This is a genomic window from Diaphorobacter ruginosibacter (assembly GCF_014395975.1).
GTDB classification, from domain to species: Bacteria; Pseudomonadota; Gammaproteobacteria; order Burkholderiales; family Burkholderiaceae_C; genus Diaphorobacter_A; species Diaphorobacter_A ruginosibacter.
In genome coordinates this window covers 853,506-968,414 of record NZ_CP060714.1, presented here as the reverse complement: position 1 = coordinate 968,414, position 114,909 = coordinate 853,506, and the positions used below count along the sequence as shown (strand labels likewise).

General features: G+C 64.6%; 100 protein-coding genes, 2 tRNA genes and 1 riboswitch (2 of these 103 running past the window's edge). Of the genes, 41 read left to right on the top strand and 61 right to left on the bottom strand.

The features are described from left to right. Both rimM and rpsP read right to left on the bottom strand, forming a co-directional pair. Positions 1-101 carry the beginning of a ribosome maturation factor RimM gene (gene rimM / locus H9K76_RS04380; protein ID WP_187598353.1) on the bottom strand. 478 nt of this gene lie to the left of the window's left edge, so 101 of the gene's 579 nt are visible here — the first part of the coding sequence; its start codon is at positions 99-101; the stop codon falls past the left edge of the window. A 90-nt stretch (positions 102-191) separates the two neighbouring features. Next, positions 192-443: a 30S ribosomal protein S16 gene (gene rpsP / locus H9K76_RS04375; protein WP_187600452.1), complete on the bottom strand. Its 252-nt coding sequence runs from the start codon at positions 441-443 to the stop codon at positions 192-194. Positions 444-587: 144 nt separating this feature from the next. Here rpsP and H9K76_RS04370 point away from each other — a divergent pair, with 144 nt between their 5' ends. After that, the gene (locus H9K76_RS04370; protein WP_187598352.1) at positions 588-1,115 is read left to right on the top strand and encodes a GNAT family N-acetyltransferase; all 528 of its coding nucleotides are present in this window, start codon (positions 588-590) and stop codon (positions 1,113-1,115) included. A gap of 29 nt (positions 1,116-1,144) precedes the next feature. Further along, positions 1,145-1,591 carry a TM2 domain-containing protein gene (locus H9K76_RS04365; protein WP_187598351.1) on the top strand — a complete coding sequence of 149 codons (447 nt, stop codon included), beginning with the start codon at positions 1,145-1,147 and terminating at the stop codon, positions 1,589-1,591. 154 nt (positions 1,592-1,745) lie between these two features. On the opposite strand, the gene H9K76_RS04360 is transcribed toward H9K76_RS04365, so the two are convergent. Both H9K76_RS04360 and H9K76_RS04355 read right to left on the bottom strand, forming a co-directional pair. Further along, positions 1,746-2,756, bottom strand: a complete 1,011-nt coding sequence (locus tag H9K76_RS04360) for an inorganic phosphate transporter (protein ID WP_187598350.1) — start codon at positions 2,754-2,756, stop codon at positions 1,746-1,748. 49 nt (positions 2,757-2,805) lie between these two features. Next, positions 2,806-3,453, bottom strand: coding sequence for a DUF47 domain-containing protein (locus H9K76_RS04355; protein ID WP_187598349.1), 648 nt, complete (start codon positions 3,451-3,453; stop codon positions 2,806-2,808). Between the two features lie 370 nt (positions 3,454-3,823). Between H9K76_RS04355 and H9K76_RS04350 the strand changes: the two genes are divergently transcribed. Further along, positions 3,824-4,306, top strand: a complete 483-nt coding sequence (locus H9K76_RS04350; protein WP_187598348.1) for an AmiS/UreI family transporter — start codon at positions 3,824-3,826, stop codon at positions 4,304-4,306. Positions 4,307-4,342: 36 nt separating this feature from the next. Here the strand turns inward: H9K76_RS04350 and H9K76_RS04345 are convergent, their stop codons facing one another. The 7 genes from H9K76_RS04345 to H9K76_RS04315 all read right to left on the bottom strand — a co-directional run bounded on the left by H9K76_RS04345 (position 4,343) and on the right by H9K76_RS04315 (position 10,759). After that, positions 4,343-4,705 (bottom strand): DMT family protein, encoded by a 363-nt coding sequence (locus H9K76_RS04345; protein WP_187598347.1) that lies wholly within the window; start codon positions 4,703-4,705, stop codon positions 4,343-4,345. 92 nt (positions 4,706-4,797) lie between these two features. Further along, positions 4,798-5,520, bottom strand: a complete 723-nt coding sequence (locus H9K76_RS04340) for an ABC transporter ATP-binding protein (protein ID WP_187598346.1) — start codon at positions 5,518-5,520, stop codon at positions 4,798-4,800. A gap of 2 nt (positions 5,521-5,522) precedes the next feature. Further along, complete coding sequence (locus H9K76_RS04335) at positions 5,523-6,305, bottom strand: ABC transporter ATP-binding protein (RefSeq protein ID WP_187598345.1); 783 nt, start codon at positions 6,303-6,305, stop codon at positions 5,523-5,525. A 49-nt stretch (positions 6,306-6,354) separates the two neighbouring features. Next, a complete protein-coding gene (locus H9K76_RS04330) occupies positions 6,355-7,437 on the bottom strand; it encodes an ABC transporter permease subunit (protein WP_187598344.1) in 1,083 nt (360 codons plus the stop codon). Positions 7,438-7,450: 13 nt separating this feature from the next. Then, positions 7,451-8,380: a branched-chain amino acid ABC transporter permease gene (locus H9K76_RS04325; RefSeq protein ID WP_187598343.1), complete on the bottom strand. Its 930-nt coding sequence runs from the start codon at positions 8,378-8,380 to the stop codon at positions 7,451-7,453. A gap of 306 nt (positions 8,381-8,686) precedes the next feature. After that, the gene (locus H9K76_RS04320; protein WP_187598342.1) at positions 8,687-9,988 is read right to left on the bottom strand and encodes a replication-associated recombination protein A; all 1,302 of its coding nucleotides are present in this window, start codon (positions 9,986-9,988) and stop codon (positions 8,687-8,689) included. Positions 9,989-10,102: 114 nt separating this feature from the next. Then, positions 10,103-10,759 carry a helix-turn-helix transcriptional regulator gene (locus H9K76_RS04315; protein ID WP_187598341.1) on the bottom strand — a complete coding sequence of 219 codons (657 nt, stop codon included), beginning with the start codon at positions 10,757-10,759 and terminating at the stop codon, positions 10,103-10,105. 89 nt (positions 10,760-10,848) lie between these two features. Between H9K76_RS04315 and H9K76_RS04310 the strand changes: the two genes are divergently transcribed. Beyond that, positions 10,849-12,291, top strand: a complete 1,443-nt coding sequence (locus H9K76_RS04310; RefSeq protein WP_187598340.1) for an MFS transporter — start codon at positions 10,849-10,851, stop codon at positions 12,289-12,291. Between the two features lie 31 nt (positions 12,292-12,322). Here H9K76_RS04310 and lolA read toward each other — a convergent pair whose 3' ends face one another. Then, positions 12,323-12,955 carry an outer membrane lipoprotein periplasmic chaperone LolA gene (gene lolA / locus H9K76_RS04305; RefSeq protein ID WP_187600451.1) on the bottom strand — a complete coding sequence of 211 codons (633 nt, stop codon included), beginning with the start codon at positions 12,953-12,955 and terminating at the stop codon, positions 12,323-12,325. A gap of 113 nt (positions 12,956-13,068) precedes the next feature. Continuing rightward, positions 13,069-15,402 (bottom strand): DNA translocase FtsK, encoded by a 2,334-nt coding sequence (locus H9K76_RS04300; protein WP_187598339.1) that lies wholly within the window; start codon positions 15,400-15,402, stop codon positions 13,069-13,071. A 405-nt stretch (positions 15,403-15,807) separates the two neighbouring features. Here H9K76_RS04300 and trxB point away from each other — a divergent pair, with 405 nt between their 5' ends. The 4 genes from trxB (at position 15,808) to H9K76_RS04280 (ending at position 18,461) form a co-directional block, all read left to right on the top strand. Beyond that, positions 15,808-16,764, top strand: a complete 957-nt coding sequence (trxB, locus tag H9K76_RS04295; protein ID WP_187598338.1) for a thioredoxin-disulfide reductase — start codon at positions 15,808-15,810, stop codon at positions 16,762-16,764. Positions 16,765-17,036: 272 nt separating this feature from the next. After that, a complete protein-coding gene (gene rpmB, locus H9K76_RS04290; RefSeq protein ID WP_187598337.1) occupies positions 17,037-17,270 on the top strand; it encodes a 50S ribosomal protein L28 in 234 nt (77 codons plus the stop codon). 25 nt (positions 17,271-17,295) lie between these two features. Next, entirely contained in the window at positions 17,296-17,466 is a 171-nt protein-coding gene (gene rpmG, locus H9K76_RS04285) for a 50S ribosomal protein L33 (RefSeq protein WP_187598336.1), read from the top strand. Between the two features lie 185 nt (positions 17,467-17,651). Further along, positions 17,652-17,823, top strand: a riboswitch (FMN riboswitch). Positions 17,824-17,927: 104 nt separating this feature from the next. Next, positions 17,928-18,461: a 6,7-dimethyl-8-ribityllumazine synthase gene (locus H9K76_RS04280; protein ID WP_187598335.1), complete on the top strand. Its 534-nt coding sequence runs from the start codon at positions 17,928-17,930 to the stop codon at positions 18,459-18,461. A gap of 133 nt (positions 18,462-18,594) precedes the next feature. Here H9K76_RS04280 and H9K76_RS04275 read toward each other — a convergent pair whose 3' ends face one another. The 3 genes from H9K76_RS04275 to H9K76_RS04265 all read right to left on the bottom strand — a co-directional run bounded on the left by H9K76_RS04275 (position 18,595) and on the right by H9K76_RS04265 (position 23,188). Continuing rightward, positions 18,595-19,809: a DesA family fatty acid desaturase gene (locus H9K76_RS04275; RefSeq protein ID WP_187598334.1), complete on the bottom strand. Its 1,215-nt coding sequence runs from the start codon at positions 19,807-19,809 to the stop codon at positions 18,595-18,597. Positions 19,810-19,972: 163 nt separating this feature from the next. Next, positions 19,973-21,247 carry an RsmB/NOP family class I SAM-dependent RNA methyltransferase gene (locus H9K76_RS04270; protein ID WP_187598333.1) on the bottom strand — a complete coding sequence of 425 codons (1,275 nt, stop codon included), beginning with the start codon at positions 21,245-21,247 and terminating at the stop codon, positions 19,973-19,975. 66 nt (positions 21,248-21,313) lie between these two features. Further along, complete coding sequence (locus H9K76_RS04265) at positions 21,314-23,188, bottom strand: M48 family metallopeptidase (RefSeq protein WP_187598332.1); 1,875 nt, start codon at positions 23,186-23,188, stop codon at positions 21,314-21,316. 49 nt (positions 23,189-23,237) lie between these two features. Here H9K76_RS04265 and H9K76_RS04260 point away from each other — a divergent pair, with 49 nt between their 5' ends. Beyond that, positions 23,238-23,486, top strand: coding sequence for a DUF1653 domain-containing protein (locus H9K76_RS04260; RefSeq protein ID WP_187598331.1), 249 nt, complete (start codon positions 23,238-23,240; stop codon positions 23,484-23,486). A gap of 60 nt (positions 23,487-23,546) precedes the next feature. Here H9K76_RS04260 and purN read toward each other — a convergent pair whose 3' ends face one another. Continuing rightward, positions 23,547-24,125 carry a phosphoribosylglycinamide formyltransferase gene (gene purN, locus H9K76_RS04255; RefSeq protein ID WP_187598330.1) on the bottom strand — a complete coding sequence of 193 codons (579 nt, stop codon included), beginning with the start codon at positions 24,123-24,125 and terminating at the stop codon, positions 23,547-23,549. A 100-nt stretch (positions 24,126-24,225) separates the two neighbouring features. Between purN and H9K76_RS04250 the strand changes: the two genes are divergently transcribed. The 4 genes from H9K76_RS04250 (at position 24,226) to H9K76_RS04235 (ending at position 29,069) form a co-directional block, all read left to right on the top strand. After that, entirely contained in the window at positions 24,226-24,939 is a 714-nt protein-coding gene (locus H9K76_RS04250; protein WP_187598329.1) for a YceH family protein, read from the top strand. A gap of 115 nt (positions 24,940-25,054) precedes the next feature. Further along, a complete protein-coding gene (locus H9K76_RS04245) occupies positions 25,055-26,236 on the top strand; it encodes an acyl-CoA dehydrogenase family protein (RefSeq protein ID WP_187598328.1) in 1,182 nt (393 codons plus the stop codon). A gap of 130 nt (positions 26,237-26,366) precedes the next feature. Further along, positions 26,367-27,482, top strand: a complete 1,116-nt coding sequence (locus H9K76_RS04240; protein ID WP_187598327.1) for an acyl-CoA dehydrogenase family protein — start codon at positions 26,367-26,369, stop codon at positions 27,480-27,482. A 270-nt stretch (positions 27,483-27,752) separates the two neighbouring features. After that, positions 27,753-29,069 carry a tetratricopeptide repeat protein gene (locus H9K76_RS04235; RefSeq protein WP_187598326.1) on the top strand — a complete coding sequence of 439 codons (1,317 nt, stop codon included), beginning with the start codon at positions 27,753-27,755 and terminating at the stop codon, positions 29,067-29,069. 100 nt (positions 29,070-29,169) lie between these two features. Here the strand turns inward: H9K76_RS04235 and H9K76_RS04230 are convergent, their stop codons facing one another. The 6 genes from H9K76_RS04230 to H9K76_RS04205 form a co-directional block, all read right to left on the bottom strand. Further along, positions 29,170-29,823: a methionine ABC transporter permease gene (locus H9K76_RS04230; RefSeq protein ID WP_187598325.1), complete on the bottom strand. Its 654-nt coding sequence runs from the start codon at positions 29,821-29,823 to the stop codon at positions 29,170-29,172. Next, a complete protein-coding gene (locus H9K76_RS04225) occupies positions 29,807-30,874 on the bottom strand; it encodes a methionine ABC transporter ATP-binding protein (protein ID WP_187598324.1) in 1,068 nt (355 codons plus the stop codon). Before H9K76_RS04225 ends, H9K76_RS04230 begins: the two co-directional genes overlap by 17 nt. Before the next feature lie 9 nt (positions 30,875-30,883). Beyond that, on the bottom strand, positions 30,884-31,720 hold the full coding sequence (locus H9K76_RS04220; RefSeq protein ID WP_187598323.1) for a MetQ/NlpA family ABC transporter substrate-binding protein: 837 nt from the start codon (positions 31,718-31,720) through the stop codon (positions 30,884-30,886). Between the two features lie 412 nt (positions 31,721-32,132). After that, positions 32,133-32,942, bottom strand: coding sequence for an ABC transporter ATP-binding protein (locus H9K76_RS04215; RefSeq protein WP_187598322.1), 810 nt, complete (start codon positions 32,940-32,942; stop codon positions 32,133-32,135). Beyond that, complete coding sequence (locus H9K76_RS04210) at positions 32,936-34,006, bottom strand: ABC transporter permease (RefSeq protein ID WP_187598321.1); 1,071 nt, start codon at positions 34,004-34,006, stop codon at positions 32,936-32,938. Before H9K76_RS04210 ends, H9K76_RS04215 begins: the two co-directional genes overlap by 7 nt. After that, positions 34,003-35,028: an ABC transporter substrate-binding protein gene (locus tag H9K76_RS04205; protein ID WP_187598320.1), complete on the bottom strand. Its 1,026-nt coding sequence runs from the start codon at positions 35,026-35,028 to the stop codon at positions 34,003-34,005. The genes H9K76_RS04210 and H9K76_RS04205 overlap by 4 nt, the downstream gene beginning before the upstream one ends. Positions 35,029-35,243: 215 nt before the next feature. Here H9K76_RS04205 and H9K76_RS04200 point away from each other — a divergent pair, with 215 nt between their 5' ends. After that, positions 35,244-36,641 (top strand): O-acetylhomoserine aminocarboxypropyltransferase/cysteine synthase family protein, encoded by a 1,398-nt coding sequence (locus tag H9K76_RS04200; RefSeq protein ID WP_187598319.1) that lies wholly within the window; start codon positions 35,244-35,246, stop codon positions 36,639-36,641. Further along, a complete protein-coding gene (locus tag H9K76_RS04195; protein ID WP_187598318.1) occupies positions 36,638-37,750 on the top strand; it encodes an isopenicillin N synthase family dioxygenase in 1,113 nt (370 codons plus the stop codon). The genes H9K76_RS04200 and H9K76_RS04195 overlap by 4 nt, the downstream gene beginning before the upstream one ends. A gap of 44 nt (positions 37,751-37,794) precedes the next feature. Here H9K76_RS04195 and H9K76_RS04190 read toward each other — a convergent pair whose 3' ends face one another. The 8 genes from H9K76_RS04190 to H9K76_RS04155 all read right to left on the bottom strand — a co-directional run bounded on the left by H9K76_RS04190 (position 37,795) and on the right by H9K76_RS04155 (position 46,776). Continuing rightward, complete coding sequence (locus H9K76_RS04190) at positions 37,795-38,496, bottom strand: ABC transporter ATP-binding protein (protein WP_187600450.1); 702 nt, start codon at positions 38,494-38,496, stop codon at positions 37,795-37,797. 52 nt (positions 38,497-38,548) lie between these two features. After that, entirely contained in the window at positions 38,549-39,355 is an 807-nt protein-coding gene (locus H9K76_RS04185; RefSeq protein ID WP_187598317.1) for an ABC transporter ATP-binding protein, read from the bottom strand. After that, on the bottom strand, positions 39,348-40,427 hold the full coding sequence (locus H9K76_RS04180) for a branched-chain amino acid ABC transporter permease (RefSeq protein ID WP_187598316.1): 1,080 nt from the start codon (positions 40,425-40,427) through the stop codon (positions 39,348-39,350). Before H9K76_RS04180 ends, H9K76_RS04185 begins: the two co-directional genes overlap by 8 nt. Before the next feature lie 5 nt (positions 40,428-40,432). Further along, positions 40,433-41,305, bottom strand: coding sequence for a branched-chain amino acid ABC transporter permease (locus H9K76_RS04175; protein ID WP_187598315.1), 873 nt, complete (start codon positions 41,303-41,305; stop codon positions 40,433-40,435). A gap of 253 nt (positions 41,306-41,558) precedes the next feature. Then, positions 41,559-42,707: an ABC transporter substrate-binding protein gene (locus H9K76_RS04170; protein ID WP_425489718.1), complete on the bottom strand. Its 1,149-nt coding sequence runs from the start codon at positions 42,705-42,707 to the stop codon at positions 41,559-41,561. Between the two features lie 41 nt (positions 42,708-42,748). Further along, complete coding sequence (locus tag H9K76_RS04165; RefSeq protein WP_246475300.1) at positions 42,749-43,606, bottom strand: alpha/beta fold hydrolase; 858 nt, start codon at positions 43,604-43,606, stop codon at positions 42,749-42,751. Then, positions 43,603-45,153 carry a benzoate-CoA ligase family protein gene (locus H9K76_RS04160; protein WP_187600448.1) on the bottom strand — a complete coding sequence of 517 codons (1,551 nt, stop codon included), beginning with the start codon at positions 45,151-45,153 and terminating at the stop codon, positions 43,603-43,605. The genes H9K76_RS04165 and H9K76_RS04160 overlap by 4 nt, the downstream gene beginning before the upstream one ends. Positions 45,154-45,213: 60 nt before the next feature. Continuing rightward, positions 45,214-46,776: a 3,4-dehydroadipyl-CoA semialdehyde dehydrogenase gene (locus H9K76_RS04155; protein ID WP_187600447.1), complete on the bottom strand. Its 1,563-nt coding sequence runs from the start codon at positions 46,774-46,776 to the stop codon at positions 45,214-45,216. A 303-nt stretch (positions 46,777-47,079) separates the two neighbouring features. Here H9K76_RS04155 and H9K76_RS04150 point away from each other — a divergent pair, with 303 nt between their 5' ends. The 7 genes from H9K76_RS04150 (at position 47,080) to boxA (ending at position 57,867) form a co-directional block, all read left to right on the top strand. Beyond that, complete coding sequence (locus H9K76_RS04150; RefSeq protein WP_187600446.1) at positions 47,080-47,988, top strand: helix-turn-helix transcriptional regulator; 909 nt, start codon at positions 47,080-47,082, stop codon at positions 47,986-47,988. A 165-nt stretch (positions 47,989-48,153) separates the two neighbouring features. Then, the gene (locus H9K76_RS04145) at positions 48,154-51,132 is read left to right on the top strand and encodes a xanthine dehydrogenase family protein molybdopterin-binding subunit (protein ID WP_187598313.1); all 2,979 of its coding nucleotides are present in this window, start codon (positions 48,154-48,156) and stop codon (positions 51,130-51,132) included. After that, on the top strand, positions 51,129-51,710 hold the full coding sequence (locus H9K76_RS04140) for a (2Fe-2S)-binding protein (protein ID WP_187598312.1): 582 nt from the start codon (positions 51,129-51,131) through the stop codon (positions 51,708-51,710). Before H9K76_RS04145 ends, H9K76_RS04140 begins: the two co-directional genes overlap by 4 nt. Positions 51,711-51,715: 5 nt before the next feature. Continuing rightward, positions 51,716-53,089: a c-type cytochrome gene (locus tag H9K76_RS04135; RefSeq protein ID WP_246475298.1), complete on the top strand. Its 1,374-nt coding sequence runs from the start codon at positions 51,716-51,718 to the stop codon at positions 53,087-53,089. A gap of 196 nt (positions 53,090-53,285) precedes the next feature. Next, complete coding sequence (gene boxC, locus H9K76_RS04130) at positions 53,286-54,947, top strand: 2,3-epoxybenzoyl-CoA dihydrolase (protein ID WP_187598310.1); 1,662 nt, start codon at positions 53,286-53,288, stop codon at positions 54,945-54,947. Between the two features lie 35 nt (positions 54,948-54,982). Continuing rightward, the gene (gene boxB, locus H9K76_RS04125) at positions 54,983-56,410 is read left to right on the top strand and encodes a benzoyl-CoA 2,3-epoxidase subunit BoxB (RefSeq protein WP_187598309.1); all 1,428 of its coding nucleotides are present in this window, start codon (positions 54,983-54,985) and stop codon (positions 56,408-56,410) included. A gap of 110 nt (positions 56,411-56,520) precedes the next feature. Next, positions 56,521-57,867, top strand: coding sequence for a benzoyl-CoA 2,3-epoxidase subunit BoxA (gene boxA, locus H9K76_RS04120; RefSeq protein WP_187598308.1), 1,347 nt, complete (start codon positions 56,521-56,523; stop codon positions 57,865-57,867). Positions 57,868-57,898: 31 nt separating this feature from the next. Here the strand turns inward: boxA and H9K76_RS04115 are convergent, their stop codons facing one another. The 6 genes from H9K76_RS04115 to H9K76_RS04090 all read right to left on the bottom strand — a co-directional run bounded on the left by H9K76_RS04115 (position 57,899) and on the right by H9K76_RS04090 (position 63,450). Next, positions 57,899-59,701, bottom strand: a complete 1,803-nt coding sequence (locus tag H9K76_RS04115) for a family 2A encapsulin nanocompartment cargo protein cysteine desulfurase (protein WP_187598307.1) — start codon at positions 59,699-59,701, stop codon at positions 57,899-57,901. 21 nt (positions 59,702-59,722) lie between these two features. Next, positions 59,723-60,661 (bottom strand): family 2A encapsulin nanocompartment shell protein, encoded by a 939-nt coding sequence (locus H9K76_RS04110; RefSeq protein ID WP_187598306.1) that lies wholly within the window; start codon positions 60,659-60,661, stop codon positions 59,723-59,725. A gap of 169 nt (positions 60,662-60,830) precedes the next feature. After that, the gene (locus H9K76_RS04105) at positions 60,831-61,106 is read right to left on the bottom strand and encodes a helix-turn-helix domain-containing protein (RefSeq protein WP_187598305.1); all 276 of its coding nucleotides are present in this window, start codon (positions 61,104-61,106) and stop codon (positions 60,831-60,833) included. Between the two features lie 10 nt (positions 61,107-61,116). Next, positions 61,117-62,070 carry a serine O-acetyltransferase EpsC gene (epsC, locus tag H9K76_RS04100; protein ID WP_187598304.1) on the bottom strand — a complete coding sequence of 318 codons (954 nt, stop codon included), beginning with the start codon at positions 62,068-62,070 and terminating at the stop codon, positions 61,117-61,119. 4 nt (positions 62,071-62,074) lie between these two features. Continuing rightward, a complete protein-coding gene (locus tag H9K76_RS04095; RefSeq protein WP_187598303.1) occupies positions 62,075-62,569 on the bottom strand; it encodes a rhodanese-like domain-containing protein in 495 nt (164 codons plus the stop codon). Between the two features lie 320 nt (positions 62,570-62,889). Further along, entirely contained in the window at positions 62,890-63,450 is a 561-nt protein-coding gene (locus H9K76_RS04090; RefSeq protein ID WP_187598302.1) for an HNH endonuclease, read from the bottom strand. 173 nt (positions 63,451-63,623) lie between these two features. Between H9K76_RS04090 and H9K76_RS04085 the strand changes: the two genes are divergently transcribed. The 6 genes from H9K76_RS04085 (at position 63,624) to H9K76_RS04060 (ending at position 70,173) form a co-directional block, all read left to right on the top strand. Next, positions 63,624-64,670: a bifunctional riboflavin kinase/FAD synthetase gene (locus tag H9K76_RS04085; RefSeq protein ID WP_187598301.1), complete on the top strand. Its 1,047-nt coding sequence runs from the start codon at positions 63,624-63,626 to the stop codon at positions 64,668-64,670. Positions 64,671-64,760: 90 nt separating this feature from the next. Continuing rightward, positions 64,761-67,622 carry an isoleucine--tRNA ligase gene (gene ileS, locus H9K76_RS04080; RefSeq protein ID WP_187598300.1) on the top strand — a complete coding sequence of 954 codons (2,862 nt, stop codon included), beginning with the start codon at positions 64,761-64,763 and terminating at the stop codon, positions 67,620-67,622. 1 nt (position 67,623) lies between these two features. Beyond that, positions 67,624-68,124 (top strand): signal peptidase II, encoded by a 501-nt coding sequence (lspA, locus tag H9K76_RS04075; protein ID WP_187600445.1) that lies wholly within the window; start codon positions 67,624-67,626, stop codon positions 68,122-68,124. A 17-nt stretch (positions 68,125-68,141) separates the two neighbouring features. Then, entirely contained in the window at positions 68,142-68,465 is a 324-nt protein-coding gene (locus tag H9K76_RS04070; protein WP_187598299.1) for a hypothetical protein, read from the top strand. A 39-nt stretch (positions 68,466-68,504) separates the two neighbouring features. Continuing rightward, entirely contained in the window at positions 68,505-69,056 is a 552-nt protein-coding gene (locus H9K76_RS04065; RefSeq protein WP_187598298.1) for a GNAT family N-acetyltransferase, read from the top strand. A 76-nt stretch (positions 69,057-69,132) separates the two neighbouring features. Then, complete coding sequence (locus H9K76_RS04060; protein ID WP_187598297.1) at positions 69,133-70,173, top strand: Bug family tripartite tricarboxylate transporter substrate binding protein; 1,041 nt, start codon at positions 69,133-69,135, stop codon at positions 70,171-70,173. A 35-nt stretch (positions 70,174-70,208) separates the two neighbouring features. On the opposite strand, the gene H9K76_RS04055 is transcribed toward H9K76_RS04060, so the two are convergent. Further along, on the bottom strand, positions 70,209-70,688 hold the full coding sequence (locus H9K76_RS04055; RefSeq protein WP_187598296.1) for a VOC family protein: 480 nt from the start codon (positions 70,686-70,688) through the stop codon (positions 70,209-70,211). A gap of 199 nt (positions 70,689-70,887) precedes the next feature. Between H9K76_RS04055 and H9K76_RS04050 the strand changes: the two genes are divergently transcribed. Continuing rightward, complete coding sequence (locus H9K76_RS04050; protein ID WP_187598295.1) at positions 70,888-71,733, top strand: phosphodiesterase; 846 nt, start codon at positions 70,888-70,890, stop codon at positions 71,731-71,733. Positions 71,734-71,850: 117 nt separating this feature from the next. Here the strand turns inward: H9K76_RS04050 and H9K76_RS04045 are convergent, their stop codons facing one another. Then, positions 71,851-73,203 carry an amidohydrolase gene (locus H9K76_RS04045; protein WP_187600444.1) on the bottom strand — a complete coding sequence of 451 codons (1,353 nt, stop codon included), beginning with the start codon at positions 73,201-73,203 and terminating at the stop codon, positions 71,851-71,853. Between the two features lie 319 nt (positions 73,204-73,522). Here H9K76_RS04045 and H9K76_RS04040 point away from each other — a divergent pair, with 319 nt between their 5' ends. After that, positions 73,523-75,208: a Na/Pi cotransporter family protein gene (locus H9K76_RS04040; RefSeq protein ID WP_187598294.1), complete on the top strand. Its 1,686-nt coding sequence runs from the start codon at positions 73,523-73,525 to the stop codon at positions 75,206-75,208. 40 nt (positions 75,209-75,248) lie between these two features. On the opposite strand, the gene H9K76_RS04035 is transcribed toward H9K76_RS04040, so the two are convergent. After that, on the bottom strand, positions 75,249-76,265 hold the full coding sequence (locus tag H9K76_RS04035) for a bile acid:sodium symporter family protein (protein ID WP_187598293.1): 1,017 nt from the start codon (positions 76,263-76,265) through the stop codon (positions 75,249-75,251). 114 nt (positions 76,266-76,379) lie between these two features. On the opposite strand from H9K76_RS04035, the gene H9K76_RS04030 reads away from it, so the two are divergent. Further along, positions 76,380-77,345 carry a LysR family transcriptional regulator gene (locus tag H9K76_RS04030; RefSeq protein ID WP_187598292.1) on the top strand — a complete coding sequence of 322 codons (966 nt, stop codon included), beginning with the start codon at positions 76,380-76,382 and terminating at the stop codon, positions 77,343-77,345. On the opposite strand, the gene H9K76_RS04025 is transcribed toward H9K76_RS04030, so the two are convergent. Together H9K76_RS04025 and H9K76_RS04020 are read right to left on the bottom strand one after the other, a co-directional pair. Then, positions 77,330-78,169 (bottom strand): NUDIX hydrolase, encoded by an 840-nt coding sequence (locus H9K76_RS04025; RefSeq protein ID WP_187598291.1) that lies wholly within the window; start codon positions 78,167-78,169, stop codon positions 77,330-77,332. The two genes, H9K76_RS04030 and H9K76_RS04025, sit on opposite strands and share 16 nt — an antisense overlap. Before the next feature lie 16 nt (positions 78,170-78,185). Beyond that, positions 78,186-79,172: a quinone oxidoreductase family protein gene (locus H9K76_RS04020; RefSeq protein ID WP_187598290.1), complete on the bottom strand. Its 987-nt coding sequence runs from the start codon at positions 79,170-79,172 to the stop codon at positions 78,186-78,188. A gap of 177 nt (positions 79,173-79,349) precedes the next feature. Between H9K76_RS04020 and H9K76_RS04015 the strand changes: the two genes are divergently transcribed. Continuing rightward, the gene (locus tag H9K76_RS04015; protein WP_187598289.1) at positions 79,350-80,252 is read left to right on the top strand and encodes a DMT family transporter; all 903 of its coding nucleotides are present in this window, start codon (positions 79,350-79,352) and stop codon (positions 80,250-80,252) included. 185 nt (positions 80,253-80,437) lie between these two features. Continuing rightward, a complete protein-coding gene (locus H9K76_RS04010) occupies positions 80,438-82,390 on the top strand; it encodes a PhoX family protein (RefSeq protein ID WP_187598288.1) in 1,953 nt (650 codons plus the stop codon). Between the two features lie 679 nt (positions 82,391-83,069). On the opposite strand, the gene H9K76_RS04005 is transcribed toward H9K76_RS04010, so the two are convergent. From H9K76_RS04005 to H9K76_RS03965, 9 genes are all read right to left on the bottom strand, one after another. Next, positions 83,070-83,318 carry a zinc ribbon domain-containing protein gene (locus tag H9K76_RS04005; protein ID WP_187598287.1) on the bottom strand — a complete coding sequence of 83 codons (249 nt, stop codon included), beginning with the start codon at positions 83,316-83,318 and terminating at the stop codon, positions 83,070-83,072. 1 nt (position 83,319) lies between these two features. Further along, positions 83,320-84,039, bottom strand: a complete 720-nt coding sequence (locus H9K76_RS04000; RefSeq protein WP_246475294.1) for an OmpA family protein — start codon at positions 84,037-84,039, stop codon at positions 83,320-83,322. 14 nt (positions 84,040-84,053) lie between these two features. Further along, positions 84,054-84,710, bottom strand: a complete 657-nt coding sequence (locus tag H9K76_RS03995) for a DUF4352 domain-containing protein (RefSeq protein ID WP_246475293.1) — start codon at positions 84,708-84,710, stop codon at positions 84,054-84,056. Positions 84,711-84,781: 71 nt separating this feature from the next. Next, positions 84,782-85,186 (bottom strand): hypothetical protein, encoded by a 405-nt coding sequence (locus H9K76_RS03990; protein WP_187598285.1) that lies wholly within the window; start codon positions 85,184-85,186, stop codon positions 84,782-84,784. A gap of 52 nt (positions 85,187-85,238) precedes the next feature. Then, positions 85,239-86,093 carry a tetratricopeptide repeat protein gene (locus tag H9K76_RS03985; RefSeq protein ID WP_246475291.1) on the bottom strand — a complete coding sequence of 285 codons (855 nt, stop codon included), beginning with the start codon at positions 86,091-86,093 and terminating at the stop codon, positions 85,239-85,241. An 8-nt stretch (positions 86,094-86,101) separates the two neighbouring features. Next, positions 86,102-87,265, bottom strand: a complete 1,164-nt coding sequence (locus H9K76_RS03980; RefSeq protein ID WP_246475290.1) for a CsgG/HfaB family protein — start codon at positions 87,263-87,265, stop codon at positions 86,102-86,104. Between the two features lie 99 nt (positions 87,266-87,364). Further along, positions 87,365-87,814: a hypothetical protein gene (locus H9K76_RS03975; protein ID WP_187598284.1), complete on the bottom strand. Its 450-nt coding sequence runs from the start codon at positions 87,812-87,814 to the stop codon at positions 87,365-87,367. A 68-nt stretch (positions 87,815-87,882) separates the two neighbouring features. Beyond that, complete coding sequence (locus H9K76_RS03970; RefSeq protein WP_246475289.1) at positions 87,883-91,455, bottom strand: beta strand repeat-containing protein; 3,573 nt, start codon at positions 91,453-91,455, stop codon at positions 87,883-87,885. A gap of 120 nt (positions 91,456-91,575) precedes the next feature. Next, positions 91,576-91,935, bottom strand: coding sequence for a hypothetical protein (locus H9K76_RS03965; protein ID WP_187598283.1), 360 nt, complete (start codon positions 91,933-91,935; stop codon positions 91,576-91,578). Positions 91,936-92,328: 393 nt separating this feature from the next. Here H9K76_RS03965 and H9K76_RS03960 point away from each other — a divergent pair, with 393 nt between their 5' ends. Continuing rightward, complete coding sequence (locus H9K76_RS03960) at positions 92,329-93,000, top strand: hypothetical protein (RefSeq protein ID WP_246475288.1); 672 nt, start codon at positions 92,329-92,331, stop codon at positions 92,998-93,000. 36 nt (positions 93,001-93,036) lie between these two features. On the opposite strand, the gene H9K76_RS03955 is transcribed toward H9K76_RS03960, so the two are convergent. Further along, the gene (locus H9K76_RS03955; protein WP_187598282.1) at positions 93,037-95,538 is read right to left on the bottom strand and encodes a UvrD-helicase domain-containing protein; all 2,502 of its coding nucleotides are present in this window, start codon (positions 95,536-95,538) and stop codon (positions 93,037-93,039) included. A 249-nt stretch (positions 95,539-95,787) separates the two neighbouring features. On the opposite strand from H9K76_RS03955, the gene H9K76_RS03950 reads away from it, so the two are divergent. From H9K76_RS03950 to H9K76_RS03930, 5 genes are all read left to right on the top strand, one after another. Beyond that, positions 95,788-96,765: a GMP reductase gene (locus H9K76_RS03950; RefSeq protein WP_187598281.1), complete on the top strand. Its 978-nt coding sequence runs from the start codon at positions 95,788-95,790 to the stop codon at positions 96,763-96,765. Between the two features lie 101 nt (positions 96,766-96,866). Beyond that, positions 96,867-96,942, top strand: a tRNA-Lys gene (locus tag H9K76_RS03945). Between the two features lie 173 nt (positions 96,943-97,115). Next, positions 97,116-97,191: transfer RNA gene (locus H9K76_RS03940), tRNA-Lys, on the top strand. A 174-nt stretch (positions 97,192-97,365) separates the two neighbouring features. After that, positions 97,366-98,334 carry a tripartite tricarboxylate transporter substrate binding protein gene (locus H9K76_RS03935; protein ID WP_187598280.1) on the top strand — a complete coding sequence of 323 codons (969 nt, stop codon included), beginning with the start codon at positions 97,366-97,368 and terminating at the stop codon, positions 98,332-98,334. Between the two features lie 26 nt (positions 98,335-98,360). Further along, on the top strand, positions 98,361-99,236 hold the full coding sequence (locus tag H9K76_RS03930) for an isocitrate lyase/PEP mutase family protein (protein WP_187598279.1): 876 nt from the start codon (positions 98,361-98,363) through the stop codon (positions 99,234-99,236). Positions 99,237-99,456: 220 nt separating this feature from the next. Here the strand turns inward: H9K76_RS03930 and H9K76_RS03925 are convergent, their stop codons facing one another. The 4 genes from H9K76_RS03925 to H9K76_RS03910 all read right to left on the bottom strand — a co-directional run bounded on the left by H9K76_RS03925 (position 99,457) and on the right by H9K76_RS03910 (position 107,631). After that, positions 99,457-100,935, bottom strand: a complete 1,479-nt coding sequence (locus H9K76_RS03925; protein ID WP_187598278.1) for a glutamate synthase subunit beta — start codon at positions 100,933-100,935, stop codon at positions 99,457-99,459. 65 nt (positions 100,936-101,000) lie between these two features. Beyond that, the gene (locus H9K76_RS03920) at positions 101,001-105,737 is read right to left on the bottom strand and encodes a glutamate synthase-related protein (protein WP_187598277.1); all 4,737 of its coding nucleotides are present in this window, start codon (positions 105,735-105,737) and stop codon (positions 101,001-101,003) included. 181 nt (positions 105,738-105,918) lie between these two features. Continuing rightward, a complete protein-coding gene (locus H9K76_RS03915) occupies positions 105,919-106,617 on the bottom strand; it encodes a transposase (protein ID WP_187598276.1) in 699 nt (232 codons plus the stop codon). Positions 106,618-106,701: 84 nt separating this feature from the next. Continuing rightward, on the bottom strand, positions 106,702-107,631 hold the full coding sequence (locus H9K76_RS03910) for a LysR family transcriptional regulator (protein WP_246475286.1): 930 nt from the start codon (positions 107,629-107,631) through the stop codon (positions 106,702-106,704). A gap of 153 nt (positions 107,632-107,784) precedes the next feature. On the opposite strand from H9K76_RS03910, the gene H9K76_RS03905 reads away from it, so the two are divergent. Continuing rightward, positions 107,785-108,999, top strand: a complete 1,215-nt coding sequence (locus H9K76_RS03905) for an ABC transporter substrate-binding protein (protein WP_187598274.1) — start codon at positions 107,785-107,787, stop codon at positions 108,997-108,999. Positions 109,000-109,040: 41 nt separating this feature from the next. Then, complete coding sequence (locus tag H9K76_RS03900; protein WP_187598273.1) at positions 109,041-110,543, top strand: CoA-acylating methylmalonate-semialdehyde dehydrogenase; 1,503 nt, start codon at positions 109,041-109,043, stop codon at positions 110,541-110,543. 61 nt (positions 110,544-110,604) lie between these two features. On the opposite strand, the gene H9K76_RS03895 is transcribed toward H9K76_RS03900, so the two are convergent. From H9K76_RS03895 to H9K76_RS03875, 5 genes are all read right to left on the bottom strand, one after another. Then, positions 110,605-111,537: a class I SAM-dependent methyltransferase gene (locus tag H9K76_RS03895; protein ID WP_187598272.1), complete on the bottom strand. Its 933-nt coding sequence runs from the start codon at positions 111,535-111,537 to the stop codon at positions 110,605-110,607. Further along, on the bottom strand, positions 111,534-112,169 hold the full coding sequence (locus tag H9K76_RS03890) for a DUF1415 domain-containing protein (protein WP_187598271.1): 636 nt from the start codon (positions 112,167-112,169) through the stop codon (positions 111,534-111,536). The genes H9K76_RS03895 and H9K76_RS03890 overlap by 4 nt, the downstream gene beginning before the upstream one ends. A 71-nt stretch (positions 112,170-112,240) precedes the next feature. Then, entirely contained in the window at positions 112,241-113,425 is a 1,185-nt protein-coding gene (locus tag H9K76_RS03885; RefSeq protein ID WP_246475284.1) for a deoxyguanosinetriphosphate triphosphohydrolase, read from the bottom strand. Positions 113,426-113,471: 46 nt separating this feature from the next. Further along, positions 113,472-114,581 (bottom strand): 3-dehydroquinate synthase, encoded by a 1,110-nt coding sequence (gene aroB, locus H9K76_RS03880; protein ID WP_187598270.1) that lies wholly within the window; start codon positions 114,579-114,581, stop codon positions 113,472-113,474. A gap of 182 nt (positions 114,582-114,763) precedes the next feature. Next, positions 114,764-114,909 carry the end of an Ig-like domain-containing protein gene (locus H9K76_RS03875; RefSeq protein WP_187598269.1) on the bottom strand. Its footprint extends 1,441 nt past the window's final position, so the window shows 146 of its 1,587 coding nt (coding positions 1,442-1,587); its start codon lies off the right edge, out of view; it ends in the stop codon at positions 114,764-114,766.

Genomic DNA, 114,909 nt, shown 5'->3' with positions numbered 1-114,909 from the left:
TTGAACCATCCCTTGATCCCCCAGGCCTCACCGATGCGGCCTACTTCGACGGCATCGGACGGGAGGGTGGCGGACTGCAAGACAGGGAGTTCGGCGGGCATACGGGAAAAAATGTTGGAGAACAGGGCAAAAACAAAAAAGCGGACTTCGCCGGAAACCCAACGAAATCCGCTTTTCCGAGCTTTGGAAGCTTAGGCAGCAGCCTTGGCGCCTTGCTTGATCAGGCGATCCACGGTAGGCGAGGCTTGTGCGCCAACGCTCTTCCAGTAGGTCAGACGATCCTGGGCAATGCGCAGGCCTTCCTCGCCGTCCTTGGCGGACGGGTTGTAAAAGCCCAGACGCTCGATGAAGCGACCATCGCGACGAACGCGCTTGTCAGCCACAACGATGTTGAAGAAAGGACGGTGCTTGGAACCGCCGCGAGCAAGTCGAATAACGACCATAATGAATCCTTCGGGTGGAAAAGCAGGCACCTCAAAAAATGGTGACTGCCAAGGTTTTTCCTGCTGCGTTTGAGACACGCGACTTAGCCACCCGGCCAGCGACACGCAGCAAAGTCCGCAATTATAGCCAACAATCAGAAAAAGATGCTCAACATTCGTGCAAGCAGCGAAGATGACCTTGCTGCCATCACCGCCATCTACCGACACCATGTCCTCCACGGCACCGGCTCCTTCGAGGTCGATCCCCCCGACCAGGCCGAGATGACGCAGCGTCGCGCCGACGTTCTGGCCAAGGGACTGCCCTATCTGGTGGCCGAGCATCCACAGACCCGCGAGATCCTGGGCTACGCCTATTGCACCTGGTTCAAGCAGCGCCCGGCCTACCGCTTCTCCGCCGAAGACTCGATCTACGTGGCCGACTCGGCGCGTGGCCAGGGCGTGGGGAGGCAACTGCTTGACGCCCTGTGCGTGGCAGCACAGCAGGCCGGCATCCGCCGGATGCTGGCGGTGATCGGGGACTCGGGCAACACCGGCTCCATCGGCGTTCACCGCGCGGCGGGCTTTTCCGATGCGGGAGTTCTTCGTTCCGCAGGTTGGAAGTTCGGGAAATGGCTGGATATTGTCCTCATGGACAAGCCTCTAGGAGCTGGGGACAGCACCTCGCCCGAATGAAGTCCGCCCGCAATGAAGATCGATCAATCATGAAAAGCAAGACCGTCGCCGCCTGGCTGGCCTTTCTCGGCGGCCCGCTCGGGCTGCACCGCTTCTACCTGTATGGCCTGTTCGACACGCTGGGCTGGCTGCTGCCCATCCCCACCGCGCTCGGGGTGTACGGAATCCAGCGCGTGCTGGAGTTCGGACAGGACGACCACTACAGCTGGGTGCTGGTGCCGCTTCTCGGGTTCACCTTTGCGGCCTGCGCGCTGCGCGCCATCCTCTACGGCCTGACGACGCCCGAGAAATGGAATGCCCGCTTCAACCCGCAGGCAGCCAGCGACGCCCCTCCGGGACGCACGCACTGGGGCACGATCTTCGCCATCGGATTGGCACTGATGATTGGCACTGCGGTGCTGATGGCCAGTTTTGCCTTCAGCTTCCAGCGCTATTTCGAATACCAGATCGAGGAAGCTCGCAAGATTTCCCAGTAGCGCTCTTTGGGGACTTCCTGGTAGGCAAGGAGGTGCAACGAAGGATCAAGCCCTGTATCGGCGCCTCCGAACGAACAACCCAACCCAAGCCCCACAATACAAAAAGCGCCGGACTCATACGAGCCCCGGCGCTTTTCTCATGAACCAGCGGGAATTAGTACAGCTGCAGGCTGATCCAGTAGGCAATGGCGGCCACGAATGCGCTGGCGGGGATCGTGAGAATCCAGGCCCACACGATGTTGCCCGCCACGCCCCAGCGCACGGCGCTGGCGCGCTGCGTGGAGCCTACGCCGACGATCGCGCCGGTGATGGTGTGCGTGGTGGAAACCGGCACGCCCAGCCAGGTGGCCAGGAACAGTGTCAGCGCCCCGCCGCTTTCCGCACAAAAGCCGCCCACGGGCTTGAGCTTGGTGATCTTCTGGCCCATGGTCTTGACGATGCGCCATCCGCCAAACATCGTGCCCAGGCCGATCGCCGCATAGCAGCAGATGATGACCCAGGTCGGTGGCGCGGCATCGGTCGACGCCGAGTAGCCCGTGGCGATCAGCAGCAGCCAGATGATGCCGATGGTCTTCTGTGCATCGTTGCCGCCGTGGCCCAGGCTGTAGGCGCCCGCCGAGACGAGCTGGAGGCGCCGGAACCACTTGTCGATGCGGCTCGGGCGCATGCGGCGGAAGGTCCAGGCAACAATCACCATCATGATCGAGCCGAGCAGAAAGCCCAGCAGCGGCGAGATGAAGATGAACGCCACGGTCTTCAGGATGCCGCCCGCCACCAGCGCGCCCGCGCCGGACTTCGCCATCACCGAGCCGACGATGCCGCCGATCAGCGCATGCGAGGAGCTGCTGGGAATGCCGTAGTACCAGGTGATCACGTTCCAGGTGATCGCCCCCACCAGGGCTCCGAACACCACATGGGTGTCGACCACCCCGGGCTGGACGATGCCCTTGCCCACCGTGGCCGCCACGCTCAGGTGGAAGACGAAGACGGCAACGACGTTGAAGAATGCCGCGAAGACCACGGCCTGCGTCGGCTTGAGCACGCCCGTGGACACCACGGTGGCGATGGAGTTCGCCGCGTCATGAAAGCCGTTCATGAAGTCGAATATCAGGGCGAGGGCCACCAGGATAATCACGACCCACAGGGCTGTTTGTACTGTTTCCATGCTGATGAGCAGTTGATGCCGGAAGCCGGCTGTTGCGTGTGCGCCCGGATCAGGAGTTCTCGAGGATCACGCCCTCGATCAGGTTGGCCACGTCCTCGCACTTGTCGGTGATCGTCTCCAGCAACTCGTAGATGGCCTTGAGCTTGATGACTTCACGCACATCGGGCTCCTCGCGGAACAGCTTGCTCATGGCGCTGCGCATCACGCGGTCGGCATCGCCTTCCAGGCGGTCGATTTCCTCGCAGGTCTTGAGCGCGGCTTCCGCCACGGACGCGTCGGCGATGCGGGAAAGCAGCTTCACCGCATCCCGCACGCGCTCACAGCACTTGAGGCTCAGGTCGGTCAGGCGACTGATTTCCTCCGTCATGTGGCGGATGTCATACAGCGACATGGTTTCCGCGGAGTCCTGGATCAGGTCGGCCACGTCGTCCATGGTGTTGATCAGCGAATGGATCTGCTCGCGGTCGATCGGGGTGATGAAGGTCTTGTGCAGAGCGCGGTTGACCTCGTGCGTCACGCGGTCGGCCGCGCGCTCGGCGTTATCGACATCCTGGTTGTACTTTTCACGCAGATGGGGGTCGTTGTAGTTGGCCACCAATTGGGAGAACGCGTGGGCGGCTTCGACGATGCGCTCCGCATGCTGGTTGAACATCTCGAAAAAATTGCCCTCTTGGGGCAACAGCTTTCCAAACAACATGGGAACTCCTGGGAGGCAAACCGGGGACGGGACCGAGCCTCTATGACAACCCGGTGACATCTTTGTGAAAGCGCGAAGTTTAACCGCCACCATGAGGGCGCCGGTGGGAGGCGCTCCAAAATCCCTGCATACCAGTAGTTACATACTCATGCGAAACGGGCCCGAGGCCGCACGGGAAAACGATCCGAATCCGTACGGGAAAGTAATCAATGATGTGACCTTGCGTCGCAAATTCGTCACGAAGTCCTCACAGAGAATGGCTGCCGCTCGCACGCACATGGCATTCGGACATGGAAGACGGCGGGCTCGATTTTTTCTGCGGTTCTTCTTCCTTGACGGTCGGTTGTTTGTCCATTGCGGGGTCTTCAAGATGCTGGGCGTGTCGCTTTTCTTCATTGGTGCTGTGCTGATCGTGAATGGCATGGGCCTTGCCGGTCGCATCGAGCCCCGCGACGCAGCGCCCTTCAACCTGCTGGTGGGCGGCCTCGCGCTGTTCGTCAACCTGCTCGGGCTGTACCGCGCCGACGGTGGTTCCGGATATTTCACTGCGGCGGGCGGCCTGCTGTTCGCGTTCACCTACCTCTATGCCGCCGCCGTGCAGTGGTACGGGCTCAAGGGCGTCGCAATGGGCTGGTACTGCGGCTTCGTCGCGGTGTCGGCGCTGATGTTCGCCGCCATGGAGACCGACATGCGCATGATCGTGATGTGGCTGCTCTGGTCTTCGCTCTGGCTGTTCTTCTTCATCGTTCAGGGCCTGGGCAGGACACTGCGCTTCCTGCCCGTCTATACGGTGTTCACCGGCATTGCCAGTTGCTGGATTCCGGGCGCGCTGATGCTGCTGGGGCGGTGGTGAGGCACCACGCCCCGACGCTTTGTGCAGCCTCAGATATCAGGCGCTGCGGAAGATGAAGAAGACCGCCCCCACCATGCACAGCCCCGCCCAGAGATAGTCCCACTTGAGCGGCTGCCCCATGTAGAACACCGCAAACGGCACGAACACCGTGAGCGTGATGACCTCCTGCAGGATCTTGAGCTGGCCGAGCGACATCTGGGTCGCACCGATCCGGTTCGCAGGCACCTGCAGCAGGTACTCGAACAGCGCGATGCCCCAGCTCACCAGCGCGGCGATGTACCAGGGCGAGGTCGAGAGATTCTTCAGGTGCCCGTACCAGGCAAACGTCATGAACACGTTGCTGGCGAGCAGCAGCAGGATGGTCTGTAGCGAGATGGGAAGCGATTGCAGGAATTGCATGATGGGATGCTGAAACGGGCCAGAGGCCGGATGGGCTGGCAATGTAGCGCAACGCAGGCGCCCAGGTCCGTCAACTCCGTTTCATTTCCGGCTCATTCGCCCAGGTAGGCAGCGCGCACGCGCGGGTCGTTCAGCAGCGAGACGCCCTCTCCCGTCATCGTGATGATGCCGGACTCCATCACATAGCCCCGGTTGGCCATCTGCAATGCGCGGCTGGCGTTCTGCTCGACCAGCAGGATGGTCACGCCGAGCTTGTAGACGTCGCCCACCACCTCGAAGATCTTGTCCACCATGATCGGCGACAGGCCCATCGACGGCTCATCGAGCAGCAGCACCTTGGGCCGGCTCATGAGCGCGCGGCCCATCGCCAGCATCTGCTGCTCGCCGCCCGACATGGTTCCGGCCAGCTGGTCCTTGCGTTCGCGCAGCCGCGGGAAAACGTTGAACATGCGCTCGATGTCGTCCTTGATACCCGCCTGGTCGTTGCGAATGTAGGCGCCCATCTGCAGGTTTTCCGTGATGGTCATGCGCGCGAACACGCCACGCCCTTCGGGCACCATCACCAGGCCCTCGCGGACCAGGTCCCACGCGCCCTTGCCCTTGATGCTGCGGCCAAGGTACTCGATGTCGCCATCGTTCATCGACAGCAGCCCGGTGATGGCCTTCATCGTCGTGGTCTTGCCCGCGCCGTTGGAGCCGATCAGCGACACCAATTCGCCCTCACGCACTTCCATGTCCACGCCCTTCACGGCCTGGATGCCGCCATAGGCCACGCGCAGGCCGCTCACTTTCAACAACACTTGTGCTTCGGCCATGCTCAATGTCCTCCGGTGCCCAGATAGGCCTCGATCACTTTTTCGTTCTTCTGCACGTCGGCCGGCGTGCCTTCGGCAATCTGCTTGCCGTAGTCGAGCACCGTCACGCGGTCGCACAGGCCCATCACCAGCTTCACGTCATGCTCGATCAGCAGGATGGTGCGGTTGTCCTTGCGGATGCGGTCGATCAGTTCGCGCAACTGCACCTTCTCGGTGGCGTTCATGCCCGCCGCGGGTTCATCCAGGGCGATCAGTTGCGGGTCGGTGGCCAGCGCACGAGCGATCTCCAGGCGCCGCTGGTCCCCGTAGGACAACGTGCGCGCCTTGAAATCCGCGTACTTGCCGATGCCGACGTAATCGAGCAGCTGCCTTGCCCGCTCGCGGATCTCTGCCTCCTCGCGCTTGAAGCCCGGCGTGCGGAACACCGCGCCGAACAACCCCGAGTGCGTGCGCACATGGCGACCCACCATGACGTTCTCGAGCGCCGTCATTTCCGCAAACAGGCGGATGTTCTGGAAGGTTCGTGCAATGCCGGTCTTCGCGACCAAGTGCACCGCTGTCGGCCGGTAGGGCTGGCCCGCCAGCACGAAGCTGCCGGCATCCGGCGTGTAGAGGCCCGTGATGACGTTGAAGAAGGTTGTCTTGCCGGCGCCGTTGGGTCCGATCAGTCCGTAGATCTGACCGCGCCGAATGGTGATGCCGACGTCCGAAAGTGCCTGCAGGCCGCCGAATCGCTTGGAAACGCCCGCCACCTTCAGCACCACATCGTCTGATGTTTCTGCCATATCGTTGCTCTGTTGAATCTTGGATGTTGTCGTGTCTTGCACGGGCCGTTCAGACCTTCTGCGGGAAGTTCTTGCCATGCTCCGGCGAAGGCCACAGGCCGCGCGGGCGCAGCAGCATGATGACGATCATCGCCAGCGCGATCAGCAGCTGCCGCAGGATGGACGCGTCGAGCCGTCCTCCCGTCAGGTCCTGCAGCGGACCCGCCACGTAGCGCAGCACCTCGGGCAACGCCGACAGCAGCACCGCACCCAGGATCACCCCGGGGATATGGCCGATGCCGCCCAGCACCACCATCGCAACGATCATCACCGACTCCATCAGGCTGAAGGACTCGGGCGAGACAAAGCCCTGGAAGGCCGCGAACATGGCCCCCGACACACCGCCGAACGACGCGCCCATGCCGAACGCCAGCAGTTTCATGTTGCGGGTGTTGATGCCCATGGCCTTGGCGGCGATCTCGTCCTCGCGGATCGCCATCCAGCCGCGGCCGATACGCGAGTCCTGCAGGCGATAGCACACGAGGATGGTGATCAGCACCAGGGCGAGGAACAGGTAGTAGTACAGCGTGACCGAGCTGATGTCGTAGCCGAAGATCTCCTGGCGCTTGCCCAGGTTCAGCCCGAAGATCTTCACAGAATCGATCTCGCCGATGCCCTTGGGACCGTTGGTGACATTGACCGGGTGATCGAGGTTGTTCATGAAGATGCGGATGATCTCGCCGAAGCCCAGCGTCACGATCGCAAGGTAGTCGCCCCGCAGCTTGAGCACCGGTATCCCCAGAAGCACCCCGGTCCCCGCCGCAAGCACCAGGGCCAGCGGAATCACCATCCACAGCGACAGGTGCAGGCCATTCGGGAAATGCGCGCTGAACCAGGCAAAGTTCTCGCTCAGCTGCGGTGATGCCAGCAGGGCGAACATGTAGGCGCCCACGGCGTAGAAGGCCACATAGCCCAGGTCCAGCAGGCCCGCGTAGCCCACCACGATGTTGAGGCCCAGCGCCAGCATCACGTAGAGCAGCGCCAGATCCGCAATGCGCACCCATGCATTGCCGAAGTATTGAAGCACCAGCGGCAGCACGAGCAGGACGATGCCGCCGATCAGCCACGAGACTTTCTTGTTCCCTTGATTCATGTTCGTGCTCCCTTCAAGCCCGGTCCGCCACACGCTCGCCCAGCAGGCCCGATGGCCTGAGCGTCAGCACGATGATCAGCACGATGAATGCGAAGATATCCACATAGTTGCTGCCCAGCAGCCCGCCGGTCAGCGGGCCGATGTAGCCCGCGCCGATGGCCTCGATCAGCCCCAGGAGCACGCCGCCCACGACAGCCCCGGCCAGGTTGCCGATGCCGCCGAACACCGCTGCCGTGAAGGCCTTGAGCCCTGGCAGGAAGCCCATCGCATGCTGCGCCGTGCCGTAGTTGGAGGCATACATGATGCCGGCGATCGCCGCGAGGATGGCACCGATGATGAAGGTGGCCGAGATCACCATGTCCGGCTTCACTCCCATCAGCGCCGCCACCTTCGGGTTCTCCGCCGTGGCGCGCATGGCGCGTCCGAGCTTGGTGTAGTTCACCAGATAGACCATCGCGGCGAGGGCCACCACGGTCGTCACGAGGATCATGATCTGCGTGGGCGTGATCACCGCGTTGCCAAGGTGATAGGGATCGGACGACAGCAGCGTCGGATAGGGCTTGTAGTTGGGCTTCCAGATGATCATCGCCACCGTCTGGAGCAGGATGGACATGCCGATCGCGGTGATCAACGGAGCCAGACGCGGACTGTTGCGCAGCGGCCGGTAGGCGATCTTCTCGATCGTGAAATTCAGCGCTGCCGCCACGATGCAGGCGATGATCGTGGCGATCAGGAGCACCAGCCAACCTGGTGCGCCGGGCATGGCCTCCTGCATCATCCCGATGCAACTCCAACTGGTGATCGCCCCGATCATGAGCACCTCGCCGTGGGCGAAGTTGATGAGCTGAATGATGCCGTACACCATCGTATAGCCGAGCGCTATGAGGGCGTACATGCTGCCAAGTACCAGACCGTTGATGATCTGCTGCAGCAAAATGTCCATAACGAAAATCCTTCGCGATTGATGAGCGCTTGCCGCCTTCCCACCGATATCGGCCGCCGCGTGCATGCGCCGTAAGCGCTTAGCAAAAAACCCGCCAGTTCTGTTGTCTGTGCGGGTTCACGCGGTGGATCGATACCAGTGAAATGCAACGGGCCCGATCGTTTCCTCGGGGATCATGTCCCCGCGCCTGCGACCTGAGTTAGCCGATGGAATTCATTATTAGGACAAGCACATTCGGCTACACATAGGGAACACGCGAATTGCGCAAGTCAAGACTCAGAAATGGAATCCGGGCAAACGGCTGGTTCATTCCCGTTTTTGCGCCGCAGCATTGAGCTGCTGCAATTCATCGAGCTTCTGGCCGATCTTGATCTCCAGCCCCCGTGGAACCGGGCGGTAGAAACCGGGCGCCTCCATGCCCTCTGGCAGGTAGTTCTCGCCTGCAGCAAAGCCCCCCTCTTCGTCGTGCGCATAGCGATAACCCTTACCGTAATCGAGCTCCTTCATGAGCCGGGTGGGTGCATTGCGCAGGTGCATGGGCACAGGTCTGGTGCCGTCCTGCTTCACAAAGGCGCGCACCTGGTTGTAGGCCTTGTAGACCGCGTTCGATTTGGGTGCGACAGCCAAATAAACAACACATTGCGCCAGCGCCAGTTCGCCCTCGGGCGAGCCCAGGCGCTCGTAGACCTCGGAGGCATCGAGCGCAAGCCTCAGCGCGCGCGGGTCGGCCAGGCCAATGTCCTCGCTTGCCATGCGCACCAGCCGCCGCGCCATGTAGCGCGGATCCGCGCCGCCGTCGAGCATGCGCACCAGCCAGTACAGTGCCGCATCGGGGTCCGAACCGCGCACCGACTTGTGCAGGGCGCTGATGGTGTCGTAGAACTGTTCACCGCCCTTGTCGTAGCGGCGCATGCGTTCACCCAGCACCTTGAGCAGCCATTCGTCGGAGATCGCCTCCACACCCGCCTGCTTCGCCGTGACCGCCAGTGTCTCGAGCGTGTTCAGCAGGCGCCGGGCATCACCGTCCGCGTAGGCGATCAAACGGTCGAGCGCATCGGCCTCGATCTTCGGGACCGCGTCGAGCTCCCGTGCCTTGGCGACGATCTGCTTCAGGTCGTCCGCGGTCAGCGGCTGCAGCACGTAGACCGCCGCGCGCGAGAGCAGCGCGGAATTCACCTCGAACGACGGATTCTCCGTCGTCGCACCGACAAAGGTAAACAGGCCGCTTTCCACGTGCGGCAGGAACGCATCCTGCTGGCTCTTGTTGAACCGGTGCACCTCGTCGACAAACACGATCGTGCGCTGCTGCATGAGCCCGTCGCGGGCGGCCTCGGCGCGCTCGACCGCTTCGCGGATGTCCTTGACGCCGCCCAGCACGGCGCTGATCGAAATGAACTGCGCATCGAACGCCTCTGCCATGAGCCGTGCGATCGTCGTCTTTCCAACGCCCGGCGGGCCCCACAGGATGCAGCTGTGCGGCTGTCCCGACTCGAATGCCAGCCGCAGGGGCATGCCCGGTCCCAGCACATGCTGCTGCCCGATCACTTCACCCAGGTTGTGCGGGCGCAGGCGTTCGGCGAGGGGTTGGTGGGGGACTGGTGCGGGCATGACGGAAAACGAAGGCAGGACAAACAGCCTTGATCGTACCGCCGTTGGCACGCGCGAGGGGAAACCATGCCCGTGCGGCCCCGCCCGGCCTTCAAGTCCGGGCCGCCACCGCGATCAAAGCGCAGTGATCGGAATCACGCGATAGGCGCACCGGTTTCCGCCCTCGAGCAGGTATTCACCGCGCACCACACGGGCCTGGTCACCGGCGATTTCCTGGAGCAGCGCCTCCTCGGAGCGGCAGAAGCCGCGACAGGAGTCCGCGGCGGCGCAGATCGGACAGTGGTCCTCGAGAAAGATCAGCGCGCCGCCGTCCTTTTCCACGCGGGCCATGTAGCCCTCCTCGGAACGAACCCGGGCCAGCTGCTCGAAACGCGTCGACAGTTTCTTGCCCGTGCAGGCTGCCGCGTACCGGCTTCTCGACTCCGCCTCCCTGGCGGCAATGAGCCTTTCAAGGCCTTCCTCGCCAAACACAGCGCGCACCGCGTCGATGAGCTGTACCGTGAGCTGGGCATGGGCGTCGGGGAAATGGCGCTGCCCCGCCTCCGTCAGCCTCCAGGCCTGCCCGGGCCGCCCCGCCCCCTTGGCTGGTTGCATCTCGCCCGCGATCAAACCTTGCTCGAGCAGGCGGTTGACCTGCTGGCGCGCCGCTTCAACGGTCATCTGGAGATGCCGGGCGAGCGTGCTGGTACCCACGGGTGCAAGACGCTTGACGGCCTGCAGCATGCGGTCCGTGGCGTTCGGCTCGGTCGCCATGATCGTGTTCGATTGCATATTTTTATAAAAGCAATAGCTTGGTTAATATCGCTGGCTTTGATAAATTACAAGAAACTACTTGCATTATTCCATGCCATGAGGCTTCCATGAAAAGTACAACCCGGACAGACCCCGTACCACCGTCGCCCCACACCACCAAGCCCGCTGGATGGAGCGAGCTGCTCGGAGGCCGCAATGGACTCAAGGCGCTTGCGCTCACCGGTGCCGTGGCCATGCATGCGATCAACGTGCACATCGTGACCACGGTACTGCCGTCGGTGGTGCGCGAGATCGGCGGCCTCGAGTGGTATGCGTGGAACACGACGCTGTTCGTGGTGGCATCCATCGTCGGCGCCGCGCTTTCGGTGCGGGTCCTGGCGGCTTTCGGCGCGCGCACGGCCATGGCCTCGGCGCTGCTCCTTTTCGCGGTAGGCACGCTCCTGTGCGCCGGCGCCCTGAACATGCCCACGATGCTGCTCGGGCGAACGGTGCAGGGGCTGGGTGGCGGCACCCTGGCCGCGCTCAGCTACACGCTGATCCGCATGGTCTTCGTGCCGCGCCTGTGGCCGCGCGCGATCGCGCTGGTGTCAGGCATGTGGGGCATCGCGACCCTGAGCGGCCCCGCCGTGGGCGGGCTGTTCGCGCAGTCCGGACATTGGCGCTGGGCCTTCTGGTTCCTGCTGCCGCTGATCGCGCTGCAGATGGCCCTGGTCTGGGTACAGCTGCAGCCCGCCCGGATGCTGAACCAGCCCGATGCCGCTGTCGGCGGCATCCCGGGAAGGCAGATCGTGCTGCTGGCCCTGTCCGTGGTGCTCGTCGCGGCAGCCAGTGTGGTGCCCGCGGGTGCCTGGCAGGCGGCCTGCGTTCTTGCAGGCCTCGGCATCGGAGGGATTGCGATCATGGCCGAACGCGGGGCGGCGGCCCGGCTTCTGCCGCGGGGAGGCACGTCCCTCGGCAGCCCGCTGGGCAAGCTCTACGCGGTGATCACCCTGCTGCTCATGGGCACGATGGTGGAAATCTACGTGCCCTACTTCCTGCAGCACCTGCACGGCCTCAAGCCTTTGACGGCCGGGTACACGACGGCCCTCATGGCAGGAGGCTGGTCCCTCGCGTCCGTCAGCTTCTCGGGTGCCACGGGCAACCGCTCACGCACCCTGATGTGGCTCGGGCCCACGCTCTGCCTGGCAGGTCTCGCCCTGCTGGCCTTCGCAATGCCCATGGCCTTCGCGGGAGCCCTGCTGCTCAACGCGGTGGCCCTGGCCCTCATCGGCCTGGGCGTGGGATCGGCCTGGCCCCACCTGCTCAACGCCATCCTGCATTGCGCGCCGCCCGATGAGGCCAGCGCGGCCTCCGCAGCCATCAGCACGGTGCAGCTCTACGGCATGGCGGTCGGTGCGGCGTTGGCAGGGCTGTTCGCCAATGCGCTCGGCGTGTCGGCGAGTACCGATCCCCAGGTGCTCGGCCATGCGGCACTCTGGCTGTTCGCCACCTTTGCGATCTTCCCGTTGCTGGCACTGGTCGCGATTCGCAGGTTCCTGGCGAACCACTGAGCGCAGCGCAGCCGTCCTGCGGCCCGGGAGCTTACTGCTTCACCACATCGGCGCCCGCAGGCGGCTTGAACTGGAAGGTATCGGCCGGCAATTGCGGATTGACCTGCATGTTGCTGAACTTCAGCTGCGAGCGCTGGCCGAAGCTGTCCATGATGTCCAGCACCGCCAACCGGTCGCCCGCGAAGCCCACGCGCACGCTCTTGAGCTGTCCGTCCTTGGCCTTGGGGGCTGCCTCGACCCATTGCAGTCCGTCCTGGTCCGGCGCGGAGGCCAGGTTGAAGTCGGCCTTCAGCGCCGACAGGTCGGGCGCCGACGCCAGCAGCGCGGCGGGCGTGCTGCCCAGCGCCTGCGCCTGCGAACGCTGCGTGACCTGGTTCAGGTCGGCGTCGTAGAGCCAGAGGGTCTTCCCGTCGGCCACGATGGTCTGCTCGAACGGTTTTTGATAGACGAACTTGAAGAGACCGGGGCGCCGGAACTCGAAGCTTCCGCTCGAGGTCTTCACCCTTGGCTGCTGCCCCTCCTTGGGCGGCGAGGTCACGGTCTGCGTGAATTCCGAGCGGCCACTCGCCACGCCCTTCATGAAGCCTTCCAGGCTCTGCAGGCCATCGGCGCTGGCGACCTGTGCGCAGGCTGCCGTCAACACTGTGGCGATCAAACGTTTCATCATAGATTGGAACTCCTGTGTGCTCTGACCTGGAAACCGCGTCCGCGGTTCCCTTGGAAGGCCAGGGTCGATGGGCGAATGGATGCGGGCTCGGCGGGAGATCCCGCCGGCGCTCATTCGCCGCCGCGCGCGGGCACCAGCACTTCGCGCTGGCCGCTGGCCGTGAGCGCACTCACCAAGCCGGCCTTCTCCATGTCCTCGAGCAGGCGCGCGGAACGGTTGTAGCCGATGCGCAGCTTGCGCTGCACGTAGGAGATGCTGGCCTTGCGGTCCTTGAGCACGATCTCCACGGCCTGGTCGTACATCGGGTCCTTCTCCCCGTTGCCGCCCTCGCCGTCACCGCCGAAGCCGCTGTCCTCTCCATCGACCGTACCACCCTCGAGCACGCCTTCGATGTAGTCGGGCTCCCCTTGCTCCTTGAGGTAGCTGACTACACGGTGTACTTCCTCGTCCGACACGAATGCTCCGTGCACGCGGATCGGCAGGCCCGTGCCGCTGGCCATGTAGAGCATGTCGCCCATGCCGAGCAGTGCCTCTGCCCCCATCTGGTCGAGAATCGTGCGGCTGTCGATCTTGCTGCTCACCTGGAAGGCGATGCGGGTCGGGATGTTGGCCTTGATGAGGCCGGTGATCACGTCCACGCTCGGGCGCTGCGTCGCCAGGATCAGGTGGATGCCCGCTGCGCGCGCCTTTTGCGCCAGGCGCGCGATCAGCTCCTCGATCTTCTTGCCCACCACCATCATCAGGTCGGCCAGCTCGTCGATGATCACGACGATGTGGGGCAGGCGCTCCAGCGGTTCCGGCTCCTCGGGCGTGAGGCTGAACGGGTTGGGGATGAATTCCTCGCGCGCCTTGGCGTCGTCGATCTTGGCGTTGTAGCCCGCCAGATTGCGCACACCCATCTTGCTCATCAGCTTGTAGCGGCGCTCCATCTCGGCCACGCACCAGTTCAAGCCGTGCGCTGCCTGGCGCATGTCGGTGACCACCGGGCACAGCAGGTGCGGAATGCCTTCGTAGACCGACATTTCCAGCATCTTGGGGTCGATCATCATCAGGCGCACGTCACGCGCCTCGGCCTTGTAGAGCAGCGACAGGATCATCGCATTGATACCCACCGACTTGCCCGAGCCCGTCGTACCGGCCACCAGCACGTGCGGCATCTTGGCGAGATCAGCTACGACCGGGTTGCCCACGATGTCCTTGCCCAGGCCCATGGTGAGCATGCTCTTGGCGTCATGATAGACCTGCGAGCCCAGGATTTCGGAAAGCTTGATCGACTGGCGCTTGGCGTTTGGCAGTTCGAGCGCCATGAAGTTCTTGCCCGGGATCGTCTCGATCACGCGGATCGACACCAGCGACAGCGAACGCGCCAGATCCTTGGCCAGGTTCACCACCTGCGAGCCCTTCACGCCCGTGGCGGGCTCGATCTCGTAGCGCGTGATCACCGGGCCGGGTGCCGCGGCCACGACGGCCACTTCCACACCGAAGTCCTTGAGCTTCTTCTCGATCAGGCGGCTGGTCATCTCCAGCGTCTCCGGCGACACCGTTTCCTGGCGCGCCTGGGCCGCGTCCAGCAGGTCCACCTGCGGCAGCTTGCTGTCGGGCAGCTCGGAGAACAGCGGCTTCTGGCGCTCCTTGACCACGCGCGTACTCTGCTGCGGTTCAGTGAACACCGGCTCGATGATCTGCACCGGCTGTGGATGGTGCTCCTCGATCTCGTTGCGCTCCTCGGACACCACCACGGCGCGCTCGCGTGCAGCCTGCTTACCAGCGGCCTCGTCACGCGCCTTCTCGCGCTTGGCGCGGCTGCCCTGCACCAGGCCATCGATGGAGCCGCCAATGCGCTCGGCCAGTTGCCCCCACGAGAACCCGAACACCATGGCCGCGCCCAGCACCACCAGAATCACGCCGATGAGGCCCGAGCCCGCATCGCCCAGCCAGTTCATCGCGAACTGGCCCGTCGTGTAGCCCAGCATGCCGCCCGCCTGTCCCGGCAGGAAGGTGTCGTAGCGATACAGGCGTGACCATTCCAGCGCCGTGCTGCTCAACACCAGGATCAGCAGCCCCATCCAGAACATCGAGCGACGTGCCCAGGGCCCGACAGGGCCTTGCGGCTGCGCACCGCCGCGCATCCAGAAGGCGAGCGATGAGATCCAGGCCTTGATGGCGGCCACGACGCACCACCAGACAGAAAAGCCCAGCGCATAGTAGCTGCAATCGGCCAGCCAGGCGCCAAAGCGCCCCACCCAATTGGAAACATGCCGGCCGCTGCCCGATGTGGACCAGGCGGCATCCTGCGCGTTGTAACTCACGAGAGCCAGCAGCCAGAACACCAGCGCCAGCAAGCCCACTACCAGGCCGATTTCGTGGCTGAATCGCGCGGCCCACGATCGCGGCGCCGATTTGCCACCAGAAGAAGCATTCAAGGTATTGAGGGAATAGGTCATATCGGAATCAAGCGGCTAGCTTACCCCATGGGCGCAGCCATCGCTCGCCCCGTTGGGCGATGGAGACAGCACATTGTCGCCAGATTTATCTTCTGCAACGACATTCGAATGTGACTGAATGTGCCCGGCAGCCGCACCCGCCCGGCTGTTCCCGTCCATTTGCCAAGAATTGACATGCCCATCGGCCTGCGGCCTGCGCGTGTTGACGATATCTATCGGCGAGATCAAAAACCTTGGCTTACTCCGTTAATGCGCCCTCCCTACAATGAGAGGCATGGGAGCGCAGCGCAGCCGCCTCGCGAGCCTGCGACACCCGCCCTCCTTCATCCGATTGTTCAACCCACTCCTCGCCGCCGGCCCGCCGTGCCGGGTGGCATGGAGCGCGCAAACTGAATGGCAACAACCATGTCGAACACCCTTCACGCCAAAGTCCTGATTCTCGGTTCCGGCCCTGCCGGCTACACGGCCGCCATCTATGCCGCCCGCGCCAACCTGAATCCGCTGCTCGTCACTGGCCTCGCCCAGGGCGGCCAGCTCATGACGACCACCGAAGTGGACAACTGGCCCGCCGACGTGATGGGCGTCCAGGGTCCGGAACTGATGCAGCGCTTCCTGGAGCACGCGGAGCGCTTCCGCACCCAGATCGTCTTCGACCACATCAACAAGGTCGACTTCAGCAAGCGCCCGTTCACCCTGACGGGCGACTCGGGTGAGTACACCTGTGACTCGCTCATCATCGCCACCGGCGCCTCGGCCAAGTACCTGGGCCTGCCTTCCGAAGAAGCCTTCATGGGCAAGGGCGTGTCCGCCTGCGCCACATGTGACGGCTTCTTCTACCGCGAGCAACCGGTCTGCGTGATCGGCGGCGGCAATACGGCCGTCGAAGAAGCGTTGTATTTGAGCAACATCGCCAGCAAGGTGACCCTGGTCCACCGCCGCGACAAGTTCAAGGCCGAACCCATCCTCGTCGACAAGCTGATGGAAAAGGTCAAGGAAGGCAAGATCGAGCTCAAGACCCACTTCACGCTGGACGAAGTGCTTGGCGACAAGAGCGGCGTGACGGGCATCCGCATCAAGAGCACCCAGGACGGCCACACCGAGGACATCACGCTGCAGGGCTGCTTCATCGCGATCGGCCACTCGCCCAACACCGAGATCTTCAAGGGCCATCTCGAAATGGATGCGACCGGCTACATCGTCACCCAGGGCGGCCTCAAGGGCTTCGCCACGCAGACCAGCGTTCCCGGCGTGTTCGCTGCCGGCGATGTGCAGGACCACGTATACCGCCAGGCAATCACCAGTGCGGGCACGGGCTGCATGGCTGCGCTGGACGCACAGCGCTTCCTCGAGCAGGAAGAGTAACAAGAAGAGCGTACGGAGTACGCGCGCGGCTGCTTTTTGCTCCCCATCCATCCGCGGAAAGGGAGCAAAACCGCAAATTTTGATTTCAGGCTATAATTCTTGGCTTTGCTGAATATTGGATCGCGTCTGGCATCACGCCACGTGGCCCGAGGACGGCAATCGGGCTACCGCCACCCATTGATCAAACTGGCGAGGTGAGGTTGTCAGCACATCCTGCTTGTATGGCAGGTTTCTGGTGCAGGCGACCGTTAAAACTTATAGGTGTTGTCCTCATGGCACGCGTATGTGAAGTAACGGGCAAGAAGCCCATGGTGGGAAACAACGTTTCCCACGCCAACAACAAGACCAAGCGTCGTTTCCTCCCTAACCTGCAATACCGCCGTTTCTGGGTCGAGAGCGAAAACCGTTGGGTGCGCCTGCGCGTCACCAGCGCTGCTCTGCGCCTGATCGACAAGAACGGTATTGACTCCGTGCTCGCAGACATGCGCGCTCGTGGCCAAGCTTAAATTCTCAACCTAAAGGAGAAAAACCATGGCTTCTAAAGGCGGACGCGAAAAGATCAAGCTGGAATCCACTGCGGGTACCGGCCACTTCTACACCACCACAAAGAACAAGAAGACAATGCCTGAAAAGATGTTGATCACGAAGTTCGATCCCAAGGCTCGCAAGCACGTCGAGTACAAGGAAATCAAGCTGAAGTAATTGCACTTCGGACTTGCCGCAAGAAACCGCCAACAGCGAATGCTCTGGCGGTTTTTTGTTGGCGGCTCCATTCCTCGCCGGGGCCGCCCTGCTCACAGTACGGAACGCGATGCTGTCTGTCGCCCGCTTGCCAGCATTGTCATTGACATGCTCCTACAATCGACAGCGGTGCCATGAATTGGCACCCACGTTCTCAGGGCGGGGCGCAATTCCCCACCGGCGGTATCTGGCGCACCTTGCAAAGAGTGACGCCAGCAGCCCGCGAGCGCCGAGACCCTTGCAACAAGGGCCTTGGGTCAGCAGATCTGGTGAGATGCCAGGGCCGACGGTCACAGTCCGGATGAAAGAGAAACGTGAAGCAGATGCCTGCACGCGCGCGCTCGCTGGTTCGAACGTTCGCGGGCCGGCGTTCGTTTCGCGCGCCCTGATTCATTGAAACGCTTGCCAACCAAGAGAAGCAAATGAATCAGATTGACCTGCAACATCTGTCCCCTTCCGACGCTGTGCCCCGCGTGCCATCGTCGACCCGTATCGCCATCATCAGCGCCAACTGGCACGACGACATCGTGCACCAGGCGCGTGACTCGGCCATCCGCCGACTGGTCGAGCTCGGCGCAGACGCCGCCCGCATCCAGACCGTGGAACTGCCCGGCGCGTTCGAGATTCCGCTCATGGCGCACAAGCTGGCCGCCTCCGGCCAGTTCGACGCCGTGATCGCCTGCGCACTGATCGTCAACGGCGGCATCTACCGCCATGAGTTCGTCACCACGGCCGTGATCGACGGACTCATGCGCGTGCAGCTCGACACCGGCGTGCCGGTGTTCTCGGTCGCGCTCACGCCACTCAATTTCCACGACCATGACGATCACCACGACTACTTCTTCCAGCATTTCGTGAAGAAGGGCGAGGAAGCCGCCAATGCCTGCGCGCATACCCTTGCGCAGCACGCTCTGGTGAACGATCTGCTGGGCACCGCCACGGCAACAGCCGCCTGACCGGCTGGCGGAACCGCAGGCCGCAAAAGCACAAAGCCCCGCAGGACGGAATCACCATCCTGCGGGGCTTCTCGTTTGGGGACCGCCTCCGGCTGCGCGTCAAACGCGCGTCGCCAGTGAGGTCAGCGCAGGTTCAGGCGCGCGCGGCGCGCAGCTTGCGCGAGAACTCCTGCAGCGCCGCAATACCGCTCGCTTCCGCGCGCTGGCACCAGGCCTGCAGGTCGGAGGTGAGCTGCTCGCGCGAGTGCGAGGTATTGAGCCACAGCTGGCGCAGTTCCTCGCGCATCGTGATCATCTTGTCGAGCACCGGGTGCGCGGCCCGCGCTTCGGCGAGCTTCTGGTGCCAGCGAGCCGGCACCTTCTCCGAGTCACGGTGCAGCCAGCGATTGGCCGCACGCATGGCGGACACATCGGCCTTGCGCGCCTTGAGGGCATCCAGTTCCTCGCGGCAGGCCTGGCGGACGCCGCGCGCATAACCTGCCATCACTTCGTAGCGGTTGGCGATCAGCGCTTCCAGGGTTTTCTCGTCGGCGACGGGCTTGACCTCGCCCAGAAGCATCTTGGGAGGCAGCTTCTTCACCTTGGCCCAGCCCACCTTCTGCATGGCGCTGATGTAGACCCAGCCGATGTCGAACTCGTACTTCTTCACGGAGAACTTGGCCGATGTGGGATAGGTGTGGTGGTTGTTGTGCAGTTCCTCGCCACCGATCACGATGCCCCAGGGCACCAGGTTGGTCGATGCGTCCACGGCCTCGAAATTGCGGTACCCCCAGAAATGCCCGACGCCGTTGACCACGCCGGCGGCCCAGAACGGGATCCACAGCATCTGCACGGCCCACACGGTCAGGCCGATGCCGCCGAACAGGATCACGTCCAGGATCAGCATCAGGCCCACGCCCTGCCATGCGAAGCGCGAATAGACATTGCGCTCGACCCAGTCGTCGGGCGTGCCGTGGCCAAACTTCTTCAGCGTCTCGGCATTCCTTGCCTCGGCCCGGTAAAGCTCGGCACCGCGCCACATCACGGTGTTCAGCCCGCGCGTCTGCGGGCTGTGGGGATCGTCCTCCGTCTCGCACTTGGCGTGGTGCTTGCGATGGATGGAGACCCACTCCTTGGTCTGCATGCCGGTGCCGACCCACAGCCAGAACCGGAAGAAGTGCGACGGCACGGCGCCCAGCTCGAGCGCGCGGTGCGCCTGGGAGCGGTGCAGGAAGATCGTCACCGCCGCGATCGTGATGTGCGTGGTGAACAGCGTGTACAGGACGATCTGCCACCAGGCCAGATCCCACACGCCATGGGCCAGCCAGTCGACGACGGCGTTGAGTGCAGCCCAATCAGGTAACAACATAGATGAAAAACCCCGGAAACGCGAAAAATCCACAGCGCCGCAGCGTGTGCAGCGCGCATGGGGAAGATATTAGGAACCTGTCACCTGATATAGACGCATATACCCGCATTGCGTTCCGGTGTTTGCACAGATTTACAGCATCCCTGCCTCTTGCGGTGTGGGCTTACTTGCGCGTCCAGACGGCCGCGAAGAAGCCGTCAGTCAGGTGCTCGTGCGGCCACAGGCGCAGGTAGCGGGTACCGGTTTCGCCGCCCTTGCAGAGCGCGGCCGCGTTCTCGATCTTGAGCTGCGTGAGCAGTTCGCCCGCATCCTGCATCACGAAATCGGGATGCGCAGCGGAGAACGCCTCTGCAATGGCCTCGTTTTCCTGTGGAAGCACGCTGCAGGTGGCATAGACGAGGCGTCCCCCGGACTTGACCATGCGCGCCGCGCTCGCGAGGATGGAAGACTGCTTCTGCTCCAGCTCGGCCAGCGCCTTGGGCGTCTGGCGCCACTTCAGGTCGGGGTTGCGGCGCAGCGTGCCCAGGCCCGAACAGGGCGCATCGACCAGCACGCGGTCGATCTTGCCCGCCAGGCGCTTCACGCGGTCATCGCGCTCGTGCGCGATCGCTGCGGGGTGCACATTGGACAGGCCCGAACGCGCCAGACGCGGCTTGAGCGCCTCCAGGCGATGGGCCGACACGTCGAATGCGTAGAGGCGCCCGGTGCTGCGCATGCCCGCGCCGATCGCCAGCGTCTTGCCGCCCGCGCCCGCACAGAAATCGACCACCATCTCGCCGCGCTTGGCATCCAGCAGCAGCGCGAGCAGTTGCGAACCCTCGTCCTGCACTTCGATGGCGCCGCGCACGAAGGCATCGAGCTTGGTGAGCGCGGGCTTGCCGTCGATCCGCAGGCCGATCGGCGAGAACGGCGTGGCCTCGGCCTGGATGCCGGCCTTCTGCAATTCCTTTTGCACCGCCTCGCGCTTGTCCTTGAGCGTGTTCACGCGCAGGTCGAGCGGCGCGGGCTGCGAGAGGCTCTCGGCCAGCGACCAGAAGCCCTCCTCGCCCAGTTGCGAGCGCAGCGGCTCGACCAGCCAATCCGGCAGGTTATGGCGATGGTGTTCCATCAGTTCATCAGGCCGGATCGCGTCGCATGCGTCGAGCCATTGCTTTTCCTGCTCGGACAAGGCGCTCTTGAGGAAGTCTCGCGGCCCGTGAAAGCCCAGGATGGCAAGGCGGCGCTCGCGTGCGCCGCTGCCGGAACGCGCCAGTTGCTCGAACAGCAGCTTCTTGCGCAGCACGGCATAGGTGGTTTCGGCCAGCGTCGCGCGCTCGCGCGGGCCGAAGGAGCGGTTGTCGCGAAAATAACGGGAGACCACGGCATCGGCCGGGTGCTCGAAAGTAAGTACCTGCCTGACGAGCTCAGCGCAGGCATCCAGAAGGGCTTTGGGGTGCATGCCCCGATTGTCCCATCTTGTGCATATCCCTTAGCTGCGCTCTGCGCGAGCCCCGGCTCCGGGATGTCAGAGCGATCGCACGTGGATTGGATCGCCTGCCAGCCGAGCCAGTTGCTCCTTGCTTGCCACGTCCTCGGCGGGGGCCACCAGGACCAGCGCACGCAGGGCGATGCGCTGCTCGAGCTCCGCGCACAGCTGGCGCTTCGCAGCCTCATCCGAGCGGCTGAGCGACACCAGCACCACCAGTGTGCGCCTGTCGGGCATGCTGTCGAGCTGTTTGCGCAGCACCCAGGCGCGCCGCACGGGAACGAAGCGCTCCAGCTCCGCCAACAGCTCTGCGCGCTCGAACGCCGAGAGATCGTGGGGGCGCGCGGACTCAAGCAGCGGGCTGCGCTCCAGCTCCTGCATCACCTCTGCTTCGGCGTTCTCGCCCTCCCGGCGACGCTCCCGCCAGAGCTTGAGGGCCTGTTCGGGGAATTCGCGCTCCGGGCGCGGCGTCTCGAGCTCCGACAGCGCCATGCGCGCCGCCCATAGCCTGTGCGTGGCATGGTGGCTCCATAGCCGCTCCAGGTATTGCAGACAGCGCCCATAGTCGCTCTCCTGCGTGCCCTGCGCCAGGCCGATCAGCGCATCGGGTTGCGCCGGATCGCGCTCCAGCGCCTGCTGGTACAGCGTGGCCGCCGCGGCCGATCCCGGACGGAGCTGGCGCATCAGATCGGCCGTCTCCACCAGTTCGCCGACGGAGCGTGTCGCTCCGCCCGCCTGCAGCTCGAGCACCCGGGCGCGGGCACGCTGCAGCCGCGCGTGGTGGCGCTTCCACTCGTCCGCGTTGTGCTTGCACCAATCCCGGTCGAAGTGATCGATCCAGTGGCCCGCGCTGCGGCCCAGCAGCGAAAGCGAGCCGCGCGTGGACCACTGCTCCGGCAGGCCCGGCCGCTCCTCGCCCAGCGCGGACACCCGGTCGCGCAGCACCGGATGGGTGTCATCCACGCTGGAGACCTCCTGGAGCGCCGCGCGCAGTGCACCGCGCGCGAACTCCGGCTCCGGCGGCTGCGCCATCTGGCGATGCATGTTCCCATAGGGCCCCACGGGCAGCGGCTCGCGCACGGCCTGGAGCCAGTGCCGCTGCCAGAACCGGGACTGGAACCAGGAGGACTTGACCTGGTTTTCGATCAGCGCCGAGATCGCCTGCTCGCGGCCCAGCAGCCGGGCCGCCACCTGGTCGGCCTCATATTCGTTCTGTCGCGCCATGGCAAACGAGCGTGCCACGAACCGCGGCGAGTACCAGCGCAGGAATGCCTGCGTCGCCACGGCGAACGGGCTCGCCGAGTCGCCCATGCTCCTCCGATAGAGCTTGAACCAGCTCAGGCGGGTGCGGTAGACCCACGCATTGAGCCGGTTGTGGTCACCATGCAGATGGCCATACTCATGCGCCAGAACGGCCAGGAAACGCGGCTTGTCCAGGGACATCATCAGCGGCAGGCCGATCACCAGCCGATTGGACGACCCGCCCAGCACGCCCCAGCGCTGCACCTGCTGCACACCGGCGTTGAAATCGTCGTTCAGGTACACATCATGGATCGGCGGTCCGTTGATGCGGCGGCGAATGCGATCAAGGGACTTGAACAGCTCGGGGGCATCGGCAGGGGTCACCCGCACGCCGTCAATCGGATCATCGAGCCGCACCCACAGTGCCTGGGCGCTCGCCCACAGCAGCCCCAGCGCGGCAAAGACCAGCATCACCCATGCGAATTTGAACTTTCCGCCCAGCAATTGCGGCACACTGAAGGCCAGCAGCGCCACAGCCAGGGCAACGCAGCCGACGATCCACAGATAGCCCAGCGCGGCAAACCACATCACGCTGCGGCGGTAGGCGCGGCCATTCTCTGCGCAGGCCTGCTCGCTGGTGCGTGCCAGATGCACGAAATCGGCGTAATCCATCTCCTCCGAACTCCTTTTTGGATGTTTCTTGTTGCCCGGAATATTAACGATGTCTGATGAACACCTGCCTCCCCTGATCGTGATCGAGCCCGGCCTGTACCGCCACTACAAAGGCAACCTCTACGAAGTGATCGACACGGTGCGGCACAGCGAGACGCTGGAGTCGCTCACTCTGTACCGCGCGCTGTACGGCGAACGCGGCCTGTGGGTACGCCCCTCGGCCATGTTTGGCGAGAACGTGATGATCGACGGGAAGAGCCTGCCGCGCTTTGCACGCGTCACCAACGACCAGGGCTGAGGGAGTCTCAGCGCACCCCCGCTGCGGCTCGGAGCCGGAAGGGGGCCGGTCAGCCGCGCATCAGTTGCGCATCAATTGTGCAATGGCACGAGGATAGATCACGTGCTCCTGGGTGAGCACGCGCGCGGCCAGCGTGTCGGCGGTATCGTCCGGCAGAATCGGCACCACGGCCTGCTCCAGGATCGGGCCCACGTCGAGCTCGGCGGTCACGCGGTGCACCGTGCAGCCCGCGAACTTGCAGCCTTCGTCGATGGCGCGCTGGTGGGTGTGCAAGCCGGGGAATGCGGGCAGCAACGACGGATGGATGTTCACCATGCGGCCTTCGAAGTGCTGCACGAATCCTGGCGTCAGGATGCGCATGAAACCCGCCAGCACCACCAGCGCGGGGTCGTGGCGGTCGATGATCCTGGCCAGCTCCGCATCGAACGCCTCGCGCGTGGCGAACTGCTTGTGGTCGAGAACCTCCGTGGCGATGCCGTTCTCCCTGGCAAATACCAGGCCGCCGGCGCTGGCCTTGTTGCTCACCACGGCGGCAACGCGTGCACCATGGCGGCCGGCCCAGTCCTGCTGCTGGGATGCACGCACAATGGCGGCCATGTTGGAGCCACCGCCGGAAATGAGGATCACGATATTTTTCATGGGCGGCGATTGTCGCACTTCAGGCCGGGGGGCTCGCCCCGATCAGAATTGAGCCCTCCTCCGAATCACCCGCAAGCAACCGCAAGAGAGAGACTGGAAGATGCCCTTCGACCCGAAAACCGCCCCGTTGACCGCCGAGGAAGCCCGCGTGCTGGCAACGCTGCTGGAGAAATCGCGTACCGTCCCCGACAGCTATCCGCTCACGCTGAACTCGCTGGCCTCGGGCTGCAACCAGAAGACCAGCCGCGATCCCGTCATGCAGCTCGGCGAGGCCCAGATCCAGGAGGCGCTCGACAACCTGCGCCGCCGCTCGCTGGTCACGGAGATCGGCGGTGCGCGCACATCGCGCTGGGAACACAACTTCCCGCGCGGCGTGGGCGTTCCCGACCAGTCCGCGGCACTGCTCGGCCTGCTGATGCTGCGCGGGCCGCAGACCGCGGGCGAGCTACGCATCAATTCCGAGCGCTGGCACCGCTTTGCCGACATCTCCTCGGTCGAGGCGTTTCTCGACGAACTGCAATCGCGCAGCGAGGAAAAGGGTGGCCCGCTGGTCGTGCTGCTGCCCCGTGCCCCGGGCGCGCGCGAGCAGCGCTGGGCCCACCTGCTCTGCGGCGCTGTGGATGTGGCCGCGCTCGCGGCAGCCTCCGCAGGCGGGGCCTCTGCCGGGCCATCGGGCAGCCATGCGGCCGCGGGCGACCCGGCGGTGAACGAACGCATCGCCGCGCTTGAAACGGAGGTCGCCCAGTTGCGATCCGCACTCGCCCAGGTCTGCGAACAACTGGGCATAGCGACGCCTGCCGCGAAGGATTTCTGAAAAAGCTGTCTCAGTCAGGACAGCGGAAAAAAGCACTGGCGTGCTACAAATCGGGTTCCACTGAAAACGAGGCGCACAGGGATGGGCGCCCTGCCGATCACTCAGGAGACTCACTATGGATTTGGCCTTCACGCCCGAAGAACTGGCGTTTCGCGACGAGGTGCGGCAATGGGTCCGTGCCCACCTGCCCCAAGCGATTGCCGACAAGGTGCATAACGCCCAGCGCCTCACCCGCGAGGACATGCAGGGCTGGGCCAGGATCCTTGGCAAGAAGGGCTGGCTCGGCTACGGCTGGCCCAAGGAATTCGGCGGCCCGGGCTGGAATGCCATCCAGAAGCACCTGTTCGAGGAGGAATGTGCGATGGCCGGCGCGCCGCGCATCGTTCCGTTCGGCCCCGTGATGGTGGCACCCGTGATCATGGCCTTCGGCTCGCCCGAGCAGCACAAGCGCTTCCTGCCCGGCATCGCAAGCGGCGAGGTCTGGTGGAGCCAGGGCTACAGCGAGCCCGGTGCGGGCTCCGATCTCGCCAGCCTCAAGACCCGTGCGGAGCGCGTGGGCGACAAATACATCGTCAACGGCCAGAAGACCTGGACCACGCTCGGCCAATACGGCGACTGGATGTTCAACCTGGTGCGCACCAGCACCGAGGGCAAGCAGCAGGCGGGCATCAGCTTCCTGTTGCTCGACATGAAGTCGCCCGGCGTGACGGTTCGCCCGATCAAGCTGCTGGACGGCGAATGCGAGGTCAACGAAGTGTTCTTCGACAACGTCGAGGTGCCTGCCGACCAGCTCATCGGCGAAGAGAACAAGGGCTGGACCTACGCCAAGTACCTGCTCGCGCATGAACGCACCAACATCGCCGACGTGAACCGCGCCAAGCGCGAGCTCGAGCATGTGAAGCGCCTGGCGCAGCAGAACGGCGTGTGGGACGACATGCGTTTTCGCGACCAGATCGCACTGCTCGAAGTCGACGTCATCGCACTCGAAATGATGGTCCTGCGTGTGCTGTCGGCCGAGAAATCGGGCAAGAAGTCGCTCGACGTGGCCGGCCTCCTGAAGATCCGCGGCAGCGAGATCCAGCAGCGCTATGCCGAACTCATGATGCTGGCTGCCGGCCCGTTCAGCCTGCCCTTCATCCAGGAGGCGATGGACGCGGGCTGGCAGGGCCACTTCCCCGGCGGCAATGTGCTCAACGCGCCGCTGGCGGCCAATTACTTCAACATGCGCAAGACCACGATCTACGGCGGCTCCAACGAGGTTCAGCGCAACATCGTGGCGCAGACCGTATTGGGATGAAGCCCTGAGTCGCTACGCACCATATCCCTCCCGAAACGCTTGCTGCAAGCCCGCGCAAGCCGGGACACGTGGCGCAAAGGCAAGTTGAAACGCATGTCAGGCGCCAGGCCTGACACCCAGGAGAACAAACATGGATTTCGATTTCACAGAAGACCAGCAATCCCTGCGCGACGCGGTGCAGCGTTGGGTGGAAAAGGCCTACACGTTCGAGCGCCGCACCTCCATCGTGAATGCGGGCGGATTCGATCGCGCGGCGTACAGCGAATTGGCCGAGCTGGGCCTCACGGCGCTCACCGTATCCGAGGAACACGGCGGCATGGGCTTCGGCTCGGTGGACGCGATGATCGTGATGGAAGAGCTCGGGCGCGGCATCGTGCTCGAGCCGCTTGCACAGACACTGGTCGCCACCAACGTGCTGTCCGCGTTTGCAGCGCCCGCAGTGCAGGCCCAGTGGCTGCCGCGCATCGCCAGCGGCGAGGCGCTCGTCGTGCTGGCGCAGCAGGAGGCGGCCTCGCGCTATCGCGTGGACGTCTGCCAGGCACAGGCGAAGGCCCAGGGTGGCAGCCATGTCGTGAGCGGCCGCAAGAGCATCGTGGCAGCCGGTGACCAGGCCGACGCATGGCTGGTGTCGGCCCAACTGGATGGCGCCATTGCGCTGTTCCTTGTCGAAAAGGACGCCGCGGGCACCCGCGCCGAAGGCTACATCACGCAGGACGGCAGCCGCGCCGCGGAGGTTCAGTTCAGCGACAGCCCCGCCACGCTGATCACCACCGAGGGCGTGGCCGCGCTGGAACTGGCCATGGACACGGGCATCGCCGCGACCGGCGCATACGCCGTTGGCGCCATGGAAAAGACGCTGGCCGTCACTGCGGAGTACATGAACCAGCGCAAGCAGTTCGGTGTGGAAATCGCCAGCTTCCAGGCGCTGCGCCATCGCGTGGCCGACATGAAGATGCAGCTGGAACTCGGGCGTTCGATGAGCTACTTCGCCAGCCTCAAGATGGGAGAGGCGCCCGCAGACCGCCGCCGCGCGCTGTCGCAGGCCAAGGTGCAGATCGGCCGCTCCATGCGCTTCGTCGGCCAGGAGGCGGTGCAGCTGCACGGCGGTATCGGCGTGACCGACGAATACATCGTGAGCCACTACTTCAAGTCGCTCACGCAACTGGAGATGACCTTCGGTGACACGCTGTATCACCTGGGCCAGGTATCCGACCGCATGGAGGACACCGCAGGCGTGTTCGGCTGACCGCCCCAATCCGCTACGGATAAGCCCTGGCTCCCCGTATAACGCCCTGCAGGCTCCGGCCTGCAGGGCGTTGCTCCTTGCGCGGCCCCGCACGGCCTCGCACACACAGCCGGTAACCACCTGATGAAGCATGCCAAAGGGGCAGTGGAGGGATGGATCCAATGAATCCGCGATAATCGAGGGTTCAGCGCCGGGTAACCGGCCCCGTCGCCAAGATGGTGACCGATCTTTTGCCGGAAAAGCCAGCCCGGTCTGGCAACACGAAGTTTTATGAGCGCTACAGCCACATCCTACGATCCCATCCGCAAGCTGCTGGAAACCGCCACCCAGCAGATCGAAAAGAACGAGCTGCGCGAAGCCGCCGAGACGTTGAACCGTGCGCAGCAGATGTGGCCGAACGACGCACGCGTGTTCATGCTCGCGGGCCTCATGGCCGAGAAGTCGGGCAACATTCCGGCGGCATTCGATGCCCTGCGCCGTTCGGTGGCGCTCGACCCTCTGTGGACGCCCGGCGAACTCCAGCTGGCGCTGCTGTATGCGCGCCGCGGCATGTACGACAAGGCCATCGCCCACGCGCAGAAGCTGACCAAGCGCGAACCCAACAACGCCCTGGTGCTGGCGCACCTCGTGGACTTTGCCCATGACTCCGGCAACATGGAGCTGGCCATCAGCGAACTGCGCCGCGGCCTGACCTATCTTCCCAAGGATGTGCAGATGCGCCGCTGGCTGGCCAACGACCTGCAGGTGACAGGCCAACACGCCGAGGCCTATGACGTCTGGACCAGCCTCATCGAAGAGAATCCCCAGGACCAGATGGCGCTGCTCGGCCGTGTCACCACGCTGATCGAAGGCGGCAAGGCCTCCGCGGCCATCCCCGACACCACCTCGCTGATCGAGATCGACCCGGGCAATTCCATCTACGCCTACTACAGCGCCATCGCGCATGGCGTGACACCCGATCACCAGCCGCCCGAACTCAATCGCCGCATGTTCGACTCCATGGCGGAGACGTACGACCAGCACATGGTGCGTGGCCTGGGCTACCAGTTGCCCAAGATCGTCGCGGAGAAGATCCTGCGCCGCTTCCCCACCAAGTCGATGAATGTGCTCGACCTGGGCTGCGGCTCCGGTCTGCTGGGCGTGTGCCTGGGCCGCATCGACGGGTTCCTGATCGGCGTGGACATCTCGACCAAGATGGTCGAGCAGGCAGGCCGCCATGGCGTGTATGACCGCTTCCACACGGTCAACATGCTGGACGCGCTGCGCGAGACGCCCGCAGAGGTCTACGAGATCATCACGGCGCTCGACGTGTTCATCTACACCGGCGACCTGAAGGCCACCGTTCCCAATGCGCACCGCATCCTGATGCCCGCCGGCGACCTGTACTTCTCGTGCGAGATCGCCCCCGAGAACGGACCCGACCTGGTGTTGCAGCCCAACGGCCGCTACGCCCACAAGCGCAGCCACGTGCTCGCACTGTGCAAGGAAGCCGGTTTCGAGGACGTGCAGATCGAGGATCTCGTGCTGCGCCGTGAGGCCGGCGAACCCGTCAACGGCTTCCTCGTGGTCGCGCACAAGGCGGCCTGATCCACGGCCCGAGAGCTGCGGCCCGCCCCAGAGCCCCACATGACAACAACGGCGCGCGAAGCAAGGCTTCACGCGCCGTTGCCGTTTTTCCGCCCACGTTTCAGAACCGGTGGTTCACCTTTCGCGACAGCCACTCGCCCGAGAACTGCAACAGCGACACCAGGGCCACCAGCACGACGATCACCTCGAACATCACACGCGTTTCGTAGCGCTCGTAGCCGTAGCGGATGGCCAGGTCGCCCAGACCGCCCGCCCCCACGGCCCCGGCCATCGCGGACGCATTGATCATCGCGATCACGGTCACCGTCATGCCGCCGATGATGCCGGGCAGGGCCTCCGGAAGCAGCACATGGCGCACGATGTGCCAGCGGCGGCATCCCATGGCGCGCGCCGCCTCGATCAGGCCGGAATCCACATCGTTGAGGCTGACCTGCGCAATGCGCGCATAGAACGGAATCAGGCTGATCGACAGGGGTACCACGGCCGCCCAGGTTCCCAGCGTGGTGCCCGTCAGTGCACGCGTCACGGGCAGCAGTGCCACGAGCAGAATGATGAACGGCACCGCGCGGAAGATGTTCACCACGATCGACAACCCCTTGTGAAAACGGGGCCTGGCATAGAGCCCGCGCGGCCCCGTCACCGTCAGCACCACGGCGAGCATCAGCCCCACGCCGATCGCGATGACCGAGGAAACGCCCACCATCAGCAGCGTCTCTCCCAGCGCCGCCACATATTTTTCAGTGGTTGCCGACATAGCCGAGGATCTCCAGTTGGTCTGCGCCCGTGGCGATGCGCAGCAGGTCCGCACCCGGCAGCCCCGCAGCCGGCACCGAGACAACGATCTGCCCGAGCGAATGTCCGCGCAGGCGGTCCAGTCCACCGTGCAGCAACTGCGCATCGTCGCCCAGCACCTTGAGCGCCTGCAGCGCAACGCCCTGCTGCTGGCCCTCATAGCGGATGCCGAGCAGGGCCCGCGGCGCCAGCTCCGATGGCGCTTTCTGCAACTGCGCGGCCAGCTCGATCGGGAGTCCCTGCTGCAAAGGCTGCAGCAAGGCGCGCGTCCCCGCCGAGGAAGGCGAGCCGAAGACCTTCCACACATCGCCGATTTCCTGCACCCTGCCCTGGTCCAGCACCATCACCCGGTCACAGATGGCCCGGATCACGGTCATGTCGTGCGTGATCATCACGATCGTCAGACCCAGGCGGCGATGGATGTCGCGCAGCAGGCCCAGGATGGACTGCGTCGTCTCGGGGTCCAGCGCGGACGTGGCCTCATCGCACAGCAGCACCTGCGGAGAATGGACCAAGGCGCGCGCGATGCCCACCCGCTGCTTCTGCCCGCCGGAGAGTTGCGCCGGATACTTGTCCGCCTTGTCCAAAAGCCCCACAAGTGCCAGCAGCTCATTCACACGGTGGTAGATCTGCCCCGGACGGGCTCCCGAGATGCGCAGCGGCAACGCGATGTTCTCGCGCACCGTCTTGGCTGACAGCAGGTTGAAGTGCTGGAAGATCATGCCGATCCGTCGGCGCAGCGCGACCAGGCCGTCCTCATCGAGCTCGGCGGGATTCACATCCTGGACGCGGACGCTGCCCTCGGTCGCCAGTTCGAGGGCATTGATGGTGCGCAGCAGCGTCGACTTGCCCGCGCCGCTGCGCCCGATGATGCCGAAGATCTCGCCGTGCCGGATGTCGAAGCTCACATCCTGCAGCGCATGCACCTGGCCTTCCGCCGAGGCAAATGACTTGCCGACACCCTCGAAGGCGATGTGCGCCGCGAGCCGGACCTGTGGGGGATTGGTGGTCATGGTCGCTCCTTAGAACGCCGGGATGACCGACCCCTGGTAACGGGTCTCTATGAACTTGCGCACCGGCTCGGACTGGTAGGCGGCCACCAGTGCCTTGGCCCAGGGGGCGTCCACGTTTTCGGTGCGCACCGCGATGATGTTGACATAAGGGTTGTGCTCGCGCTTTTCCACCGCGATGCCGTCGCGCGTTGCGATCAGGCCCGCCTGGTACGCAAAGCTGTTGACGATGGCCGCGGCAGCCAGATCATCGAGCGAGCGCGCCAGCACAACGGAGGCGATCTCCACCAGCTCGATCTTCTTGTGGTACTTCGTCACGTCCGACAGCAACGCCGTTCCGGTGAACGGGTCAAAGCCTTCGCGCAGATCGATCAGGCCATGGTCGCGCAGCACGACCAGCGCCCGCGTCTGGTTGCTCGGGTCATTGGGAATGCCCACCCGCGCCCCGGCGGGCAGATCGGAGAGCTTCTTGTACTTCCGCGAATAGAAGGCAATCGGCGAAATGAGCGTGGTGCCCACGGAGGCAATCTTGTATCCGCGCTGCTGGATCTGGTCGCGCAGAAACGGAATGTGCTGGAACGCGTTGGCCTCCAGGTCGCCATTGTTCAGCCCCTCGTTGGGACTGACGGCACCGCTCAGCACCACCGGTTTGACGCTCAGCCCGCGTTCCTTGGCCACCTGCGTGACCACTTCCCATATCTCCTCATCCACGCCGCCGCGCACGCCCACGCGGATGACGGATGGCGACGTCGCCGCCCAGGCAGCGGATGCACCGACGATGCCCGCGCCAGCCGCAGCTCCCCCAAACAACGCTGCGCTCGAGACTCGGAGAAATTCACGCTTTTTCATGATGGCGGCTCACTTTCGATACGGAGGAAAACAGTTTGAAGATGCACCAGTATCGATAGCAGGCCCCTCGCCGAACAACGAAGCTTTTCACGTAAGCACATGCCGTTTTCACCATTCGCCCTGACTTCACTTTCCAAACACCGCTTTCGCAGCGCGCGCCCGCCGTGAACTGTTCACCCCAATGCTGAGATGGCCCCTCAGACGCGACGCAAAGGCGCAGACAGTACAAGCGTACGGCAAGCCTTTGCAACAAAGTATGAGGGTCCATATCAGCACCTCAAAACGAAGACTCTCACCACGAGCACAGCGCACCCATTCGTCACGCGACTCAAAGGACCCGGTATCCCACGAAAAACAAAAAAGAGCCGGTGGATACGCCATCCACCGGCTCGTCGAGGAGACAGACTCCACCTCACAAAGAATCAGGCAGCCCCAGGTGGCTGAGCGCCTGCTGCCGAAGCTGCACAAACTGCGGATCCGCCCTGTGCCGCGGATACGGCAGATCAACGGGAATCTCCGCCACCACGCGCGCCGGACGCGGCGAGAAGACGATCACGCGGTTGGCGAGAAACAGCGCTTCCTCCACGTCATGCGTCACCAGCAGCACCGAGAATCCTGCGCGTTGCCAGAGCTTCAGGATCTCGCCCTGCATCGACAGCCGTGTCAGCGAATCCAGCTTGCCCAATGGCTCGTCCAGGATCAGCAACTGCGGATCGTTGACCAGTGCGCGGGCCAGCGCCGCGCGCTGCGCCATGCCGCCCGACAGCTGGTGCGGATAGCTCTGTGCGAACTCGGTGAGGCCCACGAGCTTCAGCGCCTCGTCGATGCGCGCATGCTGGTCGCGAGGAACCTTGCGCGCCTGCAACCCCAGTGCCACGTTGTCCCGCACCGTGCGCCAGGGAAACAGCGTCGGATCCTGGAACACCACGATGCGCGAGGGATCGGGCTGCGCGATGTCCGAGCCATCCTGGGTGATACGGCCCTGGACGGGCGCCTCCAGTCCCGCGACCAGGCGCAGCAGCGTGGACTTGCCGCAGCCGCTGGGGCCGAGCAGCGCCACGAACTCCCCGGGCTCGACCTGCACGCTCACATCGTCGAGTACCTGCAGCGCTCCCTGCTTCTGCACGAAGCCGTGGCTCACATGCTGCGCATCGATCCGTGCGCCGCGCGCCGTGCGCGGTGCATCATCGGTATCAGGCAAGGCCTGTGCAACGCTCACCATTTCACGGTCCCCTTCTGCCATACCAGTACGCGATCGCGCAACGTGAACAGCAGGGTGATCAACCCCGAACACAGCACCGCCATGACCAGCAGCGCGCCATACATGTTGGCGTAGGCAGCCCAGCCCTGCGCCCACTGCAGGTACCAGCCAAGCCCCGCCTTCACACCCATCATCTCCGCCGTGATGAGCACCGAGAAAGCCGCCCCCAGGCCCATGAACAGGCCCACGAAGACCTGCGGAAGGGCCGCCGGGATGGCCACGCGCAGCACCAGGAACCAGCTGGAGGCGCCGAGCGTGCGTGCGACGTCGTAGTAGCTGCGGTTCACGTTGGCAACGCCCGACCAGGTGAGTACCGCCACGGGAAAGAATGTTGCCAGCGCAATGAGGAACACCGCGGCGCTGTAGCTCGAGGGCGCGAAGAAGAATGCCAGCGGCAGCAGCGCGGACGCCGGCACCGGCCCCAGGAATCGCAGCAGCGGATGCACCCAGTAGCCCGCGATGCGCGACCACCCCACCCATACGCCAGTCACGAAACCAACCAGCGCACCGATCAGGATGCCGTTGACCAGAAGACGCAGCGAATGCGCAATGGACAGGCCCAGCCGCGGGCCGTCGTCGATGTAGACCTCGAACAAACTCTGCGGCGGCGCGAAGAACGGCGACGGCAGGACGCCTGTCTTGGCGGTCAGCACCTGCCAGACGGCAAGCAGCGCGGCACCGGCAATCAGCCAGGGACCCGCAGGCCGCAGCCACTGGAAGAAGGCCCCCAGCCGCCCGCGCGCCACCGAGACCAGCAACAGCAGCACGCCCACCGCCGCGGCGACGGCCGCGAACTCCTGCGTGTAGGCCCAGTCGCTGAACCCCAACTCCTTGTTGGGCCAGAACGCCGTGATGGCGGCCAGGGCAAGCCATGCGACGGAGGCGATCAGCCCCCTGCCCCACGGGCTCCATCGCAAGGCAGGCCGTGCCTGTCCAGCAGCACCTGACGACTCCTGTGCCGCCGAAGCCGCAGCCGATGACGCGATGGTGACGGGAAATGAAGCGGGCAAAGTGGTGGTGTTCATGACAGCACATCCAGGGCAACGTGGTTGGCAAAGCGCACGGGGTCGGTGCTCTTCTTGAGAATGCCAGCGGAGCGGAAATCCGCCGCGAAGTCGCGCACCTCATCGCGCAGGTTGCCGCCCGCGGGATGGTGCTTGTAGGTCAGCTCCGCCAGCAGGCGCTGCAGATCCTGGACTTCGAACTTGGGCGTGTACTTGGCAAAGATGCGCGCGGATTCGTTGGGGTTGTCCGCCACGAAGAGCGAAGCTTCGGCCAGTGCGCGCACCACGCTCGCCACATGCTTGCGCTCCGCACGCGCGAACTTGCCGCTCGCACCCAGCACGCAGCAGATCTTCTCTGCATACTCGCCCGTCGCGCTGTTGCCCAGTTCTGCGAAGACACCCGGATTGCGCTTCTCGATGAGAAACAGGTTCGGGTCGCCGTCGGCGATGGCATGGATCTCGCCCTTCTTCACGGCCACGTCGAGCAGGTCCGCGGGGTAGACGCGCCACTCGATATCCTTTTCGGGATCCAGTCCCTTCTTGGCGAGATGGATGCCGTAGAACTGCTTGGCCGGACTGTTCAGATCCGCCACGCCGATGACCTTGCCCTTGAGCGAGCGTACGTCGCCCGTCACACCGGCAGCCTTCACGCCCACCAGGCGCAGGCATCCACCGTGCACGCTGCCGACGAGCTTCACGTCGAGCCCCGCCTCCAGCGGCTTGACCCAACGATGGATCAGGCCCACGCCGACCTCGGCCTTGCCGGTGGCAAGCGCCTCCAGCAGCTGGTCGGCTGAACCGCCCCAGTTGAGCATCTCCACCTGCAGGCCGTTCTTTTCGAAGAACCCGCGCTCCAGCGCAATCGGAACAGGCACCTGGCAGAAGCTGGCCTGGCTCCATGCCAGCGTGATCTTGCGCGGCTGAGATCGCACCTGCGCCGGCAGCAGCCCCGCCGCGGCCACGCCCCCCGCAACGGCGGCGCTCGCCAACAGCTGGCGCCGACTCAAGCCATCGTGAATGCCCACCGGACCGAATTCATCCATTGCAAACTCCCTGTTCGTTCGTTGATCGATGCAGCGAACGATAGGCAGTCTTCGCAGTCAGGCCAACAAACCATTCCGCGTATCGATATGCACAACGCGACGCATGCCGGAGTGCCTTCGCTGTCCATATATGGATGCTCGAAAACGTTCGTAGCCAACGGCAACGGCCCTGCGCACGATCTCCTCATCGCACCACCGAACCACGGAGAACCCCGATGAGCGACAGCGACACCTCTTCCCATCCGCGCCCCATTGCCGCCTCGGCGTGGCGTGCCGACACCATCGTGCTGCACGCGGGCTACAACGGCCATGACCATCAGCGCAGTGCCGCCGTTCCCATCTACCAGACAACGTCGTTCCTCTTCGAGAACGCGCAGCAGGGAGCAGACCTGTTCGACCTGGAGGAGGAAGGCCACATCTACGCACGCACGGGCAACCCCACGCAGAGCGTCCTCGAGGAGCGCGTCGCGCTGCTTGAAGGCGGTACCGCGGCCCTGGCCGTGGCCTCCGGCATGGCCGCCATCGACATGGCGTTCGCCACGCTCGCCCAGGCGGGCGACCATGTGGTCATTGCCTCACAGCTCTACGGGGGAACGCAGAACCTGATCGCGCATGTGCTGAAGGCACGCGGCATATCGAGCACCCTGCTGCCGCGCGATCAATGGAGCCAGCTGCACCAATCGTTCACCGCACACACCAAGGCGGTGTTCGTGGAGTCGGTGGCCAATCCATCCGGCGACGTGGCGGACCTGGAGCTCATCACCCGCCAGGCGCACGCGCACGGCATCGCCGTCATCGTGGACAACACCAGTGCGACGCCGCTGCTCGTGCGCCCGTTCGATCACGGTGCGGACATCGTGGTGCATTCGGCCACCAAGTACATCGGAGGGCATGGCACCGCGGTGGGCGGGCTGATCGTCGACGGCGGCCGCTTCGACTGGGCAGCCCAGCGCGAACGCTACCCGCAGTTCAGCACGCCCGAGCCTGCTTTCCATCATTTCGTCATCACCGAGAAGTTCCCCGACTTCCCCTTCGCTGCACGGGCGCGCACCATCGCGCTGCGCAACAGCGGCGCGACACTGGCCGCACACACCGCCTTCCTGCTGCTGCAGGGCCTTGAGACGCTGGCCCTGCGGCTGGACCGCGTCAGCAGCAACACCCATGAACTGCTCGATGTGCTGGTGCAGCATCCCGAGGTATCGTCCGTGAGCCATGTGGCGCTCACAAGCCATCCGGATCACGCCAGCGCGCGCCGCTACCTGCGCGGGGGGCATGTCCCCGGGCTGATCTCCTTCGAGCTGCAGGGCGGGCGCGATGCCGCGCGCAGGTTCTACGACGCGCTGCGGCTCTTCCAGCGGCTCGTCAACATCGGGGACAGCAAGTCGCTCGCAGCGATACCGGCGGAGACCACGCACCATCTGCTCAGCGACGAGGAACTGCGGCATGCCGGCATCTCGCCCGGCCTGGTACGGCTTTCCGTGGGCATAGAGCATCCCGAGGATCTGGTTGCCGACCTGCGGCAGGCACTGCAGCACGCTGCCCCGGCCCCGCACCACCCGACCGAACGCACCACCATCATCACACCGGCACTCGCACTGGAGGAACAAGCATGAGCGCAGCCGCATGGGCCCTGCCCACCCACGAAGACATCGAAAGCGCCACCGCGCTGCCGGTGATCGACCTGTCCGAACTGGACGATCCCGCCAGGCACGATGCCTTTCACCAGCGTCTCGCACGCATTGCGCGAGATACGGGCTTCTTCTACCTGGAGGGGCATGGCATCGACACCCGGACGATAGAGGAACTGGAGCGCCTGACGCGCGAGACTTTCACACTCCCGGCCGCAGCCAAGGAACGCATCGCGATCCGCAACACGCCGCATTTTCGCGGCTATACCGGCGTGGGCGGCGAGATCACGCGCCTGCGGCCCGATCAGCGCGAGCAGATCGACTTCGGCGAGGAGCTTCCAGCGGTGCGCAGCATCAACGCAGTGGACGCCGAACATCCGATCTGGTGGGCCCTGCAGGGCCCCAACCAGTGGCCCGCCGAACTGCCGGCGCTGAAGCCCGCCGTGCTCGACTGGCTCGACCAGACACGCTCGGTGGCCGAGCGCCTGCTGCAGGCCTTTCTCGTGGCGCTGGGGCAGTCGGCCCAGGCGCTCGATGCACTGGTCGCCGCGCCGCGCAACCATCGCTTCAAGATCATCCGCTACCCGGGGCAGGCCCAGGGCCAGTCCGATCAGGGCGTGGGGGCGCACAAGGACGGCGGCCTGCTCACCTTGCTGCTGCAGGATGACGTCGGCGGCCTGCAGGTGCTCTCGTCCAAGGGCTGGATCGATGTGCCGCCGCGCAGGAATGCCTTCGTGGTCAACATCGGCGAAATGCTGGAGCTTGCCACCAATGGCTATCTGCGCGCCAACGTGCACCGCGTGATCTCGCCACAGAGCGGCGTGGACCGGTACTCGATCGCCTATTTCTTCTCGCCGAGCCTGCATGCCGAGGAGATCCCGCTGCTGACATTGCCCGAGGCCTTGAACGAGCAGGCACAGGGCCCGGAGAGCGATCCGGAGAACCCGCTGTTCCGCCATATCGGAACGAACGCCCTGAAAGGCCGTATCCGCTCGCACCTGGACGTCGCGGAACGTTTCTACCCGGAACAGTTCAGGCTGTTGCAGGAACAGGCCCGCGCGCACGGCGGGCCGTTGCAGGCATCGGCCTACTGAGGCGACCCGCTACACCGCACGTCCGCACGCCGCATGTCGCCGCGTCACACCCCGAGCAGCCGAGCCAGCAACTCGGGCTCCGCATGCAGTTGGGCCGACGGTGTCGATACCACCAGCCGGCCCTTTTCCATCACCACGGCGTGGTCGGTGTGCGCCAGCACCTTGCGGTAGTCGCGATCAACGATGAGCGTGGAGATGCCGGTGCTGCGGATGGCGGCGATCACACGCCAGATCTCCGCGACCACCAGCGGCGCGAGGCCCTCCGTGGCCTCGTCCAGGATCATCAGGCGCGGATTGGTCATCAGCGCGCGGCCGATCGACACCATCTGCTGCTCGCCTCCCGAGAGCTGGCCACCGCCGTTGTTCCAGCGCTCCTTCAGGCGCGGAAACGTCTCAAGCACGCGCTCGTAGGTCCAGTGGCGTTCGCCCTCCAGCCCCGCTCGTGCGCTCATCAGCAGGTTTTCCTTCACGGTGAGGTTCGGGAACACACCGCGCCCTTCGGGTACGTAGCCGATCCCCAGGCGCGCCATCCTTTCGGGTGCAAAGGCCGTCACGTCGCGCCCATCGCACCAGATGCGCCCCTCGCGCGGCCGCACATAGCCCATGAGCGTACGGATCAGCGTGGTCTTGCCCATGCCGTTGCGCCCCAGCAGGCCGACCGCACTGCCCTTCCCGATGTCGAGGCTCACGCCATGCAGGATGTGGCTGTCGCCATAATAGGTATGCACGTCCTCCACGCGGAACATGCCGGGCACCGCCGGTGCCTGCACAGCGGTCGGGCGCTGTTGCGCGAGCGCTTCATCCATGCATCTGCTCCTCTCCGAGATACGCCGTGCGCACGACCGGATCGACACGGATGGCGTCCGGCGTGCCGCTGGCGACGACGCTTCCGTTCACCATCACGGTGATGCGGTCGGCAATGCGGAACACCGCGTCCATGTCATGCTCGACCAGCAGCACCGCGTGTCCGGCTTTGAGTTCCTGCAGCAGGCCCAGCATGCGCTCCGTTTCCTCCGCGCCCATGCCGGCCAGCGGCTCGTCGAGCAGCAACACCTGCGGCCGCGTGGCCAGGCACATGGCCACTTCGAGCTGCCGCTTGGCACCATGACTCAGGCTGCCTGCCTGCACATGCTGATGCGCCAGCAACCCCGCGCGCTCGAGTGCAACACGGGCGCGCTCGTTGCTCAGGCGGCAGCGGCCTGCCGACTCCCAGATGCGCCATGGCCTAGGGTGAGCCTGCGCCTGCGCCGCAAGGCGGCAATTCTCGAGTACGGAAAATTCGGGAAAGATCGTCGTGCGCTGGTAGCTGCGCCCGATACCGGCCCTCGCGCGCTGCGGCTGCGGCATGCGCGTCACCTCCCGGCCGTCGAGCCGGATGTCACCGCTGCTGGCCGCCATCTCGCCGGACAGCATGTTGATAAGCGTGGACTTGCCCGCGCCGTTCGTGCCGATCACCGCATGCACCTCGCCCACATGCAGGTCGAGATCGACACCGTTCACGGCGATCAGCCCGCCGAACATGCGCGTGAGGCCGCGCACCGAGAGCTTCGGCGCCACCAGGGGCGCTGCCGATGCCGTGGAAACCGCAGCCGCCGTGTCAGCCATGATGCGCACCTCCCTTTGCGGCAGCGTCGCTGCCCGCCGCGCGCCGTGCCCGAAGCTGTGCGCCGATGCCCATCACGCCCTTCGGCAGCAGGGCCACGAGCACGATGATGGACAGGCCGAGCGTGAGCTGCCAGTGATCGGCCAGCGGGCCCACGATCGCATGCGTTCCGAGCAGTTCCTTGAGCAGCACGAACGTCACCGTGCCGATCACGGCGCCGCGCAGCGAACCGATGCCACCCAGGATCACCATCAGCAGCACTTCACCCGAGTGATGCCAGGCCAGCAGTTCCGGGTTGACCACGCCGTCGCGGGCGGCCAGCAGGAACCCCGCGACGCCCGCGAGCACGCCCGCAATCACGAATGCCGCCAGCTTGTACCAGTAGGTTGAGAATCCCGCCGCTCGCATGCGCTGCTCGTTCACGCGGATGCCCGCAAGCGCCGCACCGAAACGGGAGCGTGCGATCAGCGCGAGCAGTGCGTACACGACCACGAGCGCGGCCAGCACCACGTAGTACTGCGTGCGGCCGCTTTCCATGTCGATGACGCCGAGGGCCGGCCGCACCATCAGATAGATGCCGTCGCTGCCGCCACCGACCGAGGTATCGTGGAAGACAAAGTAGCCCAGCTGCGCGAACGCCAGCGTCACCATGATGAAGTAGACGCCCCTGGTACGCAGGCTGAACGCGCCGATGAACAGCGCGCACAGCCCGCTCGCTGCAATGGCTGCCAGCAGCAGCACCAGCAGGTTGCCGCCCTCCTGCGGCGAGGCCAGAACAGTGGCATACGCACCGATACCGAAGAACGCGGCATGCCCCAGGCTCACCAGGCCCGTTCCGCCCACCAGCAGCTGCAGGCTGAGCGCGAAGATCGACAGGATCATGATCTTCACGACCAGATCCGAGAGGTAGGACGACCAGACCGGTGCCAGCAGTGCCAGCACCATCGCGCAGGCCAGCGGAAGAATCAGCGCCCGCGCATCGGGCGCGGCCATGCCCTTCGAGGTGACCAGCGGCGCCTCGGCATAGTCCTGCGCGTCCGCCAGGACGGCGGAACGGGAATCAGCGGCGGTCATATGCGTCAGCTCCTCTTTCCCATGAGGCCTTCGGGCCGCCACACCAAGATGACGGCCATCAGCAGATAGATGCTCATGCCACTGAGTTCCTGAAAAAACACCTTGCCGAAGGTATCGACAAACCCCACCAGCAGCGATGCCACCAGCGCGCCGGTGATCGAACCGATGCCGCCGATCACCACCACCACGAAGCAGATGATGAGCACGCCGGACCCCATGTTGGGGTAGACCGACGCCATCGGCGCGGCGATCATGCCGGCCAGCGCCGCCAGCGCCACGCCCATCGCGAACACGATGCGGTACAGCCGCTTGATGTTGATGCCCAGGCCGCGCACCATGTCACGGTTGCTTGCACCCGCACGCACCATCATTCCCAGGCGCGTGCGATTGACCATCCAGTACATCGCGAAGGCCACGACGAGGCAGGCGACCGCAGCGAAGACCCGGTACCAGGGGTAGCTCATCATGCCCGCCAGGGAAAAGCTGCCCGACAGCCACTCCGGTGGCTGCACGCCGTGCACATCGTTGCCGACGAGGATGGCGCGCAGTTCCTCGAACACCAGGATCAGGCCGAACGTCATCAGCACCTGCTGCAGATGGTCCCGCTCATAGAGAAAGCTGAAGAAGGCCCACTCCAGCAGGTAGCCCAGCACCACGGCGAGGATCACGCCCACCACCAGCATGGTGATGAAGTGCTGGCCCAGATAGGGCGCGAGGGCGAACGCCATGTATGCGCCGATCATGTAGAAGCTGCCATGCGCGAGATTGATCACACCCATGATGCCGAAGATCAGCGTCAGTCCGGATGACAGCAGGAACAGCAACAGCCCGTACTGGACGGAGTTCAGGCACTGCACCAGAAAAGTCGCAAGATCCACGGTAGCCTCGTCATTCAATTTTTCACGGAGGAGAAGTCATTTCCGCGCGCCACCCCACAAACGCTGCGCCCCAGGCCAGGCACGAAGCGCCTCAGGGAAGGTCAGGTCCGGACGCGACCTATCAAACTGGCGCTGCCCAGGCCAGGGCAGCCGAGCAAGGGCCGCCCCGCAGCGAGGGCTGCGTCCCCCCTCCCGAATGGCACAGCCATTCCAGAGAGGGGGGAAGGCGCGCAGCGCCTCAGGGGGTGTTCCCTCACAACTTACAACCACGCGCCGGATCGGCCAGGCCCTTCACGGCCACGCCGAGCTTCCTGTTCTCCTTGCCCTCGACCTTGCGCAGATAGATGTCCTGCACCGGGTTGTGTGCCTTGCTCAGCGTGAAGTCGCCACGCGGGCTGGCGATGGTGGCCTTCTCGACGGCCGCTCGGAACACGTCCTTCTTGCCGATGTCGCCGCCCGCCGCCTTCAGGCCCACGGCCAGCATCTGGGCCGCATCGTAGCCCTGCACGGCATAGACGTCGGGCATCAGCTTGTAGGCCTTGGCATAGTTGGTGCGGAAGGCCTTGTCACGCTCCGTTCCCAGTTCGTCCGCGTAGTGCAGCGTGGTGAGCATGCCCTGTGCAGCCTCGCCCTGCGCATCGAGCGTACCGTCGGTCAGGAAACCCGGGCCATACAGCGGAATGGTCTTGGACAGGCCGGCGGCATGATAGTCCTTGACGAACTTCACCGCACCCGCGCCCGCGAAGAAGGCGAAGACGGCATCGGGCTTGGCCGCTGCGATCTCGGTCAGCAGCGCCTGGAACTCCACGTTTGGAAACGGCACCGTGAGCTGCTTGGCCACCTTGCCGCCATTCTTCTCGAACCCTTCCTTGAATCCGTTGACGGCCTCCTCGCCGGCCGCGTATTTCCAGGTGATGGTCATCGCATTCTTCTTGCCCTCCTGCTTGGCCGCGACCACGCCCATGGGGTAGGCGGTCTGCCAGTTGCTGAAGGAGGAGCGAAAGATCGTCGGCCCGCACATGGGCCCGGTCACCGCGTCGGCGCCCGCATTGGGCACGATGAGGATGGTGTTGCTTTCCTTGGCGGCCCGCGCCATGGCCATGGCCACGCCGGAATGCACCGTGCCCACCAGCACGTCGACCTTGTCACGCTTGATGAGCCGGTTCACGTTGTCGGTCGCCTTGGCGGGATCGGACTCGTCATCCACCTTGAAGTACTCGATCTCGCGCCCGCCGAGCTTGCCGCCCTGCTCGCCCACATACATGCGAAAGCCGTTCTCGATGGCCACGCCGAGTGCCGCATAGGTCCCGCTCGCGGGCAGCATGAAGCCCACCTTGATCTTGTCCGCGGCCTGTGCGAAGGCCGCGCCCGGCAGGCATGCAAGGCTTGCCAGTGCGGTCATGGCGAGTGCGCCGTTCCATTTGATGTTCCAGTGTGCGTTGCTCATGGTTGTCTCCTGTTTTTCTGCATGAAATTGCGTACGGCGATGATGACCTGTGTTGCCTGATCACGATGTGGGGAATGTCCGCATTCCGATAGCTCCAGCAGCGCCACGTCCCGCCCGTGGCGCGCGATGCGCCGGATCTGTTCGAGCGAGCCATATTCATCGTTCACTCCCTGGATGGCAAGGGTGGGAACGCTGAGTTGCGAGGCCTCGTGCTCGATATTCCATTGGCGGAAGCCGGGGTCGAGCCAGATGCCCGACCAGCCGCCGAACGCCGAATCCACATCGGCGTGGTAGCGCGAGAGCCGCTCGCGCAGGCCGGTTGTCGCATAGGCCTGCGCCGCCTTGGCTATGCTCTCGATGGAGATGTCCTCCACCATCACATGTGGCGCGAGCAATACAGCCCCCGCCACCGATGCGGGAAATCGCGCCGCATGCAGCAGTGCGATGCTGCCGCCGTCGCTGTGGCCCAGCAGCCAGATCGGCGCCTCCAGGTTCAGGGCCCGGCGCAGCTCGGGCAACACCTCATGGGCTTGCCGGTGCATGAAGTCGGGCTGCCAGCGCTCATCGGCCTCGCGCGGCGTGGACCAGCCATAGGCCGGCCGCGAATACACCAGGGCGCGCAGGCCCGTTGCGTCGCAGACCTGCTGCGGAAAATCCTTCCACATGGCGATCGAGCCCAGCCCCTCGTGCAGGAAGACGATCACCGGCCCGGAGCCATCGCCGCCGGCAGGCGCCAGCCATTGGTACTCGACCTCCACGCTGCGCCCGCGCCAGGGCAGGCGCACGACGTAGCGGCCTTCGCCCGGTTCGGGCGCCACCCGTTCCGCCGCGCGGTGTTCCATCCGCGCGCTCATGGCGCCCCCTCGCGCAGCCGGAAACGCTGGATCTTGCCGGTCGCCGTCTTGGGAAGCTCGTCCACGAACTCCACGAAGCGCGGGTACTTGTAGGGTGCCAGCCGCTCCTTCACGAAGGCCTTGAGCTCCTGCTCACTCACCGCCATGCCCGGCTTACAGACCACGAAGGATTTGGGCTTGAACAGGCCATCCTGGTCCATTTTCCCGACCACGGCCGCCTCCAGCACCGACGGGTGCTGCATCAGCGTGGCCTCCACCTCGAAAGGCGAGACGTAGATGCCGCTGACCTTGAGCATGTCGTCGCTGCGGCCCGCATAGGTGTAATAGCCGTCGGTATCGCGGCTGTACTTGTCGCCGCTCTTGAGCCATTCGCCGCGAAAGGTGTCGCGCGATTTGCTCCGGTTGTTCCAGTACATCAGCGCGGTGCTCGGGCCCTTGATGAAGAGGTCGCCGATCTCCCCGTCCGCGACCGGCCTGCCATCCTCGCCACGCAGCTCGACTTCGTAGCCCGGCACCGGCCTGCCCGTGGTGCCGTAGCGGATGTCGTCCGGGCGGTTGGACAGGAAGATGTGCAGCATCTCGGTCGAGCCCAGGCCATCGACGATGTCCGCGTCGAAATGTGCCTTGAAGCGCTGCGCGAGCTCGGCGGGCAGCGCCTCGCCCGCCGACGAGCACATGCGCAGGCGGACCTTCTCGCGCGCGGGCAGCGCGGGGTGCGCGAGCATGCCCGCAAAGCCCGTGGGCGCACCGAAGAACACGGTGGGCTGGTGCTGGATCCAGCGCGCGAATGTGGCCTCGGGCGTCGGCCGCTCGGCCATCAGCACCACGGTCGCTCCCACGCTGAGGGGAAAGGTCACCGCATTGCCCAGGCCGTATGCAAAGAACAGCTTGGCCGCCGAAAAGCACACGTCGCTCTCGCGCAGGCCGAGAACGGCCTTGCCGTAGAGCTCGGCCGTCCAGTAGGGATTGGCCTGCGTGTGCACCGTGCCCTTGGGCTTGCCGGTGGAGCCCGATGAATACAGCCAGAACCCCGGATCGTCGCCCATGGTGCGTGCGGGCCGCGCGAGCGGCGCGTGCCCGGCCAGCCAGTCGTTCCATGCCACGCTGCCAGTCGGCAGCGTCTCGTCTGCCTCGGGATGCGCGACCCAGATCTGCCGCACTTCGTGATCGGAGCGCTTCATGGCCTGCTGCAGCACGGGCAGCATCGCTCCGTTGGTGAAGATCGCCTGCGCGCGGCTGTTCTCCAGCATGTAGGCATAGTCGTCCGCCGTAAGCAGCGTATTGACCGCCACCGGTACCACGCCGGCATACATGGAGCCCAGGAACGCGACCACCCACTCCCGCATGTCCTGCATGGCCAGCAGCACGCGCTCCTCGCGGTGGATGCCGCTGGCCACGAGCGCACCGGCCAGGCAGCGCGCCTGCTCCTCGAGCTGTCCATAGGAAAGCGAGCCTCGGTCGTCGATGTAGGCGATCTTGTCGGCCCGCGCCCGGTTGGCGGCGAACAGATGCTCGGCAAAGTTGAATGGCTTGTCGAAATCGATCACATCGCTCTCCTTGACTGGCTCGACGGGCTTGGGTGAACAGCGCACTGCCTGCAACATGGCTCATTCCCCCTTGGATGCCTGGAGGAAGCCGAGCACCGACGGGCTCGCCTGCACCGCCGCACGGCGGTGATAGAAGTCGAGCGCACGCAATCCACCGAGCTCGGCGCCACCACCTGCGCGGCCCGGGCCGCCGTGCAGCGACTGCGGCATCACGTTGCCATGGCCGGTGTGGGTCTTCGCGACATCGGGCGTGACCACATGCACTCGGCCATGCGACGCGGACAGATCGAGCGAGGCCGCCGCAAGCGCCTGTGCATCCTCGCCATACAGCGAAGCGACAAGCGAGCCGTGGCCGCGATGCGCAAGTGCCAGGCCATGCGCCAGGTCACGGTAGGGCAGCAAGGTGGCGACCGGGCCGAACACCTCCATGTCATGCACCCGCCCGGAACCGTCCGCATCCCGCGCCCCCAGCAACACGGGCTGCATGCAGGCCGCGATCGCCGGATCGGCATCCACCAGCGCCTGGGTGCGTCCGTCATGCAATAGCTCGGCGACCCGCTCCAGTTCGGCAAGCCCCTGCTGCACCGACGCCAGCTGTGCCCGGCTCACCAGCGATCCCATGCGCACCGATTCATTGCGGGGATTGCCCGTGACGGTCTTCGCCAGTGCTGCTCCGATCGCCTGGGCCACGTCGTCATACAGCGCCTCGGGCACGAGCACGCGGCGGATGGCCGTGCATTTCTGACCTGACTTCACCGTCATTTCACGCACCACCTCGCGCACCAGCAAACGGGTGGCTTCGCCATCCGCGGCATGTCCGGGCAGCAGCAGCGCGCTGTTGACACTGTCGGCCTCGATGTTCGCGCGCACCGCATGCCGCGTGACCGCGTCGCTTGCGCGTATCACCGCGGCAGTATCCGCAGAGCCCGTGAACGACACCACGTCCATGGGCTGCAATTGCTCCACGAGTCCCGCCGCGCTGCCGCAGATCACGGAAAGCGCCCCTGCCGGCAGCACGCCCGCGTCGATCACGTCCCGGACCATGCGCTGCGTGAGCCAGGCGGTAGCGGTCGCCGGCTTGACGATCACCGGAACGCCCGACAGCAGGGCCGGCGCAGCCTTCTCCCACAGGCCCCATGAGGGAAAGTTGAATGCATTGATGAACAGCGCCACGCCCTGCGTGGGCACCTGCACATGCTGCGACCGGAACACCCCGTCCTTGGCAAGCGCTACGGCATCGCCGTCTTGCAGGTGGCGCACCGAGCCTAATGATGCGCCCCAGCGCGCATACTGGCCCAGCGTGTAGATGGCCCCGTCCACGTCGACGGCCGTGTCGTTCTTGACCGTACCGGAGTTGGCGGTGGAAATCTCGTAGTACGCATCGCGGTGCTGCTGCAGCACGGCGGCAATCGCCGCCAGCAGTCCTGCGCGCTCCCCATAGGTCATGCCGCGCAACGCCGCGCCTCCGGTATCGCGGGCAAAGGCGAAGGCGCCCGCCAGATCGATGCCGGAGGCATCCACCCGCACCAGTTCCGTGCCGAGCACCGGGTCGCGCAGCACAGCGCCAGCACCACTTCCTGCCTGCCAGCGTCCACTCACATGGTTGAGCAACAGTTCGCTCATGATGCCCACCCGCCGTCCATGATCCGCCAGAGGGCTGGCCCCGCCTGCGATCCATTCGATGCATTCATAGGATGTCTCCATTGCGCATGTCAGAAACGCCATCGGCATCTTTCACATGCATTATTGTGCGTGTACATGAAAGATAATTAGGATACAATGCAGTGTCAAGCACTATATTGCATAACTCGTACTAACCCTTGGAAGCAAAGCGAACCTGGCGGGTGCGTTCTCACCCCCGGCCGCATCGCGTTGCAAGCCAGTGTTTATGATTCGTGCCTTCTATCAGGAAGTCTTATGGAGCAGATGCAAGCGGAGCACCCAGCGGGTGATGAGGGACCGGACGGTTCATCCGAGGCCGCCGGCAGGAACCAGCTGCTGCACGCCCTGGGCGAGCGCGTGCGCGAGCTGCGGGCGCGACGCGGGCTCACGCGCCGCAGCCTGGCGGTGAGTGCCGAGGTGTCGGAGCGGCATCTTGCCAACCTCGAATACGGCACGGGTAACGTGTCCATCCTGGTGTTGCACCAGATCTCGCAGGCACTGCAGTGCTCCATGGCAGAGCTGCTGGGCGACGTCACCACCTCCAGCGCCGAATGGCTGCTGATTCGCGAGCTCCTGGAACACCGCAATGAAGACGAACTGCGCCGCGTGCGCATGGCCGCCGGCGAGCTCCTGGGCACGGCTCCCAGCGGCGACCGGCATCGGCACTCACGCATTGCGTTGATCGGCCTGCGCGGCGCGGGCAAGTCCACGCTCGCCCGCATGCTGGCCGATGCGCTGGGCGTGACCTTCGTCGAGCTGAACCACGAGATCGAGGCGCTGGCCGGCTGCAGCGTGCGCGAGATCTACGATCTCTATGGCGTGAGCGGATACCGCCGCTACGAACGCCGCGCGCTCGAGGAGACCGTGCAGATCCACACCGACGTGGTGATCGCCACGCCGGGCGGCATCGTCTCCGATCCGGCCACCTTCAACGAACTGCTGTCGCATTGCACCACGGTGTGGCTGCAGGCCCAGCCCGAGGAACACATGGGCCGCGTGATCGCACAGGGCGATACGCGGCCCATGGCGGCGAACCCGGAAGCCATGGACGACCTGCGGCGCATCCTGGACGGTCGCCGCGAGTTCTACTCCAAGGCCGACCATGTGCTCGACACCAGCGGCAGAACACTGGAGCAGAGCCTGGCCCAGCTGAAGGCGCTGGTTGCGCACTGAACTGAACTGCATGCACAACCATTTGACGCGCTTGGCCTACAAGGGGTGCTGCGCCAGCGGCCTAGAGTGGTGACTCATAACCCTTGCCGGGCGCATTGAACGCCATCCACGATCCCGCGATGTGATGCCCGGGCTGTTCCCCACCACAGCAAGGAGCATGCGTCCATGCGCGTCCAACGCCCGTTGCAAACGTCTTTGCAAGCGTCTTCTCCATGTGCCGCTCCCGCCGCGCCACCGGAAGACGCCACACCCGCCCCGCCGGACTCCGCCATCCTCTCGCGCAGGGGATTTCTGCAGGGCCTGACCATCGCAGGCGTCAGTGTCTTCGTGGCGCCGCTGGCCAGCCGGGCCTATGCGACGCTGTTCGAGCAGAAACTGCTCACGCCCGTCGATCGCGCCGTGGGTACCCAAGCCCCCCTGTTCCGACTGGATGGTCACGCCAAGGTCACCGGCAGAAAGATCTTTGCGCGCGACATCCGGGCGCGTGACATGCCGCACTGGCCGCAGACCCAGTCGCATGCGTTCATCGTGCGCGCAACGCTCGCGGACCGGCTGTTCGAGGACATCGATCTCTCCGCGCTGGGCGAGGACCTCAAGCCTGACCGGCTCGTCACCGCCGAGGATCTTGTGAGGGACGGAGTGGCCTTTCCCGCCTTCTATGGCGAGGACGTGCTGCTGCCCAAGGGCAAGACGCCTGCCTACCTCGGCCATGCCGTGGCGTTCCTCATCTACCACGACTTCGCGCGCTTTCACTTCGCGAAGGAACGCCTGCAGGCCACGCCGGATGTGGTGCGCTACGGCAAGGTGACAGGCCCCTTGGACCGCGAACCCTGGGGCGTGTTCCGCTACGTGCGCATGGGCGGAGCGACGCCCTTCGACGATGACGTGTACTCAAGCCTCAAGGACAACACGCTATTTCCCAAGGAACGCAAGCCCATCGTATGGCCGAAGATCGCCGAGGCCGACCTGGTCACGGCAAATGGCCTGCGTGCAGCCGAACAGATCGCCAACGAGCTCGCGACGCCTCCGGCTGATTGGCTTGTGATGAAGCGCCACTACGCCACGCAATCGATCGACACCGCGGCGCTCGAGCCCGACAATGCCAACTGCTGGTATGACCCGGCATCCCAAAGCCTTCACATGGTGATCGCCACGCAGTCGCCGCAAGAGGTGGCCGAGAGCGCTGCGGCCATGGTCAAGGCAAGCCGCTTTCCGCTCAGGAACCTGTTCGTGCATCCTTGCTATACGGTCGGCTACGGCTCCAAGGACCATGCACCCATGCCCTTCATCGGCGCAATGATCGCGCTGTACGCCGACGGCAAGCCTGTGCGCATCGCCAACAACCGCTTCGAGCAGTTCCAGACCTCGCTGAAGCGCCACGCGTTCGAGATCGACTACACCTTCGCGATCAACCGCCAGAACGGCCTGCTGCAGTCCGTAGTCGGCAACATGACGTGCAACGGCGGCGGGCGCGCCAACTTCTCGGCCTCGGTAGCGCTTGTGGGAGCGACGGCAGCGCAGTCGATCTACTATTTCCCCAAGAACGACCTCACCTCGACCGCGCTGTCCTCGCGTGCACTCGATGCCGGCTCGGCGCGCGGCTACGGTACTTTGCAGAGCATGGTGGCCACCGAGCTGATGATGGACGAGATCGCAGGCGAACTGAAACTCGACCCCATCGAGCTGCGGTTGCGCAATCTCCTGCCCTCGGGCGGCAAGAATACGCAAGGGGCGATTGCCGCCGGCGCGATCCGCACGCGCGAGGTGCTGGAGCGGGCGCGCCAGCATCCGATCTGGACCGAGCGCGCCAAGCGCAAGGCCAGCTATGAAGCCGCACATCCGGGCCAGAAATACGGCGTGGGATTCGCATGCGTGCAGAAGGATTTCGGTACCGGTGGCGAAGCCAACTTCTCGCGCGTGGAGTTCACGCCCGAGGGCCGGGTGATCCTCTACATCTCGGGCACCGAGATCGGCACCGGCATGGGCACCTCGCAGGCGCAGCTGTGCGTGCAGTGGTTCGGCAAGCCGGCCGACGAGTTGCACACCTCACGCATCGACTGGCCCGAGCTGCCGCTCAAGGCCGAAGGGGACAATTTCACGATGCCGCAGGCCGACCAGGACCGGCTGATGACCAACCCGCGATGGACTCCCGCATTCTGCTCACCCAGCAGCGCCAGCAACTCGGCCTACTTCTTCAGCCACACCACCGCTGAGACCGCGCGAGTGGTGTTCGAGAACGGCCTGTGGCCCGCCGCCGTGGCGATCTGGAGCAAGGGCCTGGGCGGCGGACAGTTCGCCCCCTATGCCGTGCGCCGCGAGGATGCACGCTGGGTGAACGGGATGCTCACGGCCAACGGCATGGAGCCCCTGTCGCTGCAGGCGCTGGCACGCAAGGCCTACGAGCTGAAGCTTGTGACCGGAGCCGTCGGCCATGCCTTCAATCGCTGGCAGTGGGCGGAGGCGGACTTCGAGATTGCCGGCAAAACGGAGCGCAGGCCGCTCGACGGGCTGTCGATACGCCATGGCAGGCCCGACCAGGTGGCTGGTGCCGCACCGCCCGAGCAACCGCAGCCCGCCGCTGCCGCCGCAACGCCCGTCGAGGATGCGCTTCTCGGCGCGGCCACTGCGGGCGAGTACCAGATGCTGGCTCGCCGGAATCTTTTCTATCCCCCCACGCAGCGCGGCAACGCGGGCGTCACCTACTACAGCGCCAACGGCGCCCTCGCCGAAATCGCGGTGGACACCGATACGGGCGACGTGCTCGTGCTGAACCACCACCACATCATGGAGTGTGGCAAGCCCATCGTGTCCGAGCTCGTGAAAAGCCAGCTCGAGGGCGGCATCGCGATGGGCATAGGGCACGCACTCTACGAAACCATGCCGCTGTACGAAGGCGGCCCGGGCGACGGTGACTGGAACCTCCACCGTTACCACCTGCCGCGCGCCCACGAGGTGGCTGTGTGGAAGCAGACCTCGGAACTGCTGGCCCCGCTCTCGGAGACCGATCCACCCAAGGGCATCGCCGAAGTGGTGATGATTCCGATCGTCGCCGCCATCGTCACCGGCATTCACGAGGCCATCGGCAAGCGCTTCTACGACCTGCCCGTGACACCAGCCAAGATCAAGGAGGCGCTTGCATCATGAGCCCACTCACCACCAAGCCTCTTCAACTGACGATCAACGGCCAGGCGGTCGGCCCGGTCGATGTGCCCGAAGGCCTGCCCATGATTGCCTTCCTCCACGAGTACCAAAACCTCACCGGTTCGCGCCTGGGCTGCGGCATCGGCGAGTGCCGCGCCTGTGTCGTACTGGTTGACGACGAAGCGGGCGGCAGCAAGGAAATGCGCACCTGCATCACCGGCGCGCACTATTTCGCGGGCAAACGGGTGCGCACCATCGAGGGCATTGCGGATGCGGCGCAGGCCGCCGCCGACACCAGCGGTGCTGCGCAGCAGCGCAAGGTGATTGCGTTGGCCCCCGTGCAGCAGAAGTACCTTGAGCACTTCAGCTTCCAGTGCGGCTATTGCACACCCGGCTTCGTGATCGGCGCGACCGCCTTGCTCGAACGCCTTGCCAAGGCGCCGATCGCGAAGTCTGATGTCGAGAAGACGATCTCCGAGTCGCTCGGCACGCATCTGTGTCGTTGCACGGGCTATGTGCGCTATTTCTCCGCCGTGAAGGACGTGATCCTGAACACGCCCGGCTACACCACGAAAGGATGAGCGCCATGAATCCCCACAGCGCCCCATTGGAAAGCCCCCCGCAGCCGCACGCGCAGCAGCCCCGTGCGTCCGCCACGCGCCCCCGCAGGCGCCACCTTCTGCGCAATGCCGCTGTGCTCATCCTCGTTCTGCTGGTCCTGTTCGCGATTGCCGCCATCATGGGGAACCGGCACGTGCTGCCCGATCGCGAGCCGCAGAAAGTCCAGGTAACACCGCAGCAGCTCAAGCAGGGCGAGTACCTTGCACGCATGGGTGATTGCGCGGCCTGCCACAGCAGCGGCAAGGCGCCTGCCTTCGCAGGCGGCACGCCGCTCGAGACCGGCTTCGGTACGGTGTTCGGCACCAACATCACCCCCGATCCCGACCTTGGCATCGGCCGCTGGAGTGCGGATGAGTTCTACAAGGCCGTCACCAACGGTACGGCACCCGGCGGGCGCCAGCTCTATCCTGCCATGCCCTACGCGTCCTACCACCGCATGAAGCGCGAGGACGCCGACCTGATCTACGGCTACCTGATGAACCAGCCCGCGGCTGCCACACCCAACCAGAAGCCGCAGATGCCCTTTCCGTTCAACCTGCGCGTGCTCATGCTCGGCTGGAAGATGCTCTACTTGCGCGGGGATGAACTGCCCACGGCCTCGCAGGGCCAGAGCGCCGAATGGCAGCGTGGCCGCTACCTGGGCAACGTAATGGGCCACTGCGCCGAATGCCATACGCCGCGCAGCGCGCTCGGCGGCATGGAGAAGTCGCACTGGCTTGCCGGCGGCACCCTGGGACTGTTTTCCGCACCCGGCATCACTGCCGGGCAACTGGCCGAGCGCGGCTGGAGCGCCGAGAGCCTGGAGCAGTTCCTGCGGCGCGGCTATTCCGCGTCCGGCAGCGCGTTCGACGAAATGCACCCGGTCATTGCCAACAGCACGCAATACCTGAGCGATGCCGATGCCAGGGCGATGGTCACGTTCCTGCTGGGCGACGCACCGCCGCCGCCGCAACCCGTTGCCCCCATCGACACCACCTCGCTTGCCGCGGGCCGCAGCCACTACATGGCGCTGTGTGCGAGTTGCCACGGATCCGAGGGACTCGGACGCCAACTCACCATGCCCCCGTTGCACGGCAACAGCACGGTGCGCCAGGCAGACGGCCGCAACCTCGTGCTGTCGATTCTGGTCGGCCTGCCCCGACGCACGGGAGAGCAGGCGGGTCCGACCACCCTGCCCGGCATGCCCGGTTTCGCCCACGAGCTCGATGACCAGGCGGTGGCCGACCTTGCCAACTATGTGCGCGGGCAGATGGGCGGACAGCGCGCGGACATCACCGCCGCACGCGCCGCGGAACTACGCGGTGCAGCCAAGAAGGCCGATCGCGCGATCGCGCCCTGAACGGAGGATCACTCCATGGATGAGAGGCTGCGGCATCTCTGGATGCCGCAGCTCGGCAGAACCGGCTCCTGCAGTCAGTATTTACCCTGAAAATGCAAAATACTGCATGTTCCGATGTGCAGTCATTTTCAAAACATGCATAATTGTGCTCATGACATCGAGATAGAAGCACTATCTTTCATCCGAAGAGGACGACATGACACAGCAGCAACCCATCGTCGATTACCGCATCGAGCCGTCGCAGTACCGTCACTGGTCGTTCGACGTGGACGGACAGATCGCGCGCATGCGACTCGACATCGCGGAGGACGGAGGCATCCGTCCCGGCTACAAGCTCAAGCTCAACAGCTACGACCTGGGCGTGGACATCGAGCTTCATGACGCGCTCAACCGGATCCGCTTCGAGCACCCCCAGGTGCGCACGGTGATCGTCACCAGCGGCAAGGACCGCATCTTCTGCTCGGGCGCGAACATCTTCATGCTGGGTGTGTCCTCGCATGCATGGAAGGTGAATTTCTGCAAGTTCACCAACGAGACGCGCAACGGAATCGAGGACAGCTCGCAGCACAGCGGACTCAAGTTCGTGGCGGCCGTGAACGGCGCCTGCGCAGGCGGTGGCTACGAGCTCGCGCTGGCGTGCGACGATATCGTGCTGATCGACGACCGTTCCTCTTCCGTCTCGCTGCCGGAGGTGCCGCTGCTCGGCGTGCTTCCCGGCACCGGCGGCCTCACGCGCGTGACCGACAAGCGCCATGTGCGCAGCGACCTCGCGGACATCTTCTGCACCAGCGTGGAAGGCGTGCGTGGCCAGCGGGCCGTGGACTGGCGCCTGGTCGATGCCATCGCCAAACCCGCACAGTTTGCCGACGTCGTGGCCGAACGCGCGAACCGGCTGGCCGAGGGGAGCCGGCGGCCCGCCCAGGCGCAGGGCATCCGCCTCACCCGCATCGAACGCGAGGAATCCGCCGACAGCCTGCGCTACACCCACGTGCACATCGAGATCGACCGCAGCCGGCGCACGGCCACCTTCACGGTGAAGGCACCGCAGGGCGAGCAGCCCGCCGGCATCGACGCCATCGAGAAGGCCGGCGCCGCATGGTGGCCGCTCGCCATGGGCCGCGAACTCGACGATGCCATCCTGCACCTGCGCACCAACGAGCTCGACATCGGCACCTGGATCTTCAAGACCGAGGGCGATGCGGCCCAGGTGCTCGCGGCGGACGCCGCCATGCTCGCGCACAGGGAGCATTGGCTGGTGCACGAGACCCTCGGCCTGCTGCGCCGCACGTTCGCGCGCATCGACGTGTCCTCGCGCTCGCTGTTCGCACTCGTCGAGCCGGGCTCGTGCTTTGCCGGCATGTTCGCGGAATTCGCCTTGGCCGCAGACCGCTGCTACATGCTGGTGCTGCCCGACGAGCCCGAACGCGAACCCCGGTTGCAGCTGGACGAATTCAACTTCGGCCTTCTGCCGCTCGTGAACGGACAGAGCCGCCTGCAGCGCCGCTTCCACGATGAACCCGGCCCGCTTGAGGCCGTGCGCGCCGCCGTCGGCCAATCCCTGTCCGGAGACGAGGCCGCGAGGATCGGGTTGGTGACCGCCGCGCTGGACGACATCGACTGGGATGACGAAGTCCGCATCGCCATCGAGGAACGCGCCGCCATGTCCTCCGATGCGCTCACGGGCCTCGAGGCGAACCTGCGCTTCAACGGTCGGGAGAACATGCTCACGCGCATCTTCGGACGCCTCTCGGCATGGCAGAACTGGATCTTCATTCGCCCCAACGCAGTGGGCGAAAAAGGCGCGCTCAAGCTCTATGGCTCCGGCCAGAAGGCGGGATTCGACTTCAACCGCGTCTGACCCATCCACAGCAAGCTTCAAAGGAGACACGAGAGATGAGCACGATCGACTACAGCGTCAAGATTCCCAACAACGTGGACCTGAGCGGCGACCGCACGCTGCAGCGCGCCCTGGAGAGCTGGCAGCCCAACTTCATCAAGTGGTGGGACGACGTGGGCCCCGAGGGCTCGACCCATTACGACGTCTACCTGCGCACGGCGGTCAGCGTGGACCCGCAGGGCTGGGCGCAGTTCGGCTACGTGAAGATGCGCGACTACCGCTGGGGCATCTTCCTCAACCCCGCGGAGCAGGATCGCACGATCCATTTCGGGGATCACAAGGGCGAGAAGGCCTGGCAGGAAGTACCCGGGGAGCACCGCGCCAACCTGCGCCGCATCATCGTCACGCAGGGCGACACCGAACCCGCCTCTGTGGAGCAGCAGCGCCACCTCGGCCTGACGGCACCCTCGCTCTATGACCTGCGCAACCTCTTCCAGGTCAACGTCGAGGAAGGCCGCCATCTGTGGGCCATGGTGTACCTGCTGCACAAGTACTTCGGCCGCGATGGCCGCGAGGAAGCCGAGGCGCTGCTCGAGCGCCAGTCGGGCGACGAGAACAATCCGCGCATCCTGGGTGCATTCAACGAGAAGACGCCCGACTGGCTGTCGTTCTTCATGTTCACCTACTTCACCGATCGCGACGGCAAGTTCCAGCTCGCCGCCCTCGCCGAGAGCGCATTCGATCCGCTGGCGCGCACCACCCGGTTCATGCTGACCGAGGAAGCCCACCACATGTTCGTGGGCGAATCGGGCGTCTCGCGCGTGCTGCAGCGCACATGCCAGGTCATGAATGAACTCGGTACCGACGACGTCAACAAGCTGCGTGCCGCGGGCGTGATCGACCTGCCCACCATGCAGCGCTACCTGAACTTCCACTACAGCGTGACCATCGACCTGTTCGGCGCCGACCAGTCGAGCAACGCCGCCACGTTCTACAGCTCCGGCCTCAAGGGCCGCTATGAGGAGGGCAAGCGTGCCGACGACCATGCGCTGCACGACCAGAGCTACAAGGTGCTCGAGGTGGTGGACGGCAAGCTGCAGGAAAAGGATGTGCCGATGCTCAATGCACTCAACGAAGTGCTGCGCGACGACTACATCAAGGACTCCAACGCCGGTGTGGCGCGCTGGAACAAGGTGATGGAAAAGGCCGGCATCGACTTTCGCCTCTCCGTGCCGCACAAGGCCTTCAACCGCCAGATCGGCGCGCTCGCCGGCGTGCGCATGAGCCCTGACGGCCGCCCGGTGACGGAGCAGGAATGGGAGTCGCGCAAGAACGAGTGGCTGCCCACGGACGGAGATCGCAGCTTCGTGGCATCGCTGATGAAGCAGTGCCTCGCACCCGGAAAGTTCGCGGGCTGGATCGCACCGCCGGTCATGGGCATCAACCGCCAGCCAGTGGACTTTGACTATGTGAAGTTCCAGTAATGCATCGATCCGCCTGCCGCTCGCGCCTGCAGCGACTGCGGCAGACCGCCCGAGGCCGAGCCTGCACGACCTGCGTGGAGATCGTCAGCACGTTCTGAGGAGATGACCCCATGACCACCACCACACTGATCGCCAACGGCATCCTCAACCAGCATCTGATCGATCCCGAAATCTGCATCCGCTGCAATACCTGCGAGGCCACCTGTCCCATCGATGCAATCACGCATGACGACACCAACTACGTCGTCATGGCCGACAAGTGCAACGGCTGCATGGATTGCATCTCGCCCTGCCCCACGGGCGCCATCGACAACTGGCGCAAGGTGCCCGCGGCAGAGCCTTACCCCATCGATGCGCAGTATGGATGGGACGAGCTGCCGCCCGCGCTCTCCGCCGAGCAGCTCGCGGCTGCCGCCTCCGACGTGCAGGACCTGAGCCAGGCCCAGGCCGTGATCGCGGCCGCCGCCGAGAGTACAGGCAGTGGCACCGGCAGTAGCACCAGTACCCGCGCCAGCGCAAGCAGCGCATCGAGCGTCGAGCAATCCGTGCAGGAATCGTTTCGTGCAGCCTCGTTCGGCGCCACGGTTCCCCCCTGGTCCGCAGCGCATGCCTACACCAACCTGCATGGTCCGAAGAACCCGGTCACCGCCACGGTGGTCGGCAACATCAACTGCACGGAGGCGGGTTTCGACAACGAGACGCACCACATCGTGCTGGACTTTGGCTCCATGCCTTTCCCCGTGCTCGAAGGCCAATCGGTCGGCATCATCCCCCCGGGAACGGATGCCACCGGCCGGCCGCATGTGGCACGGCAATACTCCATCGCAAGCGCGCGCAATGGCGAGCGCCCCGGCTACAACAATGCCGCACTCACGGTGAAGCGCGTGACGGCCGACCATGAAGGCAGGCCGGTTCGCGGCGTGGCCAGCAACTACCTGTGCGACCTGAAGGTGGGCGACACGGTGCAGGTGATCGGTCCGTTCGGGCACTCGTTCCTGATGCCCAACCACCCGCGCTCGCACATCGTGATGATCTGCACCGGCACGGGCAGCGCCCCCATGCGCGCGATGACCGAGTGGCGCCGCAGGCTGCGCAAGAGCGGCAAATTCGATGGTGGCAAGCTCATGCTGTTCTTCGGTGCGCGCACGCCGCAGGAGTTGCCCTACTTCGGTCCGCTGCAGAGCCTGCCCAAGGATTTCATCGACAACAACTTCGCGTTCTCGCGCGTGCCCGGCCAGCCCAGACGCTATGTGCAGGATGCCATGCGCGAGCGCGCGGCGGACCTCGCGGCACTGCTGCGCGACGAGAACACCCACATCTTCGTCTGCGGCCTCAAGAGCATGGAGGAAGGCGTGGTGCTGGCGCTGCGCGACGTGATCGTGCAGGCCGGCATGGACTGGGACGGGGTGGCGGCCCGCCTGAAGCAGCAAGGCCGCCTGCATCTGGAAACCTACTGAGCGGCTCCGCCGACACCCTCCGCCGGCATCGTCAGCGCCGCTGCCCCGCCAGCCGCCGCACGACACGCACCAAGTCGTCGATTTCCTCGAAGGTGTTGTAGAACGCGAGCGAAGGCCGCACCGTCGTCTCCACGCCGAAGCGCCGCAGGATCGGCTGCGCGCAATGGTGGCCGGTGCGCACCGCGATGCCTTCGGCATTGAGCGCCTTGCCCACCTCATCGGTGGTATAGCCCTCGAGCGTGAACGACAGCACGCTGGCCTTGCCCGGCACCGTACCGATCAGCCTCAGCCCCGGTATCTGTCCCAGTTGCTGCATGCCGTAGTCCACGAGGGCATGCTCGTAGCGGCTGATGTTCTCGATACCGAGCCGCTCCACATATTCCAGCGCGGCGCCCAGCCCCACCGCGTCGGCGATGTTGCCCGTGCCGGCCTCGAAGGTGTTGGGCAGCGGCTGGAACACCGTCTTCTCGAAAGTCACGTCGGCAATCATGTTGCCCCCGCCCTGCCATGGCGGCATGTCCTCGAGCACCGAGCGGCGTCCCCAGAGCACGCCAATACCCGTGGGCGCGAAGATCTTGTGGCCCGAGAAGACGAAGAAGTCCGCGCCGATGTCCTGCACATCCACCGGCGTGTGCGCGATCGACTGCGCGCCATCGACCAGCGTGACGATGCCATGCTGCCTTGCGATCTGCACCACCTCCTTCACGGGCACCACCGTACCGAGCGTGTTCGACACATGCCCGATGGCGACGATCTTCGTGCGGTCATTGATGAGCTTGCGGTACTCGCCGAGCAGGATCTGCCCCTCGTCATCCACCGGAATCACGCGCAGCTTGGCGCCCCTGGCCTCGGCAAGCTGTTGCCACGGCACGATGTTGGCATGGTGTTCCAGGTGCGAGACGATGATCTCGTCGCCTTCGCCCACATGCTTGCCGCCCCAGCTCTTGGCCACCAGATTGATGGCCTCGGTCGTACCGCGCACGAAGATCACCTCGTTCACGTCGGGCGCGTTGATGAACCGGCGCACCACCTCGCGCGCATGCTCGTAGGCATCCGTCGCGCGCGCCGCCAGAACGTGTGCCGCGCGATGGATGTTCGAGTTCTCATGCTCGTAGAAATACTTGATGCGCTCGATCACCTGGCGCGGCTTGTGGGTCGTGGCCGCGTTGTCGAGCCAGATGAGCTGCTTGCCATGGATGCGCTCCGAGAGAATCGGGAAATCGCGCCGCACGGCATGCACGTCAAAGCCCGGATGGCGGTCCTGCTGAGCCGGCAGCTGCTGCGCATGCGCGCCCAGCGGGTGGTCCTTGGGTGGCGTGACAAAGCCGCTCGGCAGGCGCACCGCGTCCACGAAATAGAACTGCGGGGCTGTGCTCGCATGGGCTGCAGGATCTGCAAAGGCCGCCGCCGGCGCAGCACTGGCGACCGGAGCCGCCGCCGTCAGCCCCGACAGGCGCGGCTCATAGCCCGGCAATGCCGCAAACGCAAGATCCGGAACACCGTTGCCCGCCTGCGCCTTCGGCAACCCGGCCGGAGCGCGATGGCCCAGCGTCAGCACCTGGGCGGGGTTGCTGGGCAGCAGATTGCTGCCCGGGACCTGGCCCAGCGGAATCGGCGTGCCCGGCACATTGGGTGAAAAACCTGCAGCGCTTGCAAGCGGCGATCCTGCGGGAGCGGGATTGTGCGGCGGCTGCACGCCGACAGGGCGCTGCGCCAGTGCGGGTGCATCCGCCCTGTCACGGAAAATCGCAGTCGCCAGCTGCGCGAGCAACTGCGTGTCTAGCGGGCTCTGCGGCTCGTGACCGAGCGCAGGCAGTGAGGTGCTGGACGTCAAAGCGCTTCCTTTCGTCGTGGCTTACTTGTAGGTGTCGAGCACGGAGTAGTCGTGATAGCGCGTGATCTCCACATCGTCGAGTACCGCGATCGCGTCGGGTGTGAGCACCGCCAGCGAGCAATACAACGAGATCAGGTACGACGCGATCGCATGGTTGTTGATGCCCATGAAGCGCACCGACAGGCCCGGACTCTGCTCGCCCGGCAGGCCCGGCTGGAACAGACCCACGACGCCCTGGCGACGATCGCCCACGCGCAGCAGCAGGATCTTGGACTTGCCGTCGGCCACGGGCACCTTGTCCGAGGGAATCAATGGAACGCCGCGCCACGTGATGAACTGCGAACCGAACAGGCTCACCGTGGGCGGAGGCGTTCCGCGACGCGTGGCCTCGCGGCCGAACGCGGCGATCGTCAGCGGATGCGCCAGGAAGAAGGCGGGCTCCTTCCACACCTTGGTGAGCAACTCATCGAGGTCGTCCGGCGTGGGCGCACCGGTCAGCGGAAAGATGCGCTGCTCGTCGGTGACCTGTGCGAGCAGGCCGTACTCCGGGTTGTTGATGAGTTCGCTTTCCTGGTTCTCCTTGATGGTCTCGATGGTCAGGCGCAACTGTTCCTTGATCTGGTCGTGCGGGCTGCTGTAGAGATCGGAGATGCGCGTGTGCACGTCGAGAACGGTGGAGACCGCATTCAGGAAGTACTCCCGCGGCTTCTCTTCGTAGTCGACGAAGGTACGCGGCAACTGGTTCTCATGCTCCTTGGCCGTGCAGGTGACCTTGATGGCCTCCGGATTCTTCACCTGGTTGACGCGGTAGATGCCCGCCTCCACCGGTACCCATTGCAGCAGATGCGTGAGCCAGCGCGGGCTGATGGTGGCCAGTTGGGGTGCGGTCTTGGTGGCATTGGCCAGCTGGCGCGCTGCGTTGTCGCCCAGCGCGGTGGTACCGCCTACGGTTGCATTCATGGATCAGGACTCCTGGAAAATTCGCTGTGAAGAAGAACGAAAGAAAGAAGAAGAAGAAGAAGAAGAAGAAAAGAAGGGCGATCGAGGAAGGAAGGGAGAAAAGAGAAGGGCAAAGAAGCGGATGACGCCTAAGCCATGCCCTGCAGTGTTGATGGCGCCGCTCGCGCACTCAACAGGCCATAGCCGTCAAGCGCAGGTGCTGCGTGCTGCGAAGCACCGCGATCTGCTCTGCGCGTGCCAGCAGTTCGGCAGCCCCCACCCCGAGCGCACCCGAGAGCTTGTGCAGCGTGACGAGCGACGGCGTGACGAGGCCGCGTTCCACCTCGCCCACATAGGTGCGATGCAGGTTGGACTGCTCGGCCAGGAGTTCCTGCGACCATCCGCGCGACTCGCGCAGCTGCCGCACGGCAATACCGAAGTCATGGACAAGGCTGTGCTGTGTCATGGCATGCCTCTCATGCTGTTGCGCGGGCTTCATCCGCCGGTGCCTGCACCGCTACGGAGGGCGCTGCGTCGGTGTCCCTTTGCAACCGTGCCTGCGTCACGTTCGCGCCTGCCGGCACGTCGTCGGTGATCCAGACATTGCCGCCGATCACGGCGCCCCGGCCTATGGTCACCCGGCCCAGGATGGTGGCCCCGGCATAGATCACCACGTCGTCCTGGACGATGGGATGGCGCGCCCACCCCTTCTGCAAGTGGCCCTGGGCGTCCTTGGGAAAACGCTTGGCACCCAGCGTCACCGCCTGGTAGATGCGCACGTTGCTGCCGATCTGCGCGGTCTCGCCGATCACCACGCCGGTGCCGTGATCGATGAAGCAGCCCGGTCCTATCTGCGCGCCCGGATGGATGTCGATTCCCGTCTGGCTGTGCGCAAGCTCCGATACGATGCGCGCCAGAAGCGGCAGTTGCAATCGATACAGTGTGTGCGCCAAGCGATGGTGGATCAGTGCCAGCACCCCCGGATAGCTCAGCACTACCTCGTCCACGCTGCGCGCCGCCGGATCGCCCTGGAAAGCAGCCAGCACGTCGGTGTCGAGCAGCTGGCGCAACTGGGGAAGACTGTGCGCGAAGGCATGAATCGCATTCAGCGCCTGCGCATCGATGTCGCTTTCGGAGACGGCTCCGCCACGTTGGCGGTAGTGCAGCTCGATGCGCGCCTGGGCCTGCAGGACATGCAGTGCGGCATCCAGCGTGTGGCCCACGTAGAAATCCTCGCTTGCATGCCGCAACTCGGGCGGGCCGAGGCGCAACGGGAACAGCACGCCCTTGAGCGCCTCCACGGCCCCCGTGACGGCATCGCGCGACGGAAATTCGCGGAATTCGGTATCGGTGCGGTTCTGCTTCTCACGCCATTGGTCACGCACCACACGCAGTTGCCGGACGATTTCCGGAATGTCGAAGGAACTCATGGCGTCAGTCCTGCACCCAGGGCAGGCCGTGGAAGCGCCAGCCGTTGAAATGTCCGCGCTGCTGCCCGGCATCGAGGTCGCCCTCGAACCCTTCGCTCACGTTGAAAACCCATTCGATCCCGGCCTTCGCAGCCTCCTGTGCCGCGAGAGCGGAGCGTTTGCCGCTGCGGCACAGCAGCAGGATCACGGGTGGCCGGTCACCACTCTCCGGCAGCCTGGCGACCAGGGCCGCGAGCTCGCGCGCAAAGCGCGGATTGCGGTTGAGCGCCGTGCCACTGGCCCATGCGACATGCTGGCTGCCCGGCACATGGCCGACAAACTTGCGCTCCTCCGCCGAGCGCACGTCGACGAGCGTGGCCTGCCCGCTTTCCACCAGATCCCACGCCTGCGCCGGCGTGACGCTTCCGGCAAAGGGCAAATCCTGCTCCTGCGCGATGGCGATCGCCTGCCGCAGGGCCGGCGCCAAGGTCGCATCCAATTCCAGTTCTACAGTGCTCATGTCCGCTCACCTCATCAATCGTCGTGAGAGCCATCGGGTGATGGCGATCGACTTCAATGTAGGCCGGCGTTCAAATCACAACAAAGAATAAAAAAAGATGTTGTCGGTTGGAAATTGCATAAAGCGTGCAACCAAGAAACCAGGCAACCAGCTTCGACAAGTGCATCACGCGCTGCCAGGGAATGACGCTTTCAGAACGACCGCCTTCGCAATCAGCACCTCCAAACGAAGACTCTCACCCGAAGCGCCACAAATGAGTTCGTCACGCACCCCCATCCACCCCGGTATTCCGCAAAAAAATTGAAAGCCCGAGCTTCTGGTCAGCTGTTCAGGAGGCGCGAGGATTTGGGCACGTGGGCCATCAGAAACTCCATCTGGTCCGCCAGGATACGGCGGTTGCGCAGTATGAAGTCCTCCCACAGGCTCGGCACGTAGGGCGTATAGAGCAGCGGCATGTGCGCCTGCTCGGGCGTGCGCGGCCCCTTGCGATGGTTGCACGGGCGGCAGGCGGTGACCACGTTCATCCAGTGGTCCTGGCCGTTGCGCGCGAACGGCACGATGTGTTCGCGCGTGAGATCGTCCTCGTGGAAATGGCCTCCGCAGTAGGCGCAGACGTTGCGATCGCGGATGAAGAGCTTGCTGTTGGAAAGCGTGGGCTTGAGCTCGAAGGGATCGATGGCGGGAACGCCCTTGGTGCCGATGATGCTGCTGACCGCGATCTGCGACTGTGCGCCCGTGACCGCGTTGTGGCCGCCACGGAACAGCGCGACCTGCGCGCCGAGCTCCCAGCGCACCTCACCGGCCGCATAGTGGGTCACCGCCTGTTCCAGCGAGATCCACGATTGCGGCAAACCTTGGGCCGACAGCTTCAACACCTTCACCGCACGCCTCCTGTACCGTTGAAAAACAAGACTCGGAACGCAGATAAGCAGTGTCGGATTGCCTCGGCATTGCCTGGACAACCGACTGGCTCACAATATACTCTTTTCGTGACGAATTGGCGTCTTTTGCCCTGTAATTGCTGGCCAACCGCTATCAAAAGAAAAGTAAAGCGATGAAAATCTTCCGAGGCTTGCACCACCCAGGTGTCGCAGAGGCATGTGCGCTGACCATCGGCAACTTCGATGGTGTGCACCGCGGGCACCAGGCCATGCTGGCCCTGCTCAACAACGAGGCACGCCAGCGCGGCGTGCAGAGTTGCGTGCTCACGTTCGAGCCGCATCCGCGCGACTATTTCGCGGCGAAGCTGAACAAGCCGGAGCTGGCGCCCGCGCGCATCGGCACGCTGCGCGACAAACTCTGCGAACTCGCCGAGTGCGGCGTGCAGCAGACCATCGTGCTGCCGTTCAACGACAAGCTCGCGAGCCAGTCGCCCGATGCCTTCATCCAGGACGTGATCATCCATGGCCTGGGCGCTCGGTACGTGCTGGTGGGTGACGATTTCCGCTTCGGTGCCAGGCGGGCGGGCGACTACGCCATGCTCGACGCCGCCGGCCGCGAGCACGGCTTCGATGTGGCGCGCATGAACAGCTACGAGGTGCACGGGCTGCGGGTGTCGAGCTCCGCCGTCCGCGAATCGCTCGGCAAGGCCGATCTGGTCGATACGGCCCGGCTTCTGGGCCGCCCCTATTCGATCTCGGGCCACGTGGTGCACGGCCGCAAACTGGGGCGCCAATTGGGCGTATCTGCAGCCATTGGAGCGCATCAGGACGGATTTCGCACGCTCAACCTGCGCTTCAAGCACTGGAAGCCCGCCGCCAGCGGCATCTTCGCCGTGGCGGTGCACGGCCTTGCGGACCATGCGCTGCCGGGCGTGGCCAACCTTGGCGTGCGGCCTTCCATCGACCCGGACGACGTGAACGGCGGCCGCGTTCTGCTGGAGACCCACTGCCTGGAATGGCCTGACCATCTGGGGGCCGAAGGGGCATACGGTAAAATCATCCGTGTGGAACTCCTGCACAAACTGCACGACGAGCTGAAATACGACAGCCTCGACGCCCTCACCGCTGGTATCGCCAAGGATTGCGAAGATGCCCGCGCGTTTTTTGCTGCCTCCACGCATGCCGAAACCCGGCGTCAGACCACCCGCGACCGAATTTGACGCTCACGCCGTCACATTCCCTTCGCATCATCCTCGTATTCAGCGCCCCGCCCTCAAGGCGGGGTTCGCACGCTTTCAAGATTTCAGCTCATGTCCGATAAACAGCAAGCCACAAACGCGTCCGACAAAACCGACTACCGCAAGACCCTGAACCTGCCCGACACCCCGTTTCCGATGCGCGGCGACCTGCCCAAGCGCGAGCCGGGCTGGGTGAAGGAGTGGCAGGATGAAGGCGTCTACAAGAAGCTGCGCGACGCGCGCTGCGGCGCACCCAAGTTCATCCTGCACGACGGCCCTCCGTATGCCAACGGGCAGTTGCACATCGGCCACGCGGTGAACAAGATCCTCAAGGACATGATCACCAAGAGCCGCCAGCTCGAAGGCTTCGACGCACTGTACGTACCGGGCTGGGACTGCCATGGCCTGCCGATCGAGAACGCCATCGAGAAGCTGCATGGCCGCAACCTGCCGCGCGACGAGATGCAGGCCAAGAGCCGCGCATTCGCCACCGAGCAGATCGCCCAGCAGATGGCGGATTTCGAGCGCCTGGGCGTGCTCGGTGACTGGGGCAACCCCTACAAGACCATGAACTACGCGAACGAGGCCGGCGAGCTGCGCGCCTTGAAGCGCGTGATGGAGCGCGGCTTCGTCTACCGTGGCCTCAAGCCCGTGTACTGGTGCTTCGACTGCGGTTCGTCGCTGGCCGAGTTCGAGATCGAATACCAGGACAAGAAGAGCAACACGCTGGACGTGATGTTCAAGGCGCATGAACCCGCCAGGCTGGCCGCCGCCTTCGGCCTGCCGAAGCTCGACAAGGACGCCTTCATCGTCATCTGGACCACCACCGCGTGGACCATCCCCGCCAACCAGGCGCTGAACCTGAACCCCGACCTGGACTACGCTCTGGTCGACACCGCGCGCGGCCTGCTGATCGTGGCCGAGTCGCTGGTGGAAGACACCATGAAGCGCTGGAACCTCGAAGGCAAGGTGCTCGCCGTCGCCAAGGGCGAAAAGCTCGACACGCTCGAGTTCGAGCACCCGCTGTACGACGTGGACGCCGGCTACCGGCGCCTGTCGCCCGTGTACCTGGCCGACTACGCCACCGCCACGGACGGTACCGGTATCGTGCACTCCGCGCCCGCCTATGGTCTCGATGACTTCAACTCCTGCATGGCGCATGGCATGAAGCTCGACGAGATCCTGAACCCCGTGCAGGGCAACGGCGCCTATGCAGCCGATTTTCCGCTGTTCGGCGGCCAGCACATCTGGAAGGCCGTGCCGGTCATCCTCGAGGCGCTGGACAAGGCCGGCCGCCTGCTGAACACGACCACCATCACCCACAGCTATCCGCACTGCTGGCGCCACAAGACACCGGTGATCTACCGCGCCGCCGCGCAGTGGTTCGTGCGCATGGACGAGGGCGAAGGCGTTTTCACCAAGCCCGGCGACAAGCCGCAGCAGACGCTGCGCCAGATCGCGCTCGAAGCCATCGAACACACCAGCTTCTACCCCGAGAACGGCAAGTCGCGCCTGCGCGACATGATCGCCGGACGGCCCGACTGGTGCATCTCGCGCCAGCGCAGCTGGGGCGTGCCGATCCCATTCTTCCTGCACAAGGATTCGGGCGAGCTGCATCCACGCACCATGGAAATCCTCGACCAGGCGGCCGCCATCGTCGAGCAGGGCGGCATCGAGGCCTGGAGCCGCGTGACGGCCGAGGAAATCCTCGGCGCGGAAGAAGCCGGGGACTACACCAAGAGCACCGACATCCTCGAGGTCTGGTTCGACTCCGGCTCCACCTTCTGGCATGTGATGCGCGGCACGCACGGCGCCATGCACCATGACGTGGGCCCCGAGGCCGACCTGTACCTCGAAGGCCACGACCAGCATCGCGGCTGGTTCCACTCCTCGCTGCTGCTCGCCTCCGCGATCTTCGGCCGCGCCCCCTACAAGGGCCTGCTCACGCACGGTTTCACGGTGGACGGCCAGGGCAAGAAGATGAGCAAGTCGCTCGGCAACACCGTCTCGCCGCAGGAAGTGAGCGGCAAGCTGGGCGCGGAAATCATCCGCCTGTGGTGCGCATCGACCGACTACTCGGGCGACCTCGCCATCGACGACAAGATCCTTGCACGCGTGGTGGACTCCTACCGCCGCATCCGCAATACGCTGCGCTTCCTGCTGGCCAACGTGAGCGACTTCGATGCCGCCAAGGACGCCGTGCCGTTCGAGGACATGCTGGAGATCGACCGCTACGCGCTGAGCCGCGCGGCCGCACTGCAGCAGGACATCCTCGCGCATTACAAGGTGTACGAATTCCACCCCGTGGTCGCCAAGCTCCAGTTGTACTGCTCGGAAGACCTGGGCGGCTTCTACCTCGACGTGCTCAAGGACCGCCTGTACACCACCGGCGAGAAGAGCCACGCACGCCGCAGCGCGCAGACCGCGCTCCACCACATCACGCACGCCATGCTGCGCTGGATGGCGCCGTTCCTCTCGTTCACGGCAGAGGAGGCCTGGAAGCTGTTTGGCGCATCCGACTCCATCTTCCTCGAGACCTACGGCAGCATCCCGGCCGGAGACGAGGCGCTCGGCGCCAAGTGGGAGCGCATCCGCGCCATCCGCGACGTGGTGAACAAGGAGATCGAGGCCGTGCGCGCAAGCGGCGCGGTGGGCTCTTCGCTGCAGGCAGACATCGTGCTCACGGCGGCCGCCGAAGATCACGACCTGCTGGCCTCGCTGGGCGCCGACCTCAAGTTCGCGCTCATCGTCTCCAAGGTCGAACTCAAGGCCGGTGACGCGCTCGCCGTCGAGGTCAGGCCGTCCGCAGACACCAAGTGCGACCGCTGCTGGCACTACCAGAGCGACGTCGGCAGCCACAGCGAGCATCCCACGCTGTGCGGCCGCTGCGTGAGCAACCTCTATGGCGCCGGCGAAACCCGGTCGTTCGTCTGACATGGCGCGCGGCGGCTCCAGCGCAGGCGGCGCAAGCATCTGGCCCTGGCTTGCCTGGGCCGTGGTGATCTTCCTTGCAGACCAGTTCACCAAGGTGCTGATCCTTGGCTACTACAAGCTCGGCGATGCCACGTACATCACGAGCTTCTTCAACATCGTCCGCGCGCACAACACCGGCGCCGCCTTCAGCTTCCTCGCGAACGCGGGGGGCTGGCAGCGCTGGGCCTTCACCGGCATCGGCCTCGCGGCCGCCGTGTTCATCATCTGGCAGTTGCGCGCGCACCCCGGACAGAAGCTGTTCTGCTTCTCGCTCTCAAGCATCCTGGGCGGTGCCATCGGCAACGTGGTCGATCGCATGCAGCACGGCTACGTCGTGGACTTCCTGGACTTCCACCTGAGCGGGCGGCATTTCCCCGCGTTCAACATCGCCGACAGCGCGATCACCGTGGGGGCTGTCTGCCTGATCCTCGATGAGCTGCTGCGGGTGAAGCGCAGCAAGTAAGACCTGGTCCCCGAGCCATGAGCATCGTCGTCTTCTACCTGCACAACGCGAGTCCCGAGGGACAGACTCCCTCGTGGCACCCCGCGTGCCTGCACTATGACGACAGGCAGATGAGCGAGGCGCTCCAGCAATGCCAGGTGCTGCGCGCCGACCCGAACAACGCGCATGTCGTGATCTCGTCCGAGCTGCGCGACATGGTGGGAAAGATCGGCGTGAGTGCCGTCGAGGACGGGCATACTCCCGATGGGCAGGCCTACGAATGGAGCAAGGCAGGCCGGGCGGGCAAAAGCCGCCGGAATGCCAGCGGGCCGCCCAGGACACGCGAGGACATGGACCGCTGAGCAGCACAGGTTTTGCCCGCGGTGCAGAATCTCCGGGCCATGAACACTCCTTCCCATCGCCCCGATCTTCCATTCGTTGCCTGCAGCTTCGAGCGCCATGCGCAGGCCATCCTCGAGATCTTCAACGACGCCATCGAGAACTCCACCGCGCTCTATGACTACAAGCCCCGCACCATGGACAACATGGTCGCGTGGTTCGATGCGAAGCGCCAGGGCGGGTTTCCCGTCATCGGCCTCGAAAACGCAGACGGCACTCTGGTCGGTTTCTGCAGCTGGGGCGGCTTTCGCGCCTATCCTGCCTACAAGTACACGGTCGAGCATTCGGTCTACATCCACAGGGACCATCGCGGACGCGGTCTCGGCAAGCTGCTGATGAACGCACTGATTGAACGCGCGCGTCAAAGCGACAAGGTACATGCGATCATCGGCGCCATCGATGCGGCCAACGAGGGCAGCATCAGCCTGCATGAACACCTGGGCTTCCGGCATGTCGGCACGCTGCCGCAGGTCGGATTCAAATTCGGTCGCTGGCTCGATCTCGCGCTCTACCAGCTGACGCTGCAGGCACCCGCACACCCGGTGGACGGCTGATTCCTCGCTGCCACCGGACATCCGCCGACTCGGCTATTCTTCGCTTTTCCAAACCACGAGACAACGGGTACCCGAGATGAAGAAGAAGCCTGCACCGAACACTTTCGCCATCCGTCCATCGCGCCGCCTGTTCGCCTTGGCATCGCTTGGAATGCTCGCGGCAAGCGGCGTGGGCATTCCTCAGGCCCTGGCGCAAACACAGGCACAGGCACAGGTGCAGGCGGGCAGCCATTGGCCCACCCGGCCCATTACCTTCATCGTGCCGCAGGCACCGGGAGGTGCCAACGACGTGATCGCGCGCGCAGTCGCGCAAGGCCTCGAGAACACGCTTGGCCAGCCCGTGATCGTGGAAAACCGCCCCGGCGCCAATGGCAACCTGGGCACCAGCCAGGTGGCCCGCAGCGCGCCTGACGGCAATACCTGGCTGGTCACCGCGCAGAGCGCCTACACGATCAATCCGGCGCTCTACGCTTCGATTCCGTTCGACCCGATCAAGGACTTCACGCCCGTCATGCAACTGGCTGTTGCGCCCTATCTGCTGGTCGTGAACCCCCAGTTTCCCGCCAGGAACCTCGATGAGCTGGTGGCCTATGCCAAGGCCCATCCCGGCAAGGTCGAGTTTGCCTCGGCAGGCAACGGCACGCTGAACCACCTGCTGGGTGAAATGCTCAAGACGCAAAAGCGCGTCGAACTGCTGCATGTCCCCTACAAGGGCGCATCGGCCGCCGCTACCGATGTGGTCGCTGGCCAGTTGCCGATGACCTTCGGCAGCTTCCCCGGCGTGATGCCCTTTGTCAGCAGCGGCAAGCTGCGCGTCCTGGGCGTTGCCTCCGACAAACCCACGTCGCTGGCACCCGAGATACCTCCGCTGGGCAAGGATCTCGCGGTGACGTCTTGGTATGGCCTTTTTGCACCCGCGGGCACGCCAGCGCCCATCGTGGCCAAGGTACATGACGCCGTCGCGAAGGTACTCGCAACCCCGGCCATGCGGGAGCGCCTGAAGGGCCTCGGCGCCGAATCGGTGCAGTCCGACCCCCAGAGCTTCAAGGCCTCGCTGCCGGGCGAACTGGCATACTGGAAAAAGGTCGTGAAGGACTCGGGGGCGCAGATCGACTGACAGCCTGACATCACCTCACGCGAGGCGAAGGATGTTCAACCCGCTCTCGCCTTCTCCAGCGCCGCAACGTCGAGCTTTCTCATCGTCATCATCGCGTCGAACATGCGCTTGGCCGCTGCACGATCCGGGTCGGTGAACGAGGCAAGCAGGATGCGCGGCGTGATCTGCCATGAAATGCCCCAGCGGTCCTTGCACCATCCGCAATCGCTCTCCTGTCCTCCGTTGCCGACAATGGCGTTCCACAGGCGGTCGGTCTCCTCCTGGTCTTCGGTGGCGATCTGGAACGAGAAGGACTCGTTGTGCTTGAAGTGCGGCCCGCCATTGAGCCCCACGCACGGAATGCCCGCCACCGTGAACTCGACGAGCAGCACGTCGCCCTGCTTGCCGTCGGGATAGTCGCCCGGAGCATGGTGCACGGCGCGCACTTGGCTGTCCGGAAAGGTTCTGGAGTAGAAATTCGCGGCCTCCAGCGCATCGCGTTCGTACCAGAGACATATCGTGTTTTTGGGAATCATGCGGGACCTCCTTGTGTGGAAGGTGCACCCGAACGAGGCGGCACACCCGTAGGACCGACTACTTTTGCACACTCCCGGCATCATGGATATCAGCAAACGCCTCAATGCGTTTCACCATGTTTTTCCGGTACGCCGCCGGCGATTTCGCGGATACTGAAACAAGTGACCTTCCCGGCCGCTCCCGTACCGCCCTATCGCCATGCAAACCCATCCTGTCACCGCCGACCGTCCTCAGCATGCCATGACCCTGCTCGCGCAGTTGACCGACCTGCACATCCGCGAGCCGGGGCAGCTCGCCTATGGGCGCGTGGACACCGCAGAGGGACTGGTCCAGGCCATCGCCTCCATCAGCAGGCTGCCGCAACGCCCCGACGCCCTGGTCATCACGGGAGATCTCACCGACTTCGGGCGTGAGCCTGAATACGCACACCTCGCCCGGCTGCTGGAGCCCCTGGGCGACATGCCCATCCATCTGCTGCCGGGCAACCACGACGAGCGCGACCCGTTGCGCAGGAGCTTTCCACGGCACGGCTACCTGGGCAACGGCGAGTTCATCCAGTACAGCGTGCCCGTGGGATCGCTGCAGCTCATCGCGCTCGACACCGTGACACCGCGCTCACCCATGGGCAACCTGTGCAGCAAGCGCCTCGACTGGCTGGAAGCGGAACTCTCCAGCCAGGGCGAGCGGCCGGTGGTGATCGCCATGCACCACCCGCCGTTCCAGACGCTGATCGGCGGCATGGACCACTACGGCCTGCAGACCGGAGCCAGGGAGCTGGAGGCCATCGTGGCACGCCACCCGAACGTGGAGCGCATCATCTGCGGCCACATGCACCGCAGCATCCAGGTGCGCTTCGGAGGAACGATCGCCTCCACGATCCCGTCGCCCGCACACCAGATCAACTTGGACCTCTCGCCGGATGCGCCGTTGATGTGGACCCTCGAGCCACCCGCCTACGCACTGCACGCCCTGCCCGACGGCGGCCGCATGGTGACGCACATGGCCGCGTGCGGCGCGTTCGACGGGCCGCATCCGTTTCGCTGAGGTTGCATCGACACAATCACCCGTACGCCCCATCGCAACGTAGCCCCCGCCATCATGAAAAAAGCCCGTCGGGCAAGGTGCTCAACGGGCTTTTTTTCGGGGCGTAGGCAGCGCAGCTCAGTTCTTCTGCGCCGCCAGCATGTAGTCCACCGCCATGTTCGACATCGCGCGCACGCCGTAGATCATGGCCGACTCATCCGCGAAGAACAGTGGCGAGTGATTGTTCGGCGCGGTGTTCGGGTCCTTGTCCTTGGGTGTCACGCCCAGGTAGAAGAACATGCCGGGCGCCTCCTGCTGGTAGAACGAGAAGTCTTCCGACGCCTGGGACTTGGGCTGCAGGCCGAAGTTGCCCTTGCCCGCCACGCGCTCGAGCGTGGGCGACATCTGCGCGACGAGATCGGGAGGGTTCACCACCGCGTTGTACAGCTCGACCACCTTCACCTTGGCCTTGGCGCCCGAGCTCTCTGCGATGTGCTCGGCCGTATGGGCCAGGCGCTTGTGGATATCCTTCTTCATGCCTTCGTCATACGTGCGGATGGTGCCGATCATCGAGACCTTTTCCGGAATGATGTTCATGCGGTTGCCGCCGTTGATCGCGCCCACGGTGACCACGGCAGGCTCCAGGCCGATGTTGGACTGGCGGCTGATGATGGTCTGGATGCCCGTGACGATCTGCGCGCTGGCGACGATGGGATCGATGCCCGACCAGGGGCGCGCGCCGTGCGTCTGCTTGCCGGTCACGTCGATCCAGAACTGGTCCACGGCCGACATGGCCGGGCCCGGACGCCAGGCGATGTAGCCTGCGGGATAGGCGCTCGACACATGCAGGCCGAAAACCGCGTCGACCTTGGGGTTCTGCATCACGCCTTCCTTGACCATCTGCTTGGCTCCCCAGATCTTCTCGCCGTCGGGCTCGAACGTGGCCGGCGACTCTTCGGCAGGCTGGAAGATGAACTTCACGCTGCCCGGCAACTGGTCCTTCATGCCGGCCAGCACCTCGGCCGTGGCCATGAGCATGGCGGTATGGGTGTCGTGTCCGCAGGCATGCATGACGTCGACCTCCTTGCCGAGGTTGATGCTTCTGGCCTTGGAGGCGAACGGCAGGTCGTTCTGCTCCTTCACCGGCAGCGCGTCCATGTCTGCGCGAAGCGCCACCACAGGGCCCGGCTTGCCGCCCTTGAGCAGGCCGACCACGCCGGTCACAGCCACGCCGGTCTTCACGTCCATGCCGAGCTTGCGCAAGTGATCAGCGACGAGCCCCGCGGTACGGGTTTCCAGGTTGCCGAGTTCCGGGTGCTGGTGGATGTCGCGGCGCCAGGCGATCAGCTGCTGTTCGATGGCCTTGGCGCGCTCGTCGATCTGCGCATGCAGTGCCTGCGCGAGCGGCGATGCGACCGCACCCGCGGCGGCCGGAGCGGCCTGGGGTGCCTGCTGCGCATGGGCGGGCATGGCCGCAAAGGCCAGCGCCATGAGTCCTGCCAGCGCGGTTCGCTTGAGCGTGTTGTTCTTGCGTGCGGATGATCCGTCACTCGTTGTCGTCATGGATGTCTCCCGGATTCAGAATGGGCATCGCGCGCACGGCGTGTACGGTCCGGGGCGCGAGGCGGCACGAAGGCCGCGCCTGATTGTAGGTGTGCTCCCCCTTCGAATGTCGTCCGGGTAATCGCCAAACGGCAATCCCGCCTTCGCCGTTGCAGAAACAGGGGCTTGCTGTGGGCTGACGAGGGGCCGACGGCCCCATCCCCATGACCGCCACATTTCTGTCACATGGATGTAGACTCGAGCGACAGTGAAGCATTTGTTGAATTTATTAGCCGCCATAGCGTTACTCGTGTGGGGAAGCCACCTGGTGCGGACCGGCGTGCTGCGCGTCTTCGGGGCCAACCTTCGATCCCTTCTTGCCCGCAGCATGGGCAACCGGTTTACTGCGGCGCTCTCGGGCATGGGCGTCACGGCACTCGTGCAGTCCAGCACCGCCACGTCGCTGATGACCTCGTCCTTCGTTGGCCAGGGATTGATCGCCCTGCCCGCAGCGCTGGCCGTCATGCGGGGCGCGGACGTGGGCACGGCGCTGATGTCGGTGCTGTTTTCCGTCGATCTTTCCTGGCTGTCGCCGGTGTTCATCCTGGTCGGCGTGGTCCTGTTCGTCACGCGCCAGGCCAGCACGGCGGGCCGGGTGGGCCGTGTGCTCATCGGGCTGGGCCTGATGCTGCTCGCGCTGGAGATGGTGGTCCAGGCCAGCGGCCCGATGCTGGCCTCGCCCCTCATCAAGGCCATGCTCACGTCGATCAGCAGCGACATCACGCTGGAACTGTTCATGGGCTGCGTGCTCGCCGTGATGGCATATTCGAGCTTGGCCATCGTGCTGCTGATCTCGGCCATGGCCGCGTCGCACGTGGTGCCCCTCGATGTCGCCCTGGGCCTGGTGCTTGGCGCCAATCTCGGCAGCGGCCTGCTGGCCGTGATGACGACGGCCAAATCGGCCGTCGAGGTACGCCAGGTCACCGTCGGCAACATGGTGTTCAAGATCCTTGGCGTGCTGATCATGTCGCCGTTCATCGGCATGTGGATGAAGTACGTACAGCCCTATCTGCCGGGCGAGGCCCACGGCGTGGTGCTGTTCCACCTCGCCTACAACGTGATCATCAGCGTGGGCTTCATCGGCTTCACGCAATGGGTGGCCGATCTCATGACCCGCCTGATGCCCAAGCCGGTCGAGGACAAGCACAAGCGTCCGCAGCACCTGGATCCCTCCGCTCTTTCGACGCCGTCGCTTGCCATCTCCTGCGCGGCCCGGGAAGCCCTGTACCAGGCCGACGTGGTGGAGACCATGCTCACCGGCATTCTCGACGTGATCCAGAAGAATGACGAACAGCTCGCGCTGCGCATCCGCAAGATGGACGACGAGGTCGACCAGCTCTACTCGTCCATCAAGTACTACCTCACCAAGATCTCGCGCGAAGCGCTGGGCGAAGAGGAGAGCAAGCGCTGGGCCGACATCATCGGCTTCACGATCAACATGGAACAGATCGGCGACATCATCGAGCGCATCATCATCGACATCGAGGACAAGAAGATCAAGAAGGGCCGCAAGTTCTCGGAAGCCGGAATGGCCGAGATCACCGAGCTGCACACCCGGCTGCTCGGCAATCTGCGCCTGGGCATGAGCGTGTTCCTGAATGGCAACGTGCGCGACGCCAAGCGCCTGCTGGAAGAGAAGGTGCGCTTTCGCGACCTGGAGCGCACCTACTCGTCGACGCACCTTGCACGCCTGTCCGACAACACGGTGCAGAGCATCGAGACCAGTTCGCTGCACATCGACCTGATCAGCGAGCTCAAGCGCATCAACTCGCTGATCTGCTCGATCGCCTATCCGATCCTGGAGTCTGCCGGTGAACTGGTGCCCAGCCGCGTGAAGGCCATCAACGAGGCTGCGGCGCAGGCCGCGCCCGCGCCGCAGCACGAAGGCGCGTGATACGGCCGCATAGGGCAGGAGCGGAAGCAGGAGAGAAGAGTCACACCCCAGCCTTCGCGGAGCCCGCCACGGCCTCGTCCGCATCCGGCGTCTCGGGCCTGCGCGCATAGCGCTGGGCCAGCACCGCGCACACCATCAACTGCAACTGGTGGAAGATCATCAGCGGCAACACGATCAGCCCCGCGTCGGCAGAAGGAAAGATCACCTTCGCCATCGGAACGCCGCTGATCAGGCTCTTCTTGGAGCCGCAGAACACGATCGTGATCTCATCTTCCTTGTTGAAGCCCAGCTTGCGCGCGATGAAGGTCGTGAAGCACAGCACCAGGGCGAGGATGATCGCGCTCACCAGCAGCAGGCCCAGCAGCGCCTCGACCGGCAGCTTGCGCCAGATGCCTTCCACCACCGCCGCACTGAAGGCGGTGAACACCACCAGCAGGATCGATCCCTGGTCGACCACCTTCAGCACCTTGGCGTTCTTCTTCACGAAGTTGCCGATGAAGGGGCGCAGGAAATGGCCCGCGAGAAACGGCAGCAGCAGCTGCAGCATGATCTTGCCGATGCTCTCAAGCGCGTCATGCTGGGCGTCGCCCGCCTGCGGGAGCACCAGCTTGACGAGCAGTGGAGTCACCACGATGCCCAGCAGCGTCGATGCCGATGCGCTGCAGACAGCCGCCGGCATGTTGCCGCGCGCCATGGCGGTGAATGCGATCGCGGACTGCACCGTGGCCGGCAGCACGCACAGGTAGAGCACGCCGGTGTAGAGCTGTGCAGTCACCAGCGGCTCGAGCACCGGGCGCAGCACCACGCCCACGATCGGGAACAGGATGAAGGTTGTGGCGAACACCAGCAGGTGCAGCCGCCAGTGGCCGATGCCCGCCAGGATCGCCTCGCGCGAAAGCTTGGCGCCGTGCAGGAAGAACAGCAGCGCAACGGCGGCGGTGGTCACGCCTTCGAAGAAGTTCGCAGCCTGGCCGGAAACCGGCACGAAGCTCGCCAGCGCCACCGTGGCGATCAGCATGAGCGTGAAATTGTCGGGAAGAAAACGGGAACGAGCCATGACGAACCGCGGCAGCGAACTGCCCCTTGAGTGATTGAGTACTGGAGCCGGATTGGATCGCAAGCCCCAAGCAAAGTAAAATCGATTTATCTAATAATTTCATGAGCCTGAATCATGAATGTGACCTTGCGTCAGCTGCAGGTGTTCCTCTCTGTCGCCCGAACGCGCAACTTCAGCCGCACGGGCGACGCGATCGGTCTCACGCAGCCGGCCGTCAGCCGCAGCATCACCGAGCTGGAGGCGCAACTGGGACTGCAGCTGGTCAACCGCACCACGCGCGAAGTGGAGCTCACCGACGCGGGCCGCAGCCTGGCCACGCGGCTGCCGCGCGTCCTCGATGATCTGGATGCCACGCTGCTCGACGTGGCCGGCATGGCCACCGGCAGAAAGGGGCGCGTGCGCGTGGCCAGCAGTCCGACGCTGTCGGCCAACCTGATGCCCGAGTGCATCGCGCTGTGCCATCGCCTGCATCCGGGGCTGGAACTCATGCTGCTGGACCGCGTGCAGAGCGCGACGCTTGCCAGCGTGCTCTCGGGCGAGGTGGACTTCGGCGTGGTGATCGACCCCGAGGAGCGCGAGGCGCTCACCTGCGAGACCATTCTCTCGGAACCCTTCATCCTCGCCTGTTCGCCCGAGCATCCGCTGACGCACAAGCGCCACGTGAACTGGACGGACCTGAACGGGGAATCGCTGGTGCTGCTCGACCATGCATCAGGCAGCAGGCGGCTGATCGACGAGATCCTGGCGAGGCTGGGCGTGCAGTGCACGATCGCTCAGGAGGTGGGCCACAGCACGACCATCTTCCGCATGATCGAGGCCGGACTCGGCGTCGCGGTCATCCCCCAGCTGGCCCTGCCACCGCAGGGCCTGGCCGAACTGTGCGTGCGGCCGCTGCTGCCCCGCATGGACCGGCAGGTGATGCTGGTGCATCGCCGCAATCGCGCCCTGTCACCCCTCGCCCAGACCGCGTGGCAGCTGGTGCGCGAACAGGCGGCAGGGCTTGCCGCGCTGAATTCGGCGGCCGAGCTGCCCCACAGGCCCGACAGGCGTCTCGCCAAGCGGTCTCACCAGCCGAAGTGATCGGCCAGCAGCAGGGCGGCTTCCGGAGTGAACTCCGCGCGCGCGAGCCGCTCCTGCACTTCGGCGACGGAGATGAGTTCGAAGCGTTCCACCTCCCCATCCTGGTTCACGGGCACGACATGGGAAGGCACGGTCGCCGCAAACCAGTCGATGCGCTCCCGCATGTAGCCCGCGTTGTCTTCCTCCTCCGCGGGCTGGGCGAAATCGACACGGCCTCCATGGCGCATGCCGACCAGTTGCTCGACGCGCAGCCCCGCCTCCTCCCAGGTTTCACGCGACAGGGCCTGCGCGAGCGAATCAGCAGCGGACACCATGCCGCCCATCAGCGTGTCCCACATGCCCGGGTTGTTGGCCTTGCTGAAGGCCCGCTGCTGGACCCACATGCGGCCGTCGGGCGCCGTGCCGATCAGGTGGACGGCCTGGGTCGCAATGCCCAGCGGCCGCACAACGCCCCGCTCGATCGTGCCGATGCGCATGCCGTCTTCCCCGTCACGGCATACCGCCAGCTGCTCATCGCGCCAGGGGCCGCTCAGCCCCACCTCGCGCAGCGCGCGGGCCAGCGCATTCATCGCGGCGGTCGCGTCCCCGTCCGCGCTCTGCAGATGCCATGCATGCTCTCCACCTGCCAGCTGATGGCCTCCCGCGAGCAGACCGGCCACACGTTCGAGCACCCGGGGTTCCGCGGAACCGACCACGTGCCCGTCCACCAGCAGCGGACTGCGCGGCGCGAGTGGTGCGCGGCGCGACCAGGCCCTTGCGGGTGCCAGCCATGCCGGAGCCACCGCGGGAACCCCCAGACCATCGTTTCGGGCCTCTCCCGCCATGGGGTCAAGCTCCATCTCAATCGAGGGTGAGAATGGTCGAGCCGGTGGTCTTGCGCGCTTCGAGGTCGCGATGGGCCTGCTGCACGTCCTTGAGGGGGTAGCGCTGCTCGATATGGATCTTCACCTCGCCGCTGGCCACCACCGCAAACAGGTCATCGGCCATGGCCTGGGTGGCTTCGCGCGAGCTGATGTGCGTGAACAGCGTCTGGCGCGTCACGTAGATCGAGCCGTACTTGCCGAGCATGGCGGGTGCAAAGGGGGCCACCGGGCCGGACGCATTGCCGAAGCTCGCCATGAGACCGAACGGACGCAGGCATTCCAGCGACTTGTCCCAGGTGTCCTTGCCCACCGAGTCGTAGACCACCTTCACGCCCTTGCCGCCGGTAATCTCCTTCACACGCGCCGCAAAGTCCTCCGTGTTGTAGTTGATGGCATGCGCCGCGCCGTTGGCCAGGGCCAATTGGCATTTGGCGTCCGACCCCGCGGTTCCGATGAGCTGCAGGCCAAGCGCCTTCGCCCACTGGCAGGCAATCAGGCCGACACCGCCGGCGGCGGCGTGGAACAGGACAAAGTCTCCCTTGTCCAGCCCTTCCACGGGCCGCGCCTTCTTGAGCAGGTACTGCGCGGTCAGCCCCTTGAGCATCATGGCCGCGCCGGTCTCGAAACTGATCGCGTCGGGCAGCCTGCAGACGTTCATCGCGGGCATCACGCGCACTTCGCAGTAGCTGCCCGGCGGCTGGCCGGCATAGGCGGCACGGTCCCCCACCTTCAGGTGCGCGACCCCTTCGCCCACCGCCTCGATCACGCCCGAGGCCTCCATGCCGATGCCGGCCGGCATCTTCAACGGATACAGGCCGGTGCGGTGATAGACATCGATGAAATTCAGTCCGATCGCCTTGTGGCGGATGCGGATTTCGCCAGGGCCGGGCTCGCCCACCTGCACATTGACGAGTTGCAATTCCTCCGGGCCGCCATGCTGGCGAATCTGAACGGCAAGGCTCATGGATCTGTTCTCCTTGATGGTTGTTGGCACATCGGGGGCGGGCCCCGCATGATTGCCGCACATCCTGCCACGAATTGAAACTCCGCGCCGGAGTGCGCCCTCCTCCGGCTTGCAGGTTTTCGGGCGTTCCGGCCTGTGCCTGAAATTCCTGCCCGCCCTCCCTACAATGTCCGGTCCATGTCCCAGAAACTCTCCCCCGGCACCATGCTGCTGCTTGCCACCGCCCCGCTCATGTGGGCCGGCAATGCAGTCACCGGCAAGCTCGTCCACGGCCTGATTCCGCCCATCACGCTCAACTTCATCCGCTGGGCGCTCGCGTTCCTGATCCTGCTGCCGTTTGCCTGGAAAACGCTGCGTCCCGGCAGCCCGCTCTGGCCTCACTGGAAGCGCTACAGCCTGCTCGGCCTGCTGGGCGTGGGCAGCTACAACGCGCTGCAGTACATGGCGCTGCAGACCTCCTCGCCACTCAACGTGACGCTGGTGGGTGGCGGCACACCCGTCTGCATGCTGATCATCGGCGCACTGTTCTTCGGGGTACCGGCTCGCCGCCAGCAGATCATCGGCGCGACGCTGTCGGTCTGCGGCGTGCTGCTGGTGCTGAGCCACGGCAGCATCGAGCAACTGCTGTCGCTGCGGCTCGTGATCGGCGACGTCTACATGGTGCTGGCCGTCATCTCGTGGTCGCTGTACAGCTGGTTCCTCGTGCGCACCAGCGAGCCTGCAGCCATCCGCGGCGACTGGGCAGCGTTCCTGATCGCACAGATGCTGTTTGGCCTGGGCTGGTCGGGCGCATTTGCAGGTGTCGAATGGGGCCTCGGCCAGCACGAGATCGTCTGGGGCTGGCCGCTGGCCGCCGCACTGGTGTTCATCGTGATCGGCCCCGCCATTCTTGCGTACCGTTGCTGGGGCCTGGGCGTGCAGCGCGCGGGTCCGGTCGCCGCGGGGTTCTTCATCAACCTCACGCCGCTGTTTGCAGCCGTGCTCTCGTTGGCGCTGCTCGGCGAGGCCCCGCACCTCTACCACCTGTTCGCCTTCATGCTGATCGTGGCGGGCATCGTGGTGCCCTCGCGCCGCACCTGACGCGGCATTGACACGAAAACGTCACGATTTCGTCAATCCGCTGTCATCCTCGCTTTCTAGCATTCGGGCAAGAGAGCGAGGGAGCCCATCTGACCACGGACATCCCTGGCTTCTCGTTTCGCTTTGCTTCCGAGCACACCCCACCAGCTCGGCGCAAGAGTTCCATCCTCAAAACGAACAGCACGATGTCTCACACCCCCATGCCCTCCCGTCGCAAAACCCTGCAAATGCTCGCCGGCATTCCCCTGCTGCCGCTGGGCACGAGCGCCACGGCCGCAGCGCTTCTGTCCGCGTGCGGCGGCGGCAGCGGCGGCAGCGCCACGTTCAAGTCGGTGAGCTTCACCGGCATGGCCGCCCCCACGCTGCAGACCCCGACGGCCATGGCGACCACCAGCGTCGCATCGAGCATGAAGGTGCTGTTCGATGACGACTCCACCCAGTCCTTCAATCTGGCCTATCAGCCGTTCTTCATCACCGGCGACATGGTCAGCGACGGCAAGGGCGGCAAGATCCTGGCCGGCGGCTACGTGGACATCAACAACAAGCCGATCATCGACGCCACGGTGGCCGGCAGCGAGCGCCAGTACTTCTCCGACGCACCCGATGGCACCTCGCTGCTGACCGTTGCCGATGCCAAGGTCGACGGCGTGAAGGGCAAGCCCGTGTTCGCCGTGGTGCAGTTCGAATACACCACCTGGGCACAGGACGGCAAGACCGACATGTACGGCAAGCTGCCCTCGCCGATCGCCGTGCTCACGCTCGACCAGGACCAGGCCACCGGCAAGCTGAGCCTGGTGAAGTACCACAACGTCGACACCTCCAAGGTGCACGGCCTGTGGATCACCTGCGGCGCAAGCCTCTCGCCATGGGGTACGCACCTCTCGAGCGAGGAATACGAACCCGATGCCTTCAGCGCCGCCAGCAACGCGCAGTTCAAGGCCTACAGCAAGAACCTGTATGGCAGCGAGACCGCGGCGAACCCGTACCACTACGGCCACATGCCCGAAGTGATCGTCAACAAGGACGGCACCGCCACCATCAAGAAGCACTTCTGCATGGGCCGCATCTCGCACGAACTCGTGCAGGTGATGCCCGACTCCCGCACCGCGCTGATGGGCGACGACGCCACCAACAGCGGCTACTTCGTGTTCGTTGCCGACAAGGAAAAGGACCTGTCCTCCGGTTCGCTGTACGTTGCGAAGGTGGGGGCAGGCTTCTCGATCGATCCGGCAGCCGCCGCCGGCGCACCGCTCACCTGGATCAAGCTGGGCTCGGCCACCAGCGCAGAGATCGAGAACCTCGCCAACACGCTCAAGCCCACCGACATCATGACCGTGGCGAGCAAGGACCCGGGCGACACAAGCTTCACCAAGATCGTCGCCAACGGCAAGACCGAGTGGATCAAGATCAACCCCGGTATGGAAAAGGCAGCCGCCTTCCTCGAAACCCACCGCTACGCCGCCTTCAAGGGTGCAAGCATGGGCTTCACCAAGATGGAAGGCACGACGGTCAACGCCAAGGACAAGGTGGCCTACTCCGCCCTGCAGAACTGCGAGAAGTCCATGGTGGCGGGCGACGCAACCAACGTTCCAGGCAACGGCATCTCGATCCCCAAGCAGCTCAAGGCGGGCGTGGTGATGGCGTTGAACCTGCGCGGCGGCCAGAAGGACACCTCGGGTGCTGCCATCAACAGCGAGTGGATGCCCGTGGATACCAAGGCCCTGCTGGCCGGTGAAGACATCTCCGCCGACGCACTGGGCAACACCGGCAACCCGAACAAGATCTGCAACCCCGACAACCTCAAGTTCTCGGAAAAGATGCGCACGCTGTTCATCGGCGAAGACTCGGGCCAGCACGTGAACAACTTCCTGTGGGCCTACAACGTCGACACCAAGCAGCTTTCGCGCCTGATGTCGATCCCCGCGGGCGGTGAATCCACGGGCCTGCATGCCGTCGACGAGATCAACGGCTGGACCTACATCATGAGCAACTTCCAGCACGCCGGTGACTGGGGCGGTATCCACAACGTGGTGAAGGACACGCTGGATCCGCTGATCAAGGCCAACTACAAGAACAAGGCCGGCGCTGCGGTCGGCTATCTGACGGGCACGCCGAACCAGCCTTCGCTGAAGGGCTGATAGCGAACGGGCGCTCTAGCAGCGCACGAAAGCAAAGCGGGCTGCGCCCAGCCCCCATGCCAATGCCAATGCCAGTCGGTTAAGCGCTGACTGGCATTTTCTTTGTGGGGGAGCGCTTGGGCTTATCTTGAATGGCATGGGCCACTCGGGGCGGTTTTTCTTTGCCCAAGTCTTTTTTAGGAAAGAGGCCGGGAGTGCCCCCGGCGGGGCAGTAACTTTTTGCACGCGCAAAAAGTCACCAAAAAGGCGTTTCAATACCCACGGCAGAACTCTCTTCGTTCCTTCGTCACTCCGCTCAGACAGCCACCGTGAGTCAGTTGAAGGGGAGGAACATTCGGCACGTCGCTGCGCTCGTGCCTGGGCATCTCGCGACTTCGCGAGATGTGTCGCGCCCCAATTCATCCTCGCCGTTCAAACTTGGCGCTGTCGGCTCGCCCGAAGTCGGGCGAGCCCAGCACGAGCGAAGCGACGTGCCGAACATTCCTCTTCCAGACTGACTCGCGGTGGCTGTCTGAACGGAGCGCGCAGCGCGAAGTGAGTTTTACCGCGTGCCCCCGCATTCCAAGCGCATTTTTGGTGACTTTTTGGGCAAGACCAAAAAGTTACTGCCCTGCCGGGGGCACTCCCGGCCTCTGCCCTCAAACATAAGAAGCAGAAGCCGAAAGCTCGGACGGCATCCTCATTTCCCAGTGAACATGAAGTACGCCAGCACGCACACAGCAATCGCCACGATCAGCCGCGCGATCCATGGCGTCACCAGCCATGCCCCCAACGCCAGGAGTGCGGTGCTCCAGACCTTCGGCGATTGCAGTGCCCCGCGCACGCCGTCGTCCCCCGCGGTGTTCCTGAGCACATAGCCGCACGAGGGACACGCGGCGGCCTGTGTGGAAATCGTGTGCCCGCATTCAGGGCATGTCACCAATGCCATGTCAACCTCCCTTCGCCGGAGCGACTTCGATCAGGATCTGCACCCGTCGGTTGCGCTGGCGACCGTCGGGGTTGTCCTTGCCATCGGACGTGAGATTGGGGGCGACCGGCTCGCGCCGCCCCAATCCGCGTGTGGCCGCCTGGCGCCCCGTGCGCGCCTCGAGTTCCTTTGCGACGGCCTGTGCCCTGCGCTCCGACAACTGGTCGTTGTAGGCATCGGTTCCCTTGCCATCCGTATGGCCGCGCACCAGCAAGGGCGCATCGGGATAGCTCTTGATCAGCTCGGCCGCCTTGTCCAGTGACGGTGCCGCGTCGGAGCGCAACTCGTACTTGTCGAAGTCGAACAGCACGTCGGCAGGCAGGTCGATCGAGATGGCCTTCGCAGGCGTAGGCGCGGCCTTGAGTTCCACCAGCAGTTCGCGCGTACGCTCCAGGCGCTCGGGAGGCACCTCCGCCTCGCGCAGGATGGTGCTCGGGCCCGCAGCCGGTGCCAGACTGGTTTGCGGGCGGCTGGGCGTGAGGCTTGTTTCGGGATGGCTGGGCGTGAGGTTGCCTTCCCGGTTCTGCGGCGCAAGGCGTGTCTCGGGCGCCGACGACGCCGGCACGAGACGCGACTCCAGCGCGGACAGCTTGCGGTCCGAACGCACGACGTCGGCCATTGCATAGGAACCTGCAACTGCAGCGCCGGCCAAGACGGCAATCTGCCACGAACGCACTTTCACACGGAGCTGTCCCATCAGCCCCCCGAAAGAGGCAGTTCCACGGCCAGGCCCGGCGCCACGAGGTTGTCACCCGCATTGCCGTCGTTGAACACGAGGCGCAGCTTGCGCGCCGATGCGGGAGTGGCCCCCATGAAGACCAGCTGACCGTTCAGTGTTTCACCGGAATTCACCCTCAGGTCGCGGTTGTCCGTGGGGCGCTTGATCTGCAGCCGCGCGCCGCCCTCGTCCTCCAGGAACGTGTCGGTGAGCGCGAGCATGGTCGAGCTGGTGATGCGATTGGAAAACGATATGCTCACGTCCAGCACGGTGGCATCCGCGCCAATCTCGACGCTCTTCACGCGCACCGTCAGCCCCGCCTCGGCAACGCCCTGGACGTTCATGGGAATCTTCCGGGCTTCCGCGACGGACTGCGCGGAAGCCGCCGGGGACGGAGCAGGCTGCGCTGCAACAGCCGGTTGCGCAGGAGCGGGAACAGGTGCCGGTGCGGGGGTGGGTACTGGCGCCGGCGCGGGAGCAGGGGCGGCGGCCGGTGCCGACGACTGTGCAGGCCCATCCGCGGGGTGATCCTTGCAGGCCGACAGCAGCATGGCCGCCGTCAGCACGCCGGCCATCATGCCGGCCTGGGTGCGGGTATTGCGCTTGGCAACTTGTGCAAGCAGGGCTCGATTCATTCTTCTGGCTCCTCTGGTTCTGAAATCTTGTGTTCTGGCCCGCACCATGCGGGGCTCGCTGCTTAGCGGACTCAGCGAATCGTGATGCTGTTGACCTGTGACGAAGCCGGGGCCTTGCCGCTGGGGATATCGCCGCAGTCGATGACCTTGCCCTCGCGCTCGCCATCGCTGTTGTGCCCCTGCACGATCACGGTACGGCCCTTCAGTGCCGCGCCATTCACGTTCACGCTGTTGACCGAGACCGATCCACCATTGGCGCAGCGCACGTTGGAAACCGAGTTGTTCGTCACTTCGATGCGATTGCCGCCGGCCTGCTGTGGCTGCGGCGCAGACGCTGTGTGCGATGCCGCATTGCCCGCCAGCGCGCCGGTGCCGTTCATCAGCGCCAGGAGCAACGATGCACCGGACAACACGCGCCCAAGCAGCGGCGGGTACTTCCGGCGCAGGGAAGAATGGGTGATCTCGGTAGGAGCCATGCGGTTCATCCCTCGTGGTTCTTCGTCAAGTTGATGGATACGCATCGCGCACTCAATGTGCGGGAGATGCGGACGGTGCCAGCGGCGCGGGAACGCCGGGCAGCACGGCGCCCGGCGGAGGCGCCGGACTCGGCGTCCTCGGGGCTGCCGCGGGCTGCGGCATGCCCGGCACACTGCTGGTGTCGGGCTTGATGGTCAGGCTGGACGGTGCGCCGCCGGCATCGCTGCCGCCGCCGGACTGGCCTGCACCGCTCTCGCGCAGGATGCGCTCCTGCAACTGGCCCGCAAAGCGCTCTGCCAGCGCCACCTCCTCCACCGCCATTTCGTCGCCCAGCTCGTTGATGATCGACACCACGTTGGGCTGTGCGGCACCGGGCTGCGACATGCGCTGGACCAGCCGTGCGTAGCCCATGGCCTTCACGTTGTCCTTGGGCACTCCGATGCCCTTGCGGTTCATGTCGGCCAGGCGCTGCATGGCCTGCGGGTCACCGCGCACGGCAGCCATCAGGTACCAGCGATAGGCCTGGCCCATGTCGCCCAACCCGCTGCGTGGATTGCGGTACGCATCGCCGACGAAAGAAAGCAACTGCGGGTTCTGCGTGGTGACCGCCTCGCGCTTGAGGCGTTCGAGCTCGTTGCGGTACAGCGGCGCCTGGCAGCCGAGCGAGGCCACGCCGCGCTCCATGGCGTCGTTGCAGTCCTCGATGAAGCGTGCCGCCGTCGTGGGGTTCACGGGCTGCGTCGTCTGCTGCTCCTGGCGGGGTGCGGCCGCCACGGCCGGTGCGCCTGAGGCGGAGGTCTGCGCCTGTGCGCCGAGCTGCAGACCCATCATGGCCAGCAGCACGGCGCTGCACGCCATGCCGTGCAGCCTGCACGAACCCGTGCGGAAGTCCCTGCCTGTGTTCATGCAGGCCATCATGCGCCCACCTTGTCGTTGACGGCCGCAGGCTGCTGCGCAGGCTGCACCGCCTGGGCCCTCGGCGCCTCGAGCGTTCCGTCCCACGCCATCGGCACGCCGAAGAACAGCGGCTCGAAGCCCTTCCACTGCATGACGTCCACGGGGCCCGCATCCGCATAGCGCTCGGAATAGACCTTCTGCAAAGCCTGCTGCGTGGGCTCGTCGAGCTTCTGCGTGACCTCGACCGGCTCGCCATACTTGCGCAGGCTGACCTGGATGAGGCCCAGCTTGAGCTCGGGGCTCAGCGACTCGTATGCACGACGCATGTTGCCAACCACCACGGGGTCGGGCTTGCCGCCTGGGATGCAGCGCCAGTAGGGCGTGTTGGTAGCCTTGCCGATCAATTCCAGCACGCTCAGGTCGACCAGCGTACGGATGGCGGAATGCCGGCCCTGCAGGTACTTTCCTTCCAGCTTGAAGCCGAAAGCATCGCCATAGAAGCCGACGCTGGCGTTGTCTTCCGAGCCGAAGTTGAGCACCTTGATGACGTTGGATGCCTGGATCTGCGGCACCATCTGCTGCGTGGAAAAGCTCACCAGGTTCAGGTCGAGCGCGAGAGCGGAGTAGATGGCCGTGCGCTTGCGGTCCGCGCCCAGTTCCACCTTGCCCTTGCCGCCCCCGAACTCGACGCCCAGCGAATTGGAGCGCCCCGCGCCCGCAATCGCGCGGTCGAACTCCGTCAGCGCACCGGTGATCAGAAAGTCGGGCATGGTCACGCCGAACTTCGCGCCGAGCTGTGCCTGCGATACCAGGTAGTCGGGATGGTAGGGCACATACACGATGCGCGCACCGATGCGATTGACCGCCGTGCGGACCATCTCGGTGATGTCGCCGGGAATCTCGGCACCCACCAGCGGGTTCGAGAGGTTCGTCGCGTCCGAGATGTTGCGCGTCTGCATGTAGATGACGGGGTCGCCTTCCTTGTAGATGTCCAGCATGCGCCCGAAGCGCCCCAGCGATTCGGCATAGGGGCTCAGGTTGGCCACCGGCAGCAGCTTGTCCGCCTCCCTCTCCTGCATCAGGGTCGTCGCATCCTTGATGGCGTTCTCCGTCGACGCACATCCCATCAAAGAGGCTGCGGCCAGAATCAGCGCCGCGCGCGAATAGATTTTCTTGTTCATGTTGCTTGTCGTGTGTGCCGCCAGAATGCGCCCGCTGCTCGCGAGCGGCGCGGGTGCCCTGGCTTGGTGACGAAGCCGTGACGGCCCCGCCTTCTTTCTTCAGCGCATGGAGTTGAGCACCGTGATGTTTTCCACACCACGCCCCTCCACATACAACGTGACGTTGCCGTTCACGTTGCCCTGGATGACCGGGCTGGCGATGCGCAAGGTTCCGTCCGCACCACGCGTGACGTTCGTGTAGTCCGAGCGGATCACGATGTTCTGCTGGTTGCTGGGCAGCTTCAGCGTGCCGTCGGGCTGCACCAGTGCGCTCTGGTCCACCAGCATGTTCTGCGCGATCGCACGGTTCACGCGCGCCTTGGCGCTGACCGATGGAAACACGCCGTCATTGAGCTTCACGCCGGATTGCGACATGTCCTTGTAGCTGGCCAACTGGTCGCCGTAGTTCACCATCTGCGCCTGGGCGCCCATGGCGAGCAGCGCCAGCGCGCTGCCCATGCCTGCCAGGCGCAAGGCGCCCGCCGCGGTGCTTGTCGTGGAGTGTGTCATTGCCTTTCCTGCCTTTCTCATGTCGATCCGTATGCCATGGTGCCGCGAGCACGGCGCGCGGCCTCCCCTCAGTTGCTGATGATGTTGAACGCCGGAACCACGGTGACGGAGTTGTTCACGACGCCGACCGACGGGGTTGCGTAGGTGTACCCGACGTTCGCCGCGTAGGCACTGTTGCCGGCCACACCGGCAGCGCCCACGATGGCGCCGCCGATGTTGCGCACGCTTCCCGACGTCATGCCCGCAGCCGCCATCGTGCGGTTGCCGACGATGGCCACCATGCCGGTAATCACGCCGTGGTTGATGACGGAGTTGGAAGTGCCGCCAGCCATCGCGCGCCCGTCGTTGCCCGCGATCACCACGCTGCCGGCCATCACGCCGCGGTTGACAAGCGAGTTGACCGTGCCGCCCATCGTCGCGCTGCCTCGATTGCCGGCGATCACCACGTTGCCGCTCAGCAATCCCTTGTTGTCCACGCTGTTGACCGTGCCACCGCCCGTTGCGCTGCCGTTGTTGGCCACCAGCGTGATGCTCGCGCCGGCGATGCTGCCCCCGTTGTCCACGCTGTTGACTGTTCCACCGCCTCGCGTGCTGCCGCTGTTGCCGATGATCGAGATCTGGCTTCCCTTGATCGAGCCCTTGCCCGTCACGCTGTTGACCGTGCCGCCGCCCTGGGCGTTGCCCTGGTTGCCCAGGATCGCCAGCTGCGAGCCGGCAATGCTTCCGGCCACGTCCACGCTGTTGGCCGTTCCCCGGCTGGCCGAGCCCGTATTGCCCAGCACGGTGATGTTGCTGGCGGTGACCTGCCCCTTGCCGGTCACGCTGTTGATCGTTCCCCCTTGCGAGGCCGAGCCCTGGTTGCCCATCACCGTGATCTGGCTGGCGCGCACGTTGCCCGCCACGTCGACGCTGTTGGCCCGGCCGCCGCTGGCACTGCCGCGATTGGCGGCAATGCTGACGGACGATTCGGAAATCCGCCCCCGCTTTTGCGCGCGGACGCTGTTGACCAATGCATCATCGCCCGCCGTTTGCGCGCTGCCCTGGTTGCCCACGATCTGCACGGACGCGTTGCTCAGGTTGCCATCCGCGTGCACGCTGTTGGCCAGCGCCGTATGGCCACCATCCGCGCGCGCCTCGGTAGCAACGTTGGCAGCCAGCGTCGCATGCAGCCGGTCCATGCTCGCGCCGTCCGCCTGCGTGATGCTGTTGGCCGACGCCAGCCCATCGGGCGAACTCACGTTGCGGGCCGTGTTGCCCATCAGTTGCAAGCTGGCCTGGCGCATGGCGGACAGCACCTGGATGGCGTTCGCATTCGCCTGGCCGACGCCCTTGCCGAATGCTGCGAAACCCGCCACCGTACCTTCCTTGCCTTCGCTTCGGATGTCGGTGGCGGTGTTTCCGAAGATGCTGGTCGTACTGTGTTCGATACGGCCCTGTCCATTGAGCGACACCGCATTGGCATTGATGCGGCCGCCATCGGCGTTCAGTTGCCTTGCCGTGTTGCCCATGATCTGCAGCTGCGTGGCGGTCAGGCGGTTGGGCTGTGTGCCATCCATGTACAGGCTGTTGGCCGCCAGGACGCCATTGCTGCTGGAGCCCACGCCCGCGACCTGGGACGCACCGCCCGAAGCCCGGATGTCCTGGGCGCGATTGCCGAGGATGGTGAGGGAGCTGTTCTCGACACGCGCGCCGCGATAGGCCGCCAGCGCGTTGACCAGCGCAGTGCCGCCGTCCACGTGCACCTGGCGCGCATCGTTCATGCTGATGAGCCACGGCGAGGAGGCATCCATGCGAGCGTCATCGTGCAGCACCAGAGCATTCGCTGCGGCACGGGCACTGCTCTTGTTGCGCGCAAGGCCCGCTGCCGCGGAAGTAGACCTTGCCGCGGAACTCATGTCCTGCGCCGTGTTGCCCATCATCGAGCCCGAGGCGGAGAGCTGCGAGCTTGCGCCGCCTCCGTCCTCCAGCGACACGCTGTTGGCCATCAGGATACCGCCCTTGGCGTGCAGGTTGCCCGCCTGATTGCCTGCGAACGTCACGGTCTTTGCATCGAGCTGCGAGCCCGTCACGGCCAATGTGTTGGCCAGCGCCGATGACTGCTGGCTCGTGGAATAGAGCACGCTGCCGCCTACCTGGGCCGAGCCTCCGGTGGAGCTCATCTGCGAGGCCCGGTTGTTCACCAGCGTGACGTTGGAATTCTGGATGCGCCCCTCGCTGACGGCCACCGAGTTCGCCGCCGCGAAGCCGCCCGTGCCCGTGATGCCGCGCCCCTCGTTGGATTGCAGGCTCAGCGTTGCACGGTCCAGCGTCGCCTGGCGATCCACCGCCACGGTGTTGCCGAGCGCGCGACCGTTTTTCTCGACCGCCCCCACGACGCCTGCACTGACCGAGCCGGAGATGCCGCTCGTGCGCACCTGTTCTGCAACGTTGTTCCCCAGGCGGATGGAGCCGCCCTGCACCGTGGCATTGTCGAGCCAGAGGCTGTTGGCGGACGCACCGCCGCCTGTTGCCACCACGTCCTGCGCCCGGTTGCCGACGAGGGTATGCGACGGCGAGTCCTTGAGGGCGCCCTTGTTCACCGAGATGGCGTTGGCCAGTGCCGATGCGGACATGCTGACATCGGCCAGTGCTCCGCCCAGCAGGCTGCCCTCGCCGCCGAATGCCTGCACGTTGCGCGCCGTGTTGTTGGTCAACTGCGCACCGTAGCCGCCACCCGCCGTGAGCTGGTGGTCGGTAAAGCTGATGCTGTTGGCAAGCGCACTGCCGCCCGTGGATGCCATCTGGCTAGCCATGTTGTCGGTCACGCTCAGGCGGGCGCCCCGCAGGTCGCTTCCCGCGATGGCAACGGTATTGGCCGCGGCCACGCCGGTCAGGTTGACGCCCCCGATCATCCCTCGACCGATTCCGGCGCTGCCCCCTCCTGCGCGAATGCCCTGCGCGCGGTTGCCAGAGCTTCCGATCTGCGTGTCGCGCAACTGGCTGCGCGCCGCCGTGAGCGCATTGACCAGCGCCGAACCGCCGATGGAGACCACGTCATCGGCTTCGTTGTCCACAATGGAAACGGGCGACTCATGCACCTCGGAAGCATCGAGCAGGATGCTGTTGGCCGTGGCCCGTCCCGGCAGTTGCAGCGAGCCGGTGCCCAGCAGCACCGACGCCTTGCCACCGAAGGCATCGACCTGCGAAGCCTTGTTGTCCATGACCAGGAGACGGGTCGAGGACAGCGGCTTGCGGCCCTCCCCGCTGGCCGCGAGGACGACGTTCACCGTGGCGGCACCGCCCATTGCATTGACGAAGCCGCTCACCTGGTTCTTGAGTACCTGCACCTGGGCATTTTTCACGCTCATCGACGCGAGACCCACCGTGTTCGCCTGCGCCGTTCCGGCCAGGTCCACGCTCATGCCGGCGTTGGCCAGCGCCGAGCCCTTGCCGCCCGACGAGGTGATCGTTGCGCGGGAAACATTGCCTTGCAGCTGCACGGAGGACTGCCCGTCCATCTCGGTGCCGGCACTGTTCTTGTGCCAGCCGAGTCCCGCGAGCATGGACTCCTGCGCGCTCGCGCATTGCGTGGCAGAGGCCATGGCTGCGCCCAGCACTCCCAGCGCAAACCAATGCGGTTGTGACGTTCGCGACTTGCGCACTCAGGCTCCCTCCGATGAATACCTTCGCCGACCCGCCGGGCGCATGCCGCAACGGGAAAAAACCTGCAGGGGCCGCCACAGGGGCGCCGCTGCAGGAACCCGAACCACAGGTCCGGTTGCTTAGTTGATGTTCACGGAGTTGACGTTGGCCGTGCCGCCAATGGCGTTGATGCGCGTGGCTTCGTTGTCCATCAGCATGATGTGCGAGTCGGTGACCTTGGAGCCGGTGATGTTCACGCTGTTCACGTTGGCCACGCCCTCCATCGAGACCTCGGCCACCTTGATGCCGACCTTGCCGCCACCGGCAGTCACGTCCGTTGCCTTGTTGCGCGACAGCGTGATCGTGCTGTTCTTGATCTCCGAGCCGGCAGAGCCCTTGCCGGAGAACAGGCCGGGAATCGCGATGTTGCCGCTTTGGGCGAATGCTGCGCCACAGGTGAGCGCAAGGAGGGCAACTGCAGTGGTAGCAATCTTTCGCATTTTCATGTTCCTTCGAGAATTGAGAGTGAATGGAAAAGCAGCCAATCACGGCTAGCGGGCCCATTCTCATAGTCAATCAATTTGACGAACGTAAAAAAAAGTTCCCTCAATTCCTCGCAGCGGATCTCTGTCATAAATCGCAGCCATAGAGGGGAATTCATCGATAGCTGTCACAAAGCCGTGAAAGCAGCCTTCACAATCAATGGCTTACAAAAACTAACGTGGCTTACCAAGAGAATAAAACGAGATGAACGGTCAATCTTTAAAACAATTCATGACATATGAGGATGCAAAAATATTAATACTCCCTCTATCTTCCAGATAATGAAATCCGACGAATTCGAATTCATCTGCGATTCGATGTCATGATTTTCAATCACCTCCCTCAATGCAATGACTAATCGCATGAAGAATATTCACAATATTTTCACAAATATCTGCCATTCATCAAAGAATATCGCTCTCACCCTCAGCATATTTCCCGCGCTGCTTGCACTGACAGCGTGTTCTCCGAGCCCTGCGTCGTTCAGCCCGCAGGCCATTTTTTATCCCAGCGACGAGCAGATCTCGTCGGCGCTGGAGGTTCAACTGGCGAGCGATCCCAACAGCGCCGCTGCGCGCGAGCTGATTCAATCTCTCGGGGGCGAAAAAGGACGACTCCGCTACGCGATCGATCAGGTGATCTACCGAGAGCAGGCCTATGAGGTGCACTACAACGCGGTGCTCGTGATGGGGCAGGCGGGAGACGACAGTCTCAAGATGCTGTATGAGCGCATGGTTCCCGAAGACGAAAGGGCGAAGCTGCCGGAAGCCACGCTGGCCGCCTATTCGGAATGGCTGACCCGCCATGCACAGGCCCTGAAGAAAAATCCCGCGCAGCAGGCACAGGGGCAATTGCTGAGCGACACGCTGGCATCGCTCGACAAGTGCTACCGGCAGGTTCAGCCAGGGTCGGAAGTGGTGGTCATGAGCGGACTGGGAGCCCTGCTGCTGCCCGAGCGCAAGGGCCTCTATGCCGAAAAGCTGGCCATGCCTCACACGGCTGTGCGCTGCCTTCCCATATAGATACAGAGATAGCAGCGCCGCGAGGCGCCGAGGTGATCAATCGACGATGGTGAGCTTGGCCACCGACAACGCCAGCCATTTGGTGCCGTGGCGCGGAAAGTTCACCTGCGCGCGCGCATCATCGCCTGCGCCTTCGATCGCAAGCACCTTGCCTTCGCCGAACTTGTTGTGGAACACCGGCGTGCCGACCTTCAGTCCATGCGATGGCTCGGCCTTCTGCTGCGGCACGGGGGGGCTTGCAAATGTCTCGGACTTGAAGCCGCCGCCAAAGCCGCCGCCATACCCTCCTCCGTGACCTCCACGCGAGCCGTAGCGACCTGCGCCATAGCCGCCCGAGCCTGACTCGGGTGCATAGGTACCGAAGGCGGACTGCCTGGGCGTGAGCCACTTGAGCGCGCCCTCGGGAAGCTCTTCGAAGAAGCGGCTCTTGATGTGGTAGCGCGTCTGGCCGTGCAGCATGCGCGTCTGCGAATGGCTCAGGTAGAGCCGCTTGCGCGCGCGCGTGATCGCCACGTACATGAGGCGGCGCTCCTCCTCCAGGCCATCGCGGTCGCTCATCGCATTCTCGTGCGGGAACAATCCCTCCTCAAGGCCGCCGATGAACACCCCATCGAACTCGAGCCCCTTGCTCGCATGCACGGTCATCAGTTGCACCGCATCCTGGCCGGCCTGGGCCTGGTTGTCGCCGGCCTCCAGCGCTGCATGCGTAAGAAAAGCGGCAAGCGGCGACAGCGTCTCGCCGGTGTCGGCGTCCACGATGCCGCCGGCAGCCGCGCGGGCGTTCTTCAAGGGTTCGTTCAGCATCGGCAGCGAGGGATCCAGCCCCTGGCTCGCGGGACTCTGCGTGAGCGGCCCGCCCTGTTCGTCCAGCGGCAATGCCACCGCATCGCGGCCAAAGCCTTCCTGCGTGACGAAGCTCTCGGCGGCGTTGACCAGTTCATCCAGATTCTCGATGCGATCCGCGCCTTCCTTCTCGTTGCGGTAGTGCTCGATGAGGCCGCTGGTCTCGAGCATCTGGCCGATGATGCCGCGCAGGTTCTGACCTTGCGTCTGCTCGCGCAGCACATCGAGCATCGCCACGAAGGCACCCAGGTTCGCGCCGGCCTTGCCTGGCACCGCACTCACCGCATCGTGCAGCGAGCAACCTGCACTGCGCGCCGCATCCTGCAGCGTCTCGATACTGCGCGCACCGATGCCGCGCGGCGGGAAGTTCACCACCCGCAGGAAGCTGGTGTCGTCGTTCGGGTTCTCGAGCAGGCGCAGATAGGCCAGCGCATGCTTGATTTCCGCGCGCTCGAAGAACCGCAGGCCGCCATACACACGATAGGGAACCGCCGCGTTGAACAGCGCCGACTCGATCACGCGCGACTGTGCATTGCTGCGGTAGAGGATCGCGATCTCGCGTCGCTCGAAGCCGTCGTTCTTCACCAGCTGCTTGATCTCGTCGACCATCCACTGCGCCTCATCCAGGTCACTGGGCGCCTCGTAAACGCGCACGGGCTCACCCGGTCCCTGGTCGGTGCGCAGGTTCTTGCCCAGGCGGCGGCTGTTGTGCGATATGAGCTCGTTCGCCGAGTCGAGGATGTTGCTGTAGGAGCGGTAGTTCTGCTCCAGCTTGATCTGGCGCTGCACCTCGAACTCGCGCACGAAGTCGGCCATGTTGCCCACGCGTGCACCGCGAAAGGCATAGATGCTCTGGTCGTCGTCTCCCACCGCCAGCACGCTGCCGCGCGTCTGCAGCCGGCCCCCCACCAGGTCCCCCGCGATCTGCTTGAGCCACGCGTACTGAAGGCGATTGGTGTCCTGGAATTCGTCGACGAGGATGTGCTGGAATCGCCGCTGGTAATGCTCACGCACCGGGTCGTTGTCGCGCAGCAGCTCGAACGAGCGCAGCATCAGTTCGCCGAAATCGACGACGCCTTCACGCTGACACTGGTCCTCGTAGAGCTGGTACAGCTCCACCTTCTTGCGGCTGTCCGCGTCATGCACAGGTACATCGCCCGGACGCATGCCCTCCTCCTTGCAGTTGGCGATGTAGTAGGCCAGTTGCTTCGGCGGAAAACGCTCCTCGTCCACATTGAACTGCTTGCACAGGCGCTTGATCGCGGAGAGCTGATCCTGTGTATCCAGGATCTGGAAGGTCGACGGCAAGCCCGCCAGCTTGTGATGCGCGCGCAACAACCGATTGCACAGGCCGTGGAAGGTGCCGATCCACATGCCCCGCACATTGACCGGCAGCATCGCGGAAAGCCGCGTGAGCATTTCCTTAGCGGCCTTGTTCGTGAACGTCACCGCGAGGATGCTGCCCGGGCTGGCATAGCCGTTCTGCAGCAGCCATGCAATGCGCGTGGTGAGCACGCGCGTCTTGCCCGAGCCTGCACCGGCCAGAATCAGGGCATGGCCTGCGGGCAGCGTGACGGCGGCAAGCTGCTCGTCGTTCAGTCCCTGGAGGAGCGGGGACTGCGCCTGCCCGGCCACGGGCTGAGGATCACCGAAAAGGCCTGTCGACGGCGCGGAAAACATGTCTTGTGGAACCATGCCTCCATTGTAGAAAGCCCGTGCGTCGCCACGCATTTGGCGGGCTTTGCGATCCCGCGCCGCTCCTGCAATAGCCACACGGCGGCCTGCGGCTTTCAAAGGCATCGAAATCCAATTAGAATCAATCACCGGGCCCAAGATTTCTTGGCCCGGTTTTTTGTGCCCGAAGCACTGCCTTCGCCTCGCACGAGAGCCGGCCGCCGGACCAAGCGCCCTTTTCTTCAATGAACTGTCAGGAGCTTGGATCTCATGGAAATTTTTGACTACGACAACGTCCTGTTGCTGCCCCGCAAGTGCCGAGTGGAAAGCCGCTCGGAATGCGACGCCAGCGTGGAACTCGGCGGCCGCACCTTCCGCCTGCCGGCCGTGCCCGCGAACATGAAGACCGTGGTGGATGAGAACATCTGCACATGGCTTGCCCAGAACGGCTATTTCTACGTGATGCACCGCTTTGACCTGGACAACGTGAAGTTCGTCAAGGACATGCAGGCCAAGGGCTGCTTCGCATCGATCTCCCTGGGCGTCAAGCAACCGGATTACGACACCGTGGACCGCTTCGTCGCCGAAGGCCTGTGCCCCGAGTACGTGACCATCGACATCGCGCACGGCCATGCCGACAGCGTGAAGAACATGATCGGCTACCTCAAGGCCAAGCTGCCCCAGGCCTTCGTGATCGCAGGCAACGTGGGCACGCCCGAGGCCGTGATCGATCTCGAGAACTGGGGTGCCGACGCCACCAAGGTCGGCATCGGCCCAGGCAAGGTCTGCATCACCAAGCTCAAGACCGGCTTCGGCACCGGTGGCTGGCAGCTCTCCGCGCTCAAGTGGTGCGCACGCGTGGCCACCAAGCCGATCATTGCCGATGGCGGCATCCGCAGCCATGGCGACATCGCCAAGAGCATCCGCTTCGGCGCCAGCATGGTGATGATCGGCTCGCTGTTCGCAGGCCATGAAGAATCGCCGGGCAAGACCGTCGAGGAAGACGGCCAGTTGTTCAAGGAGTACTACGGCTCTGCCTCGGACTTCAACAAGGGCGAGTACAAGCATGTCGAAGGCAAGCGCATCCTCGAGCCCGTGAAGGGCAAGCTGGCCGATACGCTCGTCGAGATGGAGCAGGACGTGCAGTCCTCCATCAGCTACGCCGGCGGCAAGAAGCTCATGGACATCCGCAAGGTGAACTACGTGATCCTGGGCGGCGACAACGCGGGCGAACACCTGCTGATGTAAGCCCCGCGCCTAAAAAATCAGGAAAAACGCGCTGTTTTTCCTGAGGGCGTCGAAAAATGGTGCATAATAGCTGCTTCAGCGCAACGCACTGAACCGTTTTCGGGCTCTTAGCTCAGTTGGTAGAGCAGCGGACTCTTAATCCGTTGGTCGAGTGTTCGAGTCACTCAGGGCCCACCAAGCAAGCAAAACCCGCTGCGACTTCCGGTCACAGCGGGTTTTTCATTCACGAAGCGGATAGGCATCTCCTCGAAGACGCCATGCATCGAATGCGACATGTTTCGCGCACAGCGAAATTTTCGATGTATAATTTATGTCTTACTTGCTGAGAGGCATTTTTAGTCTTTCGGTCAGGGCTCTTAGCTCAGTTGGTAGAGCAGCGGACTCTTAATCCGTTGGTCGAGTGTTCGAGTCACTCAGGGCCCACCAAACAAACGAACCCCGCTACGGTGCAAGCCGCAGCGGGGTTTTTCGTTCCTGTGCGCAACGCAGCCAAGCCTGCATTTCAGCCGCATTCCGCGGCGCCTATGGGTTTCCCCCTTGGCGGATATCGGTCGCTGTGCGGCAATTGCAGACTTTGTGTCCTCCACTACAAGCTGCGGTATGCGCCTCCAGATCTCGCTTCTCTCCTCCGTCACCCTGGCCTCGTGCCTCGGCTTCTCAGCACCGGCAGTCCATGCCTCGGACTACCCGGCCAGGCCCGTTGAACTGATCGTCTCGGCAGCGGCCGGCGGCGGCACGGACAACATGGCCCGTGCGTTCACGGAGGCTGCACGCAAGCATTTCCCGCAACCCATCGTCGTCGTGAACAAACCCGGCGCCGCCAGTTCGATCGGCTTCACGGACGTTGCGATGTCCAGGCCCGATGGCTACAAAATGGGCGTGATCACGGTGAACCTCGCCATTCTTCCGGCGCTCAACCTGACCAAGGTGACGGTGGAGGACTACATCTACATCGCGCGCCTGAACAATGACCCTTCGGCCATCACCGTACGCGCGGATGCACCATGGAAGACGATCGAGGAATTTCTCGCCGAGGCCCGCAAGAGCCCGGGCAAGCTGCAGGTCGGCAATGCGGGCATTGGCGACGCATGGCACGTCGCAGCGCTCGCGTTGGAGGAAAAGACCCGGACCCTCTTCAACCACGTCCCCTTCCAGGGCGGAAACCCCGCGGTGCTGAGCCTGCTCGGCGGCCACGTCGATGCCGTCACGGTCAGCCCCGGTGAGGTTGCGCAGCATGTGGCGGCAGGCAAGCTGCGCATGCTGGCCGTGATGGCCGACCAGCGCATGCCGGGCTTGTTTGCCCAGGTCCCCACGTTCAAGGAGCGCAACATCGACTTGACCGTTGGCGCCTGGCGCGGCCTGGTCGTCCCCAAGGGCACGCCCGATGCCGTGGTGAAGACACTCAAGGACATGGCTCGCAAGGCCGGCAACGAACCCAGCTTCCGCGAGACACTGGAGAAGACCAACCTCGGCTATTCGTATGGCGAGGGCGACGTATTCCTGAAACAGATCCAGGATGATCGCGAGATGTTCAAGGGCATCCTCGCCAAGCTCGACGTGAACAAGTGACGCACCGGAGGCCAGAGGGAGAAACCATGAATCTGACCAACCAGGCTGAGCGCATGCAGCAGATGATTGCGCGCTCGGAAATGCTGCAGGCCCCGGGCGCGCCCGACGTACTGACCGCGCGCCTCGTCGAGCATGCGGGGTTCAACGCGATCTACATGACAGGCTTCGGCGCGACCGCAAGCCTGCTGGGAGCGCCGGACATCGGCCTCATGACGCAAAGCGAAATGCTCTCGCAGGCACGCAACATGGTCCGCGCCACGAACGTTCCGGTCATTGCCGACGCGGACGCGGGCTACGGCGGCATCAGCAACATCGAGCGTACGGTGCATGAGTATGCGATGTCGGGCGTGGCGGCGATCCACCTCGAAGACCAGGTGGCTCCAAAGCGCTGCGGGCAGATGGCGGGCATCCGGCTCATGAGCGTGGGGGAAAGCATCAAGCGGCTGAAGGCCGCCATCCATTGCCGCGGCTCGCACGCGCTGCAGATCATCGGCCGCACGGATGCATTGGGCGTGGATGGCATCGACGCCGCGATCGATCGGGCCAAGGCCTACCAGGATGCGGGCGTCGACCTGGCATTCGTCGATGGCGTGAAGACCATTGCGCAAGCCGAGCAGATCGCCTCACGCCTCGATGGCCGCAAGGTGATCTCGATTGTCGAAGGCAACGAGACCACGGCGCTGCATGCCGACGTGCTGCGCGATATGGGATTCTCGGTGGTGCTGTACGCCGTCAGCACGTTGTTCGCCACGGCCAGGACCTCGCTGGAGGTGTTGCAGAACCTCAGGCAATCAGGCAGCACACAGGCGGACGCCGGGCGCATGATGGCCTATGCCGATTTCGTGAAGATCGTGGGTATCGACAAGTATCAGAAGCTCGACGAAGCCTTTGGCGGCGAGTGATTGGCAGGGCACCTCGCCGCGCACTCCGCCTTCGTGCGATCTGCCGGCCAGGGGCAATACGTGGTCTTTTTTACCTGCCTTCAGTGTCGCTTGGGGTTATCTGAATGGCATTAGTTCTTAGGGGGTGGTTTTTTGTTGCCTCTGCCCTCAAACAAGGAAGAAAAACGCCCACACCGCTCAAGGTAGTGGGCGTTCTTGCAGCCTGGATCAGGCCGGAGAATCAGCGCGGCAGGTCGCTCGTTCCCATCAGGAACTCATCCACAGCGCGCGCCGCCTGGCGGCCTTCGCGGATGGCCCAGACGACGAGCGACTGGCCACGGCGCATGTCGCCGGCAGCGAACACCTTGTCCACGCTGGTAGCGTAGCCGCCCATGAAGTCGGTGCTGGCACGGGCATTGCCGCGAGCGTCCTTTTCCACGCCGAAGGCTTCGAGCACCGCAGCCACCGGGCTCACGAAGCCCATGGCCAGCAGCACCAGGTCGGCCTTGAGCGTCTGCTCCGTGCCGGGAACCTCGGTGATCTTGCCGTCCTTCATCTCGATGCGCACGGTCTTGAGCGCGGTGATCTTGCCCTTCTCGCCGATGAACTCCTTCGTGGCAATGGCGAACTCGCGCTCGCAGCCCTCTTCATGGCTCGAGGAGGTGCGCAGCTTGTACGGCCAGTAGGGCCACACGAGCGGCTTGTTCTCCTGCTCCGGCGGCATGGGCATGAGTTCGAACTGCGTGACGCTGGCAGCACCGTGGCGGTTCGACGTGCCAACGCAGTCGGAGCCCGTATCGCCGCCGCCGATCACGATGACGTGCTTGCCGTCGGCGCGGATCTGACCCTTGAGCTTGTCGCCTGCGTTGACCTTGTTCTGCTGCGGCAGGAACTCCATCGCGAAATGGATGCCGTCGAGCTCGCGCCCCGGCACGGGCAGGTCGCGCGACTGCTCGGCGCCGCCAGTCAGCAGCACGGCGTCGAACTCTTTCTGCAGTTCCTCGGGCGTGACGGTTTCCTTGGCCCAGTTGGTGACCTTGGAACCCTTGCCCAGGCCATCCTTTGCGGCACCGACGAATACGCTGGTGCGGATCGTCACGCCTTCGGCGGCCAGTTGCTCGGCGCGGCGGTCGATGTGCGACTTCTCCATCTTGAAGTCGGGGATGCCGTAGCGCAGCAGGCCACCGATGCGGTCGTTCTTCTCGAACAGCGTCACATCATGGCCGGCACGCGCCAGTTGCTGGGCCGCCGCCATGCCGGCAGGGCCCGAGCCCACCACGGCAACCTTCTTGCCGGTCTTGTTCTTGGCAGGCAGGGGCTTGACCCAGCCCTCGGCCCAGGCGCGGTCGATGATCGCATGCTCGATCGACTTGATACCGATCGGGTCGTTGTTGATGTTCAGCGTGCAGGCCGCCTCGCAGGGCGCGGGGCAGATGCGGCCGGTGAACTCGGGGAAGTTGTTGGTGCTGTGCAGCACCGCGATCGCGCTCTTCCAGTCCTGGTGATAGACGAGATCGTTGAAGTCCGGAATGATGTTGTTGACCGGGCAGCCGTTGTTGCAGAACGGCGTGCCGCAGTCCATGCAGCGCGCGCCCTGGATCTTGGCCTGCGCGTCGTCGAGGCCGATGACGAATTCCTTGTAGTCCTTCAGGCGCTTCGCGACGGGCGCATAGCCCTCCTCGATGCGCTCGTATTCCATGAAGCCGGTGGTCTTTCCCATGATCGTGGTGTCCTTGAATTTATGAATGTGGTGCGGAACGAAAAGAAGTGCCTTCGCTGCAGCGATTACTTCGCAGGAACGGCAGCCTCCCTCTTGGATTGGGTCGCCACGGCGGGCGTCTCCGGCTCCTCAAGCACCTTGCGTTCATAAATTTCCGACAGCGCGCGCTTGTACTCGGTGGGGAACACCTTCACGAACTTGCTGCGCGATGCGGCCCAGTTGTCCAGCAGCTCGCGGGCGCGGCGGCTGCCGGTCCAGCGGGCGTGGTCTTCGAGCAGCTTCTTGAGCTGCGCCTCGTCGGTCTGGTCGCGGTGCCAGATGCCGCGGCCCACGGTCGCGGACTGCTCCTCGGCAGGCAGGATGCGCTCGAGCGACACCATGGACATGTTGCAGCGCGAGTCGAACTGGCCATCTTCATCGTAGATGTAGGCGACACCACCGCTCATGCCCGCAGCGAAGTTGCGGCCCGTCTTGCCCAGCACCACCACGGTGCCGCCGGTCATGTATTCGCAGCCATGGTCGCCCACGCCTTCGACCACCGCCGTCGCACCCGACAGGCGCACCGCGAAGCGTTCACCGGCCACGCCGGCAAAGAAGGCTTCGCCGCGCGTTGCACCGAACATCACGGTGTTGCCGACAATGGTGTTGGCCGTCGATGCACCACGGAACTCATGGCTTGGACGCACCACGATGCGGCCACCCGACAGGCCCTTGCCCGTGTAGTCATTGGCTTCGCCGCTCACGTTCAGCGTGATGCCCTTGCACAGGAACGCGCCGAACGACTGGCCGCCGGTGCCCTCGAAGTGGATGCGGATGGTGTCATCCGGCAGGCCCTCGGGGTGCACCTTGGTGACCGCGCCCGAGAGCATCGCGCCGACGGAGCGATTCACGTTGCGCGCCACTTCCATGATGCGCACGCTCTCGCCATTGTTGATGGCGGGCTGGCAGCGCTCGATCAGCTTCACGTCCAGCGCCTGCTCCAGCTTGTGGTCCTGCTTCTCGACGTGGAAGCGGGCCACGTCTTCCGGCACAGGGGCCAGCGCAAACAGACGCGAGAAGTCAAGGCCCTGGGCCTTCCAGTGCTCCACGCCCTTGCGGGTGTCGAGCAGGTCGGCGCGGCCGATCAGCTCGTCGAACTTGCGCAGGCCCAGTTGCGCCATGATCTGGCGGACTTCTTCCGCAATGAAGAAGAAGTAGTTCACCACATGCTCGGGCTTGCCGGAGAACTTCTGGCGCAGCACCGGATCCTGCGTGGCCACGCCCACGGGGCAGGTGTTGAGGTGGCACTTGCGCATCATGATGCAGCCCTCGACCACCAGCGGCGCGGTGGCGAAGCCGAACTCGTCCGCACCCAGCAGCGCGCCGATCACCACGTCACGGCCGGTCTTCATCTGGCCGTCGGCCTGCACGCGGATACGGCCGCGCAGGCGGTTGAGCACCAGGGTCTGCTGGGTCTCGGCCAGGCCGATTTCCCAAGGCGAGCCCGCATGCTTGATGGACGACCAGGGCGATGCGCCCGTGCCGCCGTCGTGGCCGGCGATCACCACGTGGTCGCTCTTGCACTTGGCAACGCCCGCGGCAATTGTGCCCACGCCGACTTCGGACACCAGCTTCACCGAAATGTCGGCATGCGGCGCCACGTTCTTCAGATCGTGGATCAGCTGCGCGAGGTCTTCGATCGAGTAGATGTCGTGGTGCGGCGGCGGCGAGATCAGGCCCACGCCCGGCACCGAGTAGCGCTGCATGCCGATGTATTCGGACACCTTGCCACCTGGCAGCTGGCCGCCCTCGCCCGGCTTGGCGCCCTGCGCCATCTTGATCTGGATTTGATCCGACGACACCAGGTATTCCGCGGTCACACCGAAGCGGCCCGAGGCGACCTGCTTGATCTTGGAGCGCAGCGAATCGCCATCGATCAGCTCGATGTCGGATTCGACCTGCGCCTTGCCGATCACGGAGGCCAGCGTCTCGCCCTTCTTAATGGGAATGCCCTTGAGTTCGTTGCGATAGCGCTTGGGATCCTCGCCGCCCTCGCCCGTGTTGCTCTTGCCGCCGATGCGGTTCATCGCCACGGCCAGCGTCGCGTGCGCCTCGGTGGAGATCGAACCCAGCGACATCGCACCCGTGGCAAAGCGCTTGACGATCTCGGAAGCGGCTTCCACCTCCTCGACGGGGATCGCCTTCGACGGATCGACCTTGAACTCGAACAGGCCGCGCAGCGTCATATGGCGCCTGCTCTGGTCGTTGATGAGCTGGGCGTATTCCTTGTAGGTGCTCCAGTTGTTGGAGCGCGTGGAATGCTGCAGCTTGGCGATCGCGTCGGGCGACCACATGTGCTCTTCGCCACGTGCGCGCCAGGCGTACTCACCGCCGGCATCCAGCATGGTCTCCAGCACCGGATCGTCGCCAAAGGCGGCCACGTGGTTGCGGATGGCCTCCTCTGCCACTTCGAACACGCCGATGCCTTCCACGCGGCTGGCGGTGCCGGTGAAGTACTTGTTGACGGTCTCGCTGTTCAGGCCCACCACTTCGAACAACTGCGCGCCGCAGTAGCTCATGTAGGTGCTCACGCCCATCTTGGACATGATCTTGGAGAGGCCCTTGCCCACGGCCTTCACGTAGTTGTAGATGGCCTTGTCTGCGGACAGGTCGCCCGTCATGTCCTTGTGCATCTCGGCCAGCGTCTCAAGCGCGAGGTAGGGATGCACGGCCTCTGCGCCGTAGCCGGCGAGCACGCCGAAGTGATGCACTTCGCGCGCCGAGCCCGTCTCGACCACCAGGCCCGCGGTCGTGCGCAGACCTTCGCGCACCAGGTGCTGGTGGATGGCCGACAGCGCGAGCAGCGCGGGGATCGCCACCTGGGTCGCGGAGATGTTGCGGTCGCTAATGATCAGGATGTTCGCGCCACCCTTGATCTCGTCGACGGCCTGGGCGCACAACGACGCCAGCTTGGCCTCGACGCCTTCCTTGCCCCACGAAAGAGGATAGGTGATGTCGATGGTCGCGCTCTTGAACTTGCCGTTCGTGAACTTCTCGATCTCGCGCAGCTTGGCCATGCCCTTGAAGTCGAGCACCGGCTGGTGCAGCTCCAGACGCATCGGCGGGTTCACCTGGTTGATGTCCAGGAGGTTGGGCTTCGGGCCGACGAAGGACACCAGCGACATCACGATGGCCTCACGGATCGGGTCGATCGGCGGGTTCGTCACCTGCGCGAACATCTGGCGGAAGTAGTTGTACAGCGGCTTGTTCTTGTCGGACAGCACGGCCAGCGGGCTGTCGTTGCCCATGGAGCCAATTCCTTCCTCGCCGTTCTTGGCCATCGGGGCCAGCAGGAACTTGATGTCTTCCTGCGTGAAGCCAAAGGCCTGCTGGCGCTCGAGCAGCGGCAGCGCGGAGACGGGCTGCTGCACGTCGGCCGGCATGCTCACCTCGTCGAGCTTGATGCGCAGGTTCTCGATCCACTGCTTGTAGGGCTTGGTGTTGACGACGTTGGCCTTGAGCTCGTCATCCTCGATCAGACGGCCCTGCTCCAGGTCGATCAGCAGCATCTTGCCCGGCTGCAGGCGCCACTTGCGAACGATCTTGCTGTCCGGCACCGGCAGCACGCCAGCCTCGGAGGCGAGGATGACCATATCGTCATCCGTCACCACGTAGCGCGATGGGCGCAGGCCGTTGCGATCCAGCGTGGCGCCGATCTGGCGGCCGTCGGTGAACACGATGGAGGCCGGGCCGTCCCAGGGCTCGATCATCGCGGCGTGGTATTCGTAAAACGCGCGGCGACGCTCGTCCATGGACTCGTGCTGCTCCCAGGGTTCGGGAATCATCATCATCACGGCCTGGCTGATCGGGTAGCCGGCCATGGTCAGCAGTTCCAGGCAGTTGTCGAACGTGGCGGTGTCGGACTGGCCTGCGAAGCTGATCGGATAGAGCTTCTTCAGGTCTTCGCCCAGCACGGGCGAGGCCATCACGCCTTCGCGCGCCAGCATCCAGTTGTAGTTGCCGCGCACGGTGTTGATTTCACCGTTGTGGGCCACGTAGCGGTACGGGTGGGCCAGCGGCCACTCGGGGAAGGTGTTGGTGGAGAAACGCTGGTGCACGAGGCCGATGGCCGAGACGCAGCGCTCGTCCGCCAGGTCCTTGTAGTACACGCCCACCTGATCGGCGAGCAGCAGACCCTTGTAGACCACGGTGCGGCTGCTCATGCTGGGAACGTAGTATTCCTTGCTGTGCTTGAGCTTGAGGTTCTGGATGGCGGCCGATGCCGTCTTGCGGATCACGTACAGCTTGCGTTCGAGCGCGTCCTGCACGATCACGTCGGCGCCGCGGCCGATGAAGACCTGGCGCAGGATGGGTTCCTTTTCCTGCACGGTGGGCGACATCGGCATGTCGCGGTTCACCGGAACGTCGCGCCAGCCGAGCAGCACCTGGCCTTCGGCCTTGATGGCCCGCTCCATCTCCTGCTGGCAGGCCAGGCGCGATGCGTGCTCCTTGGGCAGGAAGATCATGCCCACGCCGTACTCGCCGGGAGGCGGCAGTTCCACGCCCTGCTTGGCCATCTCCTCGCGGTAGAGCTGGTCGGGAATCTGGATCAGGATGCCCGCGCCGTCGCCCATGAGCTTGTCCGCACCCACGGCACCACGGTGATCGAGGTTCTCCAGGATCTTGAGCGCACCGGTCACGATGTCGTGACGCTTCACACCCTTGATATGGGCGACGAAGCCCAGGCCGCACGCATCGTGCTCGTTGGACTTCGAATACAAACCGTGCTCTTGCAGGTGCTGGATTTCTGCAGCCGTAGTCATGGCGCTATTCCTCAATTTTTCGCAGGGAACGCAAGATTAGTGCAACGCAACACTAACGCCAAGTCTTTTAATTAGGGTCAGAACACGAAATTAAAATTCACTTTTTTGGTGCATTAAAATTAGGGACATATTAAAAAAGGAAGCAAAAATCCTTTACAGATCAAAGCCATGGCCGCCATTTTCAGGTTGACGTCTTGGCCAGTGACGGCCGCCCGGCACGCGCTTTCGCCACCCTGCGTGGCGTGGACTGTTGCAAAGACGCCAGAAAGTCTGCATCGCCCAATGCCCAGCCATTGAGGGCACTGTCGGTGATGGCCATCTGCTCACGGTGGCTGATACCCTGCCGTACCAGCGCGGCATAGGCCTCGTCGCGCGCAAAGGGCGTGTTCCCCAGCCCCCAGTACAGGGGATGCGGGGTGATCAGCCGGTCCGAGCGCAGGCCGATGTAGTGGCCGTGGCTGGACCAGCGGAAGTCGGCGGGGTCGGTGCACAGGCCATCGCGCACCGGGTTCAGATCCAGGTACACCATGCACGGCAGCAGGTAGCGGTCGGCTTGCACCAGCGTGTTGCGATAGCGCCCCTCCCACAGGGTGCCCGAGCGGCCATGGCGCTGGTTGAAGTAGCGCACATAGCGCCGCCCCACCGCCTGCATGAGCAGCGTGAGCCCGCGCTCCATCTGCGGCGTGGCAAGCAGATGGAAATGGTTGTCCATGAGCACATAGGCATGCACCGACACCTGATGCTCACGCGCGTATTCGCACAGCAGGCCCCACATCATTTCGCGATCGGCCGCATCGAAGAAGATCGGCTGACGGTTATTGCCCCGCTGGATCACATGGTGCGGATAGCCGGGGAGCGTGAGACGGGGAAGACGGGCCATGGAAGAGCGCTTGGGGAAACATGAAATACAAATGAAAGACGGCCCGCAGATGATAGTCCTCGGGGGACGCGGGACCTTAGCCCTTCAGTCCACGCTCCGCCAATGGCGGGTCTCCCCGCGCAGAAAGGGTTGATTGCACTCCACCGCCTCTCGCAGGAAGTCCCAGAGCGCGCGCACGCGGGCACGCTCTCGAATGTCACCGGGCGCCGCGATCCAGAAGGTGCGCGTGAGGCTGATCTCGTTGCCCAGCACCGGTACCAGGTCGCCGCACGGAGCCGCCATGAAGCACGGCAGGACCGCCATGCCACGCCCCTCGCGCACGGCATTGAACTGCGCCACCACGCTGGTACTGCGCAGCGGCGTGAGCGCATCCGCGACGATCGACGACAGGTAACGCAGCTCCGGGCTGAACACCAGTTCCTCCACATAGCCGAAGAAGCGGTGGGCCAGCAGGTCGCCCACCTTCCGGATGGGCTCATGGCGCTCCAGATAGGCCGCGCTCGCATAGAGCTGCAACCGGTAGTCGGTGAGCTTGCTGCAGACCTGCCCGATGTTCTGCGGCCGCTCGATGTTGACCGCCAGGTCCGCCTCGCGCTGCGAAAGGTTGATGAAGCGAGGCACGATCAGCAGTTCCACCTCGATCGCCGGATGGCGATCGCAGAAGTGGCTCAGGTGCGGGGCGAGGAAGAAGCTGCCGAAGCCCTCGGTCGCCCCCAGTCGCACCTGCCCGGTCAGCGAATGGCTTTCCCCGCCGATATCCTCGCCCACCGACACCATGGTGCTCTCCATGCGCTCCACGTGCTCAAGCAGCCGATGGCCCGCCGTGGTGAGCACATGCCCGGCCGGGGTGCGCTCGAAGAGCCGTGCGCCCAGTTCCTTCTCCAGCCTGTGGAGCCTGCGCGTGATGGTCGAATGGTCGATGACGAGCCGCCGTGCGGCCTCCTGTGCCGACTGGGCGCGCGCCACGGCCAGGAACAGCCGCAGGTTGTCCCAGTTGATGGTGTCGATGGCCAAGGGGAATCCGATCCTCAAGTGGTGCAAATTTGCATTAAGCATATGCCAAAACACCGAATCCGTTTGCATTTGTGCTGGGATAGAGTGCCCGAAGGCGCGGCGAAGACCCGCCGCCCGGTTCATTCATAAGAAGTGATTCACAAGGAGACAGACATGAAAGCAGTTCGCAGCGCGGTAGCGCTTTCGGCCCTGACGTTGTGCCTGGGCGTGCAGGCACAGATTTCCGATGGTGTGGTCAAGATCGGTGTGCTTACCGACATGGCCGGCCCCTACTCCGGCATGGGCGGCGCGGGCTCGGTGGTCGCGGCCCGCATGGCCGTCGACGAATGCCTGAAGGCCGAGTGCAAGGGCATGAAGATCGAGGTGGTCAGCGCCGATCACCAGAACAAGGCCGACATCGCGGCCACCAAGGCCCGCGAATGGCTGGATCGCGACAAGGTCGATGCGATGGCCGACCTGACCAACTCGGCTGGCGCACTGGCGATCCAGAAGCTGATCAAGGAAAAGGGCGGCATTGCCATGTACAGCGGCCCGGCCACCACGCGCCTGACCGACGAGGACTGCGCCGAGAACGGCTTCCACTGGATGTTCGACACCTACTCCTCGGCCTCCGGCGCCGCTGCCGCGCTCACACGCGCCGGCCAGAAGAGCTGGTTCTTCGTGACGGTGGACTATGCATTCGGGCACTCGCTCGAAAAGGACGCGTCGGACATCATCAAGTCCTACGGAGGCAACGTGGTCGGCGGAGTGCGCCATCCGCTGAACGCCAGCGATTTCTCGTCATTCATCATGCAGGCGCAAAGCTCGAAGGCGCAGGTCATCGGCCTGGCCAACGGCGCGCAGGACACGGTCAACGCGATCAAGGCAGCGCGCGAATTCGGCATCACGGGCAATGGTTCGCAAAAGATCGCCTCGCTGCTGATGTTTCTCACCGACGTGCATTCGCTGGGCCTCAAGCAGGCCCAGGGCCTGATGTTCTCGGAAGGTTTCTACTGGGACATGGACGACAGGACGCGCGCGTTCGCCTCGGGCTTCGAGAAGCTGCACAAGGGCTTCAAGCCCACCATGGTGCAGGCCGGCGTGTATTCGAGCGTGCGCCACTACCTGAAGGCCGTGGCCGCCGCGAAGACCGATGACTGGAAAGCCGTCGCCCAGAAGATGCGCGAGCTGCCCATCGAAGACCCGGTGATGCGCAACGCCAGCATCCGTCCCGACGGCCGCGTGATCCATGACATGTACCTGTTCCAGGTGAAGACCCCCGCCGAATCCAGGGGCGCATGGGACTACTACAAGACCGTGAGCACCATTCCCGCCCAGATCGCCTTCAAGCCGCTCGCCCAGTCAGCCTGCCCGCTGGTGAAGAAGTGAGCGAACTCCCCGTCCTGCAACGCAACCCGAGACAGAAATCCATGAGCACACCCACCACCATCCACCATTTCATCAACGGCAAGCCCTATCCGAGCAAGAGCACACAGTGGCGCGACGTCACCAATCCGGCCACGCAGGAAGTGGTCGCGCGCGTGCCGTTCGCAACCCGCGAGGAGGTCGACCTTGCCGTCTCCAACGCACTCGAGGCCTTCCAGACCTGGCGCGAGACATCGCTTTCCGCACGCATGCGCGTGATGCTCAAGCTGCAGCACCTGATCCGCGAGAACACGGCGGAGCTCGCCGAACTCATCACACGCGAGCACGGCAAGACGCTGCCCGATGCGGAGGGCGAGGTCGGCCGCGGCCTTGAAGTGGTGGAGCATGCATGCTCGATCACCACGCTGCAGCTCGGAGAAATCGGCGAGAACGTGGCCACGGGCGTGGACGTCTACAACCTGCTGCAGCCGATCGGCGTGGGCGCAGGCATTACCGCCTTCAACTTCCCGGTGATGCTGCCCTGCTTCATGTTCCCCATGGCGATCGCCTGCGGCAACACCTTCATCCTGAAGCCCTCGGAACAGGACCCGAGCTCGACGATGCGCCTTGTCGAACTCGCCCACGAAGCGGGTGTTCCGCCCGGCGTGCTCAACGTGGTGCACGGCGGTGCCGAAGTCGCCGACATGATCTGCGATCACCCCGACATCAAGGCTCTGTCCTTCATCGGCTCCACGCATGTCGGCACGCACATCTACCGCCGCGCATCCGATGCAGGCAAGCGCGTGCAATCCATGATGGGCGCGAAGAACCACTGCGTGGTCATGCCCGACGCCCCCAAGGAGCATGCACTCAACAACCTCCTGGGCTCGGCATTCGGCGCGGCGGGCCAGCGCTGCATGGCCAATTCGGTGGCGGTGTTCGTCGGCGCGGCCAGGGAATGGCTGCCGGAACTCGTCGAAAAGTCCAGCGCCATGAAGGTCGGCCCGGGCACCGATCGAGGCGCCGACCTGGGCCCGCTGGTCAACCCCAAGGCCAAGCAGCGCGTGCTCGGCCTGATCGATGCAGGTGTCGCCCAAGGCGCCAAGCTGCTGCTCGACGGCCGCGACTGCGTGGTCAAGGGATATGAGAGCGGCAACTTCGTCGGCCCGACCGTGTTCTCGGAAGTGACCGACCAGATGGACATCTACCAGCAGGAGATCTTCGGCCCTGTGCTGAACGTCGTCTGCGTGGACACACTGGACGAGGCCATTGCCTTCATCAACCGCAATCCGAACGGCAACGGCACGTCGATCTTCACCTCGAGCGGCTGGGCGGCACGCAAGTACCAGCACGACATCAACGTGGGACAGGTGGGCATCAACGTGCCGATCCCCGTGCCGGTCGCCTACTTCAGCTTCACGGGCTCACGCGCCTCCAAGCTTGGCGACCTGGGCCCCAACGGCAAGCAGGCGGTGCAGTTCTGGACCCAGACCAAGACCGTGACGGCTCGCTGGTACGAGGAAGGCAGCCGCGCGGACGGCGTGAACACCACCATCACCATGAAGTGAGGCAGACGGCGGCAGGTGCAGGGAGCAGAGCGCATGACGGACTGCGCGCTGCTCTGCCGAATCACCCGATGACTGCGGGCTCCGAGAGGCCGAAGCGTGCGGCAAGCGCCTGCTCCAGCCCGAACTCCTTCAGGATCGCCTCAAGGCGCTCGCGCGCACTGCGCTTTTTCTGGCCGGTGTAGCGCGCCAGGATGAGTTCGTTCTTCATGCTGTGCTCCCAGCCGACCAGCTCGGTCACCGTCACCTGGTAGCCGCTGGCTTCCAGATGCAGGCAGCGCAGCACATTGGTGATCTGACTGCCCAGCTCCCGCGTGTGGATGGGATGGCGCCACAGCTCGGCGAGCGGCGTGCGCGCCAGCTGCAACGCCTTGCCCTGCCGGAGACAGGCCGCAACCTCCGCCTGACAGCAGGGCACGAGCACCATCGCGCGCGCCTTCTTCTCCAGGCCGAAGGCGATCGCATCATCGGTCGCGGTGTCGCAGGCATGCAGCGCGGTGACCATGTCGATGGTCTCGGGCATGTCGTGCGACTGTGTCGAAGCAGCAACCGAGAGGTTGAAGAATTTCATCCGGTCGAAGCCCAACTGCGCAGCGAGCTGCTGCGAGCGCTCGACCAGTTCGGCCCGCCATTCGATGCCGTAGATTTCGCCTCGTCCCAGTTCCTTGAAGAACAGGTCGTAGAGGATGAAGCCCAGATACGACTTGCCCGCCCCATGGTCGGCCAGGCTGGGGGCATGGTCGTCCGCTGCCAGTTCCTTGAGGACCGGCTCGATGAACTGATAGAGGTGATAGACCTGCTTGAGCTTGCGGCGCGAGTCCTGGTTGAGCTGGCCCTCGCGCGTGAGAATGTGCAGTTCCTTCAGCAACTCGATCGACTGCCCCGGCCGCAGCTCGGCAAGCACAGCAGCCTTGGCCGCCTCGGCCTTGCTGGCATGCGGCTTCTGCGAGCCTTCCTGGCGAGGTTGTTGCCGCCCTTTTCCTGCTGTCGCCTTCATGTCCGTGCCTTGCTGCCTGCGGCATGGGAGCAGCGCGCATGTGCGCCCACATCCAGATCGTTCCACCCCTTGCTGCCCAGCTTTTCAAGCACTTCGATGTTGCGCTCGAAAATCTCCTCGGCTTCGGGAAATGCCTCCACGGCACGATCGATGCTGTCCTCACGCAGCAGGTGCAGCGTCGGATACGGTGCGCGATTCGTGCAGTTGCTCACGTCATCGACCTGCGTTCCCTCGAACTGGAACTGCGGATGGAACGAAGCCACCTGCAGAATGCCGCCAAGATCGAGCGCATCGACAAGGTCATCGGCGAGCTCGAGAAAATCGTTGAAGTCGAGGAAATCCTCGAGGCAATCAGGCGCCATCAGCAACGTGGTATCACGCTTCTCGGGCGACATTTCGGCCAGTGCCTCGAGCTCGCGGTGCAGCTCGTCCGCCAGCGAGCGCGCATCGGTGGCGTGGCTCACCACGTAATGGATCTGGTCCTTGGCATGCACGCCCTTGGCAAACGGGCACAGGTTCAAACCGATCACGGCCCTCTCCAGCCAGCGCACGGTATCGGCAATCACCTGCGCGTCGCGCTCCGCGGTGGCGGGCTCGGGGTTGGATGTCGCGGAATGATTCTCTTCGGCCATGGTCGCATTTTCGTGGGAACTGAGGGCCGATATTCTAGGCTTGCCCTGCATTGCGACCTTGTGAAGGGTCTTCAGGTAGCCAGCAGGCGCTTCCCGGTCAGCCGCTCATGCTCCCGAACGGCGTAGCGGTCCGTCATGCCCGCAATGAAATCCGACACTACGCGCGCGCGCTTCATTTCGTCCCCGCCCATCGCCTGCGCAGCCTGTGCCGCAGGCATCTCCACGGGCTTCGCGAAATAGAGTGCAAACAGCTCATGGACCACCTGCTGCGCCAGCCCCATGGTGTGCATCACCTGTTCATGACGGTACAGCTCACGGAACAGGAACTGCTTGAGCTGCAGCGATTCGGCACGCATCGCGGGCGTGAATGCCACCATCGCCGGCTGCCTGCGCACATCGTCCACGGAGGCCGGCGCATGCGCGGCAAGAGCCCGGGATGTGGCCGCGATCACGTCATAGACCTGGTCACTGAGCATGCGCCGGATGGTCTCGTTGAGCAGGCGCCGCTGCTCGCAGGGGGCTTGCAGATGCGGGAAGGCCGCAAGTGCCTGCAGGCGATACCGCTCGAACAGCGGGACATCGCACAACTGCTCGATGCGGATCAGTCCGGAACGCACGCCGTCGTCCACGTCATGCGCGTTGTAGGCGATCTCGTCGGCCAGGTTGCACAGCTGCGCCTCGAGGCTCGGCTGCCCGCCATGAAGGAACCGCCAGCCAATCCCGCCAGGCTCGCGCTGCTCCATCAACTCCGCATTGCGGCGGGAACAGTGCTTGAGAATACCCTCACGCGTCTCGAAGGTAAGGTTGAGGCCGTCGTAGTCGGGATAGCGCTCCTCGAGCGTATCGACCACGCGCAGGCTCTGCAGGTTGTGTTCGAAGCCGCCGTAGTCCTTCATGCAGTCATTGAGCGCATCCTGGCCCGCGTGGCCGAAGGGGGTATGTCCGAGATCATGGGCCAGGCTCACCGCTTCGACGAGGTCTTCGTTGAGCCGCAGGGACCGGGCGATGGAGCGCCCCAGCTGGGCCACTTCGATGGAGTGCGTGAGCCGCGTACGGAACAGGTCGCCTTCATGGTTCAGAAAGACCTGTGTCTTGTAGACCAGCCTGCGAAAGGCCGTCGAGTGCACGATGCGGTCGCGGTCGCGCTGGAACTCGGAGCGCGTCGGCGCGCGCTCCTGGGGATGACGTCGCCCCCGACTCTGCTCGGGGTGGCATGCACAGGCAGCAAGAGAAGGGGCACTTGGCAGTGATTGCAACGCTTCGATCCTTCCCTCGCTTGACCTGCTATTGAATCCGAATCCGTCAGGTTGGCGCGCAGCAGGCGTCGATCACCTCGCGCACCAGCGCATCCGGTGCGGGCTTCACGACGGCCTTGCCTGGCCCGTCGATCAGCACGAAGCGGATCTCGCCCGCTTCGGACTTCTTGTCGACACGCATCAACTGCAGGTAACGACCGGCATTGTCCTGCTCGTCGATGACAGCCCCGCGAACGGGCAGGCCCGCCCGTTCGATCAAGGCACGCAGGCGCGCGACAAACGCGGCATCCACCATGCCCAGGCGCCTCGACAGCTCTGCCGCCATCACCATGCCCGCAGCCACGCCCTCGCCGTGCAGCCAGTTGCCGTAGCCCATGCCGGCCTCGATCGCATGGCCGAAGGTATGCCCGAAATTCAGGATCGCACGCAGGCCGCCTTCGCGTTCGTCCTGCCCCACCACCCAGGCCTTGATCTCGCAGCTGCGCTTGACGGCATGCGCCAGCGCGGCACGGTCGCGCCGAAGCAGCGCCGGCATGTTGGCCTCGAGCCAGGAGAAGAACTCCATGTCGTAGATCGGGCCATACTTGATGATTTCGCCAATACCCGCTGCGAGCTCACGCTCGGGCAGCGTATCGAGTGTTTCCAGGTCGCACACCACCAGCTGCGGCTGGTAAAACGCACCGATCATGTTCTTGCCCAGCGGATGGTTGATGGCCGTCTTGCCCCCCACCGACGAATCAACCTGGGCCAGCAAGGTGGTCGGCACCTGTACAAACGGCACACCGCGCATATAGCTGGCCGCGGCAAAGCCGGTCATGTCGCCAACCACCCCCCCTCCCAGCGCGAACAACACGGTCTTGCGATCAGCGCCGTTCTCGAGCAGGCCATCAAAGATCTTCTGCAAGGTCTGCCAGGTCTTGAACTCCTCGCCGTCGGGGAGGATCACCGTGTGGACGCGGGGATAGTACCTGCGCAGGCTGGCCTCGAGGGTTGCGGCGTATAGCGGCGCCACCACGTCGTTGGTGACGATCACCGCCATGGATGCCTTGGGGCACTGTGAGAACAGCGCTGGATCGCTCAGCAGGCCTTCTGCAATGTCGATGGGATAGGAGCGGTCACCCAGATCGATGGTGACGGAAATCTGATCGGTGCTCATGGAGACGCAGTGCGGGTGGGGTTTGAAAATCGGCGAACGCAGGCTCTAGCTTAACAAACCCTCTCACCACGCGAGCGGGCAGATACGTCCTTCAGGCTTCGAGCAGAGGCTTCTTCACCATCGACATGAAAAAAGGGCGCCTTTGACGGCGCCCTTCGATGAGGATCTACGACTTCGGTGTATTACACCGAACTACCACCAGTGGCGGTGCTGCCAGGGTTAGTGGGGCCAGTAGGGGTCTCAGGTTCTTCCTTCGGGCACTCAGGATAGTTCACCTTGAGGTCATAGCCACTCACCGTCTTGCTCGGCGCCGCAGTGAACTTGAAGC

Excerpts from the sequence above, each read along its gene's own strand:
- H9K76_RS03935 (WP_187598280.1), top strand. The coding sequence starts at position 97,366 with ATGCGCCTCCAGATCTCGCTTCTCTCCTCCGTCACCCTGGCCTCGTGC.
- rpmB (WP_187598337.1), top strand. The coding sequence starts at position 17,037 with ATGGCACGCGTATGTGAAGTAACGGGCAAGAAGCCCATGGTGGGAAAC.
- H9K76_RS03975 (WP_187598284.1), bottom strand. The coding sequence starts at position 87,814 with ATGACACACTCCACGACAAGCACCGCGGCGGGCGCCTTGCGCCTGGCA.
- H9K76_RS04050 (WP_187598295.1), top strand. The coding sequence starts at position 70,888 with ATGCAAACCCATCCTGTCACCGCCGACCGTCCTCAGCATGCCATGACC.
- H9K76_RS04215 (WP_187598322.1), bottom strand. The coding sequence starts at position 32,942 with ATGGTGAGCGTTGCACAGGCCTTGCCTGATACCGATGATGCACCGCGC.
- H9K76_RS03950 (WP_187598281.1), top strand. The coding sequence starts at position 95,788 with ATGGAAATTTTTGACTACGACAACGTCCTGTTGCTGCCCCGCAAGTGC.
- H9K76_RS04250 (WP_187598329.1), top strand. The coding sequence starts at position 24,226 with ATGCCCTTCGACCCGAAAACCGCCCCGTTGACCGCCGAGGAAGCCCGC.
- H9K76_RS04045 (WP_187600444.1), bottom strand. The coding sequence starts at position 73,203 with ATGGCGCTGGCCTTTGCGGCCATGCCCGCCCATGCGCAGCAGGCACCC.
- purN (WP_187598330.1), bottom strand. The coding sequence starts at position 24,125 with ATGAAAAATATCGTGATCCTCATTTCCGGCGGTGGCTCCAACATGGCC.
- H9K76_RS03900 (WP_187598273.1), top strand. The coding sequence starts at position 109,041 with ATGAGCACACCCACCACCATCCACCATTTCATCAACGGCAAGCCCTAT.
- boxA (WP_187598308.1), top strand. The coding sequence starts at position 56,521 with ATGACCACCACCACACTGATCGCCAACGGCATCCTCAACCAGCATCTG.
- H9K76_RS04210 (WP_187598321.1), bottom strand. The coding sequence starts at position 34,006 with ATGAACACCACCACTTTGCCCGCTTCATTTCCCGTCACCATCGCGTCA.
- H9K76_RS04190 (WP_187600450.1), bottom strand. The coding sequence starts at position 38,496 with ATGTTCCGCGTGGAGGACGTGCATACCTATTATGGCGACAGCCACATC.
- H9K76_RS04025 (WP_187598291.1), bottom strand. The coding sequence starts at position 78,169 with ATGGCGGGAGAGGCCCGAAACGATGGTCTGGGGGTTCCCGCGGTGGCT.
- boxB (WP_187598309.1), top strand. The coding sequence starts at position 54,983 with ATGAGCACGATCGACTACAGCGTCAAGATTCCCAACAACGTGGACCTG.
- H9K76_RS03920 (WP_187598277.1), bottom strand. The coding sequence starts at position 105,737 with ATGACTACGGCTGCAGAAATCCAGCACCTGCAAGAGCACGGTTTGTAT.
- H9K76_RS03995 (WP_246475293.1), bottom strand. The coding sequence starts at position 84,710 with ATGAATCGAGCCCTGCTTGCACAAGTTGCCAAGCGCAATACCCGCACC.
- H9K76_RS04270 (WP_187598333.1), bottom strand. The coding sequence starts at position 21,247 with ATGCACCCCAAAGCCCTTCTGGATGCCTGCGCTGAGCTCGTCAGGCAG.
- aroB (WP_187598270.1), bottom strand. The coding sequence starts at position 114,581 with ATGAGCACCGATCAGATTTCCGTCACCATCGATCTGGGTGACCGCTCC.
- H9K76_RS04240 (WP_187598327.1), top strand. The coding sequence starts at position 26,367 with ATGGATTTCGATTTCACAGAAGACCAGCAATCCCTGCGCGACGCGGTG.
- H9K76_RS04340 (WP_187598346.1), bottom strand. The coding sequence starts at position 5,520 with ATGGCCGAAGCACAAGTGTTGTTGAAAGTGAGCGGCCTGCGCGTGGCC.
- H9K76_RS03990 (WP_187598285.1), bottom strand. The coding sequence starts at position 85,186 with ATGGCTCCTACCGAGATCACCCATTCTTCCCTGCGCCGGAAGTACCCG.
- H9K76_RS04300 (WP_187598339.1), bottom strand. The coding sequence starts at position 15,402 with ATGACCTATTCCCTCAATACCTTGAATGCTTCTTCTGGTGGCAAATCG.
- H9K76_RS03965 (WP_187598283.1), bottom strand. The coding sequence starts at position 91,935 with ATGCGAAAGATTGCTACCACTGCAGTTGCCCTCCTTGCGCTCACCTGT.
- H9K76_RS03985 (WP_246475291.1), bottom strand. The coding sequence starts at position 86,093 with ATGAACACAGGCAGGGACTTCCGCACGGGTTCGTGCAGGCTGCACGGC.
- rpsP (WP_187600452.1), bottom strand. The coding sequence starts at position 443 with ATGGTCGTTATTCGACTTGCTCGCGGCGGTTCCAAGCACCGTCCTTTC.
- H9K76_RS04320 (WP_187598342.1), bottom strand. The coding sequence starts at position 9,988 with ATGCCCGCACCAGTCCCCCACCAACCCCTCGCCGAACGCCTGCGCCCG.
- H9K76_RS04095 (WP_187598303.1), bottom strand. The coding sequence starts at position 62,569 with ATGAGCACTGTAGAACTGGAATTGGATGCGACCTTGGCGCCGGCCCTG.
- H9K76_RS03895 (WP_187598272.1), bottom strand. The coding sequence starts at position 111,537 with ATGAAGGCGACAGCAGGAAAAGGGCGGCAACAACCTCGCCAGGAAGGC.
- H9K76_RS04200 (WP_187598319.1), top strand. The coding sequence starts at position 35,244 with ATGAGCGACAGCGACACCTCTTCCCATCCGCGCCCCATTGCCGCCTCG.
- H9K76_RS04265 (WP_187598332.1), bottom strand. The coding sequence starts at position 23,188 with ATGGATTACGCCGATTTCGTGCATCTGGCACGCACCAGCGAGCAGGCC.
- H9K76_RS04185 (WP_187598317.1), bottom strand. The coding sequence starts at position 39,355 with ATGGCTGACACGGCGGCTGCGGTTTCCACGGCATCGGCAGCGCCCCTG.
- lspA (WP_187600445.1), top strand. The coding sequence starts at position 67,624 with ATGGCGCGCGGCGGCTCCAGCGCAGGCGGCGCAAGCATCTGGCCCTGG.
- H9K76_RS04030 (WP_187598292.1), top strand. The coding sequence starts at position 76,380 with ATGAATGTGACCTTGCGTCAGCTGCAGGTGTTCCTCTCTGTCGCCCGA.
- H9K76_RS04165 (WP_246475300.1), bottom strand. The coding sequence starts at position 43,606 with ATGAGCGCGCGGATGGAACACCGCGCGGCGGAACGGGTGGCGCCCGAA.
- ileS (WP_187598300.1), top strand. The coding sequence starts at position 64,761 with ATGTCCGATAAACAGCAAGCCACAAACGCGTCCGACAAAACCGACTAC.
- epsC (WP_187598304.1), bottom strand. The coding sequence starts at position 62,070 with ATGAGTTCCTTCGACATTCCGGAAATCGTCCGGCAACTGCGTGTGGTG.
- H9K76_RS03960 (WP_246475288.1), top strand. The coding sequence starts at position 92,329 with ATGACTAATCGCATGAAGAATATTCACAATATTTTCACAAATATCTGC.
- H9K76_RS04245 (WP_187598328.1), top strand. The coding sequence starts at position 25,055 with ATGGATTTGGCCTTCACGCCCGAAGAACTGGCGTTTCGCGACGAGGTG.
- H9K76_RS04105 (WP_187598305.1), bottom strand. The coding sequence starts at position 61,106 with ATGACACAGCACAGCCTTGTCCATGACTTCGGTATTGCCGTGCGGCAG.
- H9K76_RS04205 (WP_187598320.1), bottom strand. The coding sequence starts at position 35,028 with ATGGATGAATTCGGTCCGGTGGGCATTCACGATGGCTTGAGTCGGCGC.
- H9K76_RS04220 (WP_187598323.1), bottom strand. The coding sequence starts at position 31,720 with ATGAAAAAGCGTGAATTTCTCCGAGTCTCGAGCGCAGCGTTGTTTGGG.
- H9K76_RS04020 (WP_187598290.1), bottom strand. The coding sequence starts at position 79,172 with ATGAGCCTTGCCGTTCAGATTCGCCAGCATGGCGGCCCGGAGGAATTG.
- H9K76_RS04330 (WP_187598344.1), bottom strand. The coding sequence starts at position 7,437 with ATGAATCAAGGGAACAAGAAAGTCTCGTGGCTGATCGGCGGCATCGTC.
- H9K76_RS03925 (WP_187598278.1), bottom strand. The coding sequence starts at position 100,935 with ATGGGAAAGACCACCGGCTTCATGGAATACGAGCGCATCGAGGAGGGC.
- H9K76_RS04335 (WP_187598345.1), bottom strand. The coding sequence starts at position 6,305 with ATGGCAGAAACATCAGACGATGTGGTGCTGAAGGTGGCGGGCGTTTCC.
- H9K76_RS04035 (WP_187598293.1), bottom strand. The coding sequence starts at position 76,265 with ATGGCTCGTTCCCGTTTTCTTCCCGACAATTTCACGCTCATGCTGATC.
- H9K76_RS04280 (WP_187598335.1), top strand. The coding sequence starts at position 17,928 with ATGAATCAGATTGACCTGCAACATCTGTCCCCTTCCGACGCTGTGCCC.
- H9K76_RS04315 (WP_187598341.1), bottom strand. The coding sequence starts at position 10,759 with ATGCAATCGAACACGATCATGGCGACCGAGCCGAACGCCACGGACCGC.
- H9K76_RS04005 (WP_187598287.1), bottom strand. The coding sequence starts at position 83,318 with ATGGCATTGGTGACATGCCCTGAATGCGGGCACACGATTTCCACACAG.
- H9K76_RS04155 (WP_187600447.1), bottom strand. The coding sequence starts at position 46,776 with ATGAGCGAACTGTTGCTCAACCATGTGAGTGGACGCTGGCAGGCAGGA.
- H9K76_RS04355 (WP_187598349.1), bottom strand. The coding sequence starts at position 3,453 with ATGTTGTTTGGAAAGCTGTTGCCCCAAGAGGGCAATTTTTTCGAGATG.
- H9K76_RS04010 (WP_187598288.1), top strand. The coding sequence starts at position 80,438 with ATGTCTCACACCCCCATGCCCTCCCGTCGCAAAACCCTGCAAATGCTC.
- trxB (WP_187598338.1), top strand. The coding sequence starts at position 15,808 with ATGTCGAACACCCTTCACGCCAAAGTCCTGATTCTCGGTTCCGGCCCT.
- boxC (WP_187598310.1), top strand. The coding sequence starts at position 53,286 with ATGACACAGCAGCAACCCATCGTCGATTACCGCATCGAGCCGTCGCAG.
- H9K76_RS04110 (WP_187598306.1), bottom strand. The coding sequence starts at position 60,661 with ATGAATGCAACCGTAGGCGGTACCACCGCGCTGGGCGACAACGCAGCG.
- H9K76_RS04230 (WP_187598325.1), bottom strand. The coding sequence starts at position 29,823 with ATGTCGGCAACCACTGAAAAATATGTGGCGGCGCTGGGAGAGACGCTG.
- H9K76_RS03905 (WP_187598274.1), top strand. The coding sequence starts at position 107,785 with ATGAAAGCAGTTCGCAGCGCGGTAGCGCTTTCGGCCCTGACGTTGTGC.
- H9K76_RS04065 (WP_187598298.1), top strand. The coding sequence starts at position 68,505 with ATGAACACTCCTTCCCATCGCCCCGATCTTCCATTCGTTGCCTGCAGC.
- H9K76_RS03980 (WP_246475290.1), bottom strand. The coding sequence starts at position 87,265 with ATGAACAAGAAAATCTATTCGCGCGCGGCGCTGATTCTGGCCGCAGCC.
- H9K76_RS04070 (WP_187598299.1), top strand. The coding sequence starts at position 68,142 with ATGAGCATCGTCGTCTTCTACCTGCACAACGCGAGTCCCGAGGGACAG.
- H9K76_RS04260 (WP_187598331.1), top strand. The coding sequence starts at position 23,238 with ATGTCTGATGAACACCTGCCTCCCCTGATCGTGATCGAGCCCGGCCTG.
- H9K76_RS04140 (WP_187598312.1), top strand. The coding sequence starts at position 51,129 with ATGAGCCCACTCACCACCAAGCCTCTTCAACTGACGATCAACGGCCAG.
- H9K76_RS03930 (WP_187598279.1), top strand. The coding sequence starts at position 98,361 with ATGAATCTGACCAACCAGGCTGAGCGCATGCAGCAGATGATTGCGCGC.
- H9K76_RS04350 (WP_187598348.1), top strand. The coding sequence starts at position 3,824 with ATGCTGGGCGTGTCGCTTTTCTTCATTGGTGCTGTGCTGATCGTGAAT.
- H9K76_RS04310 (WP_187598340.1), top strand. The coding sequence starts at position 10,849 with ATGAAAAGTACAACCCGGACAGACCCCGTACCACCGTCGCCCCACACC.
- H9K76_RS04365 (WP_187598351.1), top strand. The coding sequence starts at position 1,145 with ATGAAAAGCAAGACCGTCGCCGCCTGGCTGGCCTTTCTCGGCGGCCCG.
- H9K76_RS04325 (WP_187598343.1), bottom strand. The coding sequence starts at position 8,380 with ATGGACATTTTGCTGCAGCAGATCATCAACGGTCTGGTACTTGGCAGC.
- H9K76_RS04055 (WP_187598296.1), bottom strand. The coding sequence starts at position 70,688 with ATGATTCCCAAAAACACGATATGTCTCTGGTACGAACGCGATGCGCTG.
- H9K76_RS04085 (WP_187598301.1), top strand. The coding sequence starts at position 63,624 with ATGAAAATCTTCCGAGGCTTGCACCACCCAGGTGTCGCAGAGGCATGT.
- H9K76_RS04015 (WP_187598289.1), top strand. The coding sequence starts at position 79,350 with ATGTCCCAGAAACTCTCCCCCGGCACCATGCTGCTGCTTGCCACCGCC.
- H9K76_RS04360 (WP_187598350.1), bottom strand. The coding sequence starts at position 2,756 with ATGGAAACAGTACAAACAGCCCTGTGGGTCGTGATTATCCTGGTGGCC.
- H9K76_RS04275 (WP_187598334.1), bottom strand. The coding sequence starts at position 19,809 with ATGTTGTTACCTGATTGGGCTGCACTCAACGCCGTCGTCGACTGGCTG.
- H9K76_RS04170 (WP_425489718.1), bottom strand. The coding sequence starts at position 42,707 with ATGACCGCACTGGCAAGCCTTGCATGCCTGCCGGGCGCGGCCTTCGCA.
- H9K76_RS04180 (WP_187598316.1), bottom strand. The coding sequence starts at position 40,427 with ATGACCGCCGCTGATTCCCGTTCCGCCGTCCTGGCGGACGCGCAGGAC.
- H9K76_RS04235 (WP_187598326.1), top strand. The coding sequence starts at position 27,753 with ATGAGCGCTACAGCCACATCCTACGATCCCATCCGCAAGCTGCTGGAA.
- H9K76_RS04345 (WP_187598347.1), bottom strand. The coding sequence starts at position 4,705 with ATGCAATTCCTGCAATCGCTTCCCATCTCGCTACAGACCATCCTGCTG.
- H9K76_RS04370 (WP_187598352.1), top strand. The coding sequence starts at position 588 with ATGCTCAACATTCGTGCAAGCAGCGAAGATGACCTTGCTGCCATCACC.
- H9K76_RS04060 (WP_187598297.1), top strand. The coding sequence starts at position 69,133 with ATGAAGAAGAAGCCTGCACCGAACACTTTCGCCATCCGTCCATCGCGC.
- H9K76_RS03915 (WP_187598276.1), bottom strand. The coding sequence starts at position 106,617 with ATGGCCCGTCTTCCCCGTCTCACGCTCCCCGGCTATCCGCACCATGTG.
- H9K76_RS04150 (WP_187600446.1), top strand. The coding sequence starts at position 47,080 with ATGCAAGCGGAGCACCCAGCGGGTGATGAGGGACCGGACGGTTCATCC.
- H9K76_RS04195 (WP_187598318.1), top strand. The coding sequence starts at position 36,638 with ATGAGCGCAGCCGCATGGGCCCTGCCCACCCACGAAGACATCGAAAGC.
- H9K76_RS04135 (WP_246475298.1), top strand. The coding sequence starts at position 51,716 with ATGAATCCCCACAGCGCCCCATTGGAAAGCCCCCCGCAGCCGCACGCG.
- H9K76_RS03890 (WP_187598271.1), bottom strand. The coding sequence starts at position 112,169 with ATGGCCGAAGAGAATCATTCCGCGACATCCAACCCCGAGCCCGCCACC.
- H9K76_RS03955 (WP_187598282.1), bottom strand. The coding sequence starts at position 95,538 with ATGGTTCCACAAGACATGTTTTCCGCGCCGTCGACAGGCCTTTTCGGT.
- H9K76_RS04145 (WP_187598313.1), top strand. The coding sequence starts at position 48,154 with ATGCGCGTCCAACGCCCGTTGCAAACGTCTTTGCAAGCGTCTTCTCCA.
- H9K76_RS04225 (WP_187598324.1), bottom strand. The coding sequence starts at position 30,874 with ATGACCACCAATCCCCCACAGGTCCGGCTCGCGGCGCACATCGCCTTC.
- lolA (WP_187600451.1), bottom strand. The coding sequence starts at position 12,955 with ATGAAACGTTTGATCGCCACAGTGTTGACGGCAGCCTGCGCACAGGTC.
- rpmG (WP_187598336.1), top strand. The coding sequence starts at position 17,296 with ATGGCTTCTAAAGGCGGACGCGAAAAGATCAAGCTGGAATCCACTGCG.